Annotated in this window: 112 protein-coding genes and 1 tRNA gene (2 of these 113 only partly in view); 48 read left to right on the forward strand and 65 right to left on the reverse strand. The window is 65.8% G+C overall.

Annotated features, from left to right (window positions below):
* On the reverse strand, positions 1–416 hold the 5' end (the start) of the coding sequence (apbC, locus tag J8G26_RS04845; protein WP_210568145.1) for an iron-sulfur cluster carrier protein ApbC. 676 nt of this gene lie to the left of the window's left edge; the window shows 416 of its 1,092 coding nt (coding positions 1–416); its start codon is at positions 414–416; its stop codon lies off the left edge, out of view.
* A gap of 120 nt (positions 417–536) precedes the next feature.
* Here apbC and J8G26_RS04850 point away from each other — a divergent pair, with 120 nt between their 5' ends.
* On the forward strand, positions 537–1,115 hold the full coding sequence (locus J8G26_RS04850) for a restriction endonuclease (RefSeq protein WP_349238303.1): 579 nt from the start codon (positions 537–539) through the stop codon (positions 1,113–1,115).
* An 82-nt stretch (positions 1,116–1,197) separates the two neighbouring features.
* The gene (gene metG, locus J8G26_RS04855; RefSeq protein ID WP_210568146.1) at positions 1,198–3,303 is read left to right on the forward strand and encodes a methionine--tRNA ligase; all 2,106 of its coding nucleotides are present in this window, start codon (positions 1,198–1,200) and stop codon (positions 3,301–3,303) included.
* An 82-nt stretch (positions 3,304–3,385) separates the two neighbouring features.
* On the opposite strand, the gene J8G26_RS04860 is transcribed toward metG, so the two are convergent.
* On the reverse strand, positions 3,386–4,006 hold the full coding sequence (locus J8G26_RS04860; RefSeq protein ID WP_232476407.1) for a YitT family protein: 621 nt from the start codon (positions 4,004–4,006) through the stop codon (positions 3,386–3,388).
* 266 nt (positions 4,007–4,272) lie between these two features.
* On the opposite strand from J8G26_RS04860, the gene J8G26_RS04865 reads away from it, so the two are divergent.
* Positions 4,273–5,985, forward strand: a complete 1,713-nt coding sequence (locus J8G26_RS04865) for a SulP family inorganic anion transporter (protein WP_210568147.1) — start codon at positions 4,273–4,275, stop codon at positions 5,983–5,985.
* 114 nt (positions 5,986–6,099) lie between these two features.
* On the opposite strand, the gene J8G26_RS04870 is transcribed toward J8G26_RS04865, so the two are convergent.
* Complete coding sequence (locus J8G26_RS04870; protein ID WP_087747258.1) at positions 6,100–6,612, reverse strand: outer membrane protein assembly factor BamE; 513 nt, start codon at positions 6,610–6,612, stop codon at positions 6,100–6,102.
* A 42-nt stretch (positions 6,613–6,654) separates the two neighbouring features.
* Here J8G26_RS04870 and J8G26_RS04875 point away from each other — a divergent pair, with 42 nt between their 5' ends.
* From J8G26_RS04875 to J8G26_RS04900, 6 genes are all read left to right on the forward strand, one after another.
* Complete coding sequence (locus J8G26_RS04875) at positions 6,655–6,861, forward strand: DUF3460 family protein (RefSeq protein WP_086926736.1); 207 nt, start codon at positions 6,655–6,657, stop codon at positions 6,859–6,861.
* Positions 6,862–6,925: 64 nt separating this feature from the next.
* Positions 6,926–7,771 (forward strand): ScpA family protein, encoded by an 846-nt coding sequence (locus J8G26_RS04880; RefSeq protein WP_087747260.1) that lies wholly within the window; start codon positions 6,926–6,928, stop codon positions 7,769–7,771.
* A 137-nt stretch (positions 7,772–7,908) separates the two neighbouring features.
* Complete coding sequence (gene nadB / locus J8G26_RS04885) at positions 7,909–9,504, forward strand: L-aspartate oxidase (protein WP_210568148.1); 1,596 nt, start codon at positions 7,909–7,911, stop codon at positions 9,502–9,504.
* A 33-nt stretch (positions 9,505–9,537) separates the two neighbouring features.
* A complete protein-coding gene (gene panD, locus J8G26_RS04890) occupies positions 9,538–9,918 on the forward strand; it encodes an aspartate 1-decarboxylase (RefSeq protein WP_210568149.1) in 381 nt (126 codons plus the stop codon).
* Between the two features lie 36 nt (positions 9,919–9,954).
* Complete coding sequence (locus J8G26_RS04895) at positions 9,955–10,314, forward strand: 5-carboxymethyl-2-hydroxymuconate Delta-isomerase (RefSeq protein WP_210568150.1); 360 nt, start codon at positions 9,955–9,957, stop codon at positions 10,312–10,314.
* A 75-nt stretch (positions 10,315–10,389) separates the two neighbouring features.
* Positions 10,390–11,037, forward strand: a complete 648-nt coding sequence (locus J8G26_RS04900; RefSeq protein ID WP_349238304.1) for a tRNA-uridine aminocarboxypropyltransferase — start codon at positions 10,390–10,392, stop codon at positions 11,035–11,037.
* A gap of 110 nt (positions 11,038–11,147) precedes the next feature.
* Here J8G26_RS04900 and J8G26_RS04905 read toward each other — a convergent pair whose 3' ends face one another.
* A complete protein-coding gene (locus J8G26_RS04905; protein WP_210568151.1) occupies positions 11,148–12,935 on the reverse strand; it encodes a chorismate-binding protein in 1,788 nt (595 codons plus the stop codon).
* Positions 12,936–13,132: 197 nt separating this feature from the next.
* On the opposite strand from J8G26_RS04905, the gene queE reads away from it, so the two are divergent.
* On the forward strand, positions 13,133–13,771 hold the full coding sequence (gene queE / locus J8G26_RS04910; protein WP_210568152.1) for a 7-carboxy-7-deazaguanine synthase: 639 nt from the start codon (positions 13,133–13,135) through the stop codon (positions 13,769–13,771).
* 38 nt (positions 13,772–13,809) lie between these two features.
* The gene (locus tag J8G26_RS04915; protein ID WP_087747274.1) at positions 13,810–14,187 is read left to right on the forward strand and encodes a 6-carboxytetrahydropterin synthase; all 378 of its coding nucleotides are present in this window, start codon (positions 13,810–13,812) and stop codon (positions 14,185–14,187) included.
* Between the two features lie 24 nt (positions 14,188–14,211).
* On the opposite strand, the gene nadA is transcribed toward J8G26_RS04915, so the two are convergent.
* The 8 genes from nadA to J8G26_RS04955 form a co-directional block, all read right to left on the reverse strand.
* Positions 14,212–15,330 carry a quinolinate synthase NadA gene (gene nadA, locus J8G26_RS04920; protein WP_210568153.1) on the reverse strand — a complete coding sequence of 373 codons (1,119 nt, stop codon included), beginning with the start codon at positions 15,328–15,330 and terminating at the stop codon, positions 14,212–14,214.
* The gene (gene nadC / locus J8G26_RS04925; protein WP_210568154.1) at positions 15,327–16,208 is read right to left on the reverse strand and encodes a carboxylating nicotinate-nucleotide diphosphorylase; all 882 of its coding nucleotides are present in this window, start codon (positions 16,206–16,208) and stop codon (positions 15,327–15,329) included. The genes nadA and nadC overlap by 4 nt, the downstream gene beginning before the upstream one ends.
* 105 nt (positions 16,209–16,313) lie before the next feature.
* Positions 16,314–17,624 carry a fumarylacetoacetase gene (gene fahA / locus J8G26_RS04930; RefSeq protein ID WP_210568260.1) on the reverse strand — a complete coding sequence of 437 codons (1,311 nt, stop codon included), beginning with the start codon at positions 17,622–17,624 and terminating at the stop codon, positions 16,314–16,316.
* Positions 17,625–17,643: 19 nt separating this feature from the next.
* Entirely contained in the window at positions 17,644–18,180 is a 537-nt protein-coding gene (locus J8G26_RS04935; protein ID WP_210568155.1) for a VOC family protein, read from the reverse strand.
* Positions 18,181–18,222: 42 nt separating this feature from the next.
* Positions 18,223–18,441 (reverse strand): DUF2783 domain-containing protein, encoded by a 219-nt coding sequence (locus tag J8G26_RS04940; RefSeq protein WP_210568156.1) that lies wholly within the window; start codon positions 18,439–18,441, stop codon positions 18,223–18,225.
* 12 nt (positions 18,442–18,453) lie between these two features.
* Positions 18,454–20,145 (reverse strand): FAD-dependent monooxygenase, encoded by a 1,692-nt coding sequence (locus J8G26_RS04945; RefSeq protein ID WP_210568157.1) that lies wholly within the window; start codon positions 20,143–20,145, stop codon positions 18,454–18,456.
* A 42-nt stretch (positions 20,146–20,187) separates the two neighbouring features.
* Positions 20,188–20,694: a MarR family transcriptional regulator gene (locus J8G26_RS04950; protein ID WP_210568158.1), complete on the reverse strand. Its 507-nt coding sequence runs from the start codon at positions 20,692–20,694 to the stop codon at positions 20,188–20,190.
* 4 nt (positions 20,695–20,698) lie between these two features.
* Positions 20,699–21,673: a tripartite tricarboxylate transporter substrate binding protein gene (locus J8G26_RS04955; RefSeq protein ID WP_210568159.1), complete on the reverse strand. Its 975-nt coding sequence runs from the start codon at positions 21,671–21,673 to the stop codon at positions 20,699–20,701.
* Positions 21,674–21,952: 279 nt separating this feature from the next.
* On the opposite strand from J8G26_RS04955, the gene panB reads away from it, so the two are divergent.
* The 3 genes from panB to lysA all read left to right on the forward strand — a co-directional run bounded on the left by panB (position 21,953) and on the right by lysA (position 25,246).
* Positions 21,953–22,846 (forward strand): 3-methyl-2-oxobutanoate hydroxymethyltransferase, encoded by an 894-nt coding sequence (gene panB, locus J8G26_RS04960; RefSeq protein WP_210568160.1) that lies wholly within the window; start codon positions 21,953–21,955, stop codon positions 22,844–22,846.
* A gap of 26 nt (positions 22,847–22,872) precedes the next feature.
* Positions 22,873–23,727 carry a pantoate--beta-alanine ligase gene (panC, locus tag J8G26_RS04965; RefSeq protein WP_210568161.1) on the forward strand — a complete coding sequence of 285 codons (855 nt, stop codon included), beginning with the start codon at positions 22,873–22,875 and terminating at the stop codon, positions 23,725–23,727.
* Between the two features lie 265 nt (positions 23,728–23,992).
* Positions 23,993–25,246 (forward strand): diaminopimelate decarboxylase, encoded by a 1,254-nt coding sequence (gene lysA / locus J8G26_RS04970; RefSeq protein WP_210568162.1) that lies wholly within the window; start codon positions 23,993–23,995, stop codon positions 25,244–25,246.
* A gap of 29 nt (positions 25,247–25,275) precedes the next feature.
* On the opposite strand, the gene J8G26_RS04975 is transcribed toward lysA, so the two are convergent.
* From J8G26_RS04975 to J8G26_RS04990, 4 genes are all read right to left on the reverse strand, one after another.
* Complete coding sequence (locus J8G26_RS04975) at positions 25,276–26,316, reverse strand: NAD(P)H-dependent glycerol-3-phosphate dehydrogenase (RefSeq protein ID WP_210568163.1); 1,041 nt, start codon at positions 26,314–26,316, stop codon at positions 25,276–25,278.
* Positions 26,317–26,371: 55 nt separating this feature from the next.
* Entirely contained in the window at positions 26,372–26,830 is a 459-nt protein-coding gene (gene secB / locus J8G26_RS04980; protein WP_087747300.1) for a protein-export chaperone SecB, read from the reverse strand.
* Between the two features lie 109 nt (positions 26,831–26,939).
* Positions 26,940–27,200, reverse strand: coding sequence for a glutaredoxin 3 (gene grxC, locus J8G26_RS04985; RefSeq protein ID WP_008903427.1), 261 nt, complete (start codon positions 27,198–27,200; stop codon positions 26,940–26,942).
* A gap of 67 nt (positions 27,201–27,267) precedes the next feature.
* Positions 27,268–27,675 carry a rhodanese-like domain-containing protein gene (locus tag J8G26_RS04990; protein ID WP_210568164.1) on the reverse strand — a complete coding sequence of 136 codons (408 nt, stop codon included), beginning with the start codon at positions 27,673–27,675 and terminating at the stop codon, positions 27,268–27,270.
* 72 nt (positions 27,676–27,747) lie between these two features.
* On the opposite strand from J8G26_RS04990, the gene gpmA reads away from it, so the two are divergent.
* From gpmA to J8G26_RS05010, 4 genes are all read left to right on the forward strand, one after another.
* Entirely contained in the window at positions 27,748–28,491 is a 744-nt protein-coding gene (gene gpmA, locus J8G26_RS04995; RefSeq protein ID WP_087747304.1) for a 2,3-diphosphoglycerate-dependent phosphoglycerate mutase, read from the forward strand.
* Positions 28,492–28,621: 130 nt separating this feature from the next.
* The gene (locus tag J8G26_RS05000; protein ID WP_087747307.1) at positions 28,622–30,058 is read left to right on the forward strand and encodes a S41 family peptidase; all 1,437 of its coding nucleotides are present in this window, start codon (positions 28,622–28,624) and stop codon (positions 30,056–30,058) included.
* A 76-nt stretch (positions 30,059–30,134) separates the two neighbouring features.
* On the forward strand, positions 30,135–30,887 hold the full coding sequence (locus tag J8G26_RS05005) for a HesA/MoeB/ThiF family protein (RefSeq protein ID WP_087747309.1): 753 nt from the start codon (positions 30,135–30,137) through the stop codon (positions 30,885–30,887).
* A 114-nt stretch (positions 30,888–31,001) separates the two neighbouring features.
* On the forward strand, positions 31,002–31,418 hold the full coding sequence (locus tag J8G26_RS05010; protein WP_087748355.1) for a response regulator: 417 nt from the start codon (positions 31,002–31,004) through the stop codon (positions 31,416–31,418).
* An 86-nt stretch (positions 31,419–31,504) separates the two neighbouring features.
* Here J8G26_RS05010 and J8G26_RS05015 read toward each other — a convergent pair whose 3' ends face one another.
* Complete coding sequence (locus J8G26_RS05015; RefSeq protein WP_086911501.1) at positions 31,505–32,137, reverse strand: response regulator transcription factor; 633 nt, start codon at positions 32,135–32,137, stop codon at positions 31,505–31,507.
* Between the two features lie 120 nt (positions 32,138–32,257).
* Here J8G26_RS05015 and J8G26_RS05020 point away from each other — a divergent pair, with 120 nt between their 5' ends.
* From J8G26_RS05020 to J8G26_RS05045, 6 genes are all read left to right on the forward strand, one after another.
* On the forward strand, positions 32,258–33,622 hold the full coding sequence (locus tag J8G26_RS05020; RefSeq protein WP_087747311.1) for a CHASE3 domain-containing protein: 1,365 nt from the start codon (positions 32,258–32,260) through the stop codon (positions 33,620–33,622).
* Between the two features lie 237 nt (positions 33,623–33,859).
* On the forward strand, positions 33,860–34,024 hold the full coding sequence (locus J8G26_RS05025; protein WP_087748356.1) for a DUF1328 domain-containing protein: 165 nt from the start codon (positions 33,860–33,862) through the stop codon (positions 34,022–34,024).
* A 64-nt stretch (positions 34,025–34,088) separates the two neighbouring features.
* Complete coding sequence (locus tag J8G26_RS05030) at positions 34,089–34,478, forward strand: hypothetical protein (RefSeq protein WP_087747313.1); 390 nt, start codon at positions 34,089–34,091, stop codon at positions 34,476–34,478.
* 37 nt (positions 34,479–34,515) lie between these two features.
* Positions 34,516–34,662: a hypothetical protein gene (locus J8G26_RS05035; RefSeq protein ID WP_157667136.1), complete on the forward strand. Its 147-nt coding sequence runs from the start codon at positions 34,516–34,518 to the stop codon at positions 34,660–34,662.
* Positions 34,663–34,772: 110 nt separating this feature from the next.
* Positions 34,773–35,090 (forward strand): BON domain-containing protein, encoded by a 318-nt coding sequence (locus J8G26_RS05040; RefSeq protein WP_210568165.1) that lies wholly within the window; start codon positions 34,773–34,775, stop codon positions 35,088–35,090.
* 175 nt (positions 35,091–35,265) lie between these two features.
* Complete coding sequence (locus J8G26_RS05045; RefSeq protein WP_210568166.1) at positions 35,266–36,348, forward strand: putative zinc-binding metallopeptidase; 1,083 nt, start codon at positions 35,266–35,268, stop codon at positions 36,346–36,348.
* A gap of 22 nt (positions 36,349–36,370) precedes the next feature.
* Here the strand turns inward: J8G26_RS05045 and coaD are convergent, their stop codons facing one another.
* From coaD to J8G26_RS05065, 4 genes are all read right to left on the reverse strand, one after another.
* Entirely contained in the window at positions 36,371–36,871 is a 501-nt protein-coding gene (gene coaD, locus J8G26_RS05050) for a pantetheine-phosphate adenylyltransferase (RefSeq protein WP_210568167.1), read from the reverse strand.
* 221 nt (positions 36,872–37,092) lie between these two features.
* Entirely contained in the window at positions 37,093–37,809 is a 717-nt protein-coding gene (rsmD, locus tag J8G26_RS05055; protein WP_087747321.1) for a 16S rRNA (guanine(966)-N(2))-methyltransferase RsmD, read from the reverse strand.
* A complete protein-coding gene (locus J8G26_RS05060) occupies positions 37,806–39,179 on the reverse strand; it encodes a pitrilysin family protein (RefSeq protein ID WP_210568168.1) in 1,374 nt (457 codons plus the stop codon). The genes rsmD and J8G26_RS05060 overlap by 4 nt, the downstream gene beginning before the upstream one ends.
* 21 nt (positions 39,180–39,200) lie before the next feature.
* Positions 39,201–40,658 carry a pitrilysin family protein gene (locus J8G26_RS05065; protein ID WP_210568169.1) on the reverse strand — a complete coding sequence of 486 codons (1,458 nt, stop codon included), beginning with the start codon at positions 40,656–40,658 and terminating at the stop codon, positions 39,201–39,203.
* Between the two features lie 28 nt (positions 40,659–40,686).
* On the opposite strand from J8G26_RS05065, the gene ftsY reads away from it, so the two are divergent.
* The 3 genes from ftsY to J8G26_RS05080 all read left to right on the forward strand — a co-directional run bounded on the left by ftsY (position 40,687) and on the right by J8G26_RS05080 (position 44,413).
* The gene (ftsY, locus tag J8G26_RS05070; RefSeq protein WP_210568170.1) at positions 40,687–42,036 is read left to right on the forward strand and encodes a signal recognition particle-docking protein FtsY; all 1,350 of its coding nucleotides are present in this window, start codon (positions 40,687–40,689) and stop codon (positions 42,034–42,036) included.
* Between the two features lie 300 nt (positions 42,037–42,336).
* Positions 42,337–43,278 (forward strand): RNA polymerase sigma factor RpoH, encoded by a 942-nt coding sequence (gene rpoH / locus J8G26_RS05075; protein ID WP_087747327.1) that lies wholly within the window; start codon positions 42,337–42,339, stop codon positions 43,276–43,278.
* Between the two features lie 130 nt (positions 43,279–43,408).
* The gene (locus J8G26_RS05080; protein ID WP_210568171.1) at positions 43,409–44,413 is read left to right on the forward strand and encodes a tripartite tricarboxylate transporter substrate-binding protein; all 1,005 of its coding nucleotides are present in this window, start codon (positions 43,409–43,411) and stop codon (positions 44,411–44,413) included.
* A gap of 43 nt (positions 44,414–44,456) precedes the next feature.
* Here J8G26_RS05080 and J8G26_RS05085 read toward each other — a convergent pair whose 3' ends face one another.
* The 5 genes from J8G26_RS05085 to J8G26_RS05105 are packed head-to-tail and all read right to left on the reverse strand — an operon-like array spanning position 44,457 to position 48,609.
* The gene (locus J8G26_RS05085) at positions 44,457–45,068 is read right to left on the reverse strand and encodes an SCO family protein (protein WP_210568172.1); all 612 of its coding nucleotides are present in this window, start codon (positions 45,066–45,068) and stop codon (positions 44,457–44,459) included.
* A 5-nt stretch (positions 45,069–45,073) separates the two neighbouring features.
* A complete protein-coding gene (gene cyoE / locus J8G26_RS05090) occupies positions 45,074–45,970 on the reverse strand; it encodes a heme o synthase (protein ID WP_210568173.1) in 897 nt (298 codons plus the stop codon).
* Positions 45,967–47,148: a COX15/CtaA family protein gene (locus J8G26_RS05095; RefSeq protein ID WP_210568174.1), complete on the reverse strand. Its 1,182-nt coding sequence runs from the start codon at positions 47,146–47,148 to the stop codon at positions 45,967–45,969. Before J8G26_RS05095 ends, cyoE begins: the two co-directional genes overlap by 4 nt.
* Positions 47,145–47,891 (reverse strand): hypothetical protein, encoded by a 747-nt coding sequence (locus J8G26_RS05100; RefSeq protein WP_087747336.1) that lies wholly within the window; start codon positions 47,889–47,891, stop codon positions 47,145–47,147. The genes J8G26_RS05095 and J8G26_RS05100 overlap by 4 nt, the downstream gene beginning before the upstream one ends.
* A complete protein-coding gene (locus tag J8G26_RS05105; RefSeq protein ID WP_210568175.1) occupies positions 47,833–48,609 on the reverse strand; it encodes an SURF1 family protein in 777 nt (258 codons plus the stop codon). The genes J8G26_RS05100 and J8G26_RS05105 overlap by 59 nt, the downstream gene beginning before the upstream one ends.
* 15 nt (positions 48,610–48,624) lie before the next feature.
* On the opposite strand from J8G26_RS05105, the gene J8G26_RS05110 reads away from it, so the two are divergent.
* Positions 48,625–48,846 carry a twin transmembrane helix small protein gene (locus tag J8G26_RS05110; RefSeq protein WP_210568176.1) on the forward strand — a complete coding sequence of 74 codons (222 nt, stop codon included), beginning with the start codon at positions 48,625–48,627 and terminating at the stop codon, positions 48,844–48,846.
* Between the two features lie 62 nt (positions 48,847–48,908).
* Here J8G26_RS05110 and J8G26_RS05115 read toward each other — a convergent pair whose 3' ends face one another.
* The 8 genes from J8G26_RS05115 to J8G26_RS05150 all read right to left on the reverse strand — a co-directional run bounded on the left by J8G26_RS05115 (position 48,909) and on the right by J8G26_RS05150 (position 55,175).
* Entirely contained in the window at positions 48,909–49,790 is an 882-nt protein-coding gene (locus J8G26_RS05115) for a cytochrome c oxidase subunit 3 (protein WP_210568177.1), read from the reverse strand.
* Between the two features lie 53 nt (positions 49,791–49,843).
* Positions 49,844–50,062, reverse strand: a complete 219-nt coding sequence (locus tag J8G26_RS05120; protein WP_210568178.1) for a DUF2970 domain-containing protein — start codon at positions 50,060–50,062, stop codon at positions 49,844–49,846.
* Entirely contained in the window at positions 50,059–50,676 is a 618-nt protein-coding gene (locus J8G26_RS05125; protein ID WP_210568179.1) for a cytochrome c oxidase assembly protein, read from the reverse strand. Before J8G26_RS05125 ends, J8G26_RS05120 begins: the two co-directional genes overlap by 4 nt.
* A gap of 10 nt (positions 50,677–50,686) precedes the next feature.
* Positions 50,687–50,797 carry a cytochrome oxidase small assembly protein gene (locus J8G26_RS05130; RefSeq protein WP_210568180.1) on the reverse strand — a complete coding sequence of 37 codons (111 nt, stop codon included), beginning with the start codon at positions 50,795–50,797 and terminating at the stop codon, positions 50,687–50,689.
* A gap of 11 nt (positions 50,798–50,808) precedes the next feature.
* Entirely contained in the window at positions 50,809–52,440 is a 1,632-nt protein-coding gene (gene ctaD / locus J8G26_RS05135) for a cytochrome c oxidase subunit I (protein ID WP_210568181.1), read from the reverse strand.
* Between the two features lie 30 nt (positions 52,441–52,470).
* The gene (gene coxB, locus J8G26_RS05140; protein ID WP_210568182.1) at positions 52,471–53,640 is read right to left on the reverse strand and encodes a cytochrome c oxidase subunit II; all 1,170 of its coding nucleotides are present in this window, start codon (positions 53,638–53,640) and stop codon (positions 52,471–52,473) included.
* 58 nt (positions 53,641–53,698) lie between these two features.
* Positions 53,699–54,160, reverse strand: coding sequence for a DUF2244 domain-containing protein (locus J8G26_RS05145; RefSeq protein ID WP_087747349.1), 462 nt, complete (start codon positions 54,158–54,160; stop codon positions 53,699–53,701).
* Between the two features lie 112 nt (positions 54,161–54,272).
* The gene (locus J8G26_RS05150; RefSeq protein ID WP_087747352.1) at positions 54,273–55,175 is read right to left on the reverse strand and encodes a biotin synthase; all 903 of its coding nucleotides are present in this window, start codon (positions 55,173–55,175) and stop codon (positions 54,273–54,275) included.
* A gap of 35 nt (positions 55,176–55,210) precedes the next feature.
* On the opposite strand from J8G26_RS05150, the gene J8G26_RS05155 reads away from it, so the two are divergent.
* The gene (locus J8G26_RS05155; protein ID WP_210568183.1) at positions 55,211–55,933 is read left to right on the forward strand and encodes a ComF family protein; all 723 of its coding nucleotides are present in this window, start codon (positions 55,211–55,213) and stop codon (positions 55,931–55,933) included.
* A gap of 60 nt (positions 55,934–55,993) precedes the next feature.
* Positions 55,994–56,497, forward strand: a complete 504-nt coding sequence (locus tag J8G26_RS05160) for a tRNA (cytidine(34)-2'-O)-methyltransferase (protein WP_210568184.1) — start codon at positions 55,994–55,996, stop codon at positions 56,495–56,497.
* On the opposite strand, the gene J8G26_RS05165 is transcribed toward J8G26_RS05160, so the two are convergent.
* Positions 56,415–57,446: a LysR family transcriptional regulator gene (locus tag J8G26_RS05165; RefSeq protein ID WP_210568185.1), complete on the reverse strand. Its 1,032-nt coding sequence runs from the start codon at positions 57,444–57,446 to the stop codon at positions 56,415–56,417. The two genes, J8G26_RS05160 and J8G26_RS05165, sit on opposite strands and share 83 nt — an antisense overlap.
* A 221-nt stretch (positions 57,447–57,667) precedes the next feature.
* Between J8G26_RS05165 and J8G26_RS05170 the strand changes: the two genes are divergently transcribed.
* Entirely contained in the window at positions 57,668–57,979 is a 312-nt protein-coding gene (locus tag J8G26_RS05170) for a DUF4148 domain-containing protein (RefSeq protein ID WP_087747357.1), read from the forward strand.
* 28 nt (positions 57,980–58,007) lie between these two features.
* On the opposite strand, the gene J8G26_RS05175 is transcribed toward J8G26_RS05170, so the two are convergent.
* The 3 genes from J8G26_RS05175 to J8G26_RS05185 all read right to left on the reverse strand — a co-directional run bounded on the left by J8G26_RS05175 (position 58,008) and on the right by J8G26_RS05185 (position 59,915).
* Positions 58,008–58,472, reverse strand: coding sequence for a MaoC family dehydratase (locus J8G26_RS05175; protein ID WP_087747360.1), 465 nt, complete (start codon positions 58,470–58,472; stop codon positions 58,008–58,010).
* A gap of 80 nt (positions 58,473–58,552) precedes the next feature.
* Positions 58,553–59,170 carry a ParA family protein gene (locus J8G26_RS05180; protein ID WP_087747363.1) on the reverse strand — a complete coding sequence of 206 codons (618 nt, stop codon included), beginning with the start codon at positions 59,168–59,170 and terminating at the stop codon, positions 58,553–58,555.
* 106 nt (positions 59,171–59,276) lie between these two features.
* A complete protein-coding gene (locus J8G26_RS05185) occupies positions 59,277–59,915 on the reverse strand; it encodes a LysE family transporter (RefSeq protein WP_087748362.1) in 639 nt (212 codons plus the stop codon).
* A gap of 202 nt (positions 59,916–60,117) precedes the next feature.
* Between J8G26_RS05185 and kefC the strand changes: the two genes are divergently transcribed.
* Positions 60,118–61,983 carry a glutathione-regulated potassium-efflux system protein KefC gene (kefC, locus tag J8G26_RS05190; protein ID WP_210568186.1) on the forward strand — a complete coding sequence of 622 codons (1,866 nt, stop codon included), beginning with the start codon at positions 60,118–60,120 and terminating at the stop codon, positions 61,981–61,983.
* An 80-nt stretch (positions 61,984–62,063) separates the two neighbouring features.
* Entirely contained in the window at positions 62,064–62,705 is a 642-nt protein-coding gene (locus J8G26_RS05195; protein WP_087747367.1) for a trimeric intracellular cation channel family protein, read from the forward strand.
* Positions 62,706–62,797: 92 nt separating this feature from the next.
* Here the strand turns inward: J8G26_RS05195 and J8G26_RS05200 are convergent, their stop codons facing one another.
* The 6 genes from J8G26_RS05200 to J8G26_RS05225 form a co-directional block, all read right to left on the reverse strand.
* A complete protein-coding gene (locus J8G26_RS05200) occupies positions 62,798–63,808 on the reverse strand; it encodes a tripartite tricarboxylate transporter substrate binding protein (RefSeq protein WP_087747369.1) in 1,011 nt (336 codons plus the stop codon).
* Between the two features lie 242 nt (positions 63,809–64,050).
* Positions 64,051–64,779: an SDR family oxidoreductase gene (locus J8G26_RS05205; protein WP_087747371.1), complete on the reverse strand. Its 729-nt coding sequence runs from the start codon at positions 64,777–64,779 to the stop codon at positions 64,051–64,053.
* A gap of 36 nt (positions 64,780–64,815) precedes the next feature.
* Positions 64,816–65,628 carry a 3-oxoadipate enol-lactonase gene (gene pcaD, locus J8G26_RS05210; RefSeq protein ID WP_210568187.1) on the reverse strand — a complete coding sequence of 271 codons (813 nt, stop codon included), beginning with the start codon at positions 65,626–65,628 and terminating at the stop codon, positions 64,816–64,818.
* A gap of 2 nt (positions 65,629–65,630) precedes the next feature.
* Positions 65,631–66,833 carry a 3-oxoadipyl-CoA thiolase gene (gene pcaF / locus J8G26_RS05215; protein WP_210568188.1) on the reverse strand — a complete coding sequence of 401 codons (1,203 nt, stop codon included), beginning with the start codon at positions 66,831–66,833 and terminating at the stop codon, positions 65,631–65,633.
* A gap of 36 nt (positions 66,834–66,869) precedes the next feature.
* Positions 66,870–67,514 (reverse strand): 3-oxoacid CoA-transferase subunit B, encoded by a 645-nt coding sequence (locus J8G26_RS05220; protein WP_349238305.1) that lies wholly within the window; start codon positions 67,512–67,514, stop codon positions 66,870–66,872.
* A 29-nt stretch (positions 67,515–67,543) separates the two neighbouring features.
* Entirely contained in the window at positions 67,544–68,245 is a 702-nt protein-coding gene (locus J8G26_RS05225; RefSeq protein WP_087747375.1) for a 3-oxoacid CoA-transferase subunit A, read from the reverse strand.
* Positions 68,246–68,337: 92 nt separating this feature from the next.
* Here J8G26_RS05225 and J8G26_RS05230 point away from each other — a divergent pair, with 92 nt between their 5' ends.
* Complete coding sequence (locus J8G26_RS05230; protein ID WP_087747377.1) at positions 68,338–69,135, forward strand: IclR family transcriptional regulator C-terminal domain-containing protein; 798 nt, start codon at positions 68,338–68,340, stop codon at positions 69,133–69,135.
* A gap of 61 nt (positions 69,136–69,196) precedes the next feature.
* Here J8G26_RS05230 and J8G26_RS05235 read toward each other — a convergent pair whose 3' ends face one another.
* On the reverse strand, positions 69,197–69,418 hold the full coding sequence (locus J8G26_RS05235; protein WP_198314717.1) for a hypothetical protein: 222 nt from the start codon (positions 69,416–69,418) through the stop codon (positions 69,197–69,199).
* Positions 69,419–69,595: 177 nt separating this feature from the next.
* Here J8G26_RS05235 and J8G26_RS05240 point away from each other — a divergent pair, with 177 nt between their 5' ends.
* Complete coding sequence (locus J8G26_RS05240) at positions 69,596–70,030, forward strand: DUF1841 family protein (protein ID WP_087748367.1); 435 nt, start codon at positions 69,596–69,598, stop codon at positions 70,028–70,030.
* Between the two features lie 112 nt (positions 70,031–70,142).
* Here J8G26_RS05240 and J8G26_RS05245 read toward each other — a convergent pair whose 3' ends face one another.
* Complete coding sequence (locus J8G26_RS05245) at positions 70,143–70,805, reverse strand: c-type cytochrome (RefSeq protein ID WP_210568190.1); 663 nt, start codon at positions 70,803–70,805, stop codon at positions 70,143–70,145.
* Between the two features lie 105 nt (positions 70,806–70,910).
* Here J8G26_RS05245 and J8G26_RS05250 point away from each other — a divergent pair, with 105 nt between their 5' ends.
* The 7 genes from J8G26_RS05250 to J8G26_RS05280 all read left to right on the forward strand — a co-directional run bounded on the left by J8G26_RS05250 (position 70,911) and on the right by J8G26_RS05280 (position 80,195).
* Complete coding sequence (locus J8G26_RS05250; protein ID WP_210568191.1) at positions 70,911–71,765, forward strand: MoxR family ATPase; 855 nt, start codon at positions 70,911–70,913, stop codon at positions 71,763–71,765.
* Positions 71,766–72,011, forward strand: coding sequence for a hypothetical protein (locus tag J8G26_RS05255; RefSeq protein ID WP_210568192.1), 246 nt, complete (start codon positions 71,766–71,768; stop codon positions 72,009–72,011).
* A 17-nt stretch (positions 72,012–72,028) separates the two neighbouring features.
* Positions 72,029–72,631: a GNAT family protein gene (locus tag J8G26_RS05260; RefSeq protein WP_210568193.1), complete on the forward strand. Its 603-nt coding sequence runs from the start codon at positions 72,029–72,031 to the stop codon at positions 72,629–72,631.
* An 18-nt stretch (positions 72,632–72,649) separates the two neighbouring features.
* Positions 72,650–73,837: a VWA domain-containing protein gene (locus J8G26_RS05265; protein ID WP_087747386.1), complete on the forward strand. Its 1,188-nt coding sequence runs from the start codon at positions 72,650–72,652 to the stop codon at positions 73,835–73,837.
* Between the two features lie 4 nt (positions 73,838–73,841).
* Positions 73,842–75,722, forward strand: coding sequence for a BamA/TamA family outer membrane protein (locus tag J8G26_RS05270; RefSeq protein WP_087747388.1), 1,881 nt, complete (start codon positions 73,842–73,844; stop codon positions 75,720–75,722).
* The gene (locus J8G26_RS05275; protein WP_210568194.1) at positions 75,722–80,068 is read left to right on the forward strand and encodes a translocation/assembly module TamB domain-containing protein; all 4,347 of its coding nucleotides are present in this window, start codon (positions 75,722–75,724) and stop codon (positions 80,066–80,068) included. The genes J8G26_RS05270 and J8G26_RS05275 overlap by 1 nt, the downstream gene beginning before the upstream one ends.
* Positions 80,069–80,120: 52 nt before the next feature.
* Positions 80,121–80,195: transfer RNA gene (locus J8G26_RS05280), tRNA-Arg, on the forward strand.
* Positions 80,196–80,593: 398 nt separating this feature from the next.
* On the opposite strand, the gene J8G26_RS05285 is transcribed toward J8G26_RS05280, so the two are convergent.
* Both J8G26_RS05285 and J8G26_RS05290 read right to left on the reverse strand, forming a co-directional pair.
* Positions 80,594–82,006 carry a phospholipase D-like domain-containing protein gene (locus J8G26_RS05285; RefSeq protein WP_210568195.1) on the reverse strand — a complete coding sequence of 471 codons (1,413 nt, stop codon included), beginning with the start codon at positions 82,004–82,006 and terminating at the stop codon, positions 80,594–80,596.
* A gap of 194 nt (positions 82,007–82,200) precedes the next feature.
* Positions 82,201–83,829 carry an iron ABC transporter permease gene (locus J8G26_RS05290; RefSeq protein WP_246881256.1) on the reverse strand — a complete coding sequence of 543 codons (1,629 nt, stop codon included), beginning with the start codon at positions 83,827–83,829 and terminating at the stop codon, positions 82,201–82,203.
* A 104-nt stretch (positions 83,830–83,933) separates the two neighbouring features.
* Between J8G26_RS05290 and J8G26_RS05295 the strand changes: the two genes are divergently transcribed.
* Positions 83,934–84,998, forward strand: coding sequence for an ABC transporter ATP-binding protein (locus J8G26_RS05295; protein WP_210568197.1), 1,065 nt, complete (start codon positions 83,934–83,936; stop codon positions 84,996–84,998).
* 122 nt (positions 84,999–85,120) lie between these two features.
* Here J8G26_RS05295 and J8G26_RS05300 read toward each other — a convergent pair whose 3' ends face one another.
* The 6 genes from J8G26_RS05300 to J8G26_RS05325 all read right to left on the reverse strand — a co-directional run bounded on the left by J8G26_RS05300 (position 85,121) and on the right by J8G26_RS05325 (position 89,865).
* Positions 85,121–85,858: a lysophospholipid acyltransferase family protein gene (locus tag J8G26_RS05300; protein WP_087747399.1), complete on the reverse strand. Its 738-nt coding sequence runs from the start codon at positions 85,856–85,858 to the stop codon at positions 85,121–85,123.
* 136 nt (positions 85,859–85,994) lie between these two features.
* The gene (locus J8G26_RS05305) at positions 85,995–87,287 is read right to left on the reverse strand and encodes a dihydroorotase (RefSeq protein WP_210568198.1); all 1,293 of its coding nucleotides are present in this window, start codon (positions 87,285–87,287) and stop codon (positions 85,995–85,997) included.
* A gap of 79 nt (positions 87,288–87,366) precedes the next feature.
* Positions 87,367–88,329: an aspartate carbamoyltransferase catalytic subunit gene (locus tag J8G26_RS05310; protein WP_087747403.1), complete on the reverse strand. Its 963-nt coding sequence runs from the start codon at positions 88,327–88,329 to the stop codon at positions 87,367–87,369.
* Between the two features lie 2 nt (positions 88,330–88,331).
* Positions 88,332–88,853 (reverse strand): bifunctional pyr operon transcriptional regulator/uracil phosphoribosyltransferase PyrR, encoded by a 522-nt coding sequence (gene pyrR, locus J8G26_RS05315; protein WP_087747405.1) that lies wholly within the window; start codon positions 88,851–88,853, stop codon positions 88,332–88,334.
* Positions 88,850–89,269: a Holliday junction resolvase RuvX gene (gene ruvX, locus J8G26_RS05320; RefSeq protein ID WP_087747407.1), complete on the reverse strand. Its 420-nt coding sequence runs from the start codon at positions 89,267–89,269 to the stop codon at positions 88,850–88,852. The genes pyrR and ruvX overlap by 4 nt, the downstream gene beginning before the upstream one ends.
* Positions 89,266–89,865: a YqgE/AlgH family protein gene (locus J8G26_RS05325; protein WP_087747409.1), complete on the reverse strand. Its 600-nt coding sequence runs from the start codon at positions 89,863–89,865 to the stop codon at positions 89,266–89,268. Before J8G26_RS05325 ends, ruvX begins: the two co-directional genes overlap by 4 nt.
* 21 nt (positions 89,866–89,886) lie before the next feature.
* Here J8G26_RS05325 and J8G26_RS05330 point away from each other — a divergent pair, with 21 nt between their 5' ends.
* On the forward strand, positions 89,887–91,365 hold the full coding sequence (locus J8G26_RS05330; RefSeq protein WP_210568199.1) for a deoxyribodipyrimidine photo-lyase: 1,479 nt from the start codon (positions 89,887–89,889) through the stop codon (positions 91,363–91,365).
* Between the two features lie 39 nt (positions 91,366–91,404).
* Here J8G26_RS05330 and J8G26_RS05335 read toward each other — a convergent pair whose 3' ends face one another.
* The 7 genes from J8G26_RS05335 to J8G26_RS05365 all read right to left on the reverse strand — a co-directional run bounded on the left by J8G26_RS05335 (position 91,405) and on the right by J8G26_RS05365 (position 102,695).
* Positions 91,405–92,559, reverse strand: a complete 1,155-nt coding sequence (locus J8G26_RS05335; protein ID WP_087747413.1) for a PilT/PilU family type 4a pilus ATPase — start codon at positions 92,557–92,559, stop codon at positions 91,405–91,407.
* 96 nt (positions 92,560–92,655) lie between these two features.
* Entirely contained in the window at positions 92,656–98,790 is a 6,135-nt protein-coding gene (locus tag J8G26_RS05340) for an Hpt domain-containing protein (RefSeq protein WP_210568200.1), read from the reverse strand.
* 54 nt (positions 98,791–98,844) lie between these two features.
* Positions 98,845–101,133 carry a methyl-accepting chemotaxis protein gene (locus J8G26_RS05345; RefSeq protein WP_087747417.1) on the reverse strand — a complete coding sequence of 763 codons (2,289 nt, stop codon included), beginning with the start codon at positions 101,131–101,133 and terminating at the stop codon, positions 98,845–98,847.
* Positions 101,134–101,154: 21 nt separating this feature from the next.
* Complete coding sequence (locus J8G26_RS05350) at positions 101,155–101,682, reverse strand: chemotaxis protein CheW (RefSeq protein WP_087747418.1); 528 nt, start codon at positions 101,680–101,682, stop codon at positions 101,155–101,157.
* A 15-nt stretch (positions 101,683–101,697) separates the two neighbouring features.
* Entirely contained in the window at positions 101,698–102,063 is a 366-nt protein-coding gene (locus J8G26_RS05355; protein ID WP_087747420.1) for a response regulator, read from the reverse strand.
* A complete protein-coding gene (locus J8G26_RS05360) occupies positions 102,063–102,461 on the reverse strand; it encodes a response regulator (RefSeq protein ID WP_086911440.1) in 399 nt (132 codons plus the stop codon). Before J8G26_RS05360 ends, J8G26_RS05355 begins: the two co-directional genes overlap by 1 nt.
* Positions 102,462–102,521: 60 nt before the next feature.
* A complete protein-coding gene (locus J8G26_RS05365) occupies positions 102,522–102,695 on the reverse strand; it encodes a rubredoxin (RefSeq protein ID WP_087747422.1) in 174 nt (57 codons plus the stop codon).
* 94 nt (positions 102,696–102,789) lie between these two features.
* Here J8G26_RS05365 and J8G26_RS05370 point away from each other — a divergent pair, with 94 nt between their 5' ends.
* The 3 genes from J8G26_RS05370 to J8G26_RS05380 all read left to right on the forward strand — a co-directional run bounded on the left by J8G26_RS05370 (position 102,790) and on the right by J8G26_RS05380 (position 106,951).
* A complete protein-coding gene (locus J8G26_RS05370) occupies positions 102,790–103,737 on the forward strand; it encodes a bifunctional hydroxymethylpyrimidine kinase/phosphomethylpyrimidine kinase (protein ID WP_087747424.1) in 948 nt (315 codons plus the stop codon).
* Complete coding sequence (gene hemL / locus J8G26_RS05375; protein ID WP_210568201.1) at positions 103,721–105,031, forward strand: glutamate-1-semialdehyde 2,1-aminomutase; 1,311 nt, start codon at positions 103,721–103,723, stop codon at positions 105,029–105,031. Before J8G26_RS05370 ends, hemL begins: the two co-directional genes overlap by 17 nt.
* 174 nt (positions 105,032–105,205) lie before the next feature.
* Positions 105,206–106,951 (forward strand): alkaline phosphatase D family protein, encoded by a 1,746-nt coding sequence (locus J8G26_RS05380; protein WP_210568202.1) that lies wholly within the window; start codon positions 105,206–105,208, stop codon positions 106,949–106,951.
* Between the two features lie 85 nt (positions 106,952–107,036).
* On the opposite strand, the gene purH is transcribed toward J8G26_RS05380, so the two are convergent.
* The 4 genes from purH to J8G26_RS05400 form a co-directional block, all read right to left on the reverse strand.
* Entirely contained in the window at positions 107,037–108,650 is a 1,614-nt protein-coding gene (purH, locus tag J8G26_RS05385; RefSeq protein ID WP_210568203.1) for a bifunctional phosphoribosylaminoimidazolecarboxamide formyltransferase/IMP cyclohydrolase, read from the reverse strand.
* Positions 108,651–108,745: 95 nt separating this feature from the next.
* A complete protein-coding gene (locus J8G26_RS05390; protein ID WP_087747432.1) occupies positions 108,746–108,979 on the reverse strand; it encodes a Fis family transcriptional regulator in 234 nt (77 codons plus the stop codon).
* A complete protein-coding gene (gene dusB, locus J8G26_RS05395; RefSeq protein WP_087747434.1) occupies positions 108,976–110,022 on the reverse strand; it encodes a tRNA dihydrouridine synthase DusB in 1,047 nt (348 codons plus the stop codon). The genes J8G26_RS05390 and dusB overlap by 4 nt, the downstream gene beginning before the upstream one ends.
* Positions 110,023–110,201: 179 nt before the next feature.
* Positions 110,202–110,756 carry a M15 family metallopeptidase gene (locus tag J8G26_RS05400; RefSeq protein WP_210568204.1) on the reverse strand — a complete coding sequence of 185 codons (555 nt, stop codon included), beginning with the start codon at positions 110,754–110,756 and terminating at the stop codon, positions 110,202–110,204.
* A 162-nt stretch (positions 110,757–110,918) separates the two neighbouring features.
* Between J8G26_RS05400 and J8G26_RS05405 the strand changes: the two genes are divergently transcribed.
* Positions 110,919–111,192, forward strand: partial view of a YqaA family protein gene (locus J8G26_RS05405; RefSeq protein WP_210568261.1) — the 5' portion only. 251 nt of this gene lie beyond the right edge of the window; 274 of the gene's 525 nt are visible here — the first part of the coding sequence; it begins with the start codon at positions 110,919–110,921; its stop codon lies off the right edge, out of view.

Raw genomic sequence — 111,192 nt, forward strand, 5'->3', positions numbered from 1 at the left:
CCGTAGATGTCGGCGTCCAGCACGCCCACGCTGGCGCCCTCGGCGGCCAGCGCCAGCGCCAGGTTGGCGGCGGTGGTGCTTTTGCCCACGCCGCCCTTGCCCGAGGCCACGGCGATGATGTTCTTGACCTGCGGCAGCAATTGCACGCCGCGCTGCACGGCATGCGCCACCACCTTGGTGGTGATGTTGACCGACACGTTCTCCACCCCGGCAACGCCCTTGGCGGCGGCCACCAGGCTGCGGCGCAGCTCGGGCACCAGGCTCTTGGCAGGGTAGCCCAGCTCCACATCAAAGGCCACGTCGCCGCCAGTGATCTGCACATTGCGCAGCGCGCGGGTGCTGACGAAATCCTGGCCGGTATGGGGGTCCAGCACGCTGGAAAGTGCGGCCAAGAGGCCCTGTTCGGTGACTGACATTCAAATAACTCCTGTGGGGCCGGTAGTCTATCCAAGCGCTGTTCCCCCGGTGTCTGAAGGACAATGCGCACGCTTTGCCTCCTGGCGCAACCGCCGCCGCCCCGAACGAAAAGGACCCCCGTGAAATTCAAGATGGCCGAGAAATCCCTGTTTGCCGTGCTGCTGCGCTCGCCGTGGTGGATCAGCTTTGTGGTGGTGGCCCTCATCACGCTGGCATCGGGCGCGCTGCTGCCCAAGGAATATTTCGTGGTCGGTGCGCTGGCCGGTTTCCCCATCTTCGTGGTGGGCTGCATGGCCGCCTGGAGGCAGCTGCGCGCACCCAATTCCGCCAAAGTGATCGAGATGCTCGGCGCTGCGACCACCATGCCCTGGCGTGACTTTGCCAACACGCTGGCAGCCGCCTGGACGCACGCGGGCTACACCGTAGAACGCATTCCTGGCAACGGTGCCGCCGATTTCTGCCTGACCCGGAGCGGCAGCACCACACTGGCCAGCGCCCGCCGCTGGAAAGCCGCCACCCATGGCGTGGAGCCGCTGCGCGAGCTGCGCGCCGCCATGAACCAGCGCGGGGCGGCCACGGGCTTGTATGTGCTGGCCCAGGGCAGCCTCAGCGACAACGCCCGGCTGTATGCGCGCGACCACGGCATCACCCTCGTGCAGGACGACGCCCTGGCCGCCCTGCTGCTTGCCAAGCCCTGAGGCTGAGACCGCTGACGCAGCGCCGGCAAAAGCGGCCCCGCAGCGCCTAAAATCGCGGGTTCCGCCCAAGAAAGTCGCTTTCATGCCGTCCGCACGCAAACTTTTTGTCACCACCGCCCTGCCGTATGCCAATGGCAACTTCCACATCGGCCACATCATGGAATACATCCAGGCCGACATCTGGGTGCGCACGCAGCGGCTGCTGGGCAACGCGGTGAATTTTGTCGGTGCCGACGACACGCACGGCGCGCCCATCATGATCGCCGCCGAAAAAGCCGGCAAAACGCCCCAGCAGTTCGTGGCCGACATCGCCGCCGGGCGCAAGCAGTACCTCGACGGCTTTCACATCAAATTCGACAACTGGCACAGCACCGACGCGCCAGAAAACCACCAGCTGGCGCAAGACATCTACCGCGACCTCAAGGCCAACGGCCTGATCGAGACGCGCACCATCGAGCAGTTCTTCGACCCCGAGAAGGCCATGTTCCTGCCGGATCGCTTCATCAAAGGCGAATGCCCCAAGTGCCATGCCAAGGACCAGTACGGCGACAACTGCGAGGTCTGCGGCGCCGTGTATGCACCCACCGACCTCATCAACCCCTACTCGGCGCTGTCGGGCGCCAAGCCGGTGCTCAAAAGCTCCGAGCATTTCTTCTTCAAGCTGTCGGACCCGCGCTGCGTGGCATTTTTGGAAGACTGGACGCAAAACGGCCGCCTGCAGCCCGAGGTGGCCAACAAGGTGCGCGAATGGTTCAGCGTGCGCACCAACCCCGACGGCACGACCAGCGAAGGCCTGGGCGACTGGGACATCTCGCGCGATGCGCCCTACTTCGGCATCGAAATTCCTGATGCGCCAGGCAAATACTTTTATGTGTGGCTCGACGCGCCCATCGGCTACCTGGCCTCGCTGAAGAACCTGCTCGAAAAGCGCGGCGAAGATTACGACGCCTACATGGCCGACCCGGCGCTGGAGCAGTACCACTTCATCGGCAAGGACATCGTCACCTTCCACACCCTGTTCTGGCCGGCCACGCTGAAATTCAGCGGCCGCAAGGTGCCCGACTCGGTGTTCGTGCACGGCTTTTTGACGGTGAACAACGGCGAGAAGATGAGCAAGAGCCGGGGCACGGGCCTGGACCCGCTCAAGTACCTGGGCCTGGGCATGAACGCCGAGTGGCTGCGCTACTACCTGGCTACCAAGCTGAGCAGCCGTAACGAGGACATCGACTTCAACGCCGACGACTTCATGGCCCGCGTCAACAGCGACCTGATCGGCAAGTACATCAACATAGCCTCGCGCGCGGCCGGCTTTATCGCCAAGCGCTTTGGCGGCCAGCTCGGCGAGGTGTCGGCCGACGGCGACGCGTTGCTGGACCACCTGCGCACCGTGGCGCCGTCCATCATCGAGCTGCTGGCCGAACGCGAATACGGCAAGGCCCTGCGCGAAACCATGCTGCTGACCGACCGCGTGAACGCCTACGTGGACCAGAACAAGCCCTGGGAGCTGGCCAAGCAGGACGGCATGGAAGGCCGCCTGCAAGACGTGTGCACCACCTGCATCGAGGCCTTTCGCCTGCTCACCATCCTGCTCAAGCCCGTGCTGCCAGCGCTCGCCGCGCAGGTCGAGGCTTTCCTGAAAGTGCAGTCATTCACCTTCGCCGACGCCACCACCATGCTCGGCAAGGGCCATGTGATCGGCGAATACAAGCACCTGATGCAGCGCGTGGATGCCAAACAGCTTGAAGCATTGTTTGAGGCCCCAGCGCAGGCAGCACCTGCGCAAGCAGCTACAGAAAGCGTAGCACCCGGCGGCGAGGAACTGGCCCCCACCATCACCATCGACGACTTCACCAAGATCGACCTGCGCATCGCGCTGATCGTCAACTGCGAGGCCGTGGAGGGCTCGACCAAGCTGCTGCGCCTGACGCTGGATGTGGGCGAGGGCACGGACACGCAGGGGAATCCCATCACCCGCAACGTGTTCAGCGGCATCGCCAGCGCCTACCAGCCCGCCGACCTGATCGGCAAGCACACCGTGATGGTGGCCAACCTGGCGCCGCGCAAGATGAAGTTTGGCGTGAGCGAAGGCATGGTGCTGGCCGCCAGCCATGGCGACGAGAAGGCCAACCCCGGCATCTACGTGCTCAACCCCTGGCCGGGCGCCACACCCGGCATGCGCGTACGCTGAACGGTGCCGTGCGTGCGCCCCCACGCAAAGGCCCTTCGGGGCCTTTTTTGTTGGCCGGCGCAGACGTCGACAACCCGCCCGATCACTCTGCCGTATAGCGCCCCGGCCGGTGGCTGATCCACAAGAAGCCGCTCATCACCAGCACCGCCAGCACCGAATACGCCACGCGCTCCACCGGCACGATGAACAGCGCCAGCAGCACCACGGTGCCGTCGATCATCATCTGCACCTTGCCGGCACGCATGCCGTAGCGGCTTTGCAGGTACAGCGACACCACCGTGGCCCCGCCCAGGCTGGAGCGGTGCCGCGCCAGGAACAGGCAGCCCGTGCCCAGCAGCAACCCGCCGAGCAGCGAAGCGAACAGCGGGTTCAGGTAGTCCACATGCATCACATGCGGGAACAGCTCGGTCAGCACCGACAGCAGGGCCACGCAGACAAAAGTCTTGATCGTGAACTCGCGCCCCATGCGCGTCCAGGCGAACCAGTAAAAGGGCAGGTTCACCACAAAAAACAGTTTGCCGAACGAGATGCCCGTCACGTAATGCAGCAAAAACGCCACGCCCGCCGTGCCGCCCACCAGCAGGCCGGCCTGGTTGAACAGCATGAGCGCCATGGCGACAAACAGCGTGCCGGCAAACAGTGCCTGCACATCTTCAAACGTGCCGTGGCGCAGGGAGGATGGCGGTGCGGAGGCGTCAGGCATGGGTGGATTCATGGAATGGAGGCTAGCAAGCAACGCGCCAGACGGCGTGGCGGCTGACCGCCGCGCCCACGGCGCCCGCTGCACGATTTTCAATCATATCGGCCTGCAGCGCCTATCTATAAAGCGCCATAAGCTATTAAATAAATAGCAACAGAATGAACAGCAGCTAACCGGGATGCGGTCGCCACGGTTGCGCATGCTCACTGGCTCACTACACTGGAGCCACAGGCCCTGGCCCTCGCTTTTTAGCTGCACCCACTTCATCCATGCGTTTCTCGTTTGCCTTTCACCCCCGTCTGCTGGACGCGCTGCGCGGCTACAGCCGCAGCCGCTGGCTAGCCGATGTGGGCGCGGGCGTCACGGTGGGCATCGTCGCGCTGCCGCTGGCCATGGCCTTTGCCATCGCCAGCGGCCTCAAGCCCGAAGCCGGGCTGTGGACGGCCATCATTGGCGGCTTCCTGATCGCTCTGCTGGGCGGCACCAACGTGCAGATCGGCGGGCCTGCGGGGGCCTTCATCGTCATCGTGTACGGCATCGTCGAACGCTATGGCGTGGCCAACCTGCTGATCTCCACGGCCTGCGCGGGGGTGCTGCTGTTCCTGCTCGGAATGTTCAAGCTGGGCAGCCTGGTGCGCTTTGTGCCGGTGAGCATCGTCATCGGTTTCACCAACGGCATCGCGGTGCTGATCGGGCTGTCACAGCTCAAGGACTGGCTGGGGCTGGCCATCGACAAGATGCCGGGCAACTTTTTCTCGCAGGTGCACACGCTGGCCCTGCACCTTGGCAGTTACAACCCCCATGCGCTCGCGCTGGGCGCTGCCTGCCTGGGCGGGCTGTTTTTGTGGCCACGGCTGTTCGTGCAGGGCTCGCCGGTGCTGCGCGTGGCCGAGGGCCACACCGTGCGCCGCTTTGCGCGCATTCCGGCGCCCGTGGTGGCGCTGGTCACGCTCACCGTGCTGGCGCGCTGGCTGGAGATGCCGGTGGAGACCATCGGCAGCAAGTTTGGCGGTATTCCGCAACAGCCGCCGGCGTTTGCGCTGCCCGATTTCTCGTGGGACACGGTGCGCCTGCTGGTCACGCCCACCGTCACGATTGCGCTGCTGGGCGCCATCGAGTCGCTGCTGTGCGCGCGCGTGGCCGACCAGCTGGCCACCGACCCGCACCACAAAAAGCACGACCCCAACCAGGAGCTGATGGCCCAGGGCGTGGCCAATTTCGTGGTGCCGTTTTTCGGCGGCATGCCGGCCACAGGCACCATTGCCCGCACCGTGACCAACCTGCGCGCGGGCGCCACCAGCCCCATTGCCGGCATGGTGCATGCGGCCACGCTGGCGGTGATCGTGCTGGTGGCCGCGCCACTGGCGCTGCACATTCCGCTGGCGGTGCTGGCCGGCATCCTGTTGCATGTCGCCTGGAACATGGGCGAATGGCATGAGTTTGCACGCCTCAGGCACTTCAGCAACCACTACCGGCTGCTGATGCTGGGCACGTTCTTCCTCACCGTGGTGTTCGACCTCACGGTGGCGGTGGAAGTGGGGCTGGGGCTGGCGTGCGTGCTGTTTGTGCGGCGCATGAGCGCGCTGTTCCGCGCCGAGCGCGCGCCCACGCTCACCCCTGACGCACAGGGGCTGGCCGTTGAAGCCGGGCCCCGCCCCCGCATGGCCTGGCACCTGCACGGCGCGCTGTTTTTTGGCGCGGCCGCCAAGATCGACCCCATCGTGCAGGCCGTGGAGGCCGGCCCCGAGGGCCCGGAAGTGGTGCTGAACGCGCGCGACCTGTTCGCGCTCGACACCACGGGCCTCGAAGGCCTGGAGCAGATCCTCAAGGCCGTAGGCCAGCGCGGCGGCGTGCTGTGGGTGGTGGATGCGCAGCAGCAGCCGCGCTCGCTGATGGAGCGCTCGGGCTTCAGCGCCCGGATGGCCGAGCAGAACGCGGCGCAAGGCCGCAAACGCTACGAAAGCAAGAGCGAGAGCGAATAGTTCCCCCCACCGCAAGCGCCAAAGCAGTGTGACTCCAACGGCTGGGTGCGGCGCGGCTGCGAACCATGCGCGCCGTTGTCAACCTGCAGACGCCCTCAAAACGGTTTCACGATCTCAGCGCCCGCCCTTGTTCTCGGGCGCGTCCATGTCGGGGCCGATCTGCGTGCGCAGCACCGTGGCGCCGTCCGTGGTCACCACGGTGAACACCTTGGGGATGTTGGGCGGCTCGGCAAAGCGCCAGTCGTGGTGGGTTTCGCCGCTGAGCCGGTAGGGCGTGACCTTGGCCGGCTTGCCCAGGATGCGGCGCACCAGCGCCATGTCTGTGCCGGGCGTGATGCGGGCAAAGTTCTCGGGCGTGAGCACCTGGCGCACGGCCACCAGCCTGCCATCGGCACCCACGGTGATCATGTAATTGATCTGGCCGGCGGGCTGGCGGTTGTATTCGAGGGTGCGCGCGCCATCGGCGTCGTCCCAGACGGTTTCGGGGGCGCCAAAGCGGTCGCGCACGTCGGCCTCGGTGGAAACACCGGGCTGCAGTTCGCTGATGCGCTGCGCGTCGCATCCGGCAAGGGCGACCAGACTGAGGGCCGCCGCGGCAAGCGCCAGGGCACTGAAATGAAAGGGCATGGAAGGCTCCCGGTAAAATCAAGCAAGAGAGGTTATCAGTCCATGTCCATTTTCCGCCGTCCCGACTACCAGTCCGAAGCCACCCAGTTCATCGAGCAGCTCAAAGCCCAAAGGCCCGAGCTGGATGCGCAGCAGCGTGCGGGCCGCGCCCTGCTGTGGGACAAGCAGGTGGACCGCAAGATCTGGGGCGAATACCGCGATGCCCAGGTGCCGCAAAAGCCCTACGTCTATCAGACCAACGCTGATTGAGCATGAAAATGGCCTCTTGCGCTTTACCAGCAAGCGCAAGCAGCTATTGATAGCATAGCAATCCATGCACAGCGCAAGCCCTGCCGAGGCCACTGCCATCGCCCCGGGTGCCATGCCCGATGTGGTGGACCAAGTGGCGCTGGCCCGCCTGTATGGCGAGCCGCTGTTTGCGCTGCCGCAAGACCTGTACATCCCGCCCGACGCGCTTGAAGTCTTCCTCGAAGCCTTTGAAGGCCCGCTCGATCTGCTGCTGTACCTGATCCGCAAGCAGAACTTCAACATCCTCGACATCCCCATGGCCGGCCTCACGCGCCAGTATCTGGTGTACGTGGATGAGATCCGCAGCCGCAACCTGGAGCTGGCCGCCGAATACCTGCTGATGGCGGCCATGCTGATCGAGATCAAGTCACGCATGCTGCTGCCGCCCAAAAAGCAGGAAGGCAGCGAAGAAGCCGAAGACCCGCGCGCCGAGCTGGTGCGCCGCCTGCTTGAATACGAGCAGATGAAAATGGCCGCCATGCGCCTGGCGCAGCTGCCGCAGTATGGGCGCGACTTTGTGAAGGCGCAGGTGTACATCGAGCAAAGCCTGCAGCCACGCTTTCCGGATGTGCATGTGGTCGATCTGCAGCAAGCCTGGTACGACATCCTGAAGCGCGCCCGGCTCGTGCAGCACCACAAGATCACCCGCGAAGAGCTGAGCGTGCGTGAATACATGAGCATGGTGCTCAGAACCCTCAAAGGGCGCCGCTTTGTCGAGTTTGAAGAGCTGTTCGACCCCCGCCATGGCAGCACCGTGCTGGTGGTGACCTTCATCGCGCTGCTGGAGCTGGCCAAAGAGACCCTGATCGAGATCACCCAAGCCGAGGCCTTCGCCCCCATTTACGTCCGGCTGGCCTATGTACCGACATGACACCCCCCTGAGCGGCTGCGCCGCTTCCCCCCTCTCTCGCGGCGCGGGAGGGGGACGCCACCGGTGGCCTGGCAAAGCCAGTTCCACGGTGGCTCTGGCATGGAGCGGCGCCCATTTCTCAGGCCACGAAAAACCCCATGCAATCCCACGACTTTGACGTTCTCATCGTAGGCAGCGGCCTCGCCGGCCTCTCGGCGGCCCTGCACCTGGCGCCCACGCACCGCGTGGCCGTCATCACCAAACGCCAGCTGCAAGACGGCGCCAGCGCCTGGGCCCAGGGCGGCATTGCCGCCGTGCTGGCCGACGACGACAGCTTTGCCGCGCACATCCAGGACACCCTGGTGGCCGGTGCCGGCCTGTGCGACCTGGCCGCCACGCGCTTCGTGGTGGAAAACGCCCCCGACGCCATCGCCTGGCTGCGCCAGCTGGGCGTGCCGTTTTCGCTGGAGGGCGATCAACTGCACCTCACGCGCGAAGGCGGCCACAGCGCGCGCCGCATCGCCCATGTGACCGACGCCACCGGCGCCGCCGTGCAGCGCACACTGATCGAGGTGGTGCGCGCCACGCCCGGCATCACGCTGTTCGAGCAGCACACGCTGGTGGACGTGATCACCAGCCACAAGCTGGGCCTGGCGGGCCCGCAGCAATGCCTGGGCCTGTATGCGCTCGACGATGCCACCGACGAGGTCGTCACCTTCCACGCGCCGCAAACCATTTTGGCCACGGGCGGCGCGGGCAAGGTGTACCTGTACACCACCAACCCAGACACCGCCACCGGCGACGGCATTGCCGCGGCCTGGCGCGCCGGCTGCCGCGTGGGCAACATGGAGTTCATCCAGTTTCACCCCACGGGGCTGTACCACCCGCACGAAAAGTCCTTCCTCATCAGCGAGGCCGTGCGCGGCGAAGGCGGCAAATTGCTGCTGCCGCCCTCCGCCGGCGGCACGCGCTTCATGCTGGACCACGACCCGCGCGCCGAACTGGCCCCGCGCGATGTGGTCGCCCGCGCAATCGACTTCGAGATGAAAAAGCACGGGCTGGACTGCGTGCACCTGGACATCTCGCACCAGAGCCCCGCGTTTTTGCAGGAGCATTTCCCCAACATCCTGGCGCACTGCGCGTCGCTGGGCATCGACATCACCAAAGAGCCCATTCCAGTGGTGCCCACGGCCCACTTCACCTGCGGCGGCGTGCTGACCGACCTGGCCGGCCGCACCGATGTGCCCGGCCTGTTTGCCGTGGGCGAAGCCGCCTACACCGGCCTGCACGGGGCCAACCGGCTGGCCAGCAACTCGCTGCTCGAATGCATCGTGTTCGCCCGCGCCGCCGCCCACGCCATCGCCGCCGCGCCGCGCACGCCCGTGCCGGCCCTGCCGCACTGGGACGACAGCCGCGTCACCGACGCCGACGAGTCAGTGGTCATCTCGCACAACTGGGACGAGCTGCGCCGCTTCATGTGGGACTACGTGGGCATCGTGCGCACCAACAAACGACTGGAACGCGCGGCCCACCGCATCGCGCTGCTGCAGGCCGAGATACAAGAGTTCTACGCCAACTTCCACGTCACGCGCGACCTGCTGGAGCTGCGCAACCTGGTGCAGGTGGCCGACCTCATCGTGCGCAGCGCACAGCTGCGCCGCGAAAGCCGCGGCCTGCACTACAGCCGCGACTACCCCGCGCTCGCTGCGCCCGCCGCGCCCACCATCCTGGTTCCGCCCGTCGCGCAACGCTGAACACAGCCCCCCCGCTCAACCGCCCACACCGCCATGTACCGCACCCTGCTCAAATCCAAGATCCACCGCGCCACCACCACGCACTGCGAGCTGCACTACGAAGGCTCCTGCGCCATCGACGAAGACCTGCTCGATGCCGCCAACCTGGCCGAAAACGAACAGGTCCACATCTGGAACATCAACAACGGCGAGCGCTTCATCACCTACGCCATCAAGGGCCAGCGCGGCAGCGGCATGATCTCGGTCAACGGCTCGGCCGCCCGCCGCGCCGCCGTGGGCGACCTGCTCATCATTGCGGCATTTGCCCAAGTGCCCGAAGACCAGGTGGCCACACACAAGCCCCAGCTGGTGTTTGTCGATGGCCACAACCGCCAGACCGAACTGCGCCACCATGTGTCCACCCAGGCTCTGTAACGCCCGCTTTATCACCACCACCGCCGAAAGCAGACCATGCCCCACCTGATCGTCGAATACTCACAAAACCTTGCTGGCTTCCCCGAGGCGCAAGCCCTGACCGAGCTGAACCAGGCAGTCACCAGCAGCCCCGAAGTGCTGGACGAGGCCGACCTCAAAAGCCGCTTCGTGCTGGTGGACAGCTTTGAAGTGGGCACCTCCCCCGCCAACCGCGCCTTTGTGCACGCCCAGCTGCGCCTGCTGTCGGGCCGCACGCCCGAGGCCAAAAAAGACCTGTCCGAGCGCATCGCCGAGGTACTGCGCCGCCTCTCGCCCAAGCCGGCCGGCGTGATGGTGCAGCTGAGCGTGGAAATCGTCGATATGGACCGCGGCTCTTACGTCAAAGAGCGGCTGTAAGCCATCACCGCCAATTTTTAATAAAACAGGGCTGTAGCGCTTATCCAGCAAGCGCCAGCAGCTCCTTTTTTTATAGTGAAACCGCTCAGCGCCAGTCGCCCGCGCTGCCCCGCCTGCCTGCGCCCGCCCAGCGCCTGCATCTGCCGCTGGGCCACCCCGGTGGCGCACCGCACCGAGGTGCTGATCCTGCAGCACCCGCTGGAGCTGCACGAGGCCAAGGGCACGGCCCGGCTGCTGCACCTGAGCCTGCCGCACAGCCGCATGGTGACGGGCGAACAGTTGGACCCCAGCGCGCTGCAGCCGCTGCTGACAGCGCCATTTGCAGCAACGGACGCAGCCCACACCCCGCGCCACGCACTGCTGCTCTACCCCGAGGCCCCGCAAGACGCCGCCCTGGGCATTGCCACCCCGCCGCCGCTGGACCCGGCCTGGCTGCCAACGCCAGAGCGCCTGCGCCTGGTGGTGCTCGACGGCACCTGGCGCAAAAGCCGCAAGATGCTGCACCTGAACCCGTTGCTGCAGCAGCTGCCGCGCCTGCCGCTGCGCGCACTGCCGGCCTCGCGCTACCGCATCCGCTCGGCGCGCCAGCCGCACCAGCTCTCTACCCTGGAGGCCACCTGCGCGGCACTGGCGCAACTGGAAGCCGACCCGGACCGGTTCGAGCCCCTGCTCCGCGCCTTCGACGGGTTTGTGGCGCAACAAGCGGCCTGGCAGGGCCGGTAAGGGCGGCAATGCCATCGCAATGGCGAGCCGCTGGATCAGCAAATTACTATCAAAAACATAGCTTCTAGCGCTTTACCAATAAGGGCCAGAGCCAAAAAATACTCAAAACATCACGGCACCAATTCAGCCGCCAACCAGCCGCGCAGGCTGTTAACAAACGCCCAGGCCTGCACACGCGGCACATCCTCTACGCGCACCACAGCCTCGGTCAGGCGCCCCTCGCGCAGGGCCACTGCGCGGCCCACGCCGGGCAGCAGGCCGCAGGCCAGTGGCGGCGTGACCCAGCGGCCGTCCAGCAGCATGGCGATGTTGCCAAACGTGCATTCGGTGATCTCGCCGGCTTCGTTGTAAAGCACGGTGTCGAACACACCGGGCGTGGTGGGCGCAAACGCTGCGTAGTGCGCGCGGCGCGTGGTCTTGTAGCGCACGAATTCGCCATGGGCTTCATCCAGCGGGCGGTGGGCCAGTTGCAGGCGCACCGGCTCGGGCGTGGGCTGCAGGGCAAAGGCTTCGGCGCGGGGCTGGCCGCGCCCGTCCAGCAGCAGGCGCACGCGCCATGCGCCAGCGGGGTGGCTGGCGGCCAGCGCCTGCAGGCAGTGCTGCACGGCCGCAGCGTCGAACGGCACGTTGAAATGCGCGGCCGTGCCTTGCAGCCGCGCCAGATGTTCAGCCAGATGGCGGAACTGGCCCGCTTGCAGCGCCAGGGTTTCGAGCAGATCGAAGGGCTGGCTGGCGCGCAGGACAAAGGCGCGCTTGTGGCGCCATTCGTTCCATTCGGCACCGGCCTGGGCGCCCGAGGTGATGCCGCTGCCAATGCCGCAGCGTGCCTGGCCATCGCGCAGCACCACGGTGCGAATCGGCACGTTGAAGGTGGCGCGGATGCCGCCCGCGCCATCCGGCCGCACCACGCCGATGGCGCCGCAATAGATGCCGCGCGGGCCTGGCTCCAGCGCGTGGATGGCCTGCATGGCACGCACCTTGGGCGCGCCGGTGATCGAGCCGCAGGGAAACAGCGCGCCAAACACGTCGCCAAGCCGGGTGCCGGGCCGGGTGCGCGCCTGCACATCGGACGTCATCTGCCACACGGCCGGCAGCGCTTCGGTATGAAAAAGCCGGGGCACCTGCACGCTGAAGGGCTCGGCAATGCGCGAGAGGTCGTTGCGCAGCAGGTCCACGATCATCACGTTTTCGGCGCGCTCCTTGGGCGAGGCACGCAGGGCGGCGGCATGGGCGGCATCCTGCTGGGGCGTGGCGCCGCGCGGCGCCGTGCCCTTCATGGGCCGGGTGAGGATATGGCCGGCCGCGCCGCCGCCCGGCCCGCTGTGCCAGTCGAAAAACAGCTCGGGCGAGACGCTGAGCACCTGCTCGTCGCCCATGTCGAAGCAGGCCGCATAACCGCCCGGCTGCGCGCGCTGCAGGGCCGCAAACAGGGCGTGGGCGGGTTGCGCCCCGCCGCCCTGCACGCTGGCCACCGTCTGCGCCGTGTAATTGACCTGGTAATACTCGCCCCGGGCGATGGCCTGGTGGATGGCGGCCAGGGCCGCATCAAACTGCGCGCGCCCCTGCACGGTGTGCCAGTGCAATGTGGGCGCATCCTGGGGCGGCAGCTCGGCAGCGGGCCAGGGCAGCGCCGCGTCGTGGATGGCAAACCAGGCCAGCGGGCCATCGGCGGGGTGGGTCTGCACGGCGGCGTCGAAGGCCGGCGCGGCCTCGTAGCGCAGCGCGCCGATGCACCAGGCACCACTCTCGGCGGCGGCCTGCACAGCATCGAACACCGCGCGCACCTGGGCCGGCTCGCGCGCCACCAGCACGGCGCGCGGCATGCCAAAGGCATGGCGCAGGCGCGGCGCACCGGGGTCGTTCGGGTTGGCAAAATCAATCAGTGCGGTTGGAACCAAATGGGCCTCCAGGGCTTGCAGAATCTGCGCGAGCAGCTATTAAAAAAGGAATGACAGCAGCCGCCGCAAGCGCGGCACCGTAGCCCAATGCCCCGGCTGCAAGGCATTGCCTGCCAGCCAAAAGACGGGCATCTGACCGGCGCCGGGCACTAGCGAAGATAATCCCCCACCCCGCTCGTCGCTCCAACCCGCACGCAATGACCTACTCCGTCAAGGAAATTTTCTACACCCTGCAAGGCGAAGGCGGCCAGGCGGGCAGCCCGGCCGTGTTCTGCCGTTTTGCAGGCTGCAACCTCTGGAGCGGCCGCGAACAAGACCGCGCCAACGCCATCTGCCGCTTTTGCGATACCGACTTTGTGGGCACCGACGGCACCCTGGGCGGCAAGTTTGCCGACGCCGATGCCCTGGCGCGCCAGATTGCCGCCCTGTGGCCTGCGGGCGACGCACACCACCGGCTGGTGGTGCTGACGGGCGGCGAGCCGCTGCTGCAAGTGGATGCCGCGCTGATCGCGGCCCTGCATGCGCAGGGCTTTCGCATCGCCGTCGAGACCAACGGCACCGTGGCGGCCCCGCAAGGCATCGACTGGCTGTGCGTGAGTCCCAAGGCCGGCGCCGGCTGGGTGCAGCGCCAGGGGCAGGAGTTGAAAGTGGTGTGGCCGCAGCCGGGGCTGGACCTGGATGTGCTGGAGGCCACCGGCCAGTTCCAGCACCGCTTTCTGCAGCCCATGGACGGGCCCGACCAGGCCCGCCACATCGCCCTGTGCATCGATCTGTGCCTACAGCGCCCCGCCTGGCGCCTGAGCCTGCAGACCCACAAGCTCACCGGCATCCGATAAGCCCACCGATAAGCCCCGTTCCTGTTTGTTCGTCCACCATGCAATTCACCGTCAGCCAGCGTTTTTTCTTTGATGCCGCCCACACGCTGCAACGCGAGATCGAGGCCGAAGGCAGCCGCCGCGTGCACGGCCACACCTACCACGCCGAGGTGTGGGTGCAGGGCCCGCGCAATCCCGCCAACGGCATGGTGATCGACCTGGGTTTTCTGCGCCAGCACCTCGCCGTGGTGCGCGAGCAGCTCGACCACCACCTGCTCGATGAAGTGCCGGGGCTGGGCGCGCCCACGCTGGAGAACCTGTGCGCCTTCATCGCCCAGCAACTGTCGGGCATGCAACCGCCGCCAAGCCGCGTGCGGGTGTGGCGCGAAGCGCTGGGGGACGGCTGCACCCTCGACCTGGCGCCGCCCCGGGCCTGAACCGTCGTCCCCGCCTGACCCCGCTCAGGCCGCGCCGATGTTCGGCACCAGGCCGGCCACCGGCTGGCCGTTTTTCAGCGCGGCGGTGAAGGCCAGCATGCGGTCGATGGGCAGGCGCGCGCGCGGGATCAGGGCCGGGTCGACGTGGATGGCATTGCAGCCCGTCTCCAGCACCTGCGCCACGCCGGCCAGGCCGTTCATGGCCATCCAGGGGCAGTGGGCGCAGCTTTTGCAGGTGGCGCTGTTGCCGGCGGTGGGCGCCTCAATGAACACCTTGCCGGGGTTCAGGGTGCGCAGCTTGTGCATCATGCCGTTGTCGGTGGCCACGATGAACTCGCGTGCGTCCATGCTGCGCGCGGCGTTCAGGATGCCCGAGGTGGAGCCCACGGCGTCGGCCAGGGCGATCACGTCGGCGGGGCTTTCGGGGTGCACCAGCACCTTGGCCAGGGGGTGCTCTTTTTTGAGCAGCTCCAGCTCCAGCGCCTTGAACTCGTCGTGCACGATGCAGGCGCCGTTCCACATCACCATGTCGGCGCCGGTTTCGCGGCGGATGTAGTCGCCCAGGTGCCGGTCGGGCGCCCACAAAATTTTCTGCCCCTGGTCTTTGAGGGCGCGCACGATGTCGAGCGCGCAGCTCGATGTGACCAGCCAGTCGGCGCGGGCTTTGACGGCGGCGCTGGTGTTGGCATACACCACCACGGTGCGGTCGGGGTGGGCGTCGCAAAACGCGCTGAAGTCGTCGATGGGGCAGCCCAAATCCAGCGAGCAGGTGGCATCGAGGTCGGGCATGAGCACGGTTTTCTCGGGCGAGAGGATCTTGGCCGTCTCGCCCATGAAGCGCACGCCGCTCACCACCAGCGTCTGCGCGGCGTGGTCACGGCCAAAGCGGGCCATCTCCAGCGAGTCGCTGACGATGCCGCCGGTTTCTTCGGCCAGATCCTGCAAGTCGGGGTGCACGTAATAGTGCGACACCATGACCGCGTTCTTCTCTTTCAGCAGGCGGCGGATCTTGTCCTTGAGCTGCGCGCGCTCGTCCTGCGACAGCTCGGCGGGCACGCGGGCCCAGGCGTGCTTGGTACTGCACACCGCGCCGTCGGTGGGCTGCTCGTAATCGACTTCCTTGAGGGTGATGGTGGTGTTCATGCCAGCTCCTGCAGGCGCATCGAGAAATCGGTGGCCTTCACGTCTTTGGTGAGGGTGCCGATGGAGATGCGGTCCACGCCGGTTTCGGCCAGCTCGCGCAGGCCCGCCAGCGTGACGCCGCCCGAGATTTCGAGGATGGCACCACCCCCCGTATGCGCCGCGTTGATGCGCACGGCCTCGCGCAGCATGGGCAGCGGCATATTGTCGAGCAGCACCATCTTCGCTCCGGCATCCAGCGCCTCGGTCAGCTGCGCCAGCGTTTCCACCTCGATCTCGATGAAGGTTGCCTGCGCCGCCACCTGCTGGGCGGCGCGCAGCACGGCGGTCACGCCGCCGGCGGCGGCAATGTGGTTCTCTTTGATGAGCACGGCGTCGTGCAGGCCGATGCGGTGGTTGGTGCCGCCGCCCACGCGCACAGCGTATTTTTGCGCCAGGCGCAGGCCGGGCAGGGTTTTGCGGGTGTCCACAATGCGCGCGCGGGTGCCGGCCACCACATCCACATAGGTGCGGGTTTTGGTGGCCACGGCGGACAGCAGCTGCAGGAAATTGAGCGCCGTGCGCTCGGCGCTGAGCAGCGCGCGTGCATTGCCCTCGATCTCCAACACCACCTGGTCCGCAGCGCAACGCTGGCCCTCGGCCACATGCCAGGTCAGCTGCACGGAAGGGTCGAGCGCGCGCAAGGCGGCCTCGGCCCAGGGTGCACCGCAGATCACGGCAGCCTCGCGCGCCAGGATGCGCGCACGGGTGCGGCGCTGGGGGTCGATCAGGCCAGCGGTCAAGTCGCCGCTGCCCACGTCTTCTTCAAGGGCCCGGGCCACATCGGCGCGGGCCAGGGCGGCCACTGCCGCGTCGCTGAAATCGTCGGTAGCATTTGTCATGGGCGCAGAGCATAGCGGCATTGGCCAGGGCAGCGCCGTTGCGCGGGCTTCACCCGCAGTCCCGGTGCGGGCACAGGGCACGCACAGCGGGCTGCCCGCGCCGATTCAGCGCGCGGGCAGCACGGTGCCCCAGCACTCACCAAAGCCGATGCGCGCCGCACCGGGCTTTTCGCACCAGCCGCGCAGCACCACCGCGTCGCCGTCTTCAAGATACGTGCGCTGCTCGCCGCCGGGCAGCTGCAGCGGGTTCTTGCCGCCGGCGGTCAGCTCGATCAGCGCGCCCGCCTGGTCCAGCGTGGGGCCCGACAGGGTGCCGCTGCCCAGCAGGTCGCCGGGTTGCAGGTTGCAGCCGTTGACGGTGTGGTGCGCGAGCATTTGCGCCACCGTCCAGTAGGCGTGGCGGTAGCTGGTGCGGCAGATGCTGGCGTCGCCCTGCCCGGCCGCGGCCATGCGCGGCGTGCGCAGGCCCACCTGCAGCTGGATGTCGAACGCGCCACCCGCACGGTTGGCGGGGCTGTCCAGGTAAGGCAGCGGCGCGGGGTCGCCCTCGGGGCGGGCAAAGGCCACGCGGTACGGCGCCAGCGCCTCCAGCGTCACGATCCACGGCGAAATGGTGGTGGCGAAGTTCTTGGCCAGGAACGGGCCCAGGGGCTGGTATTCCCAGGCCTGGAGGTCGCGGGCCGACCAGTCGTTGAGCAGGCAGATGCCAAACACATGCTGCTCGGCCTCGGTGATGGGCACGGCGTCGCCCTGGGCGTTGCCATCGCCCACGAAGATGCCCAGTTCCAGCTCGATGTCCAGGCGCTGGCTGGGCCCCAGCGAGGGTGTCTGCGCGCCCGCTGGCAGGGTCTGGCCCTTGGGGCGGTGAAAGGCCTGGCCCGACACGCCAATGCTGGACGCGCGCCCGTGGTAGCCGATGGGCACCCATTTGTAGTTGGGCATCAGCGGGTTGTCGGGGCGGAACAGGCGGCCGATGTTGGTGGCGTGGTGCACCGAGGTGTAGAAGTCGGTGTAGTCGCCAATGCGGGCGGGCACGTCGTATTCGGCCTCGGCCTGGGGCACCAGGCAGGCCTGCAGCGAGGCTTGCCCGGGCGCGCCTTCGCGCAGGGCGCGCGACAGCGCCAGGCGCAGGGCGCTCCAGGCACCGTGGCCCAGGGCCATCAGGGCGTTGAGCTTGTCGTTGGCTGCGGCCTGCACGGCCACCGCCGCCTCGCCCGAGAACACGCCGGCACGGGCCAGCGCAGCCAGGTCGATGATCTGGTCGCCAATGGCCACGCCGCCGCGCCAGGGCTCGGTGCGGCCCTGGCGGCGAAACACCGCAAACGGCAGGTTCTGGATCGGAAAGTCGGCGCCCGCCGCGTTGGCAGAGGCCACCCAGCTGCGCAGTTGGGGATCGTGGGTTTCGTTCAGAAGCATCATGCGATTCGTCCGTGCGTCATTGCGCCATGCTGCCGTCGTGCATCCAGGCGGCGTGCTTGGGAGCGCGGCGGGTTTCGCTCCACTCCTGCAGCATCTCCCACTTCACGGCATCGAGCTTGGCGTACATCTCGGGCGTGCCGATGTCGCAGGCCAGCTCCAGGCGGTGGCCATTGGGGTCGAAGAAGTAGATGCTCTTGAAGATGGTGTGGTCGGTGGGGCCGACCACCTCGATGCCAGCGGCCTCCAGGCGGGCCTTGGTGGCCAGCAGCGTGTCCAGCGAATCCACACTGAGCGCCAGGTGCTGCACCCAGCTCGGGGTGTTGTGGTCGCGGTCCATGGGCGGCTGGGCGGGCAGCTCGAAAAACGCCAGCACATTGCCGTTGCCGGCATCCAGGAACACATGCATGTAGGGATCGGGGGCCTTGGTCGAGGGCACCTCGTTTTCGGCAATGGCCAGCACGAACTTCATGTCGAGGTGCTTGACGTACCAGTCCACGGTTTGCTTGGCATCCTTGCAGCGGTAGGCAACGTGGTGAATTTTCTGAACCAGCATGGCGGTCTCCTTGGGGCGTTGGAAGGCGAATCCTGAAGGGAATTACAGGTCTTGCAGGGCCGCCTGCAAATGGCGGCCAAAAGCCTCGGCATCGCCCAGCGCCTGGGCGTTGAGCAGCGCGAGCTTGACGAGGAACAGTTCGGCCTTGGCGGGGTCGGCCTGGTCGATGGCAGTGGCGAGCTGGTCATAGACCTGCTCCAGCCCGGCGATGCCGAGCGAGGTCGAACCCGTTGCGGAGGTGGGCGAAAAAACGGTGGACACGGTGCGGTCTCCTTACTGGGGCAATGCGTGGTTCAGGGCCGCCTGCAGGCGGGTGGCATCCAGCGTGAGCCAGCGGGCGCACACATGCTGGTCGGGGCGCAGCAGGTAGGCCGCGCCGCTGGCGGGCACGCCGTAGCGCGCGCGGAAATGGCCATCGGCATCGGCCAGGGTCTGGTCGGCACCGGCCACCGGGGCGCTGGCGCCCACGGCGGTCACCCGCAGCGGCACGCCCTTGGCACGGGCGGCGTTCACCACGGATTGCAGCGCCTCGGGCATGGCCGCGCCTTCGGTGAAATACAGCAGGTCAAAGCCACCACCAAGGTGGTCGAGCAGATAGTCGTTGGCCGACAGGCGGATGTTTTGCGGCGGCGCGCCGTGGGCCGGACCGGCCTTGAACAAGGCGTTGTCGTCGCCGGGGCTGTTGAGCATGGATTGCGTGTATTCGTGCGGCCGCGAGGTGCGCCAGTGGTAGAGCGGGCGCACAAATTCTTGCGACAGCGACAGCGACAGCACGGCATCGCGCAGCAGCCTGAAACCCCGCGTGGGCGGCGTCATGAAGCGCGTGCTCTTGCCCGACTCTTCGATGATCTCGCGGGCAGCGCCCACGCGTTCGCGGCTGTAGTTGTCCACCAGCGCATCGCTGGCGATGCCCTTGACGGCAAAGGCCAGGTGCCAGCCCAGCGACTGCGCGTCCTGGAAGGCGGTGTTGGCACCGCGCACGCCAAAAATCGGCAGTAGGTGGGCGGCGTCGCCGGTGAATAGCACCCGGCCGTGGCGGTAGTCGGGCAGTGTCAGCGTGCGCGCCGAATACACCGAGCTCCAGTCCATCTCCCAGGGCTGGTCGCCGTGGCCGATCTGCGCCAGCAGCGCATTGATGCGGGTGGCCAGCGCGGCCGGCTGCAGCGCGTCTTCGGGGGTTTCGTTCTCGGGCAGCTGGTAGTCCACGCGCCAGATGCCATGCGGCTCGCGGTGCATCAGCACGGTGTTGCCGGGGTTCCAATCGGGATCGAAGAAGGCCAGGCGCTCGGTGGGCAGCGGCAGGTCGATGCGGATGTCGGCAATCACGAAGCGGCCTTCGTACGAGGCGCCCTCCATCTGCAGGTCGAACGCGGCGCGGATCGCAGAACGCCCGCCATCTGCAGCCACCACCCAATCGGCGTGCAGCTGGTAGGGCCCTTCGGGGGTGTCCACCTCCAGCGTGGCGCCGGTGGCGTCCTGCGCCACCTGCGTGACCTTGTTGCCCCAGCGGAAATCGACCAGCGGCTCGGCCTGGCAGGCATCCAAGAGGTATTCCTCCATGTACTGCTGCTGGATGTTGAGCATGGGAAAAAACCGGTCGTCCGCGTCGTGCGGCGCTTCCATGCGAAACACGCGCTGGCCCCGGTAGTACGAGTTGCCAAAGCGCCAGGGCAGGCCGTTGTCCACCATGCGCTGGGCCACGCCGACCTGCTGCAGGATCTCCAGCGAACGGCGCGTGAACACGATGGCGCGGCTGCCCTGCGAGACCTGCAGCTCCGATTCGAGCACCACGCTGGCCACGCCGTGGCGGGCCAGCTCGAGTGCCGTGACCATGCCCGAGGGGCCCGAGCCGACGATCACCACCGGGTGGCGGCCCTGGGCCGGATGCTGCGATGCCAGCCACGGGGCGTGGACCTGGTAGGGGTAATAGATAGAGGGGCGCGCTTGCGTGGTGGGCTGGTGCATGGTGAGTCGTCAATCCATCAAAAAAGTAAAACGGCCGGCCGATCAGCAGCGCTCGTTGTGCGCGACCAGGCGGTCGAGCAGCTTGCCCAGCTGGGCCAGTTCGCGGGGGCTCAGGCAGCCAAAAATTTCGCGGTTGCGCCGCACCACCAGCTGGTTGGCGGCCTGCCAGCGCGCGCGGCCTTCTGGCGAAAGCATCAGCACCACGCCGCGCCCGTCGGCCTCGCTGCCCTGCTTGAGCACCAGCCCCCGGTCCACCAGCGCCTGGGCAGCGCGGCTGGCCTGGCTTTTGTTGAGGTTGGACAGGCGCGCCAGGTCCTTGACCGACAGCGGCTCGAAGGTGCCGATGGTGGTGAGGCAGCGGCCATCGCTGAGCGACAGCCCCGCCTCCTCCTGGTAAGCCTGGTGGCTCACCGGGTCGGACAACTTGCCCAGGTGGTGAAACCGGTAGGAAAACGAGCGGTTGAGCGGCACCTCGAACGGGTCACCCGCGCCCACCGGGTCGGCGGCGGGTTCGGCCGGGGAGGCTGCGGAGCGGGCGGGCCGGGCCATGGGATCAGTCCAGCTTGATGCCGCTGGCCTTGATGACCTGGCCCCACTTGGCGCGCTCATCGGCCCCATAGCGGGCCATCTGCTCGGGCGAGCTGGGAATGGACTCCAGGCCCAGCGTCTGCAGGCGCGCCTTGACTGCCGTGCTGTCCATGGCGGCAAGCAAGGCCGCATTGAGCTTGGCAATCACGTCCTTGGGCGTACCCACAGGCACCACCAGGCCTTGCCAGGCATAGGCCTCAAAGCCCTTGAGGCCCTGCTCCTGCAGCGTAGGAATGTCCTCGAAACCCTTGACCCGCTTGGGGCTGGCCACGCCGATGGCGCGCAGCTTGCCGGCGGCCACAAACTGGTATCCGCTGGCCGTGTCCACGAACATGAAGGGCACCTGGCCGGCCACCACATCCTGCACCGCAGGCGCCGCGCCGCGATACGGCACATGGGTGAAGTGGTTGCCGGTTTTCTCGCGGAACAGCTCGGCAGCCAGGTGGTGCGGGCTGCCCGGGCCGGGCGAGGCGTAATTGGCGGCGTTCTGGGCCTTGGCCCAGGCCAAGAACTCGGGCAGCGTCTTGGCGGGCACCTGCGGGTTGACCACCAGGATCATCGGAAACCGCACCGTGAGGCCCACCGGGGCCAGGTCCTTCTCGGCGCTGTAGCCGAGCTTGGTGTACAGCGACGGGTTGGCCGCCAGCGTGGCGGTGTCGGCCGACATCAGCACATAGCCATCGGCCTTGGCCCGGGCCACATATTCAGCCCCGATGTTGGTGGCCGCGCCGGGCTTGTTGTTGATGATGATGGGCTGGCCCAGCAACTTGCCCATGGCCTCGGCCAGCGTGCGCGCCACCACGTCGGTGCCGCCACCCGCGGGGTAGGGAACCACCCATTCGATGGTCTTGGAAGGATAGGTCTGGGCCGCCGCAGCCGTGCAGGCGGTGAGCACGGCCAGGGCGAAAAGGCGGCGGGTGGTGAGCAGGAATGCGCGCATGTAAAACCTCGAAATCAAGCAGGATGGATTGAGCTGGAACAACGACACCAAAACCACCACCGGGCAGATACATGCGGTATTGATCTGGCTCAGCGAATGTACAGAATTTGGTTGTGCGCGCAACTAGATATTTACCCTAATAGTTGCGCACGCAACTTGCCGCACCATGCTGCGGACGGGCCACACGCGCTTGCTGCGGCGTCAAACCGCAGGCACCACAGGCCCCGATGGCATAGACATGGCATAGACTCGCGGCACTTTTTTGCCCATGGGACCTTCATGACTGATCCTGCGCAGCTCCCGGCCACCCCCCAAGCCACCCCTTACGGCACGCTGCCACCCGCGTCGCCCCTGCCCCAGCGCCGGCCCGTCAGCCTGCCGCGCCTGGCGCAGATGCGCGAAGCCGGCGAAAAAGTCACCATGCTCACGGCCTACGACGCCACCTTTGCCGCCGTGGCCGACGCGGCGGGCGTCGAATGCATTTTGGTGGGCGACTCGCTCGGCATGGTCTGCCAGGGCCTGCCTAGCACCGTGGGCGTGTCGCTGGACACCATGGCCTACCACACGGCCAGCGTGGCGCGCGGCCTGCACCGGGTGCAGGGCACGGCCTGGCTGGTGGCCGATCTGCCCTATGGCACCTACCATGAATCCCGCGAACAGGCCCTGCGCAGCGCCTGCACGCTGATGCAGGCGGGCGCGCACATGGTCAAGCTCGAAGGCGGCGGCTGGACGGCGCCCACGGTGGAGTTCCTGGTGCAGCGCGGCGTGCCCGTGTGCGCCCACCTGGGGCTGACGCCGCAAACCGTGCACGCCCTGGGCGGCTACCGCGTGCAGGGCAAGACACAAGACGCAGCCCGCACCCTGCGCAGGGAGGCCCTGGAGCTGCAAGCCGCCGGCGCCGCCATGCTGGTGCTGGAGATGGTGCCCGCCCCGCTGGCCGCCGAAATCACCGCCGAGCTGCCGCACTGCCACACCATCGGCATTGGCGCGGGCAATGGCACGTCCGGCCAGGTGCTGGTGTTGCACGACATGCTGGGCATGAACCTGGGCAAGATGCCAAAGTTCGTGCACAACTTCATGCAGGACACCGGCAGCGTGCGCGGCGCCATGGAAGCCTATGTGCAGGCCGTCAAAGAGGGCCGCTTTCCCGACAACGCATTGCACGCCTGGTAAGGCCCCTCTTTCACCCAGATCTCCAAATGCTCATCGCCCGCTCCATTCCCGAACTGCGCGCCGCCCTGGCCGGCCGCCGCCCCGCCTTCGTGCCCACCATGGGCAACCTGCACGCGGGGCACCTGTCGCTGGTGCACCAGGCCCGGCCGCTGGGCGACACCACCGTGGTCAGCATCTTTGTGAACCGCCTGCAGTTTCTGCCCCACGAAGACTTCGACAGCTACCCGCGCACCTGGGATGCCGACTGCGCCCAGCTGCAGGCCGCCGGCTGCGACGTGCTGTTTGCGCCGCGCGAGACCGACCTCTACCCCGAGCCGCAGACCTTCAAGGTGCACCCCGACCCGCAACTGGCCGATCTGCTCGAAGGCCAGTTCCGCCCCGGTTTTTTCATCGGCGTGGCCACGGTGGTGATGAAGCTGTTCAGCTGCGTGTTTGGCGCCAACGGCGGCGGCACGGCGGTGTTTGGCCGCAAGGATTACCAGCAGCTCATGGTGATCCGCCAGATGGTGCGGCAGTTTGCGCTGCCCATCGACGTGGTGGCGGGCGACACCAGCCGCGCCCCCGACGGCCTGGCCCTGAGCTCGCGCAACGGCTACCTGAGCGCACCGGAGCGCCAGGAGGCGGTGGCGCTGTCACAGGCGCTGCAGCAACTGTCCAAGCACTGGACCGCGGCGCAGGCCGCAGGAACGCTGCAGGCGGCCGACCTGGAGCAGCAGGCGCTGGACCAACTGCGCGCGCGCGGCTGGCTGCCCGACTACCTGACGGTGCGCCGGCGCCTGGATTTGCAGCCGGCCACGCAGAGCGACGCGCCCGGAACGCTGGTGGCCCTGGGCGCCGCCCGGCTGGGGGCCACGCGGCTGATTGACAACCGGGAGTTCTGAGCCCGGCCCCATGGGTTTCGAACCCGATCGGGCCCTGGCGCCTGTTCACGGCATGTCAATGCTATTTAATTAATAGCTGCAAGCGCTTATACATCAAGCACTACAGCCTGATTTCACCCAAAAAGCCGATCTATCGCAAGGCAACGCCATCGGCGGGCCGCGCTGCGGGTGCTGTTCAGAATGAATGCCCGGTAAACTTCAACGCCCCGGGTCCAACGATGGACCCACCGCACACTTTCGCTTCTTCCAGCACCCGGATCGCCCCATGTCCAACCCCTTCTCGCCCGCGCAACTGTGGTCCCTGGCCGACCAGTTCGGCACCCCGCTGTGGGTGTATGACGCCGCCACCATCCGACAGCGCATTGCGCAGCTGTCCAACTTTGAAACCATCCGCTTTGCGCAAAAAGCCTGCTCCAACATCCACATTTTGAAACTCATGCGCGAGCAGGGTGTAAAGGTGGACGCGGTCTCGCGCGGCGAGATCCTGCGCGCGCTGGCCGCCGGTTACCAAGCGGGCTACCAGGGCAATGCGCCATCCGAGATCGTCTTCACGGCCGACCTGTTCGACGCGGCCACACTGGCCTGCGTGATCGAGCACGACGTGCCGGTGAACGCCGGCTCCATCGACATGCTGCACCAGCTGGGCGCCGCATCGCCGGGCCACGCGGTGTGGCTGCGCATCAACCCCGGCTTTGGCCATGGCCACAGCAACAAGACCAACACCGGCGGCGAGCACAGCAAGCACGGCATCTGGCACACCGACCTGCCGGCCGCGCTGGCCACCATCAGCCAGCATGGCCTGAAGCTGGTGGGGCTGCACATGCACATCGGCTCGGGCGTGGACTACCGCCACCTCGAACAAGTGTGCGGCGCCATGGTAGAGCTGGTGCGCACCACGCATGCCACAGGGCACGACCTGCACGCCATTTCGGCCGGCGGCGGCCTGTCCATCCCCTACCGCGATGGCGAACCGATCATCGACACGCAGCATTACCACGGCCTGTGGGATGCCGCGCGCCAGCAGGCCGAGGCCATCGTGGACCACCCGCTGGGCCTGGAGATCGAGCCTGGCCGCTACCTGGTGGCCGAATCGGGCGTACTACTGGGCGAGGTGCGCGCCACCAAGGATGCGGGCAACAACCATTTCATGCTGCTCGATACCGGCTTCAACGAGCTGATGCGCCCGTCGATGTACGGCAGCTACCACACCATGAGCGTCCTGCGCCGCGACGGCAGCACGGCGGCCCACCGGCCCAGCGTGGTGGCGGGGCCGCTGTGCGAATCGGGCGACGTGTTCACGCAGGGCGACGGCGGCGTGGTGCTGCCGCGCAACCTGCCCGATGCGCAGGTGGGCGATTTGCTGGTCATCCACGACGCAGGCGCCTATGGCGCCTCGATGTCCTCCAACTACAACACCCGGCCGCTGATTGCCGAGGTGCTGGTCGATGGCGACCAGGCCCGTCTGATCCGCCGCCGCCAGACGGTGGAGGAACTGCTGGCGCTGGAGCTGGGCCTGTAAATCCAGCGCGCCCTGGCGTCATCCTGGCGTTATCGGGTGGACTCGCTGCAGAGTTCCGAGGCCGGGTCCCGCCCCATCAGCAGCCCCACGGCATCGGCGGGTACCAGGCGGCCATCGAGCAGGTCCACGACCGCCTGGGTGATCGGCATGTCCACACCCAGCCCCGCCGCACGCTGGGCCACGGTGCGGGCGCAGTACACGCCTTCGGCCACATGGCCCAGGGAGTCCACCGCCTGTTGCAGGCTCTGGCCCTGGGCCAACAGCAAGCCGACGCGGCGGTTGCGCGACAGGTCTCCGGTGGCGGTCAGCACCAGATCGCCCACGCCCGACAGCCCCATGAAGGTGTCGGGCCGCGCGCCCAGCGCAACGCCCAGGCGCGTCATTTCGGCCAGGCCGCGCGTGATGAGGGCGGCCCGGGCGTTCAGCCCCAGGTTCAGCCCATCGCACAGGCCAGTGGCAATGGCCAGCACGTTTTTGACCGCGCCGCCCACTTCCACGCCCACGATGTCGTCGTTGGCATACACCCGCAGGCTGGGGCCGTGAAAGGCGGCCACCAGCGCATCGCGCACCAGGGCATGCCGGCTGGCCGCCACCAGCGCCGTGGGCTGGCCGCGCGCCACCTCTTGCGCGAAGCTGGGGCCGCTGAGCACGCCAGCGATCAAATCAGGAGCTACCTGCGCGCACACCTCGTGCGCCAGCAGGCCAAAAGAACCCAAATCCGCCGGTGCCACCGCCTCGAAGCCCTTGCACAGCCAGGCCACCGGGGCCGGGCAGCCGCGCAGGGCCAGCAGCATGCTGCGCAGCGCCGCCATGGGCGTGGCCACGATGACCAGGTCGGCAACGCGCGCCAGCGCCAAGGGGTCGGCGCCCGACACCGAGAGCGCCGAGGGGAAATCAATGCCCGGCAGGTAGCGCGCGTTCTGCCGGCGCGCCTGCATGTCGGCCAGCTGCTGGCCATCGCGCGCCCACAACGTGACGGTGTGGGTAGCGGTGTGTCCACCCGGTTGTCGGGCGGCCCCCATGGCCAGCGCCGTGCCCCAGGCTCCGGCACCAAGTACTACTATTTTCATAGCTGCTTGCGCTTATGTATCAAGCGCCAGAGGCCTAAAAGACCTCTGAACCGCATCACTGCGTGATGATGGGCGAGGGTTGGCCGGCGGCCTGGGCCTGCTGCTGCTCGTACATGGCCTGGAAGTTGATTTCGGCCAGGTGCACGGGCGGGAAGCCAGCGCGGTTCACGATGTCGGCCACGTTGCCGCGCAGGTAGGGGTACACGATCTGCGGGCAGGCGATGCCCATGATGGGCCCCATCTGGTCTTCGGGAATATTGCGGATCTCGAAAATACCGGCCTGCTTGGCTTCGACCAGGAACACGGTCTTGTCCTTGATCTTGGTCTGCACCGTGGCCGTCACGGCCACTTCAAAGATGCCTTCGGCCACGGGCGTGGCTTCCACGCCCAACTGGATGTCCACGCTGGGCTGCTCTTGTTCGAGCAGGATGCCGGGCGAATTGGGCTGCTCGAGCGACATGTCCTTGAGGTAGACGCGCTGGATCTGGAACACGGGGTTTTCTTGATCGGCCATGGTGGAAAAGTCTCTCTGCAAACTGGGGTTTCAGCAAAACAAAACCCGCCGGGGAGCAGCTCCCGCAGCGGGCACATGGGGCTGCATTATGCAGCGCCCAGGGGGCGGATCAGGCGGCGCCCAGCAGGGGCATGAGCTCGCCGCGGCTGTCGAGCGCGACCAGGTCATCGTGGCCCCCCACATGGGTGTCGCCAATGTAGATCTGCGGCACCGTGCGGCGGCCGGTGATCTCCATCATGTGGCTGCGCGCTGCGGGGTCGGTGTCGATGCGGATCTCTTCGATCTGCTCCACGCCCTTGGACTTGAGGATCTGCTTGGCGCGCACGCAGTAGGGGCAGACGGCGGTGGTGTACATCTTCACGGGTTGCATGGCGATCTTTCCTGTTGACAACAAAACCAGTCACAAGCCTATCGGCTATGGAATAACTGGGGACAGCTCAGGCTTTTTCCACCGGCAGGCTGGCCTCGCGCCAGGCCTTGAGGCCGCCGGCCATGGCCTGGGCGTTGTCGTAGCCCAGCTTTTTAGCCATGGCCACGGCGCGGTTGGCGCGGGCACCACTGGCGCAGACCAGAACCAGCGGCAGGGCCTTGTTCTTCACCAGCGTGGGCAGGCGCTCTTCGAGCTGGCCCAGCGGCACGTTCTTGGCGCCGCCCACATGGCCGGCGGCAAATTCTTCGGTCTCGCACACGTCGATGACCACGGCTTTCTCGCGGTTGATGAGCTGCACGGCGCGCGTGGGCGTGAGCGAGCCACCACCGGCGCTCTGGAGCAGCGGCCACAGCAACATGCCGCCCGAGGCGAGTGCCACGAGGATCAAATACCAGTTGTCGATAACGAATTTCACGAAGATTCCTTGGGTTGGCAAACCGCACAATTTTAGAATGCTGGATTTTGACCCGCTTTCCCTAGGGACACCATGCACAAACTCGTTCTGATTCGCCACGGCGAATCCACCTGGAACCTTGAAAACCGCTTCACCGGCTGGACCGATGTGGACCTCACGCCCACCGGCGTGTCGCAGGCCATGTCCGCCGGCAAACTGCTCAAGGCAGAAGGCTACGAGTTCGACATCGCCTACACCAGCGTGCTCAAGCGCGCCATCCACACCCTGTGGTATGCCCTGGACGAGATGGACCGCACCTGGCTGCCCGTGCAAAAAAGCTGGCGCCTGAACGAGCGCCACTATGGCGCGCTGCAGGGCCTGAACAAGGGCGAGACGGCCAAGCAATACGGCGACGCGCAGGTGCTGGTGTGGCGCCGCAGCTATGACACGCCGCCTCCAGCCCTGCAAGCCACCGACCCACGCTGCGAGCGCACCGACCCGCGTTATGCCGACCTGAACCCGCAAGACATTCCGCTGACCGAATGCCTCAAGGACACCGTGGCGCGCGTGCTGCCGTTCTGGAACGACACCATGGCCCCCGCCATCCGCTCGGGCCAGCGGGTGGTGGTTGCCGCGCACGGCAACTCCATCCGGGCGCTGGTCAAGTACCTGGACAACATCTCCGACCACGACATCGTGGAGCTGAACATTCCCAACGGCATTCCACTGGTATACGAGCTCGACGACGACCTCCAGCCCATCCGCCACTACTATCTGGGGGATGCCGAGGCCGCAGCCAGGGCCGCCGCCGCCGTGGCATCGCAGGGCAAAGCCTGAAACAGATGTGAAGCCGGTGTAAAGCCGGGCCAAAACCCGAAAAATCCTGCGAAAGTAGGTGCCCGCGCGGAACCGCAGCGGGCGCAGGCCTTCCAAGTTGTATATTGAATTGAAGCGGTAAAGGTGTTCTATGGGCCACAAACTCAAAATTGCAGGATGGGTATCGATTGGCGTGGTGGCAGGAGCGCTGACCACGGTGTCCCTGCAAACGATGGCGCGCGGCGCCATGACGCCGCTTCCGCTGGAGGAAATCCAGCAGCTCTCCGCTGTTTTCGGCCTGGTCAAGACCGACTATGTGGAGGCGGTGGATGACAAGAAGCTCATCACCGACGCCATCTCGGGCATGGTGGCCAGCCTGGACCCCCATTCGCAGTATTTCGACAAGAAGTCCTTCAAGGAATTCCGCGAAGGCACGTCAGGCCGCTTTGTGGGCGTGGGTATCGAGATCACCCAGGAAGACGGCCTGATCAAGATTGTCTCGCCCATCGAGGGTTCTCCCGCCTTTCGCGCCGGGCTCAAGACCAACGACCTGATCACCAAAATTGACGACACCGCCGTCAAGGGCCTGTCGCTCAATGACGCCGTCAAGAAGATGCGCGGAGAGCCCAGCACCAAGGTCACGCTCACCATCTTCCGCAAGGACGAGAACCGCACGTTCCCAGTCACCATCACGCGCGAAGAAATCAAGACCCAGTCGGTCAAGGGCAAGCTCATCGAGCCAGGTTACGGCTGGGTGCGGCTGTCGCAGTTCCAGGAGCGCACCGTGGATGACTTCGTGCGCAAGATCGAGGAAATCTACAAGCAGGACCCCCATCTCAAGGGCCTGGTGCTGGACCTGCGCAACGACCCCGGTGGTCTGCTCGATGCGGCCGTTGCCATCTCGGCGGCGTTCCTGCCGGAGAACGTCACGGTGGTCAGCACCAACGGCCAGCTGGCCGAAAGCAAGGCCACCTACAAGGCCGCGCCCGAGTTCTACCAGCGCCGCGGCAGCGGTGACCCGCTCAAGCGGCTGCCCGCGGCGCTCAAGACGGTGCCCCTGATCGTGCTGGTCAACGAGGGCTCTGCCTCGGCCAGCGAAATCGTGGCCGGTGCGCTGCAAGACCACAAGCGCGCCACCATCATGGGCAGCCAGACCTTTGGCAAGGGCTCGGTGCAGACCGTGCGCCCCCTGGGCCCGGACACCGGCCTCAAACTCACCACCGCCCGCTACTACACCCCGAGTGGCAAGTCGATCCAGGCCAAGGGCATCGTGCCTGACGTGATGATCGACGAGTCGGAAGAAGGCAATGTGTTTGCCGCGCTGCGCATGCGCGAGGCCGACCTGGACAAGCACCTGGGCAGCGGCCAGGGCGATGAACCCAAGGACGAAGGCCGGGAAAAAGCCCGCGAAGAAGCCCGCAAGCGCCTGGAAGAAGAAGCCAAGAAACCCGTGGCGGAACGCAAGATTCCTGAGTTCGGCACCGACAAGGACTTCCAGCTGACGCAGGCCCTGAACCAGCTCAAGGGCCGCCCTGTGCTGGTCAGCAAGACGCTGACCGAGCGCAAGGAAGAAAAGAAAGAGAACTGATACCGTTCTCATACCATCAAGGCCGGGCTTCCCACGGAGCCCGGCCTTTTTCATGTGCCACGCCCCAAAATTCACCATGACCGATGACCAGCTCCTGCGCTATTCCCGCCACATCCTGCTCGACGAAGTGGGCATTGAGGGGCAAGAACGCATTCTGGCCAGCCATGCGCTGGTCATCGGCGCCGGGGGCCTGGGCTCGCCGGCGGCGCTGTTTCTGGGATCGGCCGGCGTCGGGCGCATCACGCTGGTCGACAACGACGTGGTGGACCTGACCAATCTGCAGCGCCAGATTGCCCACACCACCGCCCGCGTGGGGCAGCCCAAGGTGGTGTCGGCAGCGCAGGCCATCACGGCGATCAATCCGGAGGTTCAGGTCACGGCCTTGCAGGCACGCGCCGATGCCGCCTTGCTCGACACACTGGTGCCCCAGGCCACCGTGGTGCTGGACTGTAGCGACAACTACGCCACACGCCACGCGGTGAATGCGGCTTGCGTGCGGCATGGCAAGCCGCTCGTGGTCGGGGCAGTGATCCGCTTTGACGGGCAGATCACCGTGGTGGACCCGCGCGCTGCAGCCTCGCCCTGCTATGCCTGCGTGTTCCCACCCGACGCGGCATTCGAAGAGGTGCAGTGCTCGACCATGGGGGTGTTTGCACCGCTCGTGGGTGTGGTGGGCGCCATGCAGGCAGCCGAGGCGCTGAAGCTGCTGTCTGGCGCGGGGCCATCGCTGGCCGGCCGCCTGCTCATGCTCGACGGCCGCGCCATGGAATGGAACACCATGCATCTGAACCGGCACCCCAACTGCCCGGTGTGCGCCGTGTCAAAGTAAGAACCGTCCTACGGCTCAAGCGTGTGACGGCTGGCAGAATGGGTTCATCGACCCCGTTAAATTAAAGGCTCGGCCCCAGCACATCTGCACCGGTCGCACCCTATGGATCAGGCTGTGAAACTCCGTACCTATATTGTTGAAGACAACGCCACGATTCGGGAAAATCTGATCGGCACGCTGGAAGAACTCGCATGCATTGAGGCGGTCGGTGCCAGCGCCACAGAAGATGAAGGCAAGGAGTGGCTGACCGCCCACAGCGCACAGTGGGATCTTGCGATCGTGGATCTGTTTCTTCGTCAGGGCAGCGGGCTCGGTGTGCTGGCGGCCTGCCGCACACGCAAGCCGGGCCAGAAGATGGTGGTGCTGAGCAACTACGCCACCCCCGACGTGCGCATGCGCTGCGCGCAACTCGGTGTGGATGCTGTCTTCGACAAGTCCAATGAAATCGATGCGTTGGTGGACTATTGCATCGAGCACAGCGGCAAGGCACAACACGCTGCTGCCCCGCAGCCTCGCCCGGACGCGCCGTGAAGCCCCTCCCCCTGCGCAGGCCGTGCCGGGGCAGTTTTGACATGGCGTTGCCAGCGCACCGCCAGCGCGGCAAAAGCCCCCGCCTCTCAGTCGATCAGCCGATTCTTCAGTGCGTAATAGGTCAGGTCGCTGTTGGACGAGAGGCCCATTTTTTCCATGAGCCGCGTGCGGTAGGTGCTCACGGTCTTCACGCTCAGCGACAAGGCCTTGGCAATATCGCCGGCCGTTTCGCCCTTGGCCAGTTTCAGGAACACCTGGAATTCACGCTCCGACAATTGCTCGTGGGGCGGGGCATCGTCCTTACGGTTCAGTTGCTGCGCGAGCAATTCGGCCACGGCGGGCGTGAGATAGCGCCGCCCCAATGCAATGGTGCGAATGGCCTCGACAATCTCGGAAGGCTCGCATTCCTTGTTGAGGTAGCCACTTGCGCCCTGGCGGATGAGGTTGATGGCGTAATGCTCTTCGGGATATCCGCTCAGGATGAGTATGCCCATGTCGGGCGCCTTGGCGCGCAGCATGGCCAGCGCATCCAGTCCGCTCTGGCCAGGCATGGACAAGTCCATCAGCAACACATCGATTTCATGGTTGCGCACGAGATCGATGGCTTCACGGCCATTGCCCGCTTCACCCTCCACGCGCAAGTCCACATGCTCCGACAGAAACTGCCGCAGCCCGGTACGGACAATCGCGTGGTCATCCACAATGCCGATCTTGATCATGAGCCTCTTTCGGGGGGCGGCCATGCCACCCCCGGGTCGTTGTTGTTCCAAATACTTGCGCTGCCCTGCGCGCCGCAGCTGGCAGCGTAGCAGTTCACCGCCATTATCCGAATATCTCTCATGCCCCTCAAAGATCACTCCAGGTACTGGCTTCGCAAAAGCCGCACGATGGCCGTCAGCCTGCCTTTCGCCCTGCTGGCCGCACTGGTGCTCATTGGCATCAACGAAGCCGGACACATGCGCTCGCAAAAAGCCGTGGAAGAAATGAACGAGGGACAGCTGACCCGCAATGCAGTCAACCGCCTGCTGCAAAGCATGCTCGACGCCGAAACCGGCCAGCGCGGTTACCTCCTGACCGGCAACGAAACCTATCTGGAGCCCTACGACAAGGCCGTTACCACCGTGCATGCCAACCTGGACGAGTTGCGCAACCGGTACCTGAAGTCACCCGATGAGCTGCAACAGTTTGCCGACCTGTCACGCGAGGTCTCCCGCAAACTGGCCGAGATGGAGCTGAGCCTGCGCCTGCGCCGGCAGGGCAACGAGGATGCATGGAAATTCATCCTCCATACCGACGTGGGCAAGGAGCACATGGAGTCGATCCGCAAGCAGGCCCACGCGCTGATTGATCGCAGCGCCCAGAAGGTGCAAGAGAGCCGCAGCCAAATTGTGCAGTCGCTGATGTTGTCGCGCATCGGCATTGCCACCGTGACAGCCATTGGGTTGCTGGCGTTTTACATGTACTTGCGCCAGGCGCGCACTCTGCAAGAGGTCAACCAGCGCGAGCAGGAATTGCTGCAGCATGAACGCGAGCGGCTCGAAGGCCTGGTGCGAGAGCGCACGGCATCCTTGTCCGAGCTGGCCAGCCATCTGCAGCAGGTGCGCGAAGATGAGCGTGGCTACCTTGCACGCGAGCTGCACGACGAACTGGGGGCTTTGCTGACCGCCGCCAAACTCGACGTGGCCCGGCTCAAGTCCAAGATCGACCACCAGGCGCCCGACATTGCCGAGCGTCTCAAGCATCTGACCGATACGCTGAATAGCGGGATTGCCCTCAAACGCCGCATCATCGAAGACCTGCGCCCCTCCTCGCTGTCCAACCTGGGGCTGACGGCGGCCCTCGAGATCCTGACCCGCGAACATGCCGAGGGTGCCGGAATCGAGGTCGAGACCAGCCTGGAGGCCGTGCAGCTGACGGACGCCACCCAGTTGACGGTCTACCGGCTGGTGCAAGAGGCCCTCACCAACATCAGCAAGTACGCCAAGGCAAAGAAAGTGCTGGTCACCGTGCACAGCTATCCCACCCACGTGACAGTGCAGGTGCGCGACGATGGCGAGGGATTCGACCCCGCTGCCGTGGGCCCTGCCTCGCACGGACTGGCCGGCATGCGCCACCGGGTGGAGGCCGCAGGCGGGCGACTGACCATCACCTCCGGCCCCGGCAACGGCACCCTGGTGTCGGCCGTCTTGCCCAAGCCGCACTGAGAGGCTGAGAGTCTTTTGCCTATGCCGGCCTGCATGCCCGTGTTCGGGGCACCGGTCTACGGGCGGGCCCTCCGCGCCATCGGCGGCGTCCTACACACCGGCCATCCCCGCGCTGACACGGGGCCGCGCCAACCACCGGCATCCGTGGCGGGCCGCACTGCCTACAGTACATCTCAGGCGCTCGAACTTCTGGCGCCACCCAACCGCCGGTCACACCGGCCCCAAATGGAGATGGAAATGCTGCACTACGCCGTTGTCTTTCTTGTCATCGCACTCATCGCCGCCGTGTTCGGCTTTGGTGGTATTGCGGCAGGCGCCGTAGGCATTGCCAAGATCCTGTTCTTTGTGTTCGTGATCATGGCCATCGTGACCTTCGTGCTGGGCCTACTGAACAAGCGCTGATCCTGAACGCATTGCCGCCCTTTTGCAGCCATTGCGCTCCCCCCATTTTTTCCGGAGAGAACCCATGAATATCCAGTCCACCACCGACAAAGTTGCCAACGGCGCCCGCAATATCGCAGACAACGTGCTGCAAAGTGCCCAGGACGCCGTGCAGACTACACGCGACGTGGCCAATGGATCCCTGGACAAGGCCGCCACCAGCGTGCGCGAACTGCGCCGCGAAGCCAGCCCCGTGATCGACGATCTGGCCACCCGCGCGCAAGACCTGGCCACACGCAGCATCGATTTCTGCGCAGACACCGGTGCCCGCGCTCGCCGCCAGGTGCAGCAGGCCGCCGACGCCACCACCCGCTACGTCGTACAACAACCGGGCAAGTCCGTTGCCATTGCCGCTGCCGCCGGCGCCGCTGTCACGGCCGCCTTGCTGCTGCTGTCCCGCCGCCGCAATCCGTGATGAACGACGGAGCTTTCCGCCATATTGAAGGTGCCCCATGCAAACGATCAGCCATCTGCCCTCTCATGGCTCCGCCATGACGCATGACGAAAACGCCTTGAAGACCACCAAACGCATGCTTAAAGGCATACTGGCCGATGAACAAGAGCATGCCGACGAACTCAAAGACTTGCTGAAAACCTAGCGCGCCCGCTTTCAGCGCCACAACAGCCAGCCGGTTACGGAGGGTGCAATAAACCGGCAGACTGTGATTTTCCCTCGCACCCGCGTCCCAACTCTATGAAGGAATACACCATGAAATACGCACGTGCCCTTGCCTTTGCCGCAGCTGCAGCCATTACCGTCGTTACCGCCACGGGCTGTGCCGTGGCGCGCAATCAGGAGTCTGTTGGCTCCTACATCGATGACGCCGGCATCACCACCGCCGTCAAGGCCAAGATGGCCGAAGACAAAACCGTTTCGGCAACCGCCATCAGCGTTGAAACGCTCAATGGCACGGTACAGCTGTCAGGCTTTGCAAAGTCGCAGGCTGAGAAGGACCAGGCCGGAGCCATTGCGCGCAACACCAAGAACGTCAAGGAAGTGCGCAACAGCATCGTTGTACGCCCCTGAGCGTTCAGGCCTGACGCTGTCGATCACGGCGCACGCCGTGCGCCAGCGACGTGGCTGAAAAAGGGCACAAGCGCCGGACCCGCTGGTCTGGCGCTTGTGCCCTTTTCCACTGACCGCCACGCTTTCTCACCTTTGCCCGCGGTGCACCCCACCGCAGGAGTTATGCTGCAACACCATGCGGGTATTCAATTGCGACCATTGCGGTCACCTCGTTTTTTTTGACAGCGTGCAATGCCTGCACTGCGGCAGCACGCTCGCCTTTGTGCCCGAGCTGCTGGCCATGGCGGCGCTGGCCCCGGCCCCGCAAGACGGGCCGGACCTGTGGCGCCGGATGGGGCAGCGCGGCAGTGCCGACTACAGCGGGCGGCTCTATCGCATGTGCGGCAACCACACCGCCTATGACGCCTGCAATTTTGCTGTGCCGGCCAACGATTTCTCACCGCTGTGCGCATCGTGCCGCCAGACGCGCGTGCTGCCCGACCTCTCCGAGCCCGCCAACCTGGGCCGCTGGAAGCAAATCGAATCGGCCAAGCGCCAGCTTTTCTACACCCTCGCCCGCCTGGGGCTGGAACCCGCGCCGGGCCGGTTCGGGCCGGTGTTCGAGTTTCTGGCCGACTGGCCCGGCGGCCCGCCCATCCTCACGGGCCACCACGGCGGCACCATCACCCTCAACGTGGCCGAGGCCGACGATGGCGAGCGCGCGCAGCGGCGCGTGGCGCTGGGCGAGCCCTACCGCACGCTGATCGGCCACCTGCGCCACGAATCGGGCCACTTCTACTGGGACCAGCTGGTGCGCGACGGCCATTGCCTGGAGGCATTTCGCAGCCTGTTTGGCGATGAGCGCCAGGACTACGCCAGCGCCTTGAGCGCCCACTACGCCAAAGGCAACGACCTGGGCGACTGGCGCCAGCACCATGTCAGCAGCTACGCGGCCGCCCACCCATGGGAAGACTGGGCCGAAACCTGGGCCCACTACCTGCACATGGTGGATTTGCTCGAAACCGCCGCCAGCTACCAGGCCAGCATGACCGTGCCCGACCCGCATGCCGCCCAGCGCTACCAGGTCACCGACCCCTTCGCAGACCCGCGCCCGCCGTTCGACGACATGGTGCGCCAATGGGTGCCCCTGACCCTGATGCTCAACAGCCTGAACCGCAGCCTGGGGCAAAACGACGCCTACCCGTTTGCGCTCTCGTCGGGCGCCATGCGCAAGCTGCGCTTTGTGCACGACATGCTGGTGCCGCCGCCCGCAGGGTAAGAACGTGTTTGCGATCTTAGGCTCAAGCCGCCGCTGCGCGCTGCAGCTTGCGCATCAGGCGCGCGTGCACCACGGGCGAGACGAACTGCGCGACGTCGCCGCCCAGCGTGGCGATTTCGCGCACCAGCGTGCTGCTGATGAACTGGTGCTGGCTGCTGGGTGTGAGGAACACCGTCTCGATGTGCGGCACCAGCGCGCGGTTCATGCCGGCCAGCTGGAATTCGTAGTCGAAATCGGTGCCCGAGCGCAGGCCGCGCAGCATGGCCGTGCCGCCGCGCGCAGCGGTGAACGCGGTCACCAGGCCATCGAAGGGCTCGACGCTCACCTGCGGGCAGTCGCGCAGCGCCTCGCGCGCCATGTCCATGCGCTCGTCCAGGCTGAACAGGGTCTTCTTGTGGTGGGCCATGGCCACGGCCACGATCACCCGGTCGAACAGTTGCGCCGCGCGGCGCACCAGGTCTTCATGGCCCAGGGTGATGGGGTCGAAGGTTCCGGGGTAGATGGCGAGCACGTTGTGGGCCATGGGCTGGGGTCTCTTGATGGGCGGTTGGGCATATGGCCCCGGCTCGTGGACATCGTGGTCGCCACCGGGGCCTGCCGGGCCGCGTGGCCGCATTATGCAGTGCAAGGCCGCCACCAATGAAGGCAGGGCCCGCACCCCCATTTTTATGAAAAATTCGGCTCTAGCGCTTACCCCATAAGCGCCACACGCTATATATTCAATAGCAAATCAGCGCGGCCATGTCAGGCTGTCGTGCGCCGCTGGAGCAAATGCGCATGCACCGCGCCGGCCTTCAGGTGGCGGTGCACGGCCAGTCCGAACGGGGCCAGCGCCTCGTCGGTCCAGGCCAACGGCGCCTCCAGATACACAGAGCCGTCTGCCGCCACAGCCTTGGCTGCGGCCTGCAGGGCGGGCTCGAACAAGGCGCTGCCAAACGGCGGGTCGAGCAGCACCAGGTGCAGGCTGCCAGGGGCCGCGTGCTGCAGGGCTGCAATGCCATCACCGCGCTGCACGCGCACGGCGGTGGCCGCCAGGCGTTGCTGCAGTTTGTGCAACTGGGCCACCAGGGCGGCGTCGTTTTCGACCAGTTGCACGGCAGCGGCGCCGCGCGAAGCCGCCTCCAGCCCCAGCGCGCCAGTGCCGGCAAACGCATCCAGGCAATGCCAGCCGGTGAGGTCCTGGCCCAGCCAGTTGAACAGGGTTTCGCGCACGCGGTCGGGCGTGGGGCGCAGGCCGGGGCGCTGGGCCACGGGCAGGCGGGTGCGCTTCCACTGGCCGCCGATGATGCGGATTTCGCCCGCGGCCTTGGGGGTGGCGTCTTTTTTGGCGCCGTTCTTGGCGGGGCTCTTGACGGGGCTCGTGGCCTCTTTGGCGTGGGGCTCTGCCGCAGGGGCGTTCCTGGCGGGGCGGGCCAGGCGGCCGCCGGGCAGGGATTCAAGGCGCAGGTTGGAGCGGCTCATGGCTGGCCTCCCACGATCACGGTGACCATGCGCTCGGGCTGCAGCTTGCGCGCCATCGCGGCGCGGATGTCGGCCACGGTGAGCGCCTCGACCCGCTTGGTCCAGTGGTCCAGGTAGTCGAGCGGCAACCCGTTCCAGGCGATGTTGGCCACGTTGCCCAGCAACTTGCGATTGCTGTCGATGCGCAGCGCAAAGCCGCCGATCAGGTTGTCCTTGGCGGCGCGCAGCTCGGCCTCGGTGGGGCCTTCGCGCACAAAGCGGGCCAGCACGTCGCGCGAGACCTGCACGGCTTGCGCAGCCTGGTCGGGCCGGGTTTGCAGGCCAATGGTGAAGGCGCCTGCATGCAGGCCGGGCGCAAAGCCGCTGTACACGCTGTAGCTGAGGCCGCGCTTTTCGCGCACCTCGTTGGTCAGGCGCGCGGTGAAGCCGCCGCCGCCCAGGATGTGGTTGCCCACCAGCAGCGCCAGAAAGTCGGGGTCGCGGCGCGCAAAGCCCGGCTGGCCGATCAGCACATGGGCCTGGGCCGAGGCGAAGGGGATGCGCTGCTCGGCCGGCGCGGCCAGCGCCGCCACTTCGGGCACGGCCGGCAGCGGGGCGCATTCGGCCGCCGTGCGCGCCGGCAGGCGCGACAGCAGCGTGGCCACCAGCGTCTGCGCCTGGGCGCGGTTGACGGCGCCCACGATGCTCACGCGGGCGCGGCAGGCGGCAATGCTGCGCGCATGAAAGGCCTGCATGTCGGCCACGTCGATGCGCGCCAGCGTGTCTTCGGTGGCCCGCAAGCCGTAGGGGTGGCTGCCATACACCGCAGTGGCAAAGGCCTCGCCCGCCACGGTGGCGGGGCGCGTGCGCGATTCCTTGATGCTGGCGCTCCAGCGGGCGCGCTCGCGCTGCCAAATGTCGGCCGGCCAGCTGGGCTCGCCCATCTCGCGCGCGGCCAGCAGCGCGGCGCGTTGCAGCAGCGCCGGATCGGTCAGGGAGCGCAGCGAAAAATGCAGCGCATCGCTGCCGGCGCTGGCATCGAAGCTGGCGCCCAGGTCGGCCCAGGCCTCGCCCAGCGCGTTTTCGTCGAGCGGCGGCGCAGCGCCCTCGCTCGCCACAGTGGCAGGCATGGCCAGCACGCCCTTGGAGGCCATCGAGGCCACGGCACTGGCCAAGCCAGCCTGTTCGGCCGGGTCGCGGCGGCTGCCGGCATCAAAATCGAGCTGTACATCCACCATGGGGATGACGGGGCTTTCCACCAGCCAGACCTGGGCGCCGTTGGCTTCGGTCCAGTGCTGGATGGGCAGCAGGGCCCAGGCCGGCTGGACACCCAGCAGGGTTCCAGCGCTTATCAGCAATGCGCTGGCGGCAATTTTCTTCAACGTGATCATGCAATGCCTAGTGGTGCGGGTTCAGTGGCGCGTGGCGCCAGCGGCGGGTGCGGCGCGCGAGGGTTTGGCATCGAGCGGCTGCGGCAGCAGCGTGGCCACCGTGAGCTGGTCGTCGCCAAAATACCGGGTCGCCACCTGCTGCACCTGCTCGGGCGTCACGGTGCGCAGCAGAGCCAGCAGGCGCTCTTCGGCATCGAGCGGCAGGCCCTGCACCCAGTTGCTGCCCAGGTCCTGGGCCTGCCCGTGCACCGAGTCGCGCTGGTACACGGTCGAGGCGATCCACTGGGTCTTGACGCGCGACAGCTCGGCTTCGCTCACGCCCTCGCGGGCCACGCGGGCCACTTCGGCGCGCAGGGCGTCTTCGACCTGCTGCGCCGTCTTGCCCTCGGCGGGCACACCGCTGAGCAAAAACAGGCTGGGGCCGCGCCCCATCACCATGGCCGAGCTGCCGGCGCTGTCGGCCACGCGCTGCGGGCCCTGGCTCAGGGCGCGCTCCAGGCGCGCACCGTCGTAGCCGCTGAGCACGGCCGACAGCACCATCAGCGCCAGCGCATCGCGGTCGCCGTCGGTGAGCGAATCGACCCGCTCCATGCTGGGCACGCGAAACGCCAGGGCCACATAGGCCTGCTCGGCCGGGGCCTTGACGGCAATGCGGCGCAGGCCCTGTTGGGCGGGCTCGGCGCGCGGCTTGCGCGCGGGCACGGCGCGGGCGGGCAGGCGGCCATAGTATTTTTCGGCCAGTGCGCGCACCTGGGCCACATCCACGTCGCCGGCCACCACCACCGCTGCGTTGCCGGGCACATACCAGCGGCGGTGGAAATGGCGCACGTCCTCGGGCGTCATGGCGTCAAGGTCGCTCATCCAGCCCACCACCGGACGGCGGTAGGGCGAGGCCAGGTAGGTGGCAGCAAACAGCTGCTCGGCCAGCACGGCGCGGGGCTGGTCTTCGGTGCGCATGCGGCGCTCTTCCTTGACCACCTCGATTTCCTTCTTGAACTCGGCGTCGGGCCACTGGTTGTGGGCAAAGCGGTCGGCCTCCAGGCGCATCACGTCTTCGAGCCGGCTGGCCGGAATCTGCTGGTAGTAGCCCGTATAGTCGCGGCTGGTGAAGGCGTTCTCCTGGCCACCCAGGGCCGCCACGCGGCGCGAAAACTCGCCCGGCGGCACGGTCTTGCTGCCCTTGAACATCATGTGTTCGAGCACATGGGCCACGCCCGAGGTGCCATCGACCTCGTCCATGGAGCCCACGCGCAGCCACACCATGTGCATCGCCGTGGGCGCGCGCCGGTCGGGCTGCACGATCAGCTGCATGCCGTTGGACAGCGTGAATTGCCGCGCCCCCGATGCCGTGGCAGCCTGCGCAGGCAGGGCCGCCGACGGGTTCGCGGAGCGGGGGGCGGAAGGGGGTGCGGAAGCAGGGGATTGCGCCCCGGCACTCAGGCAGGCCAGCAGGCCCAGAAGGGTGAAAGCACGTTTCATAGAATGGAGTGATTCTAAGTACCTGCCAATGTTCAGTTTTTTCAAGAAAAAAGCCCCCCCCACGCCCGCACCACCCGCTGCGGCTGCGCCTGCAACCCCTGCTGTGCCGGATGTTCCGCCCGCGCCACCGGCGGCCATGGCGCCTGCGCAGCAGGCCATAGCCGCGCCGGCGCCATTACCCCAGCTATCACCCCAGCCGTTGCCCGAGCCCGCCGCTGTCGCCGCGCCCCCACCGGCGGCCAGCGGTGGCTTTGGCTGGCTGCGCAACCCCTTTGCCGCCAAGCCGCCCGCGCCGCAAGCCCCCCCGGTGGTTGCGCCGCCACCGGCCACGGTGCCGGTATCTGCGCCGGTGTCTGCGCCTGGGCCGACACCCACGCCGCCGCCGTTGGTGGTCGCCGCCAAGCCCATCGCCGTTGCCGCCCCGCCCTTGCCAGCGGCCCCGGCACCCACACCGGCAACAGAACTGCCCCCGCCCGCCGAACGCACCGGCTGGCTCAACCGCCTCAAGGCGGGCTTGCGCAAGACGGGTTCGAGCATCGCCACCGTTTTCACCGGCACCCAGATCGACGATGCGCTGTATGAAGAGCTGGAAGAGGCCCTCTTGATGGCCGACACCGGCGTCAAGGCCACGCAGTGGCTGCTGACCGACCTCCGGCGCCGCGTCAAGGAAACCAAGACCACCGACCCCGCCGCCGTCAAAGGGCTGCTGGCCGATGCATTGGCCGACCTGCTGCGCCCGCTGGAGAAAGCACTGGTCATCGGCGAACACACCCCCACCGTGATCATGGTGGCGGGCGTCAACGGCGCGGGCAAGACCACCTCGATCGGCAAGCTCACCAAGCACCTGGCCAACGAAGGGGCCAGCGTGCTGCTGGCGGCCGCCGACACCTTCCGCGCCGCTGCGCGCGAACAACTGGGCGTATGGGCCGACCGCAACCTGGTCGAGATCGTCAGCCAGGAAGGCGGCGACCCCGCCGCCGTGAGCTTTGACGCCGTCACCGCCGGCAAGGCGCGCGGCAAGGACGTGGTGCTGGTGGACACCGCCGGGCGCCTGCCCACGCAACTGCACCTGATGGAAGAGCTGAAGAAAATCCGCCGCGTGGTCACCAAGGCCGACGCCAGCGCGCCGCACGAGGTGCTGCTGGTGATCGACGGCAACACCGGCCAGAACGCGCTGGCCCAGGTGCGCTCGTTTGACGATGCGCTGCAACTCACCGGCCTCATCGTGACCAAACTCGATGGCACGGCCAAGGGCGGCGTGCTGGCGGCCATTGCGCAGGAACGGCCGATTCCGGTTTACTTCATCGGCGTGGGCGAAAAGCTCGAAGACCTCGAAACCTTCAACGCACGCGAATTTGCGCAGGCCCTGCTGACCTGAGAGGCTCACGCACCCATGCAGTCCACCCGCACAAGGAGCGGGTGGCATCGGGGTCACGGAGCCATAGAAGGCTGTCGGACTTGGAACTCCTGCCTGCCAAAGGTGCACCAAGACAGTGTGCAAAGGGCATTATCCGCTCACTTATTAATAGCTTATTACGCTGGCTGGTATTGCGCAAAGCGACATTTTTAATCATATTTTTGGCACAGTGCACTTCAGAACAACCGGATGGGAACTCCGGGCTTAGCACTCCCTCCAACAGAGTGCTAACATGAAGGCTTAGAGGAAAGGATTCCCGGAATGACATTTCCATCTGGAACCGCAACGACGACTTTGGCCCCCGCCAATCCATGGGCGCTGGTGCCGCCCTTGGGCAACTTGGATGCCTATATTTCGGCCGTCAACCGCCTGCCCCTGCTCACCCACGAGGAAGAGCAAACCTATGCGCGCCAGCTGCGCGATAACAACGATGTGGACGCCGCCGGCCGGCTGGTGATGTCGCACCTGCGCCTGGTGGTGTCGATTGCGCGCCAGTATCTTGGCTACGGCTTGCCCCATGGCGACCTGATCCAGGAAGGCAACGTGGGCCTGATGAAGGCGGTCAAGCGTTTCGACCCCGACCAGGGCGTGCGCCTGGTGAGCTACGCCATGCACTGGATCAAGGCCGAGATCCACGAATACATCCTGAAGAACTGGCGCATGGTGAAGGTGGCCACCACCAAGGCGCAGCGCAAGCTGTTCTTCAATCTGCGCTCCATGAAGCAGGGTTTCAAGGCCGATGCGGCAGCGGCCGATGCCGGCACGCACCGCGACACGCTGTCGGACCACGAGATCGACTCGGTGGCGGCGCAGCTCAACGTCAAGCGCGAAGAAGTCATCGAGATGGAAACCCGCATGGCGGGCGGCGATGTGCTGCTGGACCCCGCCCCATCGGACGATGGCGAGCAGGCCTTTGGCCCCATTGCCTACCTGGCCGATGCCTCGCACGAGCCCACGGCGATGATCGAGTCGCGCCAGCGCGATGAACTGGCCACCGATGGCATTGCCACGGCACTGGCCAGCCTGGACGAGCGCAGCCGCCGCATCGTGGAAGAGCGCTGGCTCAAGGTCAACGACGATGGCTCGGGCGGCATGACACTGCACGACCTGGCCGCCGTTTATGGCGTGAGCGCCGAGCGCATTCGCCAGATCGAAGTGGCCGCCATGAAGAAAATGAAAACCGCGCTGGCCGACTACGCCTGAGCGCTGCCTGTCCGCGAGCGCACACCCAGGCGCGAACGGCAGGGATCATTCAGCGCGCAACTGCGGTTGCGCGCTTTTTTTTGGGTGCCAGCAATGCCACGCGCACCCGTCCAGACCGGAGAAGTTTCTGATGACCCCGTCCCCCTTGCGTCGCGCAGCGCTGGTGCTGGCCCTTGCCGCTGCGTGCAGCCCTGCCCTGGCCCAATCCACTGCGGCCCTTCCCATCCCGGCGACACCGGGCTGGCCCACCAAGCCGGTCAAGCTGGTGGTGGGTTTTCCGGGTGGGTCGTCGCCCGACCTGGTGGCGCGCACCCTGGCCGAGCCGCTGGCCCAAGCCCTGGGGCAGCCGGTGATTGTGGAAAACAAGGTGGGGGCGGGCGGCAACATCGCCGCCGACGCCGTGGCCAAGGCCACCGACGGCCACACCCTGGGCGTCATGATCAATGGCAACCTGACAATTGCCAAGCTCATCAACCCCAAGATCAACTACGACCCGCTCAAGGACCTGGCCCCCATCAGCCTGATCGCCACGGCCCCGCTGGCCCTCGCCGCACCAGCCAACGCACCGGGGGCGACCGCACAGGCGTTTTTTGCGGCCGCGCGCGCCAGCGGCGACCGCTGGAGCTATGGCACGCCAGGCGTGGGCACGGTGGCGCACATCGGCATGGAGCTGCTCAAGGCCAAGGCCGGCATCCACCCGGTGCATGTGCCCTATCCGGGCAATCCGCAGGTCATCAACGCCATCATCGGCGGCCAGATCCAGCTGGCCCTGCTGCCCCCGGCCATGGCGGCAGCGCAGGCCCGCGCGGGCAAGCTGCGCGTGCTGGGCGTCACCTCCAGCGGGCGCAGCACCCTGGTGCCCGAAGTCCCCAGCCTGGCCGAGGCGGGCGTGAAAGACTTCAACCTCGAAATCTGGAACGCGGTGGCCGCGCCCCGATCACTGCCCAAGCCGGTGGTGGCGCGCCTGTCGGCACTGTTCAGCGAAATCGCCCGCAGCCCCGAGGTGCGCGACAAGCTGTTTCAACAAGGCTGGCAGGTGACGGGCACTACCGCCGAGGGGCTGGCCAAGCGCATCCAGACCGATGCGCGCGTGCTGGGCGCGGTGATCAATTCACAAAAGATCAAGGCCGAATAAAGAACCGATTAAGGGGCGGGCGCGGGTGGCCCGCTTTGCCCGGTCACCCCGCTTCTTGCAGCAGCGCCCGCACATCGGCGCCCAGTGCCTGTGCACCGCTGCCGTAGCGGTTGTACACACGCAGGCGGCCTGCCGTGTCATACACGTAGCTGCCCGCCGAATGGTCCATGGTGTAGCTGGTGGGGGTCTTGCCATCGACCTTCTTGAAGTAGATCTTGAAGTCTTTGGCCACGGCGGCGATCTGCTCGGGGGTGCCCGACAGCGCCAAAAAGCTGGGGTCAAAGTTGGCCATGTAGGCCTTGAGCACCTCGGGCGTGTCGCGCTCGGGGTCCACGGTGACGAAGATGCCCTGCAGGCGGTCGCCGTCCTTGCCCAGCATCTGCTTGACCTCGGCCAGCTCCTGCATGGAGGTGGGGCACACGTCGGGGCATTGGGTGTAGCCGAAGAACACCACCACCACCTTGCCACGAAAGTCCTGCAGGCTGCGCTTTTGGCCGTTGTGGTCGGTCAGCGGAACATCGCGGGCGTAGTCGGCCCCGGTGATGTCCACACCGCGAAATTCGGTCTTTTTGCCAGAGCAAGCACCCAATATGGCACTAGCGCTTATGGATAAAGCGCTAACAGCTATTAATTTAAGAGCATTTCTTTTGAGCATGGGTTTCACAGCGCATAGTGGTCCACCAGCAGCGCAGCAAACAGCACGCTCAGGTGAATGAGGGAGAAACGGAAGGTCTTGCGCGCCAGCGCGTCAGAGTAATTGCGCCACAGTGCAAAGCCGTAGCCGCAGAACCCGGCGCTCAGCAGCACGGCTGCTGCCAGATAGATCCACGAACTCATGCCATAGATGAACGGCATCAGGCAGCCCGCAAAGAGGATCAGCGTGTACAGAAAAACCTGAAGGCGCGTGAACTCGTTGCCATGCGTGACCGGCAGCATGGGCAGGCCCGACTTGCGGTAGTCCTCCACCCGGTACAGCGCCAGCGCCCAGAAATGCGGTGGCGTCCACAGAAAGATGATCAGAAACAGGATCAGCGCCTCGGGGCCCACTTCACCCGTCATGGCGGCCCAGCCCAGCACGGGCGGCATGGCGCCCGAGGCGCCGCCGATCACGATGTTCTGCGGCGTCAGCGGCTTGAGGATGACGGTGTAGACAACGGCATAGCCCACGAAGGTAGCGAACGTGAGCCACATGGTCAGCGGGTTGACCCAGACATACAGCAAGGCCGAACCGGCCGCACACAACAGGGCCGAAAACAGCAGGGTCTGCGTGTTGGACAACTCGCCCTTGGCCGTGGGCCGCCAGGAGGTGCGCTTCATCTTGGCATCAATGCCCTGCTCGACGATGCAGTTGAAGGCCGCGGCAGCGCCCGCCACCAGCCACACGCCAGCACTGGCCAGCGCCATCTGCCCCAGTTGCGCCAGCGTGGGCAGGCCCGGCACGGCCAGCACCATGCCGATCAGCGCGCAGAACACGATGAGCTGCACCACGCGCGGCTTGGTCAGCGCGTAAAACTGCGAAAAGCGCGACGGCGCGGGAAGGGTGGGGGCAACACTCATGCGGAAACTCTCGGTGCGCGCGATGGCGCGAAAGACTCAAAGGGCGCGCGGGCGGCCCGGCTCGACGCAGCCGCCCAGGTCAGCACCACCACCAGGGCGGCAGCGCCCCCCGTGTGCAGCACCGCCGCCAGCAGGGGCCAGCCCAGCACCACGTTGCTCAGGCCGGTGGCCAGCTGCAGCAGCGCCAGGCCCGCCAGCCAGCGCGCCTGCACGCGCAGCGCAGCGGCCTGGTGCAGGCGCCACGCCAGCCATGCCAGCGCCAGCAGCACCGCATAGGCCATCAGGCGGTGCGCGTAGTGGATGGCGGTCAGGCCGGCAAAGCTGATGTGGCTGCCGTCCTGCAGCATCCCCAGCGGCCGCCACAGCTCAAAGCCCTGGGCAAAGTCCATCACGGGCCACCAGCTGCCCTGGCAGGTGGGAAAGGTGGTGCAGGCCAGCACGGCGTAATTGGTGCTGACCCAGCCCCCCAGCACAATCTGCAGCGCCACCAGCGCACCGGTGATGGCAATGCCCCAGCGCAGCGGCGCCGCCAGCACGGCGGGCGGCATGCCCCGCACCGCCTGGGTGTGGCGCACGGCCTGCGCGCACAGCAGCGCCAGCAGCACCAGGCCGCCGATCAGATGCAGCGTGACGATGGCGGGAAACAGCTTCATGGTGACCGTGAGCGCGCCGAACGCGCCCTGCAGGCAGACCCAGACCAGGGTGAAGGTGGGCCACCACGGGTTCACGGCCGGGGGCGCGCCGGTGCCGCGCCGCGCTTGCCGCCACTGCAACCAGCTGGCCACGGTGAGCACGATGATGAGCACACCCACGCCCGTGGCGAGGTAGCGGTGGATCATCTCAACCCAGGCTTTGCCGTGCGTCACGGGCCCGGTGGGCATGGCGTCCTGCGCTGCCGCTATTTCGGCCCGCGCGCCGACCGGGCTGGCGCTGCCATAACAGCCTGGCCAGTCGGGGCAACCGAGGCCGGAATCCGTCAGCCGGGTGAAGGCACCGAACAGCACCAGATCAAAGGTCAGGAACAGGGTCAGCACCGCCAACGCCTGCAAACGGCGCCCCGGTGCGCCGCCACGGGTGCGCCAGCCCACCCAGGCCAGCGGCCCGAGCGCGATCACGATGCCCAGCAGCATCAGCTGCGCCAGCGGCGCCAGGTCGTAGAGCGGTTGGGTGTCCATCATCCGGGCTGCCCTGGCCGTCCGGCCTCATCCCAGGAGGAGGATGCGCGCAGCAGCCGCTCCAGATCCCGCTTGGCCTTGGCGGCCCCGGCGGCATCCATGCCGGCAGGAAAACGCATCATCCAGTTGCCCATGGGGTCCACCAGGTAAAGGTGTTCGGCCAGAGCGTGGCCCGCAGCCGGTTCGAGCCACTGGGCCAGCGCGGGGGCATCAACCCGCAGCACCGTGGCCTTTTGCAGGGCCGCAGCGATGTCTGGCGGCACAGGGGCTGCATCGGTCACGAGCCAGACCCAGTCCACACGGTCTTTCTCCTTGCCCACGCTTTCGCGCAGTTGCCGCTGCAGATACAGGTGCTGCTGGCACAGGGCTTCGCACGCCCCGCCGCCCACGCTCACCAGCAGCCACTGTCCCTTGAGCGCGGGCAGCTTGGCGGGCGCGCCATCGAGCGTGGCCGTGGCCAGGTCGGGCAAGGTGCGCTGCGGCTGGATCAGCTCACCGTAATTGCGGCGGCCTTCGGGTCGCACCACGTAATAGGTGAGATACGAGGCAATGACCGGGGCTGCGCAAACCAGCAGCACCGCCAGCATCTTCCAGCGCCCGTGGCGGGTGGTCTGGGCATGGGCCACGGCGCTGCCGACCTCGGGCAGGTCGTGCACCGTGAGGCCCAGGGGATGGTCTGCGCCCGCCTCAGGCGAGTGGCCGGGGGCGCGGGCGAAAGAAGCGTCGGACGAGTTGGAACCAGACATAAAGAAGTGCAATCAGGCTGCTGAGCCCGAACCATTGAAATGCGTAACCGTAGTGTTTGTCGACGCCAGCGCCGATCACGGGCCAGTCCCGTTGCAGGCCGCCGCTGGCAGGCCCCGTTTGCAGCACCGACAGGTTCATCAATGCCAGCCCCGTCTCGGCACGAAACGCAGCAAGGTCCAGATTTTGCCGGATGCGGGAAGACCCCAGCGAACCAGCGGAACGGTCAAACTCATACAAGCGCGACGGCGGCGGCGCGATGCGCCCCTCCAGCTGCACCACGCCAGCCTCCGTCTGAACCGGGGGCAGCTGCTGGCGGTCCTGAAAGTTGCGCGGAACCCAGCCGCGCTGGACCAGCACCACCGCGTCGTCGCCCTCCTCCAGCCGCAGCGGCGTAAGCACAAAAAAGCCGGGCCGCCCCTGCATCTGCCGGTTGTCCAGGTACACGGTGTGCTCCGTCAGCCAGCGCCCTTGCAGCCGCACGGCGCGGTGCGTCAGGTTCTGCGCACTGCCGGCATCGGCCAGCACCTGCCCACGCAGCTGGTGGCTGTCGATTGGCGGCATGGCGGCCCGCTCGTCCAGCAGCGACTGCAGGGCCTGCTTTTGCGCGGCACGCGACAGCTGCCAACGCCCCAGCGAAGCGGTGACGAGGACGCTGGCCACGGCAGCCAGGGTGATCAGCCAGAAACGCAGACCCCAGGCACGTTGAGCAGGTGTCACGGGATAATGTGCTCCATGAAATATCTTGTCGCTGTGGCGTTTCTTGCCATTCTCGCCAGCCTGGCCTCTGCCCTTTTTTTCATGATGCGTAACGGACGCAACGACAAGGCCAAGGGCAGCCACATGGCCAAGGCACTGGCATTTCGGGTGGGGATCTCGATCGTTCTGTTCATTTGCATCCTGGCCGCATGGCAACTGGGATATATCCAGCCCACGGGCTTGCCCGCCACGCGATGAGACACCGCTGCATTGCAACAAAAAAGCGCCTTGCGGCGCTTTTTTTGTTCTGCAGGGCCGCCTTACATCCAGTACACCAGGATGTACAGGCCAAGCCACACCACATCCACAAAGTGCCAGTACCAAGCGGCACCCTCAAAGCCGAAATGCTTGTCAGCAGTGAAATGACCCTTTTGCAGGCGCAAGGTAATGACCAGCAGCATCACCATGCCCAGGAACACGTGAAAGCCGTGGAAACCCGTCAGCATGAAGAACGTGGAGCCGAACACGCCCGAGCTGAGCTTGAGGTTCAGGTCGGTATACAGGTGGAAATACTCGTAGCCCTGCACGCACAGGAAGACAAAGCCCAGCAGCACGGTGGCCCACATGAAGCCAATCGTCTTGCCGCGGTGATTTTCACGCAACGCATGGTGGGCAATGGTCAACGTCACACCCGAAGTCAGCAGCAGCGCCGTGTTGATCGTCGGCAGCCAGAAGGGGCCGACGGTCTGGAAGGGCTCCACAATGCCAGCGGGAGACGCCGTGGCACCTGCGGCAATGCTGGGCCATACGGCCTTGAAATCGGGCCAGAGCAGGGCGTTGTCGAGGCTGCCCAATGCCGGCACCGAGTGCGCGCGCGCCCACCACAGGGCCGTGAAGAAAGCTCCGAAGAGCATCACCTCGGAAAAGATGAACCAGCTCATGCTCCAGCGGTAGGACAGGTCGATCTTGTGTCCGTAGAGCCCCCCTTCGCTTTCACGCGCAGCATCACGGAACCACTGGTACAACACAAACAGCCACCACACCATGCCCACGGCCAGGGAGTACTTACCCCAGTCGTGGCCATTGATCCACTGGGCAGCGCCCAGAATCACAAAAAACAGGCCTGCGGCCGCCATCACAGGGTGGCGCGACTCTGCGGGCACATAGTAGTAAGGGGTTGCGCCGTGGGTTGATGCACTCATTTCAGCTCCTGAATCTCAAAATCTTTGTTATTGGGTTGGCATTTAGGCGACGGTCAAACCACCCAGTTCACCACCGCAATCAGCGACAGCACCAGTAGAAAAATGGCCAGCAACCCCACCACGATGATGTGCAGGGGATTGATCTTCTCCAGGTCTTGCTGATATTCGCTGCCTTTGCGCAGGCCAATCAGTGACCAGGCGACCGCACGCACCGTGCGCAACACGGACCCCTTGCGCTGCACGGCAGAATCGGATGGATTGACCGGACTCATACCCCCTCCTTCACCGGCGCAAGAGAGACAGCAGCCGTTGACTCGGGCGCCGGCGGCGTTTTTCCGCCCACCTCGAAGAAGGTATAGGACAGCGTGATCGTGGTCACATCCTTGGACAGCCGCGGATCAATCACGAAGGCCACAGGCCATTGCTTCTTCTCGCCCGGCTCCAGGATGTACTGGTTAAAGCAGAAGCACTCCAGCTTGTTGAAGTGCGCAGCCGCCTGCCGTGGCGCGTAGCTGGGAATCGCCTGCGCGGCCATGCGGCGGTTCTGCACGTTCTGGAACTCGTACATCACCGTCGTCAATTCACCGGGATGCACTTTGACTGAGCGCTGTGCCGGCTTGAAATCCCAGGGCCCACGCGCATTGGCGTCGAACTCGACCGTGATGGTGCGGCTCGTGTCCACCTGCGTGTTGGCCGGCACCTTCACATCCTTGCCGGCAACACCGTTGCCCGGCACCTGCCGCTCTGAAAGCGACAGGATGTTGATGCCGGTCAGCTCGCAGATGTGCTTGTAAATCGGAATCAGCGCGTAGCCGAAGGCAAACATGCCCGCCGCTATCACGGCCAGCTTGCCCACCATCTTGGCGTTTTCGCGGTGAATGCTCATGGCGCGGTGCTCAGCGGGACAGCAGAACGACTTTGACCATGAACCCGACGAAGAAAACGGCAGCCACGGACGCCAGGATCAGCGCCATCCGCAGGTTGCTCTTTTTTTGTTCGGGGGTCATGGGCATGGCATTCAACCGATCACGCGGGTTGCCGTGGCGTCCAGCTTGGGCGGATTTTCAAAGGTATGGAACGGGGCTGGCGAGGGGACTTCCCACTCCAGGCCTTCTGCGCCATCCCAGGGCTTGGCGGGAGCCTTTGGACCCTTGCCGCGCATGGCCGGGACCACCACAGCCAGGAAGAAGTACACCTGTGCCAAACCAAAACCCAGGGCACCCACCGACGCAATCGCGTTGAAATCAGCAAACTGCATGGGGTAGTCGGCGTAGCGGCGCGGCATGCCGGCCAGGCCCAGGAAGTGCATCGGGAAGAACGTGATGTTGAAGAAGATCAGCGATGTCCAAAAATGGATCTGGCCGCGCGTTTCCGAATACATCACACCGGTCCACTTGGGCAGCCAGTAGTACACGCCAGCGAACATGGAGAACAGCGAACCGGCCACCAGCACGTAGTGGAAGTGGGCCACCACGTAATAGGTGTCCTGCAACTGAATGTCAATCGGGGCCATGGCCAGGATCAGGCCGGTGAAACCGCCCATGGTGAACACGAAGATGAAGCCCACGGCGAACAGCATCGGGGTTTCAAAGCTCATGGAGCCGCGCCACATGGTGGCCGTCCAGTTGAACACCTTCACGGCCGTTGGCACGGAGATCAGCATGGTCGCGTACATGAAGAACAGCTGACCCGTGACCGGCATGCCGGTGGTGAACATGTGGTGCGCCCAGACGATGAAGGACAGGATGGCAATCGCCGCCACGGCATAGACCATGGAGGTGTAGCCAAACAGCCTCTTGCGCGCAAAGGCGGGCACGATCTGGCTGATGATGCCGAAGGCCGGCAAGATCATGATGTACACCTCGGGGTGGCCAAAGAACCAGAAGATGTGCTGGTACATCACCGGGTCGCCGCCGCCGGCGGGGTTGAAGAAGCTGGTGCCAAAGTGGCGGTCGGTCAGCGTCATGGTGATGGCGCCGGCCAGCACGGGCATCACGGCAATCAGCAGGTAGGCGGTGATCAGCCAGGTCCAGGCGAACATGGGCATCTTCATCAGCGTCATGCCCGGCGCGCGCATGTTCAAAATGGTGACGATGATGTTGATCGCGCCCATGATGGAGCTGGCGCCCATGATGTGCATGGCAAAAATGCCGGCGTCCATCGACGGGCCCATCTGCAGGGTCAGCGGCGCATACAGCGTCCAGCCCGCAGCCGGTGCGCCGCCGGGCATGAAGAACGAGCCCACCAGCAGCAGCGCCGCCGGAATCAGCAGCCAGAAGCTGAAGTTGTTCATGCGCGCAAACGCCATGTCGGACGCGCCGATCTGCAGCGGGATCATCCAGTTCGCAAAGCCCACGAAGGCCGGCATGATGGCGCCAAACACCATGATCAGCCCGTGCATGGTGGTGAGCTGGTTGAACAGCTCGGGGTTGACCAGCTGCAGCCCGGGCTGGAACAGCTCGGCGCGGATCAGCAGCGCCAGCACGCCGCCCACCATCAGCATGGTGAAGCTGAACAGCAGATACAGCGTGCCGATGTCCTTGTGGTTGGTGGCGTACACCCAACGGCGCCAGCCGGATGGCGCATGGTGGTCGTGGCTGTCGTGTGCGTGGTCACCAGCGTGCCCGTGATTGTCGAGAACTGCGCTCATTTTGAATTCCTCAATGCTTGGGGGCGGTGATTACTTGCCACGCTGGGCCACAATTTCCGCCGGCTGTACCAGCTGCCCGGTCTTGTTCGACCAGTTGTTCTTGGTGTAGGTGACCACGGCAGCAATGTCGGTATCGCTCAGTTGTGCCCACGAAGGCATGGCACCGTTGGCCGCACCCTTGAGCAGCACCTGGATCTGCTTGGCATGATCGGCGTCGAGCACGATGGCAGAACCGTCCAGTGCCTTGATCGCACCCGCGCCCTTGCCGTTGGCCTGGTGGCAGGCTGCGCAGTTGGCGGCATAAACCTTTTCACCGCGCTTGAGCATATCGTCAAGCGCCCACACCTTGGCGGGATCGTCGAGCTTGGCGGCGGCCTTCTTCTTTTGCTCGCTTACCCACTGGCTGTAATCCTCGGCCGACAACACCTTCACATGGATGGGCATGTAGGCGTGTTCCTTGCCGCACAGCTCGGCGCACTGGCCATAGTAGTCGCCCACCTTCTCGGCACGGAACCAGGTGTCGCGCACGAAGCCGGGAATCGCATCCTGCTTGATGCCGAAGGCCGGCACCATGAAGGCATGGATCACGTCGTTGGCGGTGGTGATGATGCGCACCTTCTTGTTGACGGGAACCACCATCGGGTTGTCCACCTGGAGCAGGTAGTTGGCAGGCGCCGCGCTGACATTGCCACTGTCGGACATTGCACGGTGGCTGCTGTCCAAGGTGGAGATGAAGGCCAGGCCCTCGCCTTCGCCCGTGATGTAGTCGTAGCCCCATTTCCACTGGTATCCGGTGGCCTTGATGGTCAGGTCAGCGTTGGTGGTGTCTTTCTGGGCGACCAGGACTTTCGTCGCCGGCAGGGCCATGAGTATCACGATGATGAAAGGAACAATGGTCCAGACCACCTCCACCGTTACGGACTCATGGAAATTGGCCGACTTGGCGCCCTGGGATTTGCGGTGCTTCCAGATCGAATAGAACATCACGGCAAACACCGCAATGAAGATCACCGTGCAGATGATCAGCATCATCCAGTGCAGGAAGTGCTGTTCTTCGGCAATCTTGGTCACCGGGGGATGCAGGTTCAGCTGGTTGACTGCGGGGCCGCCGGGCAGGTCTTGAACGGCATGGGCCGCAGTGCCCACCCATGCACCGGCAGTCAGCAGCAGAGAAGCCAGCTTGTTGGAAATGCTCTTCATAGTTCTCACTTACTTCTAAGCCTCAATTTAACCAATCACTTGGCGCACCTGCACGGGGTCAGGCAGCGCGCAAGGCTCTGCGGATCTCCGATGCCAAGGCCGGGCGAAGCTCGGGGCGCACGAAGCGCCCCACCTCCACCGAGCGACCCTGCGCAGACAGCGTGATCAGCGACCGGTGTCCGGTTTTGGGCTCGACACGAACCCGGCTCCGGTCAAATTCAGCGCGCTCCAGCCTGCCTGCCGTCTCCCTCTCCACCACCAGGCGCGAACCTTGCAGCGAAATCCTCTCGCCATCCGCCGCATGGCGCCCGCACCTGGCGAATCCCAATCCCACGGCGACGATGACCAGCCAGGCAAAAGGCATGTCCCACCGGCCGCCAGTCATCCAGAAAAGAAAAACCATTGCCAAAGACAAGGCGCACAACCCCATCCGCGCGCGTGCAACCGAACCATTACGGGCCAACTGCCAGTCAATACGCTGGCCCGACACCGTGGCAAAGCGAAAAATCAGACTAGTCAACGCAAAAGCCTTGCAAACGACCACCGCACTGATGCAGTGCGAAGGTACCCAACTCTCAATCGACCGGAATTGTAGCGCTCCTTGTCCCACGTCATTGACAAGACGTTACGACTCAGCTCCTGTCGCCGCCTTCTCGCAACATGGCGCGCATGTCTTGCAGGGAAACCGCGCTGCTGGCGCTCACCCGCACTCTGGGCTTGGGCTTGTAAGCGTGGCCATAGATGATTTCAAACGTTAGCGCCAGTTGTCCATCGTGTTCCGGATCACCCAGCTTGTCCTGTAAAACTTCGTGAAGGCGGCTGCGCCAGTGGCGTCCGCGCAACGCCGGGAAGCGCTGGGGATGCAGATTGCACCCCAGCTCCGCCAGTTCCTGCAGCAGGCGCTGCGGCGTGGCAAAGGTCAGCCGGATGCGCTCCATGTCCATCACGGGCTCGGCAAACCCTGCGTGCACCAGCATGTCGCCCCAGTCGTGCATGTCGGTGAAGGACTGCCCTGCGGGTGGCCAGCCGAGCGCTGCATACACCGCGTGCAGTTCTTTCACGGTGTCGGGCCCGAGGCACGAGAACATCAGATAACCATCCACCGCCAGCGCGCGATGCCATTGGGCGATGAGGGCCTGGGGGTCGCTCGCCATGTGCAGTGCCATGTTGGCCCAGAGCATCTGCACGCTCCCGTCCTCCGGCAAGCCAAACCGCGGGCGCCCTGCACTCCACCGCGCCGGGCTCCACCATGGCCGGGTCAGCGCCTGCATCGCCACCGGCAAACAGTGCGGCGATGTTTCCGTCACCTGACAAAGCGCCTGGGGGTAGCGAGCACTGACCAGGGCGTGGCCTTGCAGCCCGCCGCGCACCGCGTCCCAGTGGCACCAGGCTGCGGGAGCGTGGCGAATCCACTGCAGGCGGTCGTCCATGCGCCGGGCCACCTCTTCATGCAGCCAGGGCGATTGGGCAGTTGCTGCGGCGTGCCAGCGGGCGGCAGCAACGGGATCGATGGAGGGAGGATGCTCGGTGGACATGGCTGCAAAGAAGGGCGAGCAAGTATATTGATGGAATGCTTTACAAGATGCTGGCAGGGACATCACGGCGCATCGGTGCGCTGGTCGACCGCCTGCCGAGCCAGTGTGCCGTGTGCCACGCCTGGCCGGCCCGGCGCGTGTGCGACGGCTGCGCCGCCCGTTTTGCGCAACCCCGCGCGCGCTGCACGCGCTGCGCCTTGGCGGTGCCTGAAGGCGTCTCGGAATGCGGCGCCTGCCTGCGCGAGCCGCCTGGCCTGGACGCGTGCTTTGCGGCGGTGGACTACGGTTACCCATGGGCCTGCGCCATCGCCGAATTCAAGTTCCGCAGCGATCCCGGCTGGGCCAAGGCGCTGGCCACGCTGCTGCGCAGCACGCCCTGGGTGGAACCGGCGCTGGACGCCGCCGACCGCGTGCTTCCGGTGCCGCTTTCGCGTGAACGGCTGCATCAGCGCGGTTTCAACCAGGCCGCCCTGCTGGCCCGCCACATCGCCGGCCCCAAGATGGACGCCACCCTGCTGCTGCGGCTGCGCGCCACCGAGGCGCAAAGTGGCCTGCCCCGCAGCCAGCGCCTGCGCAACCTGCAGAGCGCGTTTGCCATCGAGCCACACCGCGCCGCCTCCGTGCGGGGGCAACGCATCGTTGTGGTGGACGATGTCATGACCACCGGCGCCACGCTGAATGCCGCAGCCCAGGCACTGCGCGAGGCCGGTGCTGCGCATATCACGGCCATAGTGGTGGCTCGCACCGAATTGAACTGAAGAAACCTTTGTTTACGACGGCGCTGCACAGGTCCGGGTGCCCGCACGACAATACGCGCCATGTTCCAAATCGTTCTGGTCGAACCCGAGATACCGCCCAACACCGGCAACGTGATTCGCCTGGCGGCCAACACGGGCTGCACGCTGCACCTGATCGAGCCGCTGGGTTTCTCCATGGAAGACCGGCTGATGCGCCGCGCCGGGCTGGACTATCAGGAATACACGCAGGTGCAACGGCATCCGGGATGGACGGCCTTTCTACGCACCGCCCAGCCCGATCCGACGCGCATGTTTGCCCTGACCACGCACGGCAGCCACAGCGTCTACGACACCTGCTTTCTCCCCGGCGACTGGCTGATTTTCGGGGCGGAGACGCGGGGTCTTCCCCCCGAGTTGCGCGAAACCTTCCCGCCCGCGCAGCGCGTGCGCCTGCCCATGGTGGCCGGGCAACGCAGCCTGAACCTGTCCAACGCGGTGGCCGTCACCGTCTTTGAGGCCTGGCGCCAGAACAGTTTTGGCATGCCCGGCGTGGCCGCCGCGACCCCGGCGGAGCAGTTGCTCTGACGCCCTGCGACTCTCGGTCCCCTTGGTACCCGTAGGCCAGACGCGGTGAGCGCTCGCTCACAAAATCGAGAAACACCTTGGTGCGCGCCGGCATCATGCGGCGCGACGGCAGTGCGGCATACACCGTGTAGCGGGAAAAAATCCAGTCGGGCAACACATGCACCAGTGCACCCGTGGCCAGATAGGGTGCGGCCAGCAGCCGCGACATCACGGTCACGCCCATGCCGTCCACGGCGGCGCGCAACAACACGTCCGTGCTGACGGACTGCAACACCACCGGCATTTCCACCTCCTGCGCCGCCCCCTCGCCCTGCGCGGGCAACAGCCGCACCCTGCGCGCGAAACCGCTCTGGGTGCGAACCACCTGGCCTGAATCGCGCAGGTATTCGTGGTTGTGCAGGTCGCCCGGCTCGGCGGGCATCCCCTTGCACTGCAGATACCGGGGCGCGGCAATCACAATGGCTTCGCCATGGAGCATGGGCCGGGCGACGATATTGCCGTCGTAATCTCCGCCCGCCACCATGAAAGTGACATCGAACTCGTCCACCCGCGACGAGGGAAACGCATCGACCAGGATGTCGAGCATGAGCCTGGGATAGCACGCATGCCAGGGCGCCAGCAGCGGTGCCAGAAAGTGCGTGGCCAGCACCGGCGCTGCCAGCACGCGGATGGTGCCATGCAGGTCACGAGTGCTGGCAGCAGCGGCCGCCTCGGCATCCTCGATTTCATGCAGGATGGCGCGCACTCGCTGCAAATAGGCCTCTCCGGCGTCGGTCAGGGCCAGCTTGCGGGTAGTGCGCTGCAACAGGCGCGTGCCCAGGTGCTGCTCCAGATCGGCCACCAGCCGGGTGACCACCGGGGGCGAAAAATCCATCGACCGTGCCGCCGCCGCAAAGCCGCCCTCCTCAACGACGGCCTGAAAAACACGCATGGTCAACAATCTGTCCATTTCCGTAAGTAAATGTTTGCCAGCGGCTCGATTATTCCATTTTCAAGAATTATTCATTGTGAGAACAGCGCTTTTCCCACGGGATAACCCTCGATAGAGTCCATTGCATCGATGAGCGACACCCTTGCAGGCACTCACCGAGGCAGGACAAAACCGGCGCCAAGACACCGGGACAGGTCCTGAAGAACTGGCCCAACTCCTGCTTTTTTGAAGGAATCATCATGACCACCTACCGCACCCTGGCCGTCGCCGCCGCTCTGACCCTGACCGCCTTGGCCGCCCAGGCAGACTCTCCACCGCCCCTTGATGGCGACAGGGCCAACCAGCCCCTGACCGCGACCGAGGCCCCTGGCACCCTGACCCGCGAAGCCGTGATCGCCGACCTGGTGGCTTCCCGCAAGGCGGGCACGCTACCCCGTGATGGCGAGTGGTACAACGCTCCGGCGCCGCTGGGCACCACCTCCGCCGGCGCCTGGCTGCCCGGCGGGATGCCCACGGCAACATCCACCGTCCTGGCCAGCGGCGACCAATGAGACGTTGAAAATCCCGGTGGACCGAACTTTATGGCGCAGCGCCGTAGCTGCGCGACAAGGATTCGGCCACGCACACCGGTTTGTCGCTGCCCTCGCGCTCCACCGTGACCAGCCAGGTCATCTGCAGCCCCTCGGGCGCCAGGGGCTCGGTGGACTGCAGCTGCAGCCGTGCGCGCAGGCGACTGCCCACCGGCACGGGTGCCGTGAAACGCACCCGGTTCAGGCCGTAGTTCACCCCCATGCGGGCGCCTTCGATGCGCATTCCGTCGTCGAAAAACCGAGGAATCAGCGACAGCGTGAGAAAGCCATGCGCAATGGGCCCGCCAAACGGCCCGGCCTTGGCGCGCTCGGGGTCCACATGAATCCACTGCTGGTCGCCCGTGGCCTGGGCAAACAGGTTGACCTGTTCCTGCGTGATGGTGACCCAGTCGGTCACGACGACCTCCTGGCCCACGCAGGCACTGACTTCAGAGTAGGAGTGGAAGGTTTTCATGCAGGCAATGGTGCGTCGCCGCCCGCACAAGGCCTGTCAGGCAGGTGACAGCAGTGCCACTGCTGCCCGCCGGTTGTCCATCAGGCGTCCAGCCAGGAACAAATGCCCTGCCACTGCTCCAGATCGCGCGCCACGCGCGCTGGCGCCACGTCGAACAGCGTGAGCCCGTGCGCTGCCAGGTGCACATAGTTTTGCGTGTTGCGCAGGTAGCCCAGCACGGGAAAGCCGAGGCTTTCGACAAACTGGTGCAACTGGTCTGCCGCGTGGGTGCGGACATCCACCCGCATGCCGACAATGCCCACCTGCACGCCCGCGGCACGGCGGTGCTCGGCCAGCTGGTCCAGAAAAGCGCGCGTGGCAAAAATATCGAACACGCTGGGCTGCAGCGGCACGATGATGCGGTCGGCCAGCTTGAGCACATCGCCCAGGCGCCGGCCATGCAGGCCCGCCGGGGTGTCGAGCACCGCGTGCGAGCTGCCCTTGGGCGGCTTGATGATGTCATCCGCCGTGGCGTCCCAGGCGCCAATGGGGCGGGCAGCGGGCGGGCGCAGGCTCAGCCACAGGCGGGCGGACTGCTGGCGATCGGTATCGCCCAGGATCACCGGATGCCCCTGGCGGGCGAAATACCCGGCTACGTTGGTGGAGAGCGTGGACTTGCCCACGCCGCCCTTGGGATTGGCAACTACGACCACTGGCATGACACAACCTCCCGGAATCAACCGTTAAATAAAATTTGAATGAAAAGTGCCTCTAGCGCTTATGCATAAAGCGCAAGCAGCTATCAAAATCAAAGCAACTGCCGCCTCAGGCATGTTGCCCGCCGCGCTTGACGAAGAACAGCCCCGCGCCCACCGCCATCAGCAAGCCGCCAAACACGCGGTTTTGCGTGCGCACGGCGCTGGCGCTGCGCATCAGGCGGCGCAAGGCGCTGGCCCCGGCAGCGTAGCCGTGCATCACCGTCACGTCCACCGCGACTGTGGTGGCGGCCATCACCAGCAGCTGTAACCACAGCGGGCGGCCTTCGGTCATGAACTGGGGCAGCACGGCCACCATGAAGATGATGCCCTTGGGATTGGTGGCATTGGTCAAAAACCCCGTCAGAAAGCGTTTTTGCCACGGCCCGGCCGGTGCCGCGTCGTCCCCCTGAATAGGTGATGTGGCACCCGCGCGCCACTGGCTCCAGCCCACATAGATGAGATAGCAGGCGCCCAGCACCTTGACCACGCTGAAGGCCACCTCGGAGGCCAGCAGCAGCGAGCCCACGCCCGCGCCGGCAATCAGCAAGATCAGCAGCAGCCCGACCTGCAGCCCGGCGATGGTGGCCCCCGTCTTGCGCACGCCGTACGACAGGCCGTGGCTCATCGACAACACGGCCCCCGAACCCGGCGACACCGCAATCAGGCACGACGCCGCAAAAAAAGCCAGCCAGGTCTGCAAGTCCATGAAAAAGTCCACACAAGAAGGAAAGAAGGGCAAGCATCTTAGCAACCGGACGCTCGCCCCCTTGAATACGAACAATAATGCGCACCAGCGCTTATGGATAAAGCGCTACAAGCTATCAACAATATAGCAATCGAAAGCAATGCCAGAATCGGCGCCACACTCGCCGCTGGCGGGCCACCTTTCCCGCCCACGCTCACACCCCATGGAACACGCACCCACCTGGCTCACCTACGGCTTTTTGTACCTGGGCGCCGCGGTGCTGGCCGTGCCCATTGCCAAGGCCCTGGGGCTGGGCGCCATCATTGGCTACTTGGCGGCGGGCATTGCCATCGGGCCGTGGGGGCTGGCGCTGGTGAGCAATGTGCAAGACATCCTGCACTTTGCCGAGTTCGGCGTGGTGCTGATGCTGTTCCTCGTCGGGCTGGAACTCCAGCCCAGCCGCCTGTGGAGCCTGCGCCGGCCCATTTTCGGCCTGGGTTCGGCGCAGGTGCTGGGCTGTGCGGCCGCGCTGTTTGCGCTGGGCTGGCTGGCGGGGCTACCCTGGCGCATCAGCCTGGTGGGCGCGCTGGGGCTGGCGCTGTCGTCCACGGCCATCGCACTGCAATCGCTGTCCGAGCGCAATCTGCTGCGCACCAGCAGCGGCCAGGCGGCGTTTTCCATTTTGCTGTTCCAGGACGTGGCGGCCATTCCCATCCTGGCCCTGCTGCCGCTGCTGGGCGCCGCCGCCGTCGGCCAGGGCGCCGAGCTCGGTGCCAGCGACCTTGCCGTGGAAGCGGTCAAGATCGTGGGCGTGATCGGCGCCATCGTGCTGGGGGGCCGGCTGCTGCTGCGGCCGCTGCTGCGCTGGATCGCCAAAAGCAAGACCCCCGAAATCTTCACCGCTGCCGCCCTGCTGCTGGTGGTGGGCATTGCCTACCTGATGGTGCTGGTGGGGTTGTCGATGGCGCTGGGCGCCTTTTTGGCGGGCGTGCTGCTGGCCGACAGCGAATACCGCCGCGAGCTCGAAGCCGACATCGAGCCCTTCAAGGGCCTGCTGCTGGGGCTGTTCTTCATTGCCGTGGGCATGAGCATCGACTTTGGCGTGCTCATGCGTTCGCCCTGGCAGATGGCGGCCCTGGTGCTGGGCTTTCTGGTCGTCAAGGCCGTGGTGATCTATGGGCTGGCGCGGGCGGCCCAGATCCCCTACCAGGAGCGGCCAGTGTTCACGCTGCTGCTGGCCCAGGGCGGCGAGTTTGCGTTTGTGGTGTTCCAGGCGGCCGCTGGCGCCCGGGTTCTGAAAACCGAAACCGCCTCGCTGCTGATTGGCGCCGTGGCGCTGTCCATGCTGCTGAGCCCGCTGCTGCTGGTGCTGCTGGACCGGCTGCTGCTGCGCCGCTTCGCCACCCTCAAAAAGCCGCCCGCCGCGGCCGAGATATCCGAACCCCAGGAGGCGCCCGTGCTCATCGCCGGCTTTGGCCGCTATGGCCAGATCGTGGCCCGCATGATGCTGGCACAGGGCGTGCCCACCACGGTGCTCGACCACAGCGTCGAGATTCTGGAAGTGGCGCGCGCCTTTGGCTACCGCGTGTTCTACGGCGACGCCACCCGGCTCGACCTGCTGCGCATGGCCGGCGCCGGCCAGGCCCGCGTGCTGGTGGTGGCGGTGGACGACCCCGAGCAGTCGCTCAAGATCGTGGCGCTGGCGCGCAAGCATTTCCCCCAGCTGGCCGTGGTGGCCCGCGCCCGCGACCTGACACACTGGAACGCGCTGCGTGACCTGGGCGTGACGAACGTGCAGCGCGAGCTATTCGAGTCGAGCCTGCTCAGCGCCCGCAGCGTGCTCGAACTCATGGGCCTGCCACCCGCCGAGGCACAAGACATCACGCAGCGCTTTCGCACACACAACATTGCGCTGGCCGACCGCATGTACCCACACCACCAGGACCGCGCCAAGATGATTGCCGTGGCCCGCGAGGGGCGCAACCAGCTGGCCGAGCAGATGGCCAAGGAACGGCAGGAGCGCCAGGCCGCCATGCCCGCCGACGCCGACGCCGCCCCAGGATTGCCCGGAAAATTGGATCAAAAATAGGCTCTAGCGCTTTCACAACAAGCGCATGCAGCTATATATTTAGTAGCAAATCATTCACCCCCCCCGCTACCATCGCCCTCATGGACCTGTCCGAAACCCCGTGGATACACACCCTGCGTTTTGTGCTGGAAATTGCGGCCACCGTGGCCTTTGCGCTGTCGGGCATGGTTGCCGCCGCGCGCCAGCGCATGGATGCCGTGGGCGTGTGCGTGGTGGCCTTTGTGGCCGCCTTTGGCGGCGGCACCCTGCGCGACCTGCTGCTGGACCAGCGGCCCTTCTTCTGGGTGCGCCACACGGGCTATGTGTGGGGCATCCTGGCGCTGTGCGTGGGCGCCATGCTGTTCATGCGCCGGCGCCACATCAAGCCCACCGAGCGCGCCATGGTGCTGCCCGACACCATCGGCCTGGGCCTGTTTGCGGCGGTGGGCGTGGATGTGGCCATGACCGTGGGCATGCCCCCGCTCATCGCCGTCATGATGGGCGTGATCACCGGCGTGTTTGGCGGCGTGCTGCGCGATGTGCTGTGCAACGAGGTGCCCCAGGCCTTCAGCGACCACCGCCCCTATGCCCTGTGCGCCTTTGCCGGCGGCTGGGTGGACGTGGCCCTGCGCCAGTTGGAGGTGCCCGACTGGGCCCCGCTGCTGGCCTGCGTGCTGGTGACCGGCGGGTTGCGCGTGCTGGCGCTGTGGCGCAACTGGCAGTTGCCGGCGTGGCGGGTGTAAACGTGCACCACGTTTCCTGAAACAAAAATAGCTGCTGGCGCACCATGCATGTGCGCCAGCAGCTATCAATTCAGAAGCAACTGCGGTGCGGATCAGTCGAGGCTTGCGCCCGACTCCTTGACCACCTTGCCCCACTTGGTCGATTCCGACTTGATGAAGGCAGCAAACTGGGCTGGCGTCTCATTGACGGACTCGCCACCCTGGTCGGCGATCTTTTTCTTCACCTCGGGGTTGGCCAGCACCTTGGCCAGCGCGGCGCTGAGCTTGTCCAGCACCGGCTTGGGCGTGGCGGCGGGCGCAAACATGCCGAACCACGACATGGCCTCATAGCCGGGCACGCCGGCTTCGGCGATGGTTGGCACATCGGGCAGCTCGGGCGAGCGCTTGGCGGTGCTGATGGCAATGGCGCGCAGCTTGCCAGAACGCACATGCGGAATCACCGAGGGCAGGTTGTCGAACATGATGGCAATCTGGTTGCCCAGCAGATCGGTCACGGCCGGTGCGCTGCCCTTGTAGGGGATGTGCGTGAGATCAACCTTGGCCAACGACTTGAACAACTCGCCCGAGAGGTGCGGCGACGCGCCGTTGCCGGGCGAGCCGAAGTTGATCTTGCCGGGGTTGGCCTTGGCATAGGCGATCATCTCGGGCACTGTCTTGAACGGCTGCTGGGGGTTGGCCACCAGCAGGTTGGGCACATTGGCCACGCGCGTCAGCGGTGCGAAGTCCTTGATGGGGTCAAAAGGCATCTTCTTGTACAGGCTGGCGTTGATGGCGTGCGTGCCCACGGTGCCCATGAACAGGGTGTAGCCATCGGCCGCGGCCCTGGCGGCGTATTGCCCGCCAATGTTGCCGCCCGCGCCGGCCTTGTTGTCCACCACCACCGGCTGGCCCAGCTCGGTCGAAAGGTATTGGCCCACCAGGCGCGCCAGGATGTCGGTCGTGCCGCCGGCCGAGAACGGCACGACGATGGAGATGGGCTTGGTGGGATAGGCCTGCGCAAAGGCAGCGCCCGGCAGGGTTGCCGCGCCCGCCGCCAGGCTGGCCAGCACTGCCAGGGCCTTGCGGCGGCCAGCCAGGGAGGTGCGGTGTGTCAAAGTGGTCATGGTTGTTTCCTCGGTCTTGCTCGGGAGAATGGTGTCTGCGGCGCGGGGCGTGCATGCCCTTGCACAGCAGCCAGTGTCAAGGCCTCACAGGTGGGGCCGGATCAGGATGACCGCGATATAGATCGCGGCCACCAGGAACATCGACACCACGGCATTGTCCGTGGTGCTTTTCAATTGTAGGTACGGCAGCGCCGGCGCACATGGCATGGCGCAAGCCATCAAAACCCGCCGTCGCCATGCCGTCAGACGCCCGCCACGCCGACGGTCATGCCGCCGCAGACATACAGAACCTGGCCCGTGACAAAACCGCTGCGCGCGTCCAGCAGGTAGCTGGCGGCATGGGCCACGTCGTCGGGCGTGCCGATGCGCCTGACGGGCACGGCCTCGATGATGGCGCGGGTGCGCGGTGCGTCGGGTGGGTTGGCGCGGTCGAACAATTCGGTGCGGATGGGGCCGGGCCCGATGGCGTTGGCCGTGATGCCGTGCGGCCCCAGCTCCAGCGCCCACACGCGTGTCATGCCGATCAGGCCGGCCTTGGTGGCGGCGTAGGCGGTGCGCAGCTCTTTGCCCAGCGCCGCGCGCGAGGACATGTTGACGATGCGCCCGAAGCCCGCCGCCTTCATGCCCGGCAGCAGGGCCTGCATGCACTGGAAAGCGCAGCGCAGGTTCAGCGCCACCGCCAGGTCGAATTCGGCCAGCGTCTGGTGCTCGGCATCGGCCGGCACCACCACGCCCACGTTGTTGACCAGCCGGGTGATGGGGCCACCGGCCAGCGCTTCTTGCAATGCGCGCGCGGTGTCGGCCGCATCCGACAGGTCGGCGCGGATGCCACCGGGCACGCCGTCCACCATGCGGTCAATGACGACCGGCAGGTAGCCCTCGGCGCGGCAGCGCTCGGCAATGGCAGCACCGATGCCGGCGGCGCCGCCAGTGATCAGTACGCGCTCGGGGGTGGTGTTCGGGTGGGTCATGGCTTTTGCAGGTGCGTTGCGTGGTGCGCCAACGGTTCAGGCACCGGTGGCCAGAAAGGCGGCCAGCGCATCGTCAAACGCAACCGGTGCCTCGAGGTTGGACAGGTGCGAAGCCGGCACTTCGGCCAGGCGCGCGCCCCCTATGGCCCGCTGCATGGCCTGCGCATCGGCCACGGTGGTCACCGGGTCGCTGGCACCGGCAATCAGCAACGTGGGCACGCGGATGGCGGCCATGGCGCCCCGCAGATCGGCCTGGGCCAGGGCATCGCAGCAGGCGGCATAGCCTTCGGGCGCGATGTCGGCAATCCAGCCTTGCGCCGTGGCCACCAGCGCGGGCTGGGCCGCGATGAAGGGCTCGGTGAACCAGCGGCCGGGCGACGAGGCCGCCAGCTCGGCCATGGCTGCAGTGCCCTTGTCGCGCACCAGCGCAGCGCGGGTTTGCCAGCCTTCGGCCGTGCCAATCTTGGCGGCGCTGTTGCACACCACCAGGTGGTTCAGGCGCTCGCCCGCGTGCACGCCCAGCCACAGCCCGGTGAGGCCGCCCATGGAGATGCCGCAAAAGCTGGCTTTGGCGATATTCAGGGCATCCAGCAGCGCCACCACATCGCCGCCGAGCTGCTCAAAGCTATAGGGGCCTGGCGACACCACGCTGCCACCATGGCCGCGCGTGTCGTAGCGCAGCACGCGGTGGGTTTGGGCGAAGTGCTGCGCCTGCGTGTCCCACATCTCCAGCGTGGTGCCCAGCGAGTTGGAAAACACCAGCACGGGCGCATCCGCACGCCCGTCCAGGCGCACGCGAAAGCGCCCGCCGGGGGTGTCGATGGTTTGGGTCTGCACGGTTGTGGGCACGGTCAGACGCGTTCGAGGATCACGGCAATGCCCTGCCCCACGCCAATGCACATGGTGCACAGCGCATATTTGCCGCCGGTGGCGTGCAGGCGGTTGATGGCCGTGGTGGCCAGGCGGGCGCCGCTGGCGCCCAGCGGGTGGCCCAGCGCAATGGCGCCGCCCCAGGCGTTCACGCGGGCGTCGTCGTCTTTCAGGCCCAGGGCGCGCAGCACGGCCAGGCCCTGTGCTGCAAAGGCTTCGTTGAGCTCGATCACGTCCATGTGGTCGATGGTGAGGCCGGTTTGCGCCAGCACCTTCAGCGTGGCGGGCGTGGGGCCAAAGCCCATGATGCGCGGCGCCACGCCGGCGGTGGCCATGCCCACCACGCGGGCGCGCGGCGTCAGGCCATATTGGGCGGCGCTGGCTTCGTTGGCCAGCAGCAGCGCGCAGGCGCCATCGTTCACACCCGAGGCATTGCCTGCGGTGACGGTGCCGTCGGGCCGCACCACGCCCTTGAGCTTGGCCAGCGCTTCCAGACTGGTCTCGCGGGGGTGTTCGTCCTGGCTGACGATGATGGCGTCGCCCTTTTTCTGGGGAATCGTCACCGCCACGATTTCACGCGCCAGGTGGCCGGCCTTGATCGCCGCCACGGCGTTGAGCTGGCTGCGCAGGGCCATGCGGTCTTGCGCCTCGCGCTCAATGCCGAAGTCAGTGGCCACGTTTTCGGCCGTTTCGGGCATGGAATCCACGCCGTACTGCGCCTTCATCAGCTTGTTGACGAAACGCCAGCCGATGGTGGTGTCATACACCGCGTTGTTGCGGCTGAAGGCGCTTTCGGCCTTGGGCATGACAAACGGGGCGCGGCTCATGCTTTCCACGCCGCCAGCGATCATCAACCCCGCTTCGCCGGCCTTGATGGCGCGCGCGGCCGTGCCCACGGCATCGAGGCCCGAACCGCACAGGCGGTTGATGGTGGCGCCCGGCACTTCCACCGGCAGGCCCGCCAGCAGGCTGGACATATGGGCCACGTTGCGGTTGTCTTCGCCGGCCTGGTTGGCGCAGCCATAGAGCACATCGGTCACGGCGGCCCAGTCCACGCCCGGGTTGCGCTCCATCAGCGCCTTGAGCGGGATGGCGCCGAGGTCGTCGGTGCGGACACTGGACAAGGCACCGCCGTAGCGGCCGAAGGGGGTGCGGATGGCGTCACAGATGAAGGCTTGGGTCATGGGTGTCTCCGGGGATCTTGCGGGTCTAAAAGGAATTCAGGCCTGGATGGGCAGGCCGACAAGGCGTTCGAGTTCAGCGTGTTCGAGCCCTTCGACCTTGTCGATGAGCTGCAGGCCCTGCGGCGTGCAGGCCAGCGTGGCGAGGTCGGAATAAATGCGCCTGACGCAGCCAATGCCGGTGAGCGGATAGGTGCACTGCGCCACCACCTTGCTGGCGCCCTGCTTGGTGAGCAAGTCCATCATCACCCAGGTCTGCTTGGCACCGATGGCCAGGTCCATGGCGCCGCCCACGGCGGGAATGGCGCCGGGCTCGCCCGTGCTCCAGTTGGCCAGGTCGCCCGTAGCCGACACCTGGAAGGCGCCCAGCACGCAGATATCGAGGTGGCCGCCGCGCATCATGGCAAAGCTGTCGGCATGGTGAAAATATGCGCCGCCCGCCAGCAAGGTCACAGGTTGCTTGCCGGCGTTGATGAGGTCGTAGTCTTCGCTGCCAGCAGCCGGCGCCGGGCCCATGCCCAAAATGCCGTTCTCGCTTTGCAGGATGACCTCGCGGCCTGCGGGGATGTGGTTGGCCACCAGGGTCGGCTGGCCGATGCCCAGGTTGACATAGGCACCGTCGTGGATGTCTTGCGCCACGCGCTTGGCCAACTCTTCTTTACTACGTCTTTGATAGCTGCTCACGCTTGCTCCTTTTGCGCCAGAGGCCAATTTCATGCAGATTTCTTGAAACCACCGGCCTGCGTGGCAACCCGGGCGATCTTGACGACGTGGCTCACATAGACGCCCGGCGTGACGATGGCTTCGGGATCGAGCGCGCCCAGTTCCACCACCTCGTGCACCGTGGCAATGGTGGTCTTGGCGGCGGTGGCCATCACCGGGCCGAAGTTGCGCGCCGACATGCGGTAGGTGAGGTTGCCCCAGCGGTCGCCCTTTTCGGCCTTGATCAGGGCCACGTCGCCGTAAATGGGGTATTCGAGCACGTAGTGCTTGCCATTGATTTCGCGCGTCTCTTTGCCCTTGGCCAGCTCGGTGCCATAGGCCGTGGGGCAAAAGAAGGCGCCAATGCCGGCACCGGCAGCGCGGATGCGCTCGGCCAGGTTGCCCTGGGGCACCAGCTCCAGTTCGAGCTTGCCACTGCGGTACAGGTCGTCAAACACATAGCTGTCGGCCTGGCGCGGAAAGCTGCAGATGATCTTGCGCACCTGCCCGGCCTTGAGCAGCGCGGCCACGCCCTGCTCGGCATTGCCGGCGTTGTTGTTGACGATGGTCAGGTCGCGCGCGCCGTGGGCAATCAGCCCTTCGATCAGCTCGTCAGGAATGCCCGCCGTGCCAAAGCCGCCAATCAGCACGGTGGCGCCATCCTGCACACCCGAAAGTGCCTGCGCTACCGAGTCCGCTATCTTGTTGATCATGGAATGTCTTCCGGGAAGTATCAAAAAAACGCCCTCATTTGTTCGTAGAATGAACAAATGTTCGCATCATGAATTATAGAACGGACAGCTCCATGGGCAACCCCACCCCCTCTGCGCGCCCCAAACCCGGCGACAGCTATGTGCAGTCCTTCGCGCGCGGCCTCGAAGTCATCCGCTCATTCAGCGCCGCCGCGCCGCAGCAGACGCTGAGCGAAGTCGCCGCGCAGACCGGGCTGACCCGCGCGGGCGCCCGGCGCATCCTGCTCACGCTGCAGACCCTGGGTTATGTGGAAAGTGACGGCCGGCTGTTTCGCCTCACCCCGCGCATCCTCGACCTGGGTTTTGCCTACCTGTCGTCCATGCCCATCTGGGACCTGGCCGAGCCGGTGATGGAAGCGCTGGTGGAGCAGGTGCGCGAGTCGTGCTCGGCGGCCGTGCTCGACGGCCTCGATATCGTCTACGTGCTGCGCCTGCCCACGCACAAGATCATGCGCACCAACCTGGGCGTGGGCTCGCGCCTGCCCGCCGCCTGGACATCCATGGGGCGGGTGCTGCTGGCGGGCCTGCCCGACGACGCACTGGTGGCACGGCTGCAGGGGCTGACGCTGCAACGCTTCACCCAGTACACCACGGCAGACATGCCCACCCTGCTGGCGCATATCCGCCAGGCGCGCGCGCAGGGCTGGTGCCTGATCAATCAGGAGCTGGAAGAAGGCTTGATTTCGCTGGCCGCGCCGCTGACCAACCGCGCCGGCCAGACCGTGGCCGCGCTCAATATCAGCGGCCAGGCCAACCGCACCAGCGCCGAGGTGATGCAGGCCACCATGCTGCCCGCGCTGCTGCGCGCGGCGCAGACCATTTCACGCATGCTGGGCACCCAACGCACCTGACGCCTGACGCGCGCGCAAGCGATTGGAACCTGCCGCTGGTGGACGGCAGGCCGCGCACTGATCAGCGCTTGCGAAAGCCCAGCACCAACACCACCGCCCCCAGCGCAATGGCGCCCAGGCTCAGCCACTGGGGGACATTCACCGATTCCTTTTCTTTCACCGTAAGCTCCAGCGGACCGAGCTTGGCCTGCGTGGTTTCCTTGGTAAAGCTGAAACCGCCGGTCAAGAACCCGGCCAGCCCCAGCACGATCAGGACCACTCCGGTCAGACGCAGTGCATTCATGGCATATCTCCCCAATCCGGGGCTGTTGGACAAAGGCGCAGCAGCGACCCCGGTTTCCCCGCCTGTGCCTGGCCACTGTAAGCGTGGGCAGAGGCGGCGCGCGTAGGACGCCACCGCGATGGCGCGCCACCAGCGCCGCGCCATGACCGCCGCATCTGCGTGCTACGCTCTGCCCCCATGTTCAACCCGTCCCAATCCGATGTGCGCCGCTTCCTCTGCGCGGTGCACGCCAAGACCCGCAGCGGCGAGCCCATGGAGGCTATCGAAACCCTGGCCAGCCTGTGGATCGCAGAGCACCCCGAATACCACGCCGAACTGGCCGACGCCGATGCCGCCGTAGCACGCAACTACGACGAAACGCCGGATCAGACCAACCCTTTTTTGCACCTGTCGATGCACCTGTCGATCAGCGAGCAGTGCAGCATCGACCAGCCGCGCGGCATCCGCCAGGCGGTGGAGTTGCTCACGGCGCGCCTTGACTCCCTGCACGACGCGCACCACGCCACCATGGACTGCCTGGGCCAGATGCTGTGGGAGAGCCAGCGCGCCGGCCGCCCGCCCGATGGCGACGCCTACATCGCCTGCGTGCAGCGCCGCGCCACGCGGGACTGAAGCGACCCGGGCGGGTTCAGACGGGTACAAAAAAGCCCGCAGGCTGCGGGCTTTGTGCGTGGGGGTGGGCGGCGCTGGCCGGGGTCAAAGTAAACCCAGACGGACTGGCCGCTCAACGAAAGCGCGATTGCGGCACCGTGTGCAGGTCGCCGTCGAGCGAGCCCACATAGCTTGCCAGCGCCTTCAACTCGGCGTTGGTGAACTGCTTGGCGATGCCGCCCATGATGGCGTTGTTGCGGCCAACGTTGGTGTTCTTTTCCACCTTGTACGATTTGAGCGCCACGAACAGGTAGTCGGCGTGCTGGCCCGCAATCTTGGGATAGGACGGGTCGATCGGCTTGGCGAAGTTGTCGCCGTGGCAAGACACGCAGGCACCCTTCTTCAGCAACTCGGCCACCTGCACGCTGGGTTCGCGGCCGGGCTTGGCGGGCAGTTCGGCGCTGGTCTTGCCGTGTTGTTCGTAGTAGGCCGCCACATCGGCAATGTCCTGCTCGGTCAGCGAGTCGGCAATGCCGCGCATGGTGGGGTGCTTGCGCTCGCCCTTCTTGTAGGCGGTGAGGGCGGCCGCAATGTACTTGCCGCTCTGGCCCGAGATCATGGGCACCTTGTGCACTTCGGGAAAGCTGGCCTGATAACCCAGAATGCCGTGGCAGCCAATGCACATCGCAATTTTCTGCTTGCCGGCTTCGACATCACCCTTGGCTTCCTGTGCGTGGGACAAGACGGTCACGGAAGCGACAGCCAGGGCGAATATCGTGGTCAACGTCTTGTTCATTTTGCGCGCACAATCGTATGAAGGTTCAGCTCAGGGCTCTGATCAGTCAGCGATTATAGCCAGCGCTTTGTCAAGCCCATCCATCAACGATCCGGTGTTTTGTTCATGAAATTTCAAGGCTCCCAGAACTACGTCGCCACCCAAGACCTGATGCTTGCCGTGAACGCGGCCATCACGCTGCAACGCCCTCTGCTGGTCAAGGGAGAACCCGGCACCGGCAAGACCATGCTGGCCGAAGAAGTGGCCCAGGCGCTCGATATGCCGCTGTTGCAGTGGCACATCAAGTCCACCACCAAGGCGCAGCAGGGGCTGTATGAATACGATGCCGTGAGCCGCCTGCGCGACAGTCAGCTCAATGACGGCGACAGCGCCGAGCGCGTCAAGAACATCCGCAACTACATCGTGCAGGGCGTGCTGTGGCAGGCCTTCACGGCCGACCGCCCCGTGGCGCTGCTGATCGACGAGATCGACAAAGCCGACATTGAATTCCCGAACGACCTGCTGCGCGAGATCGACCGCATGGAGTTCTACTGCTACGAAACGCGCGAGCTCATCAAGGCCAAACACCGCCCCCTGGTGTTCATCACCTCGAACAACGAAAAAGAGCTGCCCGACGCATTTTTGCGCCGCTGCTTCTTTCACTTCATCAAGTTCCCCGAGGCCGACACCATGCGTCAGATCGTGGATGTGCACTTCCCCACGCTCAAGAGCGAGCTCCTGGGCGTGGCGATGAAGACGTTTTATGACGTGCGCAACCTGCCCGGCCTGAAAAAGAAACCCTCCACCAGCGAGCTGATCGACTGGCTCAAGCTGCTGGTAGCCGAAGACATTCCGCTCGAAGCCCTGCAAAGCGCCGACAACAAGGTGGCGGTGCCGCCGCTGGTGGGCGCGCTGCTCAAGAACGAACAGGACGTGAGCCTGTTTGAAAAGCTGGTGTTCATGAACCAGAGGAACCGCTGAGTGAGCGGCGGCGCCAACGACACCCGCCAACTGCTGGTCAACGGCTTTGCAGATGCCGTGGGCTTTTTGGGTGGCGCGCTGCTGGGCTTCTGGCTGGGCCAATTGCTGGGGTTCGACATCTTCGCGCCTGGCTACGGCACCGGCAGCCTGATCGGCATCGCCCTGGTGGGCATCGGTGGTGGCCTGGGCCTGCATGCGGCTCGGCGCTGGCAAAACAGCCGCCGCAGCCAGCCGTCCAAGGATTGATCAAAGGGCAGAGACCCATGGCTTTTGTAGAACCTGTCACGCTGCGGGACTGCGGCGTCCGCCTGGAGCCCCTGGCGCTGGCCCATGAAGACGGCCTGCGGGCCGCTGCCGCCGATGGCGCGCTGTGGAAGCTGCGCATCACCTCGGTGCCCGAGCCGCAGGACACCCGCGCGTACATCGAGGCCGCGCTCAAGATGCGCGAAGACGGGAACCGTTTTGCCTTTGCCGTGGTGGAAGATACCACCGGCAAGGTGCTGGGCTCCACCAGTTACCACGACATCGTGCCCGCCGCGCGCCGCGTGGAGATTGGCTGGACCTGGTATGCCAAAAGCGCGCAGCGCACCCACGTCAACACCACTGCCAAGCTGCTGATGATGGGCCACGCTTTCGACACGCTGGGCTGCCATGTAGTGGGCTGGCGCACCGACAACTACAACTTTGCGTCGCAACGCGCCATCGAGCGCCTGGGCGCCAAGAAGGACGGCGTGCTGCGCGGCCACGCGCTGCGCCGCGACGGCACCATCCGCGATACGGTGATGTACAGCATGCGCTCGGGCGAATGGCCCGAGGCCAAAGCACAGTTGCTATATATTTTAGAGCAGCATGCGCACAACCCATAAGCGCTGGAGGCCAAAATCATGCTCATCGACTTCTTCTACACCCTGCGCTCGGCCAAGTTGCCCGTGTCGGTCAAGGAATATCTCACCCTGCTCGAAGCCCTGCAAGCCGGTGTGGTGGGCCCCAAGTCGGATGACGCCTGGAGCCTGGACGACTTCTACAACCTCTCGCGCCTCACGCTGGTCAAAGACGAGAAGCACTACGACAAGTTCGACCGGGCCTTCGGCGCCTATTTCAAGGGCGTGGAAATGGTGGCCGACTTCACCAAGGAGATCCCGGCCGACTGGCTGCGCAAGATCCTGGAGAACGAACTCACGCCCGAGCAAAAGGCTGCCATCGAGAAGATGGGCTGGGACGAGCTGATGGAGACGCTGAAGAAGCGGCTCGAAGAACAGAAAGAGCGCCACGAGGGTGGCAGCAAGTGGATCGGCACCGGCGGCACCAGCCCGTTTGGCCATGGCGGCTACAACCCGCAGGGCGTGCGCATTGGCGGCGCGGGCAAGAACAAAAGCGCCGTGAAGGTGTGGGAGCAGCGTGCCTACAAGGACTACGACGACCAGCAGGAGCTGGGCACGCGCAACATCAAGGTGGCGCTGCGCCGCCTGCGCAAGTTTGCGCGTGAAGGGCATGAGCTGGAACTGGACCTGCCCGACACCATCCGCAGCACGGCAGCCAACGCGGGGTATCTGGACATCAAGATGGTGCCCGAGCGGCACAACAACGTGAAGGTGCTGCTGCTGATGGACGTGGGCGGCACCATGGATGAACACATCCAGCGGGTGGAAGAACTGTTCAGCGCCGTCAAGAGCGAGTTCAAGCACCTGGAGTTCTATTACTTCCACAACTGCGTGTACGACTTCATGTGGAAGAACAACCGGCGCCGCTTTGCCGAGAAGTTCCCCACCTGGGACATCATCCGCAAGTACAACAAGGACTACAAGCTGATCTTTGTGGGCGACGCGACCATGAGCCCCTACGAGATATTGCAGCCCGGCGGCAGTGTGGAATACAACAACGAGGAGCCGGGCGCAGAGTGGCTACAGCGCCTCACGCACGCCTTCCCCAAGTTTGCGTGGATCAACCCCGAGCCGCAGGGCGTGTGGCAATACCGCCAAAGCATCAGCATCATCCAGCAGCTCATCGGCAACCGCATGTACCCTTTGTCACTCAAGGGGCTCGAAGAAACCATGCGGCTGCTGTCAAAATAAACGCATGCCCATCGCTTCCCCAACGCCGGCCCGATGGCCGGCGTTGCTGTTTTTCTGCGTGGTGTGCCTGCAAGGCTGCAGCCTGTTGCCCCGGGGCGAACACAGCGCCGCCGCCGACACCGCCTCCACGCCGGTCACCGACCGTTCCACCCTGCCCGCGTTCACGCTCGAAGTGCGTGCGCCCGACGGCGTGCGCGAAACGCTGGAACGCCATCTGGAGCTGCAGCGTTTCCGCACCTTGCCCGATCTGCAAGACGGCGAACTGCAGCGCCTGCTGGGTGCGGCCGACGCCAACGCGCGCGAACTGCTGGGCACGCTGGGCTACTTTGCCCCCACCATCACGGTGCTGATGACCGACACCCCGGGCAGCAGCGCCGCCTTGCGTGCCGTGGTGCTGGTGGCAGAGCCCGGCCCGCAAACCCACGTTGCCAGCACCCGCATCACAGTGGACGAGCGCACCGACGACGGCACCGAAAACCGCGCACGCCGGCAAGAGCGCGTGCAGCGCAACTGGTCGCTGCCGCCCGGGCAGCCCTTCACCCAGTCGGCCTGGGACAGCGCCAAGACCGACGGCCTGCGCCAGCTGCAGGTGCGGCGCTACCCCACGGCCCGCATCGCGCAAAGCCGGTCCGAGGTGGATGCCGACACCCACCAGGCGGCGCTGAGCGTGCACTACGACACCGGCCCCGCCTACCGCTTCGGCCCCCTGCAGGTGCAAGGCAGCGAACGCTACGACCCTGATGGCACGCGGCGCCTGGCCCGCCTGCCCACCGGGGCCTTTTATGACGAGGCGCAATTGCTGGACGCGCAATTGCGCCTGGCCAGCAGCGGTTATTACGACGCCGTGTTCCTCACGCTCGACACCGAAGGCAGCGACCCGCAAGCCGCCCCCGTGGTGGCGCAGGTGCGCGAGGCACGGCTGCAAAAGCTGGTGTTTGGCGCCGGCCTGTCCACCGACAGCGGCCCGCGCCTTTCGATGGACCACATCCACAACCAGCTGCCCGGCATGGGCTGGCGTGCGGTCAGCAAACTGCTGCTGGACCGCGAAACCCAACTGGCAAGCACCGAGTGGACCGACCTGCCCGACGAGAATGGTTGGCGCTGGTTTGCCGCGGCCCAGGCGCAGCGCGAAACCACGGGCGACTACCAGGTCAACAGCGCGCGCCTGCGCACCGGCCGCAGCAAAAGCAGCACGCGCATCGACCGCAACTATTTTCTGCAATACGACTACGCCAACAGCCAGGGCCTGAACGCTCCGCCCTCGGGCACGGCGCTGAGCCTGAACTACGGCTGGACGGGCCGCTATTTCAACAGCACCGTGGCGCCCACGCGCGGATACGGGCTGGCGGTGGAATTGGGGGCGGGCACCACGCTCACCCCCGAACGCGCGCCCTTTGTGCGCACGCTGCTGCGCTGGCAATCGTTCATTGCGGCGGGCCGGGTGCAGGCCGCCACCGGTGGTGCCCGCAACGCGCGCATCGCCCTGCGCGCAGAAGCCGGCGCCGTGCTGGCGCGCCAGGCGGCGCAGATCCCGGTGACCCAGCTGTTCCTGACCGGCGGCGACACCACCGTGCGCGGCTATGGCTACCGCGCCATCGGCGCGCGCACCGAGAACAACCTGCTCTACGGCGGCCGCTATCTGGGCCTGGCCAGCGCGGAATGGCAACGCCCCATCGTCTACAACGGCGCCATGACCGACTGGGAGAGCGCCGTTTTTGTCGATGCCGGCGCCGTGGCCGACCGCGTGGGCGACCTCACCGCCCGCGTCGGCGTGGGCGCCGGCGTGCGCTGGCGCAGCCCGGTGGGCCCGCTGCAGGCCGACCTGGCTTATGGCGTGCAAGCCAAACAACTGCGGCTGCATTTGCGCCTGGGGTTCAGCTTCTGATGCGCCGCCAGCCACCCGCCCATCGCGCACCCGAGGCAGATTTTTCTGCAGGCAGCGCCGCGCCAGCCACCGCCTCCGCACGCGGCATGCACGGCCAGCGGGCGCGCCGGGCGCTGCGCTTCACCGGCTGGCTGCTGGTGGGGCTGTGCGCCCTGGTGCTGGCGGCCGGCACGCTGGCCTGGTGGTGGTCGGGCCGCGACAACTCTCTGGCCACCCTGCTGGCGCGCGCAGCCCAATACCTGCCAGCAGGCCAGACGCTGGACAGCCGCGAGGTGAGCGGATCGCTGCGCAGCGGTGGCCGCATTGGCTGGCTGCGTTGGAGCAGCCCCACGCTGCGCGTCGAAGTCAGCGATGCCCGCGTGGGCTGGCAGCTGGCGCCCTTGCTGCAGCGCCGCCTGGAACTGGGCGAGGTGCATGCCGCCACGGTAACGATCACCCCGCTGGGCCCGCCCAGCACCGAGCCCCTGACCCCGCTCGACACACTGGTGCTGCCGCTGCAGATCGGCCTGCCCTTTCGCATCGACCGCCTGCAATGGGCCGGCTCGCCCGCCGTGGAAGCCCTGGGGCTGGTGGGCGACTACCGCTTTGACGGACGCCAGCACCACCTGACCATCGGCAATGTGGCACTGGCCCAGGGCCGCTACACCGCCCGCGCCACCTTGGACGCCCAGGCCCCCATGGCGCTCGATGCCACGGTGAGCGGCAGCGTGCACCAGGCCGTGCCCGGCAGCAGCGCCAGCGTGCAGGTGCTGGCCCACGCCACGCTCAAGGGCACGCTGTCCACAGCGGCGGCCCGATTGCAGCTGGATGCCCGCCTGCGCCCAGTTGCACCGGATGCACCGAATGCACAGGCTGCTGAAGCCGCCACGCCGCCCGCATCCACCGCGCCCCCCGCACCGGCCGCAAAGCCTGCACCCGCCCGACCGCGCGCCCCATCCACCCCCGCTTCCGTGCCCGAACCCATGCAGGCCGACCTGCATGCCACGCTGGCGCCCTGGGCACCCCAGCCCATAGAACAGGCCCGTGCCACGCTGCGCGCCGTCAACCTGGCCACGCTGTGGCCCCAGGCCCCCGCCACGCTGCTGCACGGCACGCTGCAGGCCGGCCCCACGGCAGCGCCAGCCGCGTCGGGCTGGGCCCTGCAGGCGCAAATCCGCAACGCACTGGCAGGCCCGTGGGACCAATCGCGCCTGCCACTCACCGCCCTGGCCGCCAGCGCCACCTGGGACGGCACGCGCTGGAGCATCCCCGCCGCCACGGCCAGCGTGGGCCAGGGCACAGCCACCGTGCAAGGCCACTACACGCCCGCCACGGGCGCCATCGATGGCAAAGCCCAGCTGCGCAACCTGCCCCCCGAGGCACTTCACTCGGCGCTGGCGGCGGCGCCCTTGTCCGGCAGCGTGGTGGCGCAGACCGAGGGCGGCGGCAACGTGGCGTTCACGGCCGACATCCAGGCCAACACTGCCACGCGGTCGCCCGGCGCCCGGGGCAACCCCAAACCCGGTACTGCGGACCAGCCCCGCACGCAGCCCGCCCCTGCGCTGCGCATCAACGCCCTGCAAGCCAAAGGGCAATGGCAGCCGCAACAAGGCGACGGCACCGTGCGGCTGGATCGCCTGCGGGTCGATGCCATGCAGGCGCGGCTGGAGGCCACCGCGCTGCAAGTGACGCTGGGCACCATCGCTGTACAAGGCCAACTGCAGCTCACCGTGCCCGGCGCCAGCGCCCAGGCCAAGGGTGCATTGGCCCCCCGCACCGGCGCCGGCGAGCTGCAGGTGCAGTGGACCGACGCCGACCGCACCCAGCGCTGGCTGACCAGCCTGCCCGGCCTGGCCACCGCCCTGCACGGCGCAACGCTCAAGGGCCAGGCGCAACTGGCCAGCCGCTGGAGCGGCGGCTGGCAAAGCCTGGCAGAGCAGCTGCAAGCCGCCCGCGCGGGCCAGGCGCTGCCCACGGACAAAACCCCGTTCACGCTGCAGGCCACGCTGACCGCGCCGCAACTCGACCTGACCCTGCCGCCAGGCAACTCCGGCAAGGCAGCCGCTGCGACCGCTGTGCAGTTGCAATCGCTCCAAGCCGAACTGTCGGGTTCGCTGCGGCAGGCCCGCCTGGCGCTGGACGGCAAGCTGCGCACCGGCACGCTCCTCGCCACGCTGCACACCCGCGCGACCGGCGGGCTGGCATCGGCCGCGCTGTGGAAAGCGCAGGTGAGCGCGTTGCGCGTGCAGGCGCAAGACACCACCCGCCCCGGCCCCTGGACCCTGGAACTCTCCGAGGCGCTGGCCCTGACGGCACAGCTTGGCCCGCCCCCCGCCGCGCCCGGCACATCGGGCATGGTGGTGGTGCAGGCCGCCGCCGGCCAGGCCCGCGTGAGCGGCCCGCTGCCCGGCAGCGTGACGCTGCAATGGCAGCCCGTGCGCTACCAGTCCGGGCCGGGCACGGCATCGCGCCTGCAAAGCCAGGGCCGCCTGCAGGGCCTGCCCTTCGCCTGGGTGGATGCGCTGGGGCTGGAGGGCGCCCCTGCGGTGGCCGGCCAACCGGCACAGCCGCTGCTGGCCCGCCTGGGCCTGGGTGGCGACATGGTGCTGGAGGGCCAGTGGAGCGTGGACGCCGGCGCCACCCTGCGCGCCCAGGCCAGCCTGCGGCGCACCGGCGGCGACCTGCGCATCCTCACCGGCGAAACCGCCCCCGTCACGGTGCTGCAAAGCACGGGCCAGGGCACCGGCGCGGGCAGCCCCACCGCCATCACCGCCCCCGAACCCGGCAGCCGCGCCGGCGTGCGCCAGGCCGAACTGACGCTGGAGGCCGAAGGCGAGGCCCTGCGCGCACGCCTGCTCTGGGCCAGCGATCGCGCCGGCGAGATCGATGCCAGCGCCAGCACCCGCCTCACGCTGGGCAAAACGCTGGCAGATGCGAACGGACTGGCGGGCGCCACCTGGGCGCCCGATGCACCGCTGGCCGCCAACGTGCGCGCGCGCCTGCCCGACATGGGCGTGTGGTCGGCCCTGGCCCCGCCGGGCTGGCGCGTGCGCGGCACGCTCGACGCCAACGCCACCCTGTCGGGTACGCGCGCCGCCCCCCGCTGGGCCGGCACGCTGGGCGCCGATGGGCTGGCCGTGCGCTCCATCGTCGATGGGGTGGACCTGCAAAACGGCCAGTTGCGCGCCACCCTGCGGGGCAACCAGCTAGACATCACCGAGTTCCGCCTGCAAGGCGGGCGCGGCAGCAATGCGCGCATCGCGGGTTTCAGCGGCAACCGCACGCCCGCACCGCAAGACGGCGGCACCCTCACCGGCTCGGGCCGTCTGGGCTGGGGCGAGCCCGGCGCGGGCATGTCGGGCATCACCATGGACATCACCGCCGAGGCCCGCGCGCTGCAGGTGCTGGTGCGCGCCGACCGGCAGGTCAGCGTGTCGGGCCAGGTGCAGGCGCAATTGCAGCAAGGGCAGTTCAGCCTGCGCGGCAAGCTCACCACCGACCGCGCCACCATCATCCTGCCCGACGAATCGGCGCCCAGCCTGGGATCGGACGTGGTGGTGCGTTCGGCCGCCAAAGACCGCGCCGACCAGGCCAAGGCGCAGGCGGCCGGCCGCGCCAACCAGAAAGCAGCGCAGGCCGAAACTGCCCGGTCGCCCGCCGTGGCCATCACCCTCAACCTGGGCCGCGACTTTGCACTGCAAGGCCAGGGCATCACCACCCGCCTCACCGGCGAACTGGACATCCGCAGCAGCACCGTGCCCGGCGCACCGCCGCGCGTGACGGGCGAGGTGCGCACCGACGCAGGCCGCTACCGCGCCTGGGGCCAGGTGCTGGACGTGGAGACGGGCCTGATCCGCTTCAACGGCCCCTACAACAACCCCGCGCTCGACATTCTGGCGCTGCGCCCCAACATCAGCGTGCGCGCGGGCGTGCAGGTCACCGGCTCGGCGCTGGCGCCCCGCGTGCGGCTGTATTCCGACCCCGAACTGCCCGACGCCGAAAAACTCTCGTGGGTCGTGCTGGGCCGCGATGCAGCCAACGGCGGCGCCGAAGCCGCCGTGCTGCAGCAAGCCGCCCTGACCCTGCTGGGCCGCGGCGGCGGCAACCCCACCGCCCAGGTGGCCAGCCGCCTGGGTCTGGACGAAATCGGCTTCAAGGGCCCCGGCGCCGGCGAAGACGCCACCAGCGCCGCGCTCACCTTTGGCAAGCGCCTGTCCAAGGACATGTATGTGACCTACGAGCGCAGCCTGTCGGGCACGCTGGGCACGCTCTACATCTTCTACGACCTCTCGCGCCGCCTCACGCTGCGCGGCCAGACGGGCGAGAAAAGCGCGGTGGACATCATCTACACCGTGCGCTACGACTGATCCCACCGCGCAGAAATATGGCGCCCGCCCAGCCTCTACAATCGCCGGCTGCCTCCTCGTAGTTCAATGGATAGAACGAGTGCCTCCTAAGCGCTAGATACAGGTTCGATTCCTGTCGGGGGGACCACATGCAAGGCCGGAAGCTTCCGCAAGTTTCCGGCCTTTTTCTTTTTCCCCTGTGAGAAGTGGCTTGGATCAGTGCAACAACGTACGGCGAGGCGATGACGCCAGCTGCAAGGGGCCCATCGCGCCTCGCATAAGTGCTTGCATTGCCATGTAGCGCGCATGCCGCGCTCCCAAGGCGTGGTGAATGCCCAGCAGCAACCGCCATTGAGACAGGCGCCGCCTGAGTGGGAAGGGACGCTGAAGGCAGAGAGAAGCACTCATTTGCAAATATTGAGTCAAATTGGCCTCTAGCCCTTTATTCAAAAGCGCAAACAGCTATTAAATTAGGAGTTTTTTTAACCATCCACGGGCAACGTTCAGCACGCTTGATTTGCTGCGCGCCCTCGCCCGCAGCGGCCCCTACAGCTGAAACCCCACCGCCCGCACCACGCCCTCGGCAATGTCGCGCAGCCAGGACGGCTGGCGCGCCTGGTGGGGCTGGGCGGTGGCGATCTGGCGGGCGCACCAGTCGGACAGCCATTGCACCTGCTCGCGCTCGTAGAAGGCGGTCATGCTTTCGTAGTTGAGGAACAGGCTGCGCGCATCGAGGTTCAGCGAGCCGGTCAGCGCCATGCTGTCGTCGATGACCACCGCCTTGGCATGCACCATGCCGGGGGCCAGCCACACCTGGGCGCCCGCTGCGGCCAGCTGGCGCAGGGCGCGTTCGCGGGCCCAGTCGGCCAGGCGGTGGTTGGAGCGGGCGGGCACGACCAGGTGCACCTGCACCCCGCGCCGGCAGGCAATGCACCAGGCGTCGAGCAGGGCCTCGTCGGGCACGAAATAGGGCGTGATGGCCACGATGCGCCGCTGCGCGTGGAAGGCCGCCGTGAGCAGCAGGGCATAGACGGTGTCGTCGGGCTGGTCTGGCCCGCTGGGCACCCACTGGGCCAGCGCGCCGCCGGGCGGGCCGGCCAGCGCCTGGCGCGGCGGCGGCAGGTGGCGGGTGAAGCGCACGCGGCCGGTGGCAGCACGCCAGTCGGCCCGGAACTGCGCCTGGGCCAGCGCGGCCAGCGGGCCTTCGACATCGAAGCTCAGATCCCGCCACGCGGGCATGCCTGGGCGGTCCATGAAGTATTCGCTGGCCAGGTTGCGGCCGCCGCTCCACAGGCGCGCGCCGTCGGCCACGGCCACCTTGCGGTGGTTGCGCAGGTTGGTGCGCCCGCGCATGGGGTTGTGCAGCAGGGGCATGAAGCGGCGCACCTGCACGCCCTGGCGCCTCAGCTGGCGCAGCATGGCCGCCGGGGTGCGCCAGCTGCCCACGGCATCCAGCAGCAGCCGCGTGGCCACGCCGCGCTGGGCGCACTGCACCAGGGCCTGGGCCACGCGCTCGCCCACCGCGTCGTGGCCGAACACGAAGGTGCAGACATCCAGGCTGTGCTGGGCGGAGTCGATGAGCGCCAGCAGGGCCTGCAGGGCTTCGGGGCCGTCTTCGTGAAAGTGGACACGGGCATTGCGCACGGCGGGTGCCAGGTCCATGCCCGCCAGCAGGCGCGTGGCCCACGCGGGGCCCTCGCCCGCCGCTGCGGGGCCGGGCGCCGGCGCATCGCCGGGCCAGTGGGGCTGGCGCAGTGGCCGCGCAAACTTGCGCGAACCGACCAGCAGAAACAAGGGCAGCGCCACATAGGGAAAGGCCACGATGCCCAGCACCCACGCCAGCGCTGCCGACGGATGGCGGCGCTGGTGGTCGATGCGGGTGAACATCACATACACCAACAGGCCAGCGACCACCAGCATGGCGTGGCCCAGGCCCGACAGCAGCGCGAAACCGGTCATGGGGCACCTTGCAGCGCGGCCGCTTGTTTGCAGGGCAATGCCGGGTGGGCCATGCCGCCCGGGGTGGCGCAGCCGGTGGTGCGCAGGAGCCTGTCCATGGCGTTGCAAAGAGGGGTTTGTGCAGGCTGCCACATAGTGCCGCAAGCATAGCGACAGCGCATGGCGGGCGCCATGCCACAAAGCCCCGGCGATTTTCAGGCGCGGCTGCGCAGCGTGCGGCTGAGCAAGATCACCGGCACCAGCCCCACCGCCACCAGCGCCAGCGAGGGCAAGGCGGCTTCGCCCAGGCGCTCATCGCGCGCCAGCTGGTAGGCCACCACGGCCAGCGTATCGCTGTTGAAAGGGCGCAGCACCATGGTGGCGGGCAGCTCTTTCATCACGTCCACAAACACCAGCAGCGCGGCGGCGACGGTGGAGCGCCGCAGCAGCGGCCAGTGCACGCGGGCCATCAGCCGCGCGCTGCCCGCGCCCAGCATGCGCGCCGAGTCGTCCAGGCTGGCCGGAATGCGCGCATAGCCGCTTTGCACCGACTGCAGCGCCACCGCGCAAAACCGCACCAGATACGCCCACACAATGCCCACGGCCGTGGTGGTGACCAGCGCGCCCACGCCCCACTGCGGAAAGCGCGCCTGCACCCAGCCCACCGGCAGCAGCAGGCCCACCACGATCACCGCGCCCGGCACGGCATAGCCCACGCTGGCCAGCCGCACCACGCCGCGTGTCAGCAGATCGGGCTTGCGGCGCACGGCAAAGGCCAGCGCCAGCGCCACGGCCACGGCCAGGCCGGCGGTGATGCCCCCCAGCCACACGCTGTTCCAGGCCCATTCGAGAAAACGGTTCCAGGGCAGCACCGACCAGTCGGACGCCAGCGGCCGCAGCATGAAGGCCACCGGCGCCACAAAACCCATGAACACCGGCAGCGTGCACACGCCCCACACCACGGCGCGCGCCAGGCCACGCAGTGGCACGGGCTGGGCCTCGGTGGCGCCCGCGTGGCCCGTGCCCTTGGCGGTGAAGCGCATGCGCTGCTCGGCGCGATGCTCCAGCCACAGCAGCAGCAGCACCAGGGCCAGCAGCATGGTGGACAGCTGCGCGGCGGCAATGCGGTTGTCCATGGACAGCCAGGCCTTGATGATGCCGGTGGTGAAGGTCTGGATGCCGAAGTAGCTGGTCACGCCAAAGTCGGCCAGGGTTTCCATCAGCGCCAGCGCCACGCCCGCGGCCACGGCCGGGCGCGCCAGCGGCAGCGCGATGGTGGCGATGCGCCGCGACAGTGGCGCGCCCAGCAGGCGTGCCGCCTCCATCAGGTGCGCCGCACGCTCGCCCAGCGCCGTGCGCGCCAGCAGATAGACATAGGGATACAGCGCAAAGGTGAAGACCCAGATGGCGCCCCAGAGGCTGCGCACCTCGGGCAGCAGGCGCCCTTCCAGCCCGAAGGTTGCGCGCAGCGCCACCTGCAGCGGCCCGCTGAACTGCAAAAAGTCGGTGTAGGCATAGGCCGTGACATAGGCCGGCATGGCCAGCGGCAGCAGCAGCAGCCATTCAAACGTGCGCCGGCCCGGAAACTCGAACAGCGTGACCGCTGCGGCTGCGGCAGTGCCCACCACCGCCGCGCCCACCGCCACCCACAGGCCCAGCCAGAGCGTGGTCCACATATAGCCGGGCAGCACGGTGCTGGCCATCTCGCGCAGGATGGCGCCGGTGTCGGCCGGCACCACGCCCCAGGGCAGCCACGATGCCAGCAGCGCCAGCACGGGCAAGGCCAGCAGGCCCACCAGCAGGATCAGGGGGACGGTAGAGAGGGAAAAGCGGGTGCGGTGCAAGGCGAGGGGCTCGGCAGAGGAAGAAATGGCACGACCGACCAAGGGATGACCGGGAATGCAAATGCGAATTTTAAGCATTCGCTCCGCCCCACTAGAATCCAGCCATGTTTCTTGAGGTTTCACAACTGGAAGTGCGTTACGCGGGCCGTTCCCAGGCGGCCGTCCAGGGCGTCACGCTGGGGCTGCATGCGGGCGATATCGGCGTGCTGATCGGCCCTTCGGGCTGCGGCAAAACCACGCTGCTGCGCGCCGTGGCGGGGCTGGAGCCCGTATCGGCCGGCGAGATCCGCCTGACGCGCCAGCTGGTGGGCAGCACGCACCTGAACGTGCCCCCCGAAGAGCGGCGCATTGGCATGGTGTTCCAGGATTACGCCCTGTTCCCGCACCTGAGCGTGGAGCGCAACGTGGCGTTCGGCATCCACCAGCTGCCCCGGGCCGAGCAGGCCGCGCGCGTGGCCGAGGCGCTGCAACTGGTGGGGCTGGAAGGCAGCGGGGCGCGCTTTCCGCACGAGCTTTCGGGCGGGCAGCAGCAGCGTGTGGCCCTGGCGCGCGCGCTGGCCCCGCGCCCGCAGCTCATGCTGCTGGACGAGCCGTTTTCCAACCTCGATGTAGATCTGCGCGAGCGCCTGGCGCACGAGGTGCGCGACATTTTGAAGGCCGCCGGGGCCACGGCGCTGTTTGTCACGCACGACCAGTTCGAGGCCTTCGCGATCGGCGACGTGATTGGCGTGATGCACGAAGGCCACTTGCACCAGTGGGACGATGCCTACACCCTTTACCACCGGCCGGCCACCCGCTTCGTGGCCGACTTCATCGGTCACGGCGTTTTTGCCCCCGCCACGCTGGTGCAGCGCGGCAACAACGTGGTGGCGCAGACCCCGCTGGGCGACCTGACCGATCTGAGCGAATGCCCCCTGCCCGCCAGCTACCCCGGCGGCGAATGCGATGTGCTGCTGCGCGCCGATGACGTGGTGCACGACGACCACGCGCCCGTGCAGGCGCAGATCGTGCGCAAGTCGTTTCGCGGCTCGGAGTTTTTGTACACGCTGCGCCTGGCCAGCGGCCTGACCCTGATGGCCCATGTGCCCAGCCACCACAACCACGCCGTGGGCGAGTGGATTGGCATCCGGGCGCAGGTTGACCATGTGGTGACGTTTGCGCGCGGCTGAGGCAGTTTTACAAGCCAAATCGTCCGCTAGCGCTTATGTGCAAAGCGCTGAAAGCTATCGAAAAAATAGCACAATTAACCAAGGCGAGGCAACGCAGCGATCGCGGGGATGGCGAATCCGCATCAACCCCGGCGCAGGCGGTCCACCGTGTCGTGCAGGTGCTGCGTCCAGGCGCGGCGGTCGCGGCCGCCGGCCTGCTCGGGCACGCCGTAGTGCACCACGGCCTCGATGGCGGGCGCGCGCAGGGTGCGCCAGATGGAGCCCACCAGGGTTTCGTCGCCGATGTAGCTGGGCGCAAAGCTGGTCACGCCAGTGGCCTTGTCGGCAAAGTGCAGGCCCACCGGCTGCACAAAAGCGTCTGCCGTCACCGCCGCCTGCAGCAGGTTGGCATGGAACGGCAGCATCGCGCGGCCATCGCCCGTGGTGCCCTCGGGAAACACCGCCAGCACCTCGCCGCGCTCCAGCGCCTCGTGCATGGAGCGCACCATGCGCAGCGCATCGCGGCGCGAGTTGCGTTCGATGTAGAGGGTGCCCGCGGCGGTGGCCAGCGTGCCAATCAGCGGCCAGGCCTGCACATCCGATTTGGAGACAAAACGGCAATGCCGCGCCGCGTGCATGACCGGAATATCCAGCCATGACAGGTGGTTGGCGACCAGCATCACCGGCCCGCTCACGGGCGGGGTGCCGATGATGCGCAGCGCAACGCCCGCATGGGCCAGCAGCTCCATGGACCAGGCCTGCACGCGGGCGTATTGCTGGTCGGGCGACAACACCGGAAAACGCACCGCCACGATCGCCAGGCCCTTGACGATGTGGCCCAGCACGCGCAGCAGGCGCCAGCAGGCGCGCAGATTTCTCATGTCAGTGAACCATTGCGCTGCGTTCCCCACGGCCCAAGAAACTGGCGTGTCGAAAGCCAGAGCCACCGTGGAGCCGGCTTTGCCGGGCCACTGGTGGCGTCCCCTTGGGGGGAAGCGGCAAAGCCGCTCAGGGCGGTCACCTTTCGAAAGCGACTTGGCCGCCGACCAGCGTCATGCGCACACAGCCCGGCAGCTCGTAGCCCGAAAACGGCGTGTGCTTGCCTTGGCTGCGCAGTGCGCCGTCCTGCACCGTCCAGGCGGCCTGCGGGTCGAGGATGCACAGGTCACCCACGCCACCCTCGATGATCTGGCCGACGCTGGCCTGCAAGGTGCCCAGGGCGTTGCCCAGCACGCGCGCGGGCTCGGACGTGACCACGGCCAGCGCGCGCTGCAGCGGCACGCCGCTGTCCTGCGACCACTTGAGCGCCAGGCTCAGCAGCAGCTCCAGCCCGGTGGCGCCGGGCTCGGCCTCGGCAAACGGCAAGGTCTTGGCGTCTTCATCGACCGGGGTGTGGTCGGACACCAGCGCGTCGATGGTGCCGTCGGCCAGCGCGGCGTTCAGCGCATCGCGGTCGCGCTGCTGGCGCAGCGGGGGCGACAGGCGGGCGCGGCTGTCAAAAAAGCCGATGTCCACATCGGTGAGGTGCAGCGAGTTGATGCTGATGTCGGCCGTGACCTGGAGGCCCTCGGCCTTGGCGCGGCGCAGCAGCTCCACGCCCGCCGCACTGCTGATGCGGCACAGGTGCACGCGGGCGCCGGTGGTCTTGAGCAGTTCAAAGATGGTGTGCAGCGCAATGGTCTCGGCCGCCACGGGCACGCCCGACAGGCCCAGGCGCGTGGCCAGCGGGCCGCTGGCGGCGACGCCTTTGCCCAGGTGCATCTCTTGCGGCCGCAGCCAGACGGTGTAACCAAAGGTGGCGGCGTATTGCAGCGCGCGCTGCAGCACCTGGGTGCTGGCCAGCGGCACCTCGGCCTGGCCAAAGCCCACGCAGCCCGATTCGGTGAGTTCGGCCATTTCGGTCAGCACCTCGCCCGCCAGGCCGCGCGTGAGCGCCCCCAGCGGGAACAGGCGCGACTGGTGCAGCTTTTCGGCGCGGAACTTGAGCATCTCCACCAGGCCGGGCTCGTCGAGCACGGGGTCGGTGTCGGGCGGGCACACGAGGCTGGTCACGCCCCCGGCCACGGCGGCGGCCATTTCGGATTCGAGCATGCCTTCGTGCTCATGGCCGGGCTCGCGCAGGCGCGCCGCCAGGTCCACCAGGCCGGGCAGCACGATGCAGCCTGCGGCGTCGATCACGCGTTTGGGGTCAAAGTCGGGCGGCACGCGGTTCACACCCACGATGCGCCCGGCGGCAATGGCGATGTCGCAGGTTTGATCGAGGCCCGAGGCGGGGTCGATCACACGGCCGTTCTGGATCAGTATCTTCATGATTTCAAGCCAAATTGGCTGATAGCGCTCATGGGATAAGCGCTGGCAGCTATGAAAACAGGAGTATTCATTTCAAGCGTCACGCCTCGTTCCCGGCAACGATGGACATGACCGCCATGCGCACCGCAATACCGAAAGTCACCTGCGGCAAGATCACGCTCTGCTGGCCATCGACCACGGCAGAGTCGATCTCCACGCCCCGGTTGATGGGGCCGGGGTGCATCACGATGGCGTCGGGCTTGGCCAGTTGCAGCTTTTCGGGCGTGAGACCGAAGCTCTTGAAATACTCCTGGCTCGACGGCAGCAGCGCGCCGCTCATGCGCTCGTTCTGCAGGCGCAGGGTGATGACCACGTCGGCGTCCTTGATGCCTTCTTCGAGCGTGTGGCACACGCGCACGCCCATCTGCGCCATGTCGGACGGCACCAGCGTGCGCGGGCCCACCACGCGCACTTCGGGGCAGCCCAGGGTGGTCAGGCCATGGATGTCGGAGCGCGCCACGCGCGAGTGCAGCACATCGCCGACGATGGCCACGGTGAGGTTGCTGAAGTCTTTTTTGTAGTGGCGGATGGTGTACATGTCCAGCAGCCCCTGCGTGGGGTGGGCATGGCGGCCATCGCCAGCGTTGATCACATGCACATGCGGCGCCACATGCTGGGCAATCAGGTAGGGCGCGCCCGACTCGCTGTGCCGCACCACGAACAGGTCGGCCGCCATGGCCGACAGGTTGGCGATGGTGTCGAGCAGCGACTCGCCCTTGGATGCCGAGCTGCGCGCGATGTCCAGGTTGAACACGTCGGCCGACAGGCGCTTGGCCGCGATCTCGAAGGTGGTGCGGGTGCGCGTGCTGTTCTCGAAGAACAGATTGAACACGCTCTTGCCGCGCAGCAGCGGCACCTTCTTGACCTCGCGGTCGTTCACGCTGACGAAGTTGGCGGCGGTGTCGAGGATGTGCGTGACGATGTCGCGCGGCAGGCCCTCGATGGACAGCAGGTGGATGAGTTCGCCGTTGCCGTTGAGTTGGGGGTTGCGCTGGTGCAGCACGGTCAGGCCTCTTTGACTTGGAATTGGAAGGTGCCACTGTCGTCACGCGCCAGGGCCAGCAACTGGGGAGCAGGCAGCGCCACGCGCGCAGCGGCAAAGTCGGCCTGCACCGGCAGCTCGCGCCCGCCGCGGTCCACCAGCACGGCCAGGCGCACGCTGGCGGGGCGGCCGTAGTCGAACAGCTCGTTGAGCACGGCGCGGATGGTGCGGCCGGTGTAGAGCACGTCGTCGAGCACCAGCACGTCGGCGCCGTTCACATCGAACGGCAGCGATGTTTGCGCGCTGGCGGACAGGCCGCGCTGGGCAAAGTCGTCGCGGTGCATCACCGACGAGAGCACACCGGGCGCGCCTTCCAGGCCCAGGTCTTTTTGCAGGCGCTCAGCCAGCCAGGCGCCGCCCGAGGCAATGCCCGCCAGGCGCGTGGTGGGGGTGAGCATGCTGCGCACGCCGCGCAGCAGTTCGCGATACAGCGCCTCGGCGTCAAGCACAAGGCTGCCAGAGGCCGCAGGGGATGGATGGCTCATGGAAGATTCCTCAAAAACTGTTCCAGGATGATGCAGGCCGAGGCGGCGTCCGCGTCTTTCGCTCCACCGGAAATGGCTTCGGTGGTGCTGTAGCGCTCGTCCACTTCGAACACCTGCAAACCAAAGCGCCCGCGCAGTTGGCGGCCGAACTTGAGCGCTTTCTCGGTGTTCTCGTGGCTGGCACCATCGGGGTGGTAGGGCACGCCGATCACCAGCGCGTCGGGCTGCCACTCCTGGATGCGCTGCGCCACCTGCACAAAACGCGCATCGCCCTCGGCCTTGATGGTGGCTTGCGGCGTGGCGCTGCGCAGCATGCGATTGCCCGTGGCCACGCCCGTGCGCTTGAGGCCAAAATCAAAAGCAAGAAAGGTCTGGAAATGCGCAGGAACAGCGGGCTGAGCGGGCAAGCCGGTCATGCGTGCCCCACATCGGGCGAGAGCATCCAGGTCTGCAACCCGAGCAGCGCCAGCGCCTTGTCATAGCGCTGTGGCACGGGCGTGTCAAAAATCACCGACAAATCGGCCGCCACCGTGAGCCAGGCGTTTTCGGCCAGCTCCGACTCCAGCTGGCCCTCGCCCCACGATGAATACCCCAGCGTGACCAGCACCCGGCGGGGGCCGGCGCCGGTGGACAGCGCTTCGAGCACGTCCTTGGAGGTGGTCATTTCCAGGCCGCCGGGGATGGTCATGGTGGAGGCGTAGGCGGATTCGTCGGTTTCGGCGCGGTCCATCAGCATGGGATCGTGCAGCACAAAGCCGCGCTCGGTCTGCACCGGGCCGCCCTGGAAGACCGGCTCTGCGCGCAGGTCCTCGCGCCGCAAGGAAAGGTCGACCTTGTCAAAAAGGCCTTTGAGCGTGATGTCGGAGGGTTTGTTGATGATGAGGCCCAGGGCGCCGCGTTCGCTGTGCTCGCACAGGTACACGACACTGCGCGCGAAAGACTCATCTTCCAGACCGGGCATGGCGATCAGGAAATGGTGCGTCAGGTTGATGGGCGCAGAATCAGGAGACATCGGCCAATTTTAACGGTGAACATGGCGCCCTCCCCCGAGCCTTCCTACGCAGCCGGACTCGTCTGGTTTCGCCGCGACCTGCGTGCCCACGACCATGCAGCGCTTTACCGGGCGCTCACCCAGTGCCGGCAGGTGCATTGCGTCTTTGTTTTTGACCGCGAGATTCTGGACCTTTTGCCCCGGGCCGACCGGCGCGTGGAGTTCATCCGTGAGTCTCTGGTCGAGCTGGATGCCGCGCTGCGCGCACTGGGCCAGCACCCCCACGCCGGGCTCATCGTTCGCCACACCATTGCCAGCGATGCCGTGCCCGCACTGGCCCAGGCGCTGCAGGTACAGGCCGTGTTTGCCAACCACGACGATGAACCCCAGGCCCTGCAGCGCGACAGCCGGGTGCGCACCCGGCTGGCCGCTGCAGGAAGGGCTTTTCACACCTTCAAGGACCACACCCTGCTGGAGCGCAGCGAGGTGCTGACGCAGACCGGCAAGCCCTACAGCGTGTTCACGCCTTACAAGAACGCCTGGCTCCAGAAGGTGGATGCCTTTCAGCTCTCAAGCTACCCCGTGGAGCGCCATGCGCACCGCCTGGCGCCCCGCCCGCTGGAACACTGCCAACCGGTCCCCACGCTGGCGTCACTGGGGTTCGAGACCACGGCCCTGTCGCAGCCCAGACTGCCCACCGGTGCCAGCGGCGCACAGCAGTTGTTCAACGATTTCCTGGGGCGCATGGAGCGGTACGACGACACGCGCAATTTTCCGGCCATCAAGGGCCCCAGCTACCTGAGCGTGCACCTGCGTTTTGGCACCATCTCGCCGCGGCGGCTGGCGCGCACCGCGCACCGGCTCATGCAGCAGGGCAACCCGGGCGCCACCACCTGGCTGAGCGAGTTGATCTGGCGCGACTTTTACTTTCAGATCCTGCACCACCACCCCCATGTGGTGGGCCACAGCTTCAAGCCGGCGTATGACGCCATCGCGTGGGAATCAGGCCCCGAGGCCGACGCCCTGTTTGCCGCCTGGTGCCAGGGCCGCACCGGCTATCCGCTGGTGGATGCGGCCATGGCCCAGCTCAACCAGACGGGCTACATGCACAACCGCTTGCGCATGGTGGTCGCGAGTTTTCTGGTGAAGGATCTGGGCATCGACTGGCGCCGGGGCGAGGCCTACTTTGCCTCGCAGCTCAATGACTTTGACCTGGCCGCCAACAATGGCGGCTGGCAATGGGCCAGCTCCAGCGGTTGTGATGCGCAGCCCTATTTCCGCATTTTCAATCCGGTGAGCCAAAGCGAAAAATTCGACGCGGACGGCAAGTTCATCCGCCGCTACCTGCCGCAGCTGGCCCGGCTTCCCGCCAAGGCATTGCATGCCCCCTGGCTGGCGCGCCCCCTGGAACTGCAGGAGGCCGGGGTGGTGTTGGGCAAGACCTACCCGCACCCCGTGGTGGACCATGACAGCGCCAGACTGCGCACGCTGCAGCGCTACGCGGTGGTCAAGGCGGGGTGAGCGCCCACTCAGCCCCTGCCTCCATGGCGCGGACGGTCTTTACGGGCGGGTTGGCGCATCCTGGGCGCTCTGGTCATTCATGCGCATCCCATCCACCCCCAGGGGCGCACCCGAGGCCAGGCGCAGGCGCAGCGATACATCGGTGCGGTTGTCAGCATTGGCCACGGCTTCGGCCGGCGAAATGACACCGCGCTCGTACAGGTCGAACAGCGACTGGTCGAAGGTGCACATGCCCTGCTCACCACTGCGAGCAATGGCCGTCTTGATCTCGTCGATCTGGCCTTTCTGAATCAGCTCCGACACATAGGTAGTGCGCAGCATCACCTCCGTTGCCGGCACGACCGGGCCCTGTACGCTCTTGACGAGCCGCTGGGCCACCACCGCCTGCAGGTTCAGCGACAGATCCATCAGCAATTGGCGGTGGGCTTGCTCAGGAAAGAAATTCAGAATCCGTTGCACAGCCTGGTTGGCATTGTTGGCGTGCAGGGTGGACACGCACAGATGCCCCGACTCGGCGTAATGCAGCGCATGCTGCATGGTGGCCCGATCGCGGATCTCGCCAATCATGATCACGTTGGGCGCCTCGCGCATGGCACGGCGCAAGGCCTCGTCATAGGACGCGGTATCGAGCCCCACCTCACGCTGCGTCACCAGCGATTTCTTGTGCGTGTGCAGGTACTCGATGGGGTCTTCCACCGTAAGGATATGACCCGCTGTGTGCTCATTACGATAGTCGAGCATGGCAGCCAGTGTGGTGGTCTTGCCTGACCCCGCCGAGCCCACCGCAAGCACCAACCCGCCCTTCAGGAAGGCAAGCTGTTTGAGCACCGGCGGCAAACCCAGCGCGTCAAGGCTTGGTATCCTGGCTATTACATGGCGAATAACCACGCCCACGTTGCCACGCTGCAGGTGCACGTTGACCCGAAAGCGCGACAAATCCTGGGCCTGAAACGAGAAATCGCATTCCATCGAGGTTTCAAATTCGTCGATCTGCGCCTTACGCATGATCGAGTACACCATCGTCCGGATTTCTTCGGCAGTCACCGGCCCCTTGGTGATGGGCAAAAATGCCCCTTGCCGCTTGAGTGTGGGGGGCGCCCCGGCCAGCAGGAACAGGTCGGAAGCGCTTTCGCGCACCATCAATGCCAGGCAAGACAGCAGGCGGCTGTCAGCCGCAGAGGCCACCGAATCCATGAAACCTCCTGATCGTGCGGGCATCTTCCCGGCGGCGGTACCAGCAAGGATGCTGCCCTGATTGACCGGCCCATTCTCCAGGGCAGTCAACTCAGATCATGCCGCTGCGTTGGCCTCCAGCCGGGCGTAATGCTGGATGAGACTGAGCAGTTCTTCATCCGAGTATGGTTTGCCGAGATAGTGGTTCACACCCAGCTCCATCGCATGCTCACGGTGCTTTTCTGCAATGCGGGAGGTGATCATGATGATCGGCAGCCCACGCAGTGCACCGTCTGCGCGGATGTTGCGCGCCAAGTCAAAGCCGTCCATGCGGGGCATTTCAATGTCGGACAACACCACCGTTGGCCGCTCTTCCTGCAGGCGCTCCAGCGCCTGCAGGCCGTCGGCAGCAAGCGCCACACGGTAGCCTTCGCGCTGCAGCAACCGTTGCGTCACACGACGCACGGTAATGGAGTCATCCACGACCAACACCAGAGGCACCTGATTGGGGCCGGCAAGCACCGATCCCGCAGATTTGCCGGTGCCCGCATCTTCGGTTTCCAAAGTGGCTGGCAAGCCAGGGTTGGCGTCACGGACTTGATCGCCATACACAGCAGACAGCGCCACCGGGTTGTAAATCAGCACCACGGCCCCGGAGGCGAGCACGGACATTCCAGCCAGGCCAGGCAACCGTGACAACTGGGGCCCCAGGTTCTTCACCACAACTTCCTGGTTGCCCAGAACTTCATCCACATGCATGGCGATGCGCTGCGAAGCGCTGCGGAAAATCACCACAGGACGCGTCTTGCCGGCCACTTCATTGCTACGAGCCGAGGCTTGCAGCAATGCGCCTACCCAGAAAAAAGGCAATTGCTCGAAACCATCGTCAAAAAAGCCCGTCCGATATGCTTCTTCCAGTTCTGCGGCGGAGGTACGGCGCACAATTTCGACCACGTTCGCAGGTACGCCAATCGCCAGATCGCCTGCACGCAGCATCACCACTTGCGTCACAGCCGTAGTCAAAGGCAGCACCATGCGAAACGCTGCACCCTTGCCCGCCTCGGTCGAGATTTCAATCCGGCCGCCCAATGCGTTGACCTCCGACCGCACCACATCCATGCCGATGCCGCGGCCTGCAAGTCCCGTCACCTCAGAGGCAGTGGAGAAGCCCGGCATGAAGATCAGGTTGGCAGCCTCTGCATCACTGATTTCCGTGTCGGCTTGCACGATCCCCTGGGCCAGTGCCTTTTCGCGGATACGCTGCAGATCAAGACCCGCACCGTCGTCCCGAAATTCAACCGACACGTCATTGCCTTCATGGCGCAGATCCACGGTGATAGTGCCCGACGGGGGCTTACCTGCAGCGACACGGGTCTCAGGCGTCTCAATGCCATGCACCACGCAGTTGCGCAGCAAATGTTCGAAGGCCGGTGTCATGCGGTCCAGCACGCCTCGGTCCATTTCAATCGAGCCACCAGTGATGTCCAGCTTGATCGGCTTGCCGGTTTCCTTGGATGCCTGGCGCACCACCGCATACAAACGCTCGGCAATGCCCTCAAATTCCACCATGCGGGTACGCAGCAGATCGCGCTGCAACTCACGCGCCTGGCGGCCCTGAGCGATCAATTCATCTTCGGCGCCTTCCATGGCGCGCTGCAGGTTGCGCTGCACGGTGGCCACGTCGTTCACGGACTCGGCCATCATGCGCGTCAGTTCCTGAACCCGCGTGAAACGATCGAACTCCAATGGGTCGAACCCCGCAGCGGAGTCCTTCGAGAGAGCCAGGCGCGACTGCATTTGCGACTCGGACTGAACTTCGATGTCTCGCAGCTGCTGGCGCAGACGATCGAGGTTGCCCGACAGATCGTTCAACGAGCTGCGGAACTGGCCCAGACGCACATCCAGGCGGGACCGGCTGATCATCACCTCGCCGGCCTGGTTCACCAAACGATCCAGCAACTGTGCACGCACACGCACCGACTGGTTCGCAGCCACACGCACCGGCGCAAGCTGTGAAGGGCCAGGAAGCCGTATGGAGGGCGCGGACGCCGGCACAGGCGCCATCGCAGCATCCGAATCACTCGCCGATACGCTCAGATCGTGCGGAACTGCAGGGGCAGAAACCGCAGCATCCGCCGACGCTTGGCCACCAACAACGCGGAGGAATTGGAAGTTCGCCTGCAAACCATCAAAATTCGCCAGCAAGGGCTCAATCTGGTCTGCCGTGAGGGTCTCCAGGTCGAGTTGCTCGATGGCCGACTCCAGGCGGTGCGACATCTCTCCCAACCGCATGGCACCAGCAAGGCGGGAGCTGCCCTTGAGGGTGTGCAAGGCACGCAGCACTTCGTTTCGCGCGCCGAGATTTTCCGGACGGGATGCCCATTGCCGCAAGGCGCCCCCCAACTGGGGCAGCAGTTCCGCTGCTTCTTCTTCAAAAATGGGAAACAGATCGGGATCGATGACATCGACGGCGTCAATATCATCATCGACGTCCGAACCCATCGAAACGGCATGCGCTATCGCTTCGTCGATCCGCTGGTCACCGTCAATGGCCACGACAGACAGCGCCGGGGCCACATACCCCGCAGTAACCATGTCGCCCGATTTTGCAATCGGAGCTTCTGATGGCACCGGCTCAGCAAGAACATCGGCCACTTGAACGATGTTCAGAGGCCCTTCAATGCCATCGATCTCATCCTCCGGAGGCGACAGGGTATTGGCTACCTCGGCTTCAAGAAGCTGGCGCAATTGCTGTAACACTTGCTCGCTCGGCTCTTTGAGGAACCCGGCTGCAAACTGGTGCAAAAGACGACGAATATCATCTGCGGCCGCCATAAACACGTCGGCCTGCTCTGCCGTGCCGCCGGACTGCAGCTGAACATGCTGCAAAGCATGCTCGAACAGCCTGGCCAGTTCCGACAGCGCAGAAAAGCCCACGGTCGCCGAACTGCCCGCAAGCGAATGCGCCAGCGCCACCGCGATATCCGGCAAAGGCTCATGTAATTCCAGCGCCCACTCCTGCAGGCACGTAGCCAGTAGCCGTGACCACTCGTCGGCCTCATTGAGGTACACGTTGTAGAGCGGAATACCAATACGCAAGGTGTCAATCACCTTGACCGCGTCATCGGCAGTCGCCTCCTCCTCCTCGATGGCAGCGGCATCAGCGGCGACGAGCTTCAAGAAGTCCTCTGAAACATCGACCTGCACGCCCGCATCGGCGACGTCAGGCTCTTGCACGGCCGCATCGATGGACTCCAGTTCGACATCGGTCAATACTCGGGAAGCACCCGAACCGTCCGGGATGGCGACCCCATTGACAGCTCCATCGCGAACTGCAGCATCAGCATCCGCGTCCACGGCGGACAAAGGCTCCATATCGGGCAACTCCAGGTCCAGCGGCAGGTGCGCGCTCGCCACCTCCGCTGTGCCCGGAGTTTCGCTCAGGGCCTCGGAGAACACGGAGAAGTCGATGTTTTCGGTCACCGTCATCGCAGCCGCATCCAGTCCTGGGACTGTAGCGACGAATTCAGGCTCCAGCTCGGTCTCGGTCTCGGTCTCGGTCTCGGTCTCGATCTCGGTCTCGGTCTCGGTCTCGGTGAAGTCTGCAGCCAATGGTTCGAGCACATCGATAGCGCCTGCGGCGTCTGCTTCTACCAAAACATCTTCTTGTGGCGGTACCGCAGACTGCAAGTCCAAGTCAGCATCGGCCACATCTGCTGCATGGGGCGCCGCCTCAGACAGGGCGTTGAGCACAGCAGCGTCCGTTTCGGCAGGCTCGATCGCCACTTCCCGCGCCACGAGCGGCAGCAACGTACCGTCCAGACGCATGGCATCGGCAGATTTGCGAAATGGTTCTACCCCCCAGGCTGAGGCTGATCCTGCCGCGATGTCATCAGCCCAGCGGCCAAACGCCTGCAAGCAGTCCGACGACAATTGCAGCAATTGGGGCTGCATGGGCTTTTGTTCGGCCAGCCAGGCATTCAGCACCTGTTCCATTGACCACGCAGCCTCGCCAAAATCATTGAGCCCCACCATACGCGAGCTACCTTTGAGCGTATGGAACGCACGGCGCAGAGTGGTCTGCTCGCTCAGATTGGCTGGCTCGTTAGCCAGTACACCAATGGCGGCCAAACCGGTGCCCACCACCTCGCGAGCCTCTTCGAGGAAGACGTCAAGCAACTCGTCTTCCATCTCCGGCTGGGATGCGGGAGCGGGGGCAGGAGTAGTTGCAACAGCGGCGGACTGACCGGGTGCGGCAGAGGACGGATCCCCCGGCATCTGGTGATCGAAAGAAAAATCGGGCGACAAAAATTCCGAGATTGCCGCAGGACTGGCCTCTGGCACCTGCACCACCGCCTCTGTCGCCGGCGCCTGGTGGTTCTGCGCAGGGAAACGTGGCACCACGTCAGGCAGGGGCGGAGCGACACGCTCCTCCATTTTGACTGGCGCTTCTGCCAGGTCATCCGTGGCACGCGCGCGGGCTTTACCGACCAAAATGCGCAACTCACCCAGTTCTTCATCGTAAACAAAGAGCTTGCGCGCCATCGCGCGCTGGTAGTTCAACATGTCAATCAGGAATCCGAGCGCCCCCAGACTGTTCCCCAACTTTTCAAAGGCTGGCTGCCGCTCTTCTTCAGAAATCTCATTGATAAGCAACCGCTCTACGGTATCGCGCATGCGCACCACCGCCAAGGATGCCTGGTCCAGACCGAGCACGGACAAGACGCCACGCATCTGTGCCAGGTGGCCCGGCACCGCCGCCAACACTGTCGTATCCTGGGGATTCCGGAAAAACTGGTCCAAAGACTTTTCCGCCTCACCCAGCGTGGAGCGCAACTCGTCCACCACACTGCCCATGGTCTGGTTGTCGCTGACCCGCCGGTACAGTTCTTCCATCCACAGCTCTAGCGGCTCTGATTCTGCGCCCGCGACCACAGCGTCCAGCCGCTGCGCCAGGTGTGCTGCACGCGCCTCCATCTGTCCGTCGGCAGCGTCCAGTTCCTCAAAAGCAGCCTGCAGGTAAAGAACAGCGGTCGCCACCTCCATTGCCAGCGCTGCGGACGGAGGCTCTCCCGACCGGGTAGTGGCCTCAAGGGCTCGTGTCAGACCCGCAGCAAGGCTCTCGCTCCCCGGATGCATCTTGCGCAGAGAATCACAAACCAGGCTGAACTGATCGGCAGCCAGCTTGAGTTTGTTGCGATCGCCGCCCGCCAGCGCAGACCATGTTTCCGTAGCCGATGCAATGCGCTTGCGTGCCTGTGCCAGCAAGGCGGGATCAAACCGGCCAAAACGCGCAGTTTCATAATCTACTGGCTTGAACCGATTGAGGCCAAAGGACTGTCGCACCGCCTCAAGAGCCGGGGCTTTACCGACTTCACCGTCTGCGAGCCTCGCCTGCGAGCAGAAAAAAAGCATGTCCTGAACCAGGCGATCCGCAATGGTGCTATCGCCTTTTGCCAGGGTGGCGTACTGCATCAGAACGCGCGACGCGACCCGCTTTACATAGACATCTGGCACCAGCAGGCCCCCGCCAAGGGCGTCGAAGAAACCGGCACAGATCTTCCAGAATGCCCGCGCCTGTCGATCAGACTGTGCGGCAACAAAACCCAGACAGGCTTCCCGCATGCTGGCCGCAGCCGACAAATCGCCCGATTTGACAATTTTCAGAACAGCGGAATCCAGACGTGCCCGAGCCTCGGGGCCATATGGCAGCGGAGCGCTCACCATGGAATCTTCCGGCTCACGGAAACGGCGCTCCGCCGGCCACAGATCTGCAGGGTGCGCGCGCTCGGCTCCTGCCAGGGCCTGGACATCACGATACTGAGGGAAAAGGGCTACCGCAGAAACGGCCTTACCCCCCAGTACGTTTTCAAGATATTCGATCAGCGCAAAACTGGCGCGCTCGATAGCCGCTGCAGCCTCATCCGTGCATTGCTCCGGGCGTTGCACAAACTTCTGAACGGCAGACTCCATGGCGCGCAATACCAGCGCCGGTGAGCCCATGCCCACCATTTCCAGTGCGCCGCTTGCCTGATGAAGCTGCTGCCGGGCAATGCGCAATGCGCCCGCATCCAGTGAAGCCAGATCGGACTCTCGGGCCAGTTCGGCGTCACGCACAAAACGGCGCATTGCCTTGACAGCGCCATCGAGCGATTTGCGCAGTTCGTCAAGCACCCATGCCAACGGACCTAGATCCTGATCGCCCTGGACTCCATCCGCGGCCGGTGCATTGTTGACATCAATAGATGACATGAATTCGTCCCCGGCTGCAATGAGCCGCTGGTTGATGACTGTTTGCGGGCGGCGTCAGGCGATCTTGAAACGTGCTACCGATTGGCGCAGCTCTTCCGCCATGTGCGAAAGTTCGCGCACCTGCTGTGCCGTTGTGCGAGTGCCTTCGCCTGTCTGCTCAGTCACGGCAAAAATGTGCTGGATGTTGTCTGCCACCTCGTTGGCCAGAACGGCTTCGCGGGATGTCGAGGACGAAATCTGCTCAATCAGCTCAGCCAGGCGGCGCGACACACGATCAATTTCGGTCAGTGCGGTACCGGCGCTATCGGACAGGCGAGCCCCTTCCACCACGCCCTGCGTGGACCGCTCCATAGCTGCCACAGCATCCTGGGTGTCGGTCTGAATCGCTTTCACCAGAGCCGAGATCTGCCGCGTTGCATCAGCCGAGCGCTCAGCCAGCCGCTGCACTTCTTCGGCCACGACCGAGAATCCTCGGCCCGCATCACCCGCCGATGCAGCCTGAATGGCGGCATTCAGGGCCAGCACGTTCGTCTGCTCCGTAATGTCGGAAATCAGCTCGGTAATTTCACCGATCTCCTGCGACGATTCGCCAAGACGCTTGATCCGCTTGGACGTGTCCTGGATCTGGTCTCGAATCGAGTTCATACCACCGATGGCGTTTTGCACAGCCTGCAAGCCCGAGTCAGCCGCCTGCAGCGACTGACGCGCCACCGTGGCGGACTCCTGCGCCTGCATGGACACTTCGTTGATTCGGGTCGCCATGTCCAGCACGGACCGGCCGGTTTCATGAATTTCGCGCAACTGCTCGGTGGATGCGGCCAGCAGTTCGGTGGACGTACTGTCCACCTGGGCTGTCGTCTGTGCCACACGGGTTACGGTGTTTTGAACGCTGCCCACCAGCTGGCGCAACTCTTCCACCGTGTAGTTCACCGAGTCGGCGATGGCGCCGGTGATGTCTTCCGTCACAGTGGCTTCCTGTGTCAGATCACCCTCGGCAACCGATTGCAGCTCGTTCATCAACCGCAAAATGGCAGCCTGGTTAGCGTCGTTGACGCGCTTGGCCTCTTGCTCCTGACGCTTTGCATCCTTTTGCTGCACTTCAGCTGCCACCTGACGGCCCCGGCTGTCCAGCAGTTGCACACGGGAAATACCGATACCGCACAGCAGCACGAACACGCCAGCCAAGGCCAAGGCGGCAAATTGCCCCGCACCCAGGCCCGTCTGCGAAGAAAGCTTATCCTGCATGCCTTCCAGTTGGCGGCGCAGCGGCTCGCTGTCAGCAATGATCGACGACTGCCCTTCACGTGCGGAAACCAGCCCCTGCAAGTTGCCCAGAATGGCACTGGCCTGCGTGCGGGTCTGCTCATAGAGCTTGATCAAGCCTTCGAGCTGCTCACGCGTCTGCGCATCTTTGGTGGCGGACAGCCGCATTTCAGGACTTCCATCGAGCAGCCCCTTGGCAATTTCCTGGAAAGAATTCAAGTCCTTGCCCAGCAAGAACACGGCCTCAGGACTCACACCCTCCATGGTCTGGAACTCGTTGGCCGACTTGCCGATGCGTTGGGTCAACATCACCAGCTGGCCAGCCGCTGAAATTTCGGCCGCTGGTGCGTTTTGCTGCAGCTTGAGCGAAGACACGGTTTCCGCGATCTCCAGCAGATCAGCTGATTGGCGATTGATGGTGCGCAGCGCATCGCCCACCTGCGTCAGAATTTTCTGCTGTCCCATGACCACTTTGGCGTTACGTTCCGCGCGCTCTACGAGCGGAGTCACACTGTTCAGGTCGGACTCGAACTGTTCGCCAAGGGCCTGCACACCCAGCTCGCTATCGCCAGTGTTCAGCGCGCGCACATTGCGGGCCAGCACGCCAGAGCTTTCCACCACCTCCGGAAAAGCCTCAGCACTGCCCACCAGTGCCTGCGAAACCGACTTGGCAAGCCGCTGCGACTGCATCAGCGACTGACCGGTAGCGGCCAGCTGCTGTGCAGAGCGGTTCGCCTGCTGAAGCACCCAACCCGCAATCAATGCCAGCACCACCACACCAACGGCGAGCAATATGAGCAAACGCCGCTGGTGACCGGCCGCCGTGGAACTGCCCAGCAGCGGCAAGGAAATAAGGTCTTCGTCAGCGGCCGTGGTTGATGGTTCGGACGATGCGCCACCAGGATCACCCTGAACGCTGTTCATGGCATCGGTCTGATAAGAATCACGCAATGCGCTGGCATCCATGGAACCCGTCGCCAGGACATTCTGACTATCGTCCACCACATCGGCACCTAGCCCTGTATCTGGTTCCGTGGGCTTGCGATTGAACAGTTTTCCAAATTGATTCACAACGGACATGGTGCAGCCTTACAGAAAAACTCAAGCACTGATGCTCAGGAAAACAGGATTTTGGGACAGTATCTGGAGATTGATCTCTTGCCAGCGAGTCCCGCTCGAATCCACGTAGATGGTGCCAAAGAAGGCAGGCGCATCGTCGGCCGGAGGCTCCGACGAAACGAAGGCATCGGTGCCCCGCAGCCCCGCCAACCGATCTACCAGAAGGGCGGCATTGACTTCCAGCGCTGCATTGAAGGCAAGCAGACTGGCGTCAGACAGGTTTTGCTCGTTGCGCGTGACGGTTGACCCCAGCAGACCCGCCAGATCCACCACCCCCACAAGGCCTCCACGCAGGTTGGCAACACCAAGAAACCAATGTTGAGTGTAGGGAACCCGCTGAACTGCCACCCACGGGAAAATCTCACCCGATTGCCCCAGCGGCAACAAATAGGCCTGACCGGCAGCTTCTACCGCCAGCCAGGAGGAAACAGACACTCCCTCGCCCCTTGCAGCCTGAAGACGGCTGGCAAGACGGGTCTGGAGCTCTCGCAGTGCTTCGCGATTGGCCATGACCGCGCAAACGCCTTAGCTCAGCGCGTCAATCCTGGCCTGCAGCTCGGCCGCATCCACCGGCTTGGTGATGTAGCCGCGTGCGCCTTGGCGCATCCCCCAGACACGATCCGTCTCCTGATTCTTGCTGGTGCACATGATGATGGGCACATCGGCATAGAGAGGATCACGCGTGATGGCGCGGGTCAACTGGAATCCGTTTTGCCCCGGCATCACCACATCCATCAATATCAAATCAGGCTTTTCTTCTGCCAGCCGGTGAAAGGCCTCTTCGGCATTTTCAGCGGTACGCACTTGCATGCCCTTTTTCTGCAGCAAGTCGGTCAGAAACATCAACTCGGTCTTCGAGTCGTCAACGACCAGCACTTTCTGAATAGGCATTACATGGCTCCTTGTTGGGAATTACCAAATTGCTGCACCGCCTGCAACAACTGGTCTTTGGTAAAAGGTTTGGTGAGATATTCCTGGCAACCGACCATGCGGCCACGCGCTTTGTCAAATACGCCGTCCTTGGACGACAGCATGACCACCGGAGTATCGGCAAAACGGGCATTGCGCTTGATGATGGCGCAAGTTTGATACCCATCAAGCTTGGGCATCAGAATGTCACAGAAAATGAGCTGCGGTTGGTAGTCATTCACCTTGGCCAAGGCATCAAAGCCGTCATCTGCCAGCAGGACTTCATGCCCGCCCTGCTTGAGAAAAATTTCGGCGCTTCGGCGAATGGTATTGCTGTCATCCACCACGAGCACTTTGAAAGTTGCGCCTGTTGTAGTCAATTGTCACTGCTCCCGATGGAGAAAAACAAACAACGCAGCAGCACATGGTGCTAATGCGCCTCAAAATTGAACCATCTCGAAATCTTCTTTGCGCGCACCACATTCAGGGCAAGTCCAATTCATGGGAACCTGGTCCCAGGGAGTGTTGGGAGCAATGCCATGCTCAGGCGAACCTTTCGCCTCGTCATATATCCAACCGCAAATCAGACACATCCACGTTTTAGAGTCGATCACAGCTTAAGGGGCCTTCACATAGAATGCAACGATTGTATCTAGTCATCACACCGGGCTGCTGCTTCTGTGCCACCCTTATCGCTGAATCAGGCCCATGACATCACAAATTCTCCCTTCATCTGATATAGCGGACTTTGCCGATGAGGCATCGGACGAAGCCAGCCCCGCCTGTGTGCTGGTGTTCAATGCCAGCGACCCCAGCGGCGCGGGTGGCCTGACCGCCGATATCAGCACCATTGCGTCCGTGGGCGGACACCCCATTGCCGTTGTTACGGGTGCTTACGCCCGCGACACCGCCGAGATCTTCGACCACTTCAGCTTTGACGACGAGGCCGTGTCCGAGCAGGCGCGCGTTGTGCTGGAGGATTTGCCCGTGCAGGCCATCAAGGTCGGATTTGTGGGAAGCCCCGAAAACATCAGCGCCATTGCCGAGATCACCGCCGACTACGACGAGGTGCCCGTCATCGCCTACATGCCCAACCTTTCGTGGTGGCAGGATGACCTGATCGACCAGTACCTGGATGCCTTCCGCGAGTTGCTGTTGCCGCAAACTTCCGTTTTGGTGGGCAACCACAGTACGCTGTGGCGCTGGCTGCTTCCCGAATGGCGCGGCGACCGCAGCCCCACCGCCCGCGACATCGCCCGGGCCGCCGCCGAAATGGGCGTGCCTTACACCCTGGTCACCGGCATCCCGCTGCCCGAACAGTTCGTGGAAAACGTGCTGGCCTCCCCCCAGACCGTGCTGGGCAGTGGCAAATTCGAGCTGTTCGATGCCACGTTTTCCGGCGCCGGCGACACCCTCTCGGCCGCCCTGACGGCCCTGGTGGCCAGCGGCAACGACCTGGGCGAAGCCACCAGCGAGGCGCTGAGCTACCTGGACCGGTGCCTGGACGCCGGATTTCGCCCCGGAATGGGGCACATCATTCCCGATCGCATGTTCTGGGCCCAGCCCGATGACGAAGATGGCGATGCAGACGAACCCCTTGACGAAACACAGGCCCTCGAAGGCTTTGTGATGCCCCCCCATGACACCAAGCACTGACCTCAACATCCCCCTGTTCGAACGCGCCAAGGCGCACATCCCCGGCGGCGTGAACTCGCCCGTGCGGGCCTTCAAGGCCGTGGGCGGCACGCCGCGCTTCGTCAAGCGCGCCCAGGGCGCGTATTTTTGGGACGCCAACGACCAGCGCTTCATCGACTACATCGGCTCCTGGGGCCCGATGATCCTGGGCCACGGGCACCCGGCCGTGCTCGAAGCCGTGCAGAAAGCCGCGCTGGAAGGCTTCAGCTTTGGCGCCCCCACCGAGCGCGAGATCGAGCTGGCCGAAGAAATCCTGGGCCTGGTGCCCTCCATGGAGATGATCCGGCTGGTCAGCTCGGGCACCGAAGCCGGCATGAGCGCGATTCGCCTGGCGCGCGGCGCCACCGGCCGCAGCAAGCTCATCAAGTTCGAGGGCTGCTACCACGGCCATGCCGACGCGCTGCTGGTCAAGGCCGGCTCGGGCCTGGCCACCTTTGGCAATGCCACCAGCGCTGGCGTGCCGCCCGAGGTGGTGCAGCACACCATCGTGCTCGAATACAACAACATCCCGCAGCTCGAAGAAGCCTTCGCCCTGCACGGCAAGGAACTCGCCTGCCTGATGATCGAGCCCATCGCCGGCAACATGAACTTCGTGCGCGCCAGCGTGCCCTTCATGCGCCGCTGCCGCGAGCTGTGCACCGAATATGGCGCGCTGCTGGTCCTGGACGAAGTGATGACGGGCTTTCGCGTGGCCCTGGGCAGCGCGCAAAGCCTGTATGCGCAAAGCATCCCGGGCTTCAAGCCCGACATCACGGTGCTGGGCAAGGTGATCGGCGGCGGCATGCCGCTGGCAGCCTTTGGTGCGTCGCGCGCCATCATGGAAAACCTCGCGCCGCTGGGCGCCGTGTACCAGGCCGGCACGCTGTCGGGCAACCCGGTGGCCACGGCCTGCGGCTTGGCCACGCTGCGCGAAATCCGAAAACCTGGCTTCTTTGATGCCCTGTCGGCCCGCACCCGCTCCCTCGTGGATGGCCTGGTTGCCGCCGCAGCCGCCGAAGGTGTGCCCTTCAGTGCCGACTGCGAGGGCGGCATGTTCGGCTTCTTCCTGCTGCCCCAGCTGCCGCAAAACTACGCACAGGTGCTGAAGACCGACGGCGTGCGCTTCAACCAGCTTTTCCATGGCCTGCTGGACCGCGGCGTTTACATCGCGCCCGCGCTCTACGAAGCCGGCTTTGTGAGCGCCGCCCACACGGCGCAGGACATTGCCGACACCGTGGCGATTGCCCGCGAGGTGTTCAAAACGCTCTCAAATTAAGAGCTGCTTGCGCTTATTGGATAAGCGCTACAGGCCAAAAACGCCTTAACTTTTTGTTCATCCACCCCGTGGCAGCGCACCGCATTGCCACGGGGTTTTTGCGTTGTGCATGCGTTCACGCGCCCGTCACAACCGCCTGTCAGCCTTGGCGGTTTTGTACGGCACGCCACCACCATGAAAACTCCTGTTCGCCCCACCTCCCACCCCATCCGCGACGCAGCCCCGGCCGATGAAGGCCGCCGCGTCTTCGTGCGCCAGCTGGCCCTGGGCGCCACGGCGCTCGGCACCTTGCCGCTGGCCGCCTGCGGTGGCAGCGACAACGACCCCGAAGTGCGCTTCGCCCACGGCGTGGCCAGTGGCGATCCACTGAGCGACCGCATCATGCTGTGGACCCGCGTCACGCCGCCTGCAGGCCACACCGCCGACATTCCAGTGCAGTGGGAGCTGGCCAGCGATGCCGCCTTCACCACCGTGGTTGCCAAAGGCGAGGTTCAAGCCACCGCCGCCAAGGACTTCACCGTCAAGGTCGATGCCACGGACCTCAAGCCCGCCACGGCCTACCACTACCGCTTCACCGCCTATGGCACCAAGTCGGCCGCAGCGCGCACCCGCACGCTGGCCACAGGCAGCATCGCGCAGGTCAAGCTGGCCGTTTTCTCGTGCGCCAATTACCCGGCGGGCTACTTCAACGTGTACGCCGAGGCCGCACGCCGCAACGACCTGGATGCCACCGTGCACCTGGGCGACTACCTGTATGAATACGCCCGCGGTGGCTACGCCTCGGCCAACGCCGAGCAGCTGGGCCGCCTGTCGCAGCCCGCCACCGAAATCCTCACGCTGGCCGACTACCGCGCGCGCCACGCACAGTACAAGACCGACCCCGACCTGCAGGCCCTGCATGCCGCCGCGCCCATGATCGCCGTGTGGGACGATCACGAGATCACCAACGACACCTGGCGCGACGGGGCCGAGAACCACCAAACCGCCACCGAAGGCAGCTTTGGCGTGCGCAAGGCTGCGGCACTGCAGGCCTACCACGAGTGGATGCCGACGCGCAACGCCCAGCCCGATCTCATCTACCGCAGCTTCAACTTCGGCAACCTGGTGGCGCTGCACATGCTGGACACACGCGTGGTCGGGCGCGATGAGCAGGCCGACTACACCCGCTTCATCACCGACAGCGGCTTTGACGCCGCCGGCTTTACCGCCGCCGTGGGCGCCCCCACCCGCCAGCTCCTGGGCGACACGCAGACCCAGTGGCTGCAACAGCAGATGAAGGCATCCACCGCCACCTGGCAGGTGCTGGGCCAGCAGGTGCTGATGGGGCGCATGAACATTCCGGCGCCGATCCTGATCGGGACCATCCAGCCCGGCGCGGGCGTGACGGTGTCGGAATACGCGGCCATGGCAGCCAAGGCCCAGACAGCACCCGCCACGCTGACCGCCGCCGAGAAAGCCATCTTGGCCCAACCGTCGATTCCCTACAACCTCGACGCCTGGGACGGCTACCAGGCCGCCCGCGAAACCGTGCTGGGCACGGCCCGCAGCCTGGGCAAGAACCTGGTCGTGCTGTCGGGCGACACGCACAACGCCTGGGCCAATGAGTTGGCGGACATGAACGGCAACGCGGTGGGCGTGGAATTCGCCACCTCGTCGGTGTCGTCGCCGGGCTTTGAGGAATACCTGCCCAAGGAAGACCCGGCCATGCTGGCGAGCGCGCTCCAGCAGCTGATTGCCCCACTCAAATACTGCGACACCGCGCGCCGAGGCTACATGCTGGTGACGGCCACCGCCACCGAATGCCGCGCCGACTGGGTGTATGTGAACACCATCACCAGCCGCACCTACACAGCCAGTACCGACAAGTCGCTCAAGGTGCTGGCCGGTGTCAGCGGACGCGGGCGCATCGTGGCGGCCTGACCGCCCGCGTTCCGCGCAGGCGCGCAGACAACAAAAAAGCGGCCAAGGCCGCTTTTTTCATGGGGTGATGAACCGCGCGCTGATATCAGTGCCTGAAATGGCGCACGCCGCTGAACACCATGGCCACGCCGCGCTCGTTGGCGGCGTCAATCACTTCCTGGTCGCGCATGGAGCCGCCGGGCTGGATCACGCAGGTGGCGCCCGCATCGACCACCACATCCAGGCCGTCGCGGAAGGGGAAGAAGGCATCGCTGGCCACGGCCGTGCCCTGCAGGGTCAGGCCGGCGTGCTGCGCCTTGATGCTGGCGATGCGCGCGGAATCGAGGCGGCTCATCTGGCCTGCACCCACGCCCATGGTCATGCCGCCCTTGCAAAAGACGATGGCATTGCTCTTGACGTACTTGGCCACCTTCCACGCAAACAGCAGGTCTTGCATTTCTTCCAGCGAGGGCTGCTTGGTGGTGACCACCTTCAGGTCGGTCAGCGCCAGCTCGTGGTTGTCGGCCGTCTGCAGCAGCAGGCCCGAGCCGATGCGCTTGGCGTCCATGGCGTTGCGGCCGCGTTCCCAATCTGTCAGGTTCTGGGTCTTGCCACCATGTGCGGGCAGCGCGATCTTGAGCAGGCGCACATTGGCCTTGGCCTTGAAAATTTCCAGCGCCTCGGCCGTGAAGTCGGGCGCCATCAGCACTTCGACAAACTGCTTGCTGACCTGCGCAGCCGCCGCACCATCGACCACGCGGTTGAACGCGATGATGCCGCCGAAGGCGCTGGTCGGGTCGGTCTGGAAGGCTTTGCTGTAGGCGCTCAATGCGTCCAGGCCCACGGCCACGCCGCAGGGGTTGGCATGCTTGACGATCACGCAGGCAGCGGCCTCAAAGCTCTTCACACATTCCCACGCTGCATCGGCGTCGGCGATGTTGTTGTACGAAAGCTCCTTGCCCTGCAGCTGCACGCCGGTGACCAGCGAGCCGGGCGCGGGGTACAGGTCGCGGTACAGCGCGGCCTGCTGGTGGCTGTTTTCGCCGTAGCGCAGGTCCTGCACCTTGGTGAAGATGCCGTTGCTCTGGCCGGGGAACTGGGTGCGCGTGGGCACGTAGGTTTCCGACAGTTTGTCTTCTTCGAACGTGACGGACGACAGGTAATCGCTGATCGCGCCGTCGTACTGCGCTATGCGGTTGAACGCGGCCACCGACAGCGCAAAGCGCAGTTTGTCGCTGAGCTTTCCGCCCGACTTCAGTTCGGCCAGCACGGCCTCGTACTGGTCGGCCGAGGTGATCACGCCCACGTCCTTCCAGTTCTTGGCGGCGCTGCGCACCATGGCGGGGCCGCCGATGTCGATGTTCTCGATGGCGTCGGCCAGCGTGCAACCGGCCTTGGCCACGGTGGCTTCAAAGGGATAGAGGTTGACCACCAGCAGGTCGATGGTGTCGATGCCGTGTTCCTTGAGCGCCGCCATGTGTTCGGGCAGCTCGCGGCGGGCCAGCAGGCCGCCGTGCACCTTGGGGTGCAGCGTCTTCACGCGGCCGTCCAGCATCTCGGGAAACTGGGTGACCTCGGCCACTTCGGTCACGGGCAGGCCCTTGTCGGCCAGCAGCTTGGCGGTGCCGCCGGTGGACAGCAGCTTGATGCCCAGCGCGTGCAGGGCTTGCGCGAATTCGACGATGCCGGTCTTGTCGGAGACGGAGAGGAGTGCGTTCATGGTGTGGGTGGGGAGAGTTTGAATAAAAACAGGCTCTAGCGCTTATCCATCAAGCGTTAGTAGCTATAAATTAAATAGCAAATAACGCCATCATGTCAGAGCAGCTTGTGCTCGACCAGCTTCTTGCGCAGGGTGTTGCGGTTCAGGCCCAGCCATTCGGCGGCACGCGACTGGTTGTTGTCGGCCTGCTGCATCACCACTTCGAGCAGCGGCTTTTCGACCAGGCGGACCACCATGGTGTACATGCCGTCGGGCGTCTCGCCGCCCAGGTCGCGAAAGTAGCCTTGCAGGCTCTCGCGCACGGATTCTTCGATGTTTTTCTTGCTCATGCAGCCATTCCCTCTTGTTCTTCTGGTTCCGCATCCACGCCACTGCGGGCGGGCAGCCGGTCCATCTGTTGCGCAAGGGCATCCAGATAATCGGCCACGGCCTGCCACTGCGTGGTGCAGTCTTCTATCGTATTGATGTGTTGCCGCAAGGCCTCGCCCCCCGGCAAGGCCCGCAGGTACCAGGCAATGTGCTTGCGCGCGCTGCGCACGCCGGTACCTTCGCCATACAGGCTGTAGTGGTCTTGCAAATGGTCGAGCAGCAGGCGCCGCAGCTCGGCCACCAGCGGCGGCGCCAGGTGTTCGCCCGTGGCCAGGAAATGGCCTACCTCGCGAAAGATCCAGGGCCGGCCCTGGGCAGCGCGGCCGATCATGATGGCGTCCGCGCCGGTGGTGGCCAGCACATCGCGCGCCTTCTCGGGCGAGGTGATGTCGCCGTTGGCCACCACGGGCACCTTCACCGCCGCCTTGACGGCCGCGATGGTGTCGTATTCCGCCTGGCCCTTGTACCCTTGCTCGCGCGTGCGGCCGTGCACCGTGAGCATCTGGATACCCACGTTCTCAAATTGCCGCGCCAAGGCGACAGCGTTCTTGTGCTGCTGGCACCAGCCGGTGCGCATCTTCAGCGTGACGGGCACGTTAAAGGGAGCGCAGGCCTCGACCACCGCAGCGGCAATTTCCACCGCCAGGGCTTCGTTCTGCATCAGGGCAGAGCCTGCCCATTTGTTACAGACCTTCTTGGCCGGGCAGCCCATGTTGATGTCGATGATCTGCGCGCCGCGTTCCACGTTGTAGAGCGCGGCCTCGGCCATCATCTGCGCTTCGGTGCCGGCGATCTGCACGGCAATGGGCCCCGGCTCCCCTTCATGGTTGGCGCGGCGCGAGGTTTTCAGGCTGTTCCACAGGTCCTTGCGCGAGGTGACCATTTCACTCACCGCATAGCCCGCGCCCAGCGCCTTGCACAGCTGGCGAAACGGCCGGTCCGTGACACCCGCCATCGGGGCGACGAACAGGCGATTCGCCAAAGGGATGTGGCCGATCTGCATGAGGGAAGGGAATGGGCGTGCAGCGAATGCTGAAAAAGGAGGCGGCATTGTACCTGCTTAAATTTTCAGCAAACGAAATGGGCGCTCACGCCAGACAGAGGAAATAAATGGCCGGTCTCGCCCTCCATCCATCCACGCATGTCTTCTGACGCCAGCGCGCTGAGACCGCGTTCACGATCTCAGCGCGCCACCAAGTCCACTTCGGCCAGCGCCGGTTGCGGCGCGGCTTTCTGGGCAAAACGCCACCAGGCGTCCGGCAGGTTGTCGAACTGGTGGCGCGCCATGAGCGCGCGCAGCCACTGGCGGTTGTGCTGCACATCGGGCGAAAGTTCCGTGTTGTGGCTGGCAGCATTGGCACTTGCCACCCCGGCGGGCGTTCCCATGTCCACCGCCTCGCCATCGGCCAGGGGGCCGCGCAGCACCTTGCTGGCGCGCAAACCGTCCACCACCTCCACCTGGACGGCCAGGGCACCCCGGGAGACCCGGCACGACGTCTTCAGCGCCAGGCCCTGGGCCTGCAACTCGCGGCGCACGCTCGCCACCGCAGCGCGCAGACGCTCGCCACCTGCGCAGCCTTCCACTTCAGCACCCCAGGCCATGGGCACCGGCGGTAACGTCGGCGCGGGCACGGCGGCCTGGGGGCTCTGGACACAGGCTGCCAGCCCGATGCCAGCGGCGAGCGAGAGCCAATACCCAATGTAGGGAAATGACGGTTTTTGGGGGGTGGGGTGCATCGCAAGCCTTCCGATTTCTGCCAAGGGTTGGAGTTACCTGACGATACAAACCCTGGCGCAGCCGGGCCGTGGCCGAACGGCGCAGCGCCGTGTAGGACGGCGTCCTCAGCGCCGGCCGCAGATGCGCTGCCGCCCTACACTCGCAGCCATATGGAAATCTGGATGCACCAGTTGCTTGAATGGCTGGCCTTGCCGCAATTCGGCTTGGGCACGGTCTTTGTCGTGTCGTTCATCTCGGCCACGCTGCTGCCCATGGGTTCGGAGCCGGCGGTGTTCGGCCTCATCAAGCTCAACCCCGACCTGTACTGGCCCGCCATCGCCGTGGCCACGCTGGGCAACACGCTGGGCGGCGGCGTCAGCTGGTGGATGGGCCTGGGTGCGCACCGCGCCTGGGATGCGGCACGGCGCCACCGGCGCGCCGGCCACCCCGCCAGCG

This window comes from Acidovorax sp. JG5, from assembly GCF_017939685.1.
In the GTDB taxonomy this organism is placed as follows: Bacteria; Pseudomonadota; Gammaproteobacteria; order Burkholderiales; family Burkholderiaceae_C; genus Acidovorax.

What these genes read in the sequence shown, in the direction of transcription:
- metG (WP_210568146.1), top strand. Translation starts at nt 1,198, where the DNA reads ATGCCGTCCGCACGCAAACTTTTTGTCACCACCGCCCTGCCGTATGCC.
- J8G26_RS04860 (WP_232476407.1), bottom strand. Translation starts at nt 4,006, where the DNA reads ATGCCTGACGCCTCCGCACCGCCATCCTCCCTGCGCCACGGCACGTTT.
- J8G26_RS04865 (WP_210568147.1), top strand. Translation starts at nt 4,273, where the DNA reads ATGCGTTTCTCGTTTGCCTTTCACCCCCGTCTGCTGGACGCGCTGCGC.
- J8G26_RS04870 (WP_087747258.1), bottom strand. Translation starts at nt 6,612, where the DNA reads ATGCCCTTTCATTTCAGTGCCCTGGCGCTTGCCGCGGCGGCCCTCAGT.
- J8G26_RS04875 (WP_086926736.1), top strand. Translation starts at nt 6,655, where the DNA reads ATGTCCATTTTCCGCCGTCCCGACTACCAGTCCGAAGCCACCCAGTTC.
- J8G26_RS04880 (WP_087747260.1), top strand. Translation starts at nt 6,926, where the DNA reads ATGCACAGCGCAAGCCCTGCCGAGGCCACTGCCATCGCCCCGGGTGCC.
- nadB (WP_210568148.1), top strand. Translation starts at nt 7,909, where the DNA reads ATGCAATCCCACGACTTTGACGTTCTCATCGTAGGCAGCGGCCTCGCC.
- panD (WP_210568149.1), top strand. Translation starts at nt 9,538, where the DNA reads ATGTACCGCACCCTGCTCAAATCCAAGATCCACCGCGCCACCACCACG.
- J8G26_RS04895 (WP_210568150.1), top strand. Translation starts at nt 9,955, where the DNA reads ATGCCCCACCTGATCGTCGAATACTCACAAAACCTTGCTGGCTTCCCC.
- queE (WP_210568152.1), top strand. Translation starts at nt 13,133, where the DNA reads ATGACCTACTCCGTCAAGGAAATTTTCTACACCCTGCAAGGCGAAGGC.
- J8G26_RS04915 (WP_087747274.1), top strand. Translation starts at nt 13,810, where the DNA reads ATGCAATTCACCGTCAGCCAGCGTTTTTTCTTTGATGCCGCCCACACG.
- nadA (WP_210568153.1), bottom strand. Translation starts at nt 15,330, where the DNA reads ATGAACACCACCATCACCCTCAAGGAAGTCGATTACGAGCAGCCCACC.
- nadC (WP_210568154.1), bottom strand. Translation starts at nt 16,208, where the DNA reads ATGACAAATGCTACCGACGATTTCAGCGACGCGGCAGTGGCCGCCCTG.
- fahA (WP_210568260.1), bottom strand. Translation starts at nt 17,624, where the DNA reads ATGCTTCTGAACGAAACCCACGATCCCCAACTGCGCAGCTGGGTGGCC.
- J8G26_RS04935 (WP_210568155.1), bottom strand. Translation starts at nt 18,180, where the DNA reads ATGCTGGTTCAGAAAATTCACCACGTTGCCTACCGCTGCAAGGATGCC.
- J8G26_RS04945 (WP_210568157.1), bottom strand. Translation starts at nt 20,145, where the DNA reads ATGCACCAGCCCACCACGCAAGCGCGCCCCTCTATCTATTACCCCTAC.
- J8G26_RS04950 (WP_210568158.1), bottom strand. Translation starts at nt 20,694, where the DNA reads ATGGCCCGGCCCGCCCGCTCCGCAGCCTCCCCGGCCGAACCCGCCGCC.
- J8G26_RS04955 (WP_210568159.1), bottom strand. Translation starts at nt 21,673, where the DNA reads ATGCGCGCATTCCTGCTCACCACCCGCCGCCTTTTCGCCCTGGCCGTG.
- panB (WP_210568160.1), top strand. Translation starts at nt 21,953, where the DNA reads ATGACTGATCCTGCGCAGCTCCCGGCCACCCCCCAAGCCACCCCTTAC.
- panC (WP_210568161.1), top strand. Translation starts at nt 22,873, where the DNA reads ATGCTCATCGCCCGCTCCATTCCCGAACTGCGCGCCGCCCTGGCCGGC.
- lysA (WP_210568162.1), top strand. Translation starts at nt 23,993, where the DNA reads ATGTCCAACCCCTTCTCGCCCGCGCAACTGTGGTCCCTGGCCGACCAG.
- J8G26_RS04975 (WP_210568163.1), bottom strand. Translation starts at nt 26,316, where the DNA reads ATGAAAATAGTAGTACTTGGTGCCGGAGCCTGGGGCACGGCGCTGGCC.
- secB (WP_087747300.1), bottom strand. Translation starts at nt 26,830, where the DNA reads ATGGCCGATCAAGAAAACCCCGTGTTCCAGATCCAGCGCGTCTACCTC.
- grxC (WP_008903427.1), bottom strand. Translation starts at nt 27,200, where the DNA reads ATGCAACCCGTGAAGATGTACACCACCGCCGTCTGCCCCTACTGCGTG.
- gpmA (WP_087747304.1), top strand. Translation starts at nt 27,748, where the DNA reads ATGCACAAACTCGTTCTGATTCGCCACGGCGAATCCACCTGGAACCTT.
- J8G26_RS05000 (WP_087747307.1), top strand. Translation starts at nt 28,622, where the DNA reads ATGGGCCACAAACTCAAAATTGCAGGATGGGTATCGATTGGCGTGGTG.
- J8G26_RS05005 (WP_087747309.1), top strand. Translation starts at nt 30,135, where the DNA reads ATGACCGATGACCAGCTCCTGCGCTATTCCCGCCACATCCTGCTCGAC.
- J8G26_RS05015 (WP_086911501.1), bottom strand. Translation starts at nt 32,137, where the DNA reads ATGATCAAGATCGGCATTGTGGATGACCACGCGATTGTCCGTACCGGG.
- J8G26_RS05020 (WP_087747311.1), top strand. Translation starts at nt 32,258, where the DNA reads ATGCCCCTCAAAGATCACTCCAGGTACTGGCTTCGCAAAAGCCGCACG.
- J8G26_RS05025 (WP_087748356.1), top strand. Translation starts at nt 33,860, where the DNA reads ATGCTGCACTACGCCGTTGTCTTTCTTGTCATCGCACTCATCGCCGCC.
- J8G26_RS05030 (WP_087747313.1), top strand. Translation starts at nt 34,089, where the DNA reads ATGAATATCCAGTCCACCACCGACAAAGTTGCCAACGGCGCCCGCAAT.
- J8G26_RS05035 (WP_157667136.1), top strand. Translation starts at nt 34,516, where the DNA reads ATGCAAACGATCAGCCATCTGCCCTCTCATGGCTCCGCCATGACGCAT.
- J8G26_RS05040 (WP_210568165.1), top strand. Translation starts at nt 34,773, where the DNA reads ATGAAATACGCACGTGCCCTTGCCTTTGCCGCAGCTGCAGCCATTACC.
- J8G26_RS05045 (WP_210568166.1), top strand. Translation starts at nt 35,266, where the DNA reads ATGCGGGTATTCAATTGCGACCATTGCGGTCACCTCGTTTTTTTTGAC.
- coaD (WP_210568167.1), bottom strand. Translation starts at nt 36,871, where the DNA reads ATGGCCCACAACGTGCTCGCCATCTACCCCGGAACCTTCGACCCCATC.
- rsmD (WP_087747321.1), bottom strand. Translation starts at nt 37,809, where the DNA reads ATGAGCCGCTCCAACCTGCGCCTTGAATCCCTGCCCGGCGGCCGCCTG.
- J8G26_RS05060 (WP_210568168.1), bottom strand. Translation starts at nt 39,179, where the DNA reads ATGATCACGTTGAAGAAAATTGCCGCCAGCGCATTGCTGATAAGCGCT.
- J8G26_RS05065 (WP_210568169.1), bottom strand. Translation starts at nt 40,658, where the DNA reads ATGAAACGTGCTTTCACCCTTCTGGGCCTGCTGGCCTGCCTGAGTGCC.
- ftsY (WP_210568170.1), top strand. Translation starts at nt 40,687, where the DNA reads ATGTTCAGTTTTTTCAAGAAAAAAGCCCCCCCCACGCCCGCACCACCC.
- rpoH (WP_087747327.1), top strand. Translation starts at nt 42,337, where the DNA reads ATGACATTTCCATCTGGAACCGCAACGACGACTTTGGCCCCCGCCAAT.
- J8G26_RS05080 (WP_210568171.1), top strand. Translation starts at nt 43,409, where the DNA reads ATGACCCCGTCCCCCTTGCGTCGCGCAGCGCTGGTGCTGGCCCTTGCC.
- J8G26_RS05085 (WP_210568172.1), bottom strand. Translation starts at nt 45,068, where the DNA reads ATGCTCAAAAGAAATGCTCTTAAATTAATAGCTGTTAGCGCTTTATCC.
- cyoE (WP_210568173.1), bottom strand. Translation starts at nt 45,970, where the DNA reads ATGAGTGTTGCCCCCACCCTTCCCGCGCCGTCGCGCTTTTCGCAGTTT.
- J8G26_RS05095 (WP_210568174.1), bottom strand. Translation starts at nt 47,148, where the DNA reads ATGATGGACACCCAACCGCTCTACGACCTGGCGCCGCTGGCGCAGCTG.
- J8G26_RS05100 (WP_087747336.1), bottom strand. Translation starts at nt 47,891, where the DNA reads ATGTCTGGTTCCAACTCGTCCGACGCTTCTTTCGCCCGCGCCCCCGGC.
- J8G26_RS05110 (WP_210568176.1), top strand. Translation starts at nt 48,625, where the DNA reads ATGAAATATCTTGTCGCTGTGGCGTTTCTTGCCATTCTCGCCAGCCTG.
- J8G26_RS05115 (WP_210568177.1), bottom strand. Translation starts at nt 49,790, where the DNA reads ATGAGTGCATCAACCCACGGCGCAACCCCTTACTACTATGTGCCCGCA.
- J8G26_RS05120 (WP_210568178.1), bottom strand. Translation starts at nt 50,062, where the DNA reads ATGAGTCCGGTCAATCCATCCGATTCTGCCGTGCAGCGCAAGGGGTCC.
- J8G26_RS05125 (WP_210568179.1), bottom strand. Translation starts at nt 50,676, where the DNA reads ATGAGCATTCACCGCGAAAACGCCAAGATGGTGGGCAAGCTGGCCGTG.
- J8G26_RS05130 (WP_210568180.1), bottom strand. Translation starts at nt 50,797, where the DNA reads ATGACCCCCGAACAAAAAAAGAGCAACCTGCGGATGGCGCTGATCCTG.
- ctaD (WP_210568181.1), bottom strand. Translation starts at nt 52,440, where the DNA reads ATGAGCGCAGTTCTCGACAATCACGGGCACGCTGGTGACCACGCACAC.
- coxB (WP_210568182.1), bottom strand. Translation starts at nt 53,640, where the DNA reads ATGAAGAGCATTTCCAACAAGCTGGCTTCTCTGCTGCTGACTGCCGGT.
- J8G26_RS05150 (WP_087747352.1), bottom strand. Translation starts at nt 55,175, where the DNA reads ATGTCCACCGAGCATCCTCCCTCCATCGATCCCGTTGCTGCCGCCCGC.
- J8G26_RS05155 (WP_210568183.1), top strand. Translation starts at nt 55,211, where the DNA reads ATGCTTTACAAGATGCTGGCAGGGACATCACGGCGCATCGGTGCGCTG.
- J8G26_RS05160 (WP_210568184.1), top strand. Translation starts at nt 55,994, where the DNA reads ATGTTCCAAATCGTTCTGGTCGAACCCGAGATACCGCCCAACACCGGC.
- J8G26_RS05165 (WP_210568185.1), bottom strand. Translation starts at nt 57,446, where the DNA reads ATGGACAGATTGTTGACCATGCGTGTTTTTCAGGCCGTCGTTGAGGAG.
- J8G26_RS05170 (WP_087747357.1), top strand. Translation starts at nt 57,668, where the DNA reads ATGACCACCTACCGCACCCTGGCCGTCGCCGCCGCTCTGACCCTGACC.
- J8G26_RS05175 (WP_087747360.1), bottom strand. Translation starts at nt 58,472, where the DNA reads ATGAAAACCTTCCACTCCTACTCTGAAGTCAGTGCCTGCGTGGGCCAG.
- J8G26_RS05180 (WP_087747363.1), bottom strand. Translation starts at nt 59,170, where the DNA reads ATGCCAGTGGTCGTAGTTGCCAATCCCAAGGGCGGCGTGGGCAAGTCC.
- J8G26_RS05185 (WP_087748362.1), bottom strand. Translation starts at nt 59,915, where the DNA reads ATGGACTTGCAGACCTGGCTGGCTTTTTTTGCGGCGTCGTGCCTGATT.
- kefC (WP_210568186.1), top strand. Translation starts at nt 60,118, where the DNA reads ATGGAACACGCACCCACCTGGCTCACCTACGGCTTTTTGTACCTGGGC.
- J8G26_RS05195 (WP_087747367.1), top strand. Translation starts at nt 62,064, where the DNA reads ATGGACCTGTCCGAAACCCCGTGGATACACACCCTGCGTTTTGTGCTG.
- J8G26_RS05200 (WP_087747369.1), bottom strand. Translation starts at nt 63,808, where the DNA reads ATGACCACTTTGACACACCGCACCTCCCTGGCTGGCCGCCGCAAGGCC.
- J8G26_RS05205 (WP_087747371.1), bottom strand. Translation starts at nt 64,779, where the DNA reads ATGACCCACCCGAACACCACCCCCGAGCGCGTACTGATCACTGGCGGC.
- pcaF (WP_210568188.1), bottom strand. Translation starts at nt 66,833, where the DNA reads ATGACCCAAGCCTTCATCTGTGACGCCATCCGCACCCCCTTCGGCCGC.
- J8G26_RS05225 (WP_087747375.1), bottom strand. Translation starts at nt 68,245, where the DNA reads ATGATCAACAAGATAGCGGACTCGGTAGCGCAGGCACTTTCGGGTGTG.
- J8G26_RS05230 (WP_087747377.1), top strand. Translation starts at nt 68,338, where the DNA reads ATGGGCAACCCCACCCCCTCTGCGCGCCCCAAACCCGGCGACAGCTAT.
- J8G26_RS05235 (WP_198314717.1), bottom strand. Translation starts at nt 69,418, where the DNA reads ATGAATGCACTGCGTCTGACCGGAGTGGTCCTGATCGTGCTGGGGCTG.
- J8G26_RS05240 (WP_087748367.1), top strand. Translation starts at nt 69,596, where the DNA reads ATGTTCAACCCGTCCCAATCCGATGTGCGCCGCTTCCTCTGCGCGGTG.
- J8G26_RS05245 (WP_210568190.1), bottom strand. Translation starts at nt 70,805, where the DNA reads ATGAACAAGACGTTGACCACGATATTCGCCCTGGCTGTCGCTTCCGTG.
- J8G26_RS05250 (WP_210568191.1), top strand. Translation starts at nt 70,911, where the DNA reads ATGAAATTTCAAGGCTCCCAGAACTACGTCGCCACCCAAGACCTGATG.
- J8G26_RS05260 (WP_210568193.1), top strand. Translation starts at nt 72,029, where the DNA reads ATGGCTTTTGTAGAACCTGTCACGCTGCGGGACTGCGGCGTCCGCCTG.
- J8G26_RS05265 (WP_087747386.1), top strand. Translation starts at nt 72,650, where the DNA reads ATGCTCATCGACTTCTTCTACACCCTGCGCTCGGCCAAGTTGCCCGTG.
- J8G26_RS05270 (WP_087747388.1), top strand. Translation starts at nt 73,842, where the DNA reads ATGCCCATCGCTTCCCCAACGCCGGCCCGATGGCCGGCGTTGCTGTTT.
- J8G26_RS05275 (WP_210568194.1), top strand. Translation starts at nt 75,722, where the DNA reads ATGCGCCGCCAGCCACCCGCCCATCGCGCACCCGAGGCAGATTTTTCT.
- J8G26_RS05285 (WP_210568195.1), bottom strand. Translation starts at nt 82,006, where the DNA reads ATGACCGGTTTCGCGCTGCTGTCGGGCCTGGGCCACGCCATGCTGGTG.
- J8G26_RS05295 (WP_210568197.1), top strand. Translation starts at nt 83,934, where the DNA reads ATGTTTCTTGAGGTTTCACAACTGGAAGTGCGTTACGCGGGCCGTTCC.
- J8G26_RS05300 (WP_087747399.1), bottom strand. Translation starts at nt 85,858, where the DNA reads ATGAGAAATCTGCGCGCCTGCTGGCGCCTGCTGCGCGTGCTGGGCCAC.
- J8G26_RS05305 (WP_210568198.1), bottom strand. Translation starts at nt 87,287, where the DNA reads ATGAAGATACTGATCCAGAACGGCCGTGTGATCGACCCCGCCTCGGGC.
- pyrR (WP_087747405.1), bottom strand. Translation starts at nt 88,853, where the DNA reads ATGAGCCATCCATCCCCTGCGGCCTCTGGCAGCCTTGTGCTTGACGCC.
- ruvX (WP_087747407.1), bottom strand. Translation starts at nt 89,269, where the DNA reads ATGACCGGCTTGCCCGCTCAGCCCGCTGTTCCTGCGCATTTCCAGACC.
- J8G26_RS05325 (WP_087747409.1), bottom strand. Translation starts at nt 89,865, where the DNA reads ATGTCTCCTGATTCTGCGCCCATCAACCTGACGCACCATTTCCTGATC.
- J8G26_RS05330 (WP_210568199.1), top strand. Translation starts at nt 89,887, where the DNA reads ATGGCGCCCTCCCCCGAGCCTTCCTACGCAGCCGGACTCGTCTGGTTT.
- J8G26_RS05335 (WP_087747413.1), bottom strand. Translation starts at nt 92,559, where the DNA reads ATGGATTCGGTGGCCTCTGCGGCTGACAGCCGCCTGCTGTCTTGCCTG.
- J8G26_RS05340 (WP_210568200.1), bottom strand. Translation starts at nt 98,790, where the DNA reads ATGTCATCTATTGATGTCAACAATGCACCGGCCGCGGATGGAGTCCAG.
- J8G26_RS05345 (WP_087747417.1), bottom strand. Translation starts at nt 101,133, where the DNA reads ATGTCCGTTGTGAATCAATTTGGAAAACTGTTCAATCGCAAGCCCACG.
- J8G26_RS05350 (WP_087747418.1), bottom strand. Translation starts at nt 101,682, where the DNA reads ATGGCCAATCGCGAAGCACTGCGAGAGCTCCAGACCCGTCTTGCCAGC.
- J8G26_RS05355 (WP_087747420.1), bottom strand. Translation starts at nt 102,063, where the DNA reads ATGCCTATTCAGAAAGTGCTGGTCGTTGACGACTCGAAGACCGAGTTG.
- J8G26_RS05370 (WP_087747424.1), top strand. Translation starts at nt 102,790, where the DNA reads ATGACATCACAAATTCTCCCTTCATCTGATATAGCGGACTTTGCCGAT.
- hemL (WP_210568201.1), top strand. Translation starts at nt 103,721, where the DNA reads ATGACACCAAGCACTGACCTCAACATCCCCCTGTTCGAACGCGCCAAG.
- J8G26_RS05380 (WP_210568202.1), top strand. Translation starts at nt 105,206, where the DNA reads ATGAAAACTCCTGTTCGCCCCACCTCCCACCCCATCCGCGACGCAGCC.
- purH (WP_210568203.1), bottom strand. Translation starts at nt 108,650, where the DNA reads ATGAACGCACTCCTCTCCGTCTCCGACAAGACCGGCATCGTCGAATTC.
- J8G26_RS05390 (WP_087747432.1), bottom strand. Translation starts at nt 108,979, where the DNA reads ATGAGCAAGAAAAACATCGAAGAATCCGTGCGCGAGAGCCTGCAAGGC.
- dusB (WP_087747434.1), bottom strand. Translation starts at nt 110,022, where the DNA reads ATGCAGATCGGCCACATCCCTTTGGCGAATCGCCTGTTCGTCGCCCCG.
- J8G26_RS05400 (WP_210568204.1), bottom strand. Translation starts at nt 110,756, where the DNA reads ATGCACCCCACCCCCCAAAAACCGTCATTTCCCTACATTGGGTATTGG.